We start from the raw sequence: 113,811 nt of genomic DNA on the forward strand, positions 1-113,811 counted from the left end.
TCGGTCAGACCTGTATGGGGTGTTCGCTGCAAAGGGCGTTCCGGCCAAGGATTGTTCGACCGGCGAGCAGAAGGCGCTGCTTGTGTCTTTGATTTTGTCGAACGCGCGGGCGCTGGCAGAGATGGTTGGGGCACCTCCGATTGTTCTGTTGGACGAAGTGGCCGCCCATCTGGACGCAGATCGGCGCGCGGCGCTTTATGACGAAATTTGCGCTCTGGGGGCTCAGGCCTGGATGACGGGCACCGGGCCTGAGTTGTTTGCTGAATTGGGGGACCGGGCCCAGACGGTGGTTGTCACCGAAAGCGATGAGGGCTCGGTCTTGACTGCTTAGGCCGGTTCGCTGACTTTACGTTCCCACAGGAAGCCGCGCATAACCTCGTCGACCGGTGTCTTGGCCATGTGGTTGACGTAGTTCGACATTGTTTTCTGAGCCAAGCCCAGCACCACATCCAGAACCGCGCGGTGCGAATATCCCGCGTCGAAAAACGCCTGCAACTGCTCCTCGGTCGGGTTGCCGCGTGTTTCCATCACTTGCAGAGTGAAGGTGCGCAATGCCTCGAGCTTGGCCGAAGGCAGCCGAGTTTCATTGCGCAGCGCCTCGGTGATTTCGTCCGAGACTTTCATCATCTTGGCGATACCGGTGTGCGCTGGCACGCAGTAGTGACATTCATTTTCCACGTTGATGGTCTGCCAAACAACGGTTTTCTCATCATTGTCGAAATCGGTTTGCAAGAAGAGGCCATGCAGAACCTGATAACCTTCCAGGTGCTGCGGGCTTTCGGCCATCACCTTGTGCAAACCGGGCAAGCGACCAAACGCGGCCTGCGATTTTTCGAGAAGAGGCTTGGACCCTTCAGGGGCGGATTCGAGGTCGTGCGACGGAAAATTGGCCATGTCGGAACTCCTGTTTTGGCGCGATGAGTCGTATTTAGGGTTTATTGAACGATCGCTCAAGTATATATTTGAGTGAACGTTCAAGAATTGGTGATGCTGATGCCTCGAAAACCCGCATATGATCGTGATGCTCTGATTGCTAAAGCAAAGGACATCTTCTGGCGTCAGGGCTGGGCCGGGACGTCGCTGAAGGATCTGGAGCGGGAATTGAAACTAAAGCCCGGCAGTTTTTATGCGGCATTCGGCTCGAAGGACGCGCTCTATGCGCTGACAATGGAATGCTACACACGGGAAGGCGTGGCACGCCTAAAAGCTTTAGCTAAAAAGTTGGGGCCCAAAGGGGCATTGAAAGCGCAGCCCCGTTTGGTGATCGAAGCCGTCGAGAACCCGACGAAAGCCTGCATGTTGGCAAAGACATATGCGGAGTTGCAGGCGAAAGATCACGATCTTGCGAATCAAGCTGCGCGGCACATGACTGAGATGAAAGCGTGTTTTGCCGAGCTGTTCCGAAGCGCTCAGAATGCTGGTGAAATTCGGTCTGAACATGACCCGGATCGACTGGCGGCGCGGTATCAGTCTGACATTCTTGGGTTGCGATTGTCGGCTGAGCGCAAGGATGTGGACGCAGATGAAATCGCTGCGGACATCGCCGCTGACATTGATCGCTTGTGAGCCTGTAATTAGCAGGCAAAAAACGACCCTCGCAAACACAAAATCTTGGGGGATCGCGTGACATTCCCCACCAGAAAACGTATAAGTTACCAAAATAATATAGGTACTGACTGAATGTCCGAAGACGCACAGGCTCCTCAAGAATACGGCGCAGATTCCATCAAGGTTCTCAAAGGGTTGGAGGCTGTTCGAAAGCGCCCCGGCATGTATATCGGGGACACGGATGATGGCTCTGGTCTGCACCACATGGTGTATGAGGTGGTCGACAACGGGATCGATGAAGCCTTGGCGGGTCATGCTGACCATGTAACCGTAAAAATCCATGCGGATTCCAGCGTCTCGGTCAGTGATAACGGGCGCGGAATTCCAGTCGATATTCACCCGGAAGAAGGTGTTTCAGCGGCTGAAGTCATCATGACCCAACTGCACGCGGGCGGTAAGTTCGACAGCAACTCGTACAAGGTGTCGGGCGGTCTGCATGGTGTTGGCGTTTCAGTTGTGAACGCTCTTTCAGATTGGCTGGAATTGCGCATCTGGCGTGCGGGCAAGGAACATGTCGCGCGCTTCGAGGGTGGCGAGACAGCGGAACACTTGAAGGTCGTGGGAGAATGCGGCGATCGCACCGGGACCGAGGTGCGGTTTCTGGCCTCGACCAACACGTTTTCGAACCTCGAGTACTCGTTTGAAACGCTGGAAAAGCGTCTGCGCGAGCTTGCCTTCCTGAACTCAGGCGTACGGATCATCCTGATTGATGAACGCCCTGCTGAGCGGTTGGAAACCGAGTTGTTTTATGAAGGCGGCGTCAAGGAATTCGTCAAGTATCTCGATCGGTCCAAGACCCCGGCTATGCCCGAGCCGATCTATATCAAGGGCGAGCGTGACGACATCGGCGTTGAAATCGCGATGTGGTGGAATGACAGCTACCACGAGACGGTGCTGCCCTTTACCAACAACATCCCGCAGCGGGATGGTGGCACGCATGTCGCCGGTTTCCGGGGTGCTTTGACACGGACGATCAACAACTATGCGCAGTCCAGCGGGATCGCAAAGAAGGAAAAGGTCAGCTTTACAGGTGACGACGCGCGTGAGGGCCTGACCTGCGTGCTGTCGGTGAAAGTGCCTGACCCAAAATTCTCATCCCAAACCAAGGACAAGCTGGTCTCGTCCGAGGTGCGACCTGCGGTCGAAGGTTTGATGAACGAAAAACTGGCCGAATGGTTTGAAGAAAACCCCAATGAAGCCAAGGGTATCGTCGGCAAGATCATCGAGGCCGCTCTGGCCCGTGAGGCTGCCCGCAAGGCCCGTGAACTGACCCGCCGCAAAACGGCGATGGATGTGAACTATCTGGCCGGTAAGCTGAAAGATTGTTCGGAAAAAGACCCGTCCAAAACCGAGGTTTTCCTGGTCGAGGGGGACTCGGCCGGAGGGTCGGCCCAAACGGGTCGAGATCGTCTGACTCAGGCTGTTCTGCCTTTGCGCGGGAAAATCCTGAACGTGGAACGCGCGCGGTTTGATCGAATGCTGTCGTCGCAAGAAATCGGCAACTTGGTGATGGCGCTGGGCACTGGTATTGGCCGCGATGAGTTCAACATCGAAAAGCTGCGCTACCACAAGATCGTCATCATGACCGATGCCGACGTGGACGGTGCACACATCCGGACGCTGCTGCTGACCTTCTTCTATCGGCAAATGCCGGAACTGATCGAGGGTGGGTATCTTTATATCGCACAGCCACCGCTATACAAGGTTTCGCGTGGTAAATCAGAGGTTTACCTGAAGGATCAGGCGGCGCTGGACGACTATCTGATCAATCAGGGCGTCGAAGGGGCCGTGTTGAAGCTTGGCTCGGGTGAAGAAATCATTGGCCAAGACCTCACGCGTGTCGTGGATGAAGCGCGCCAGTTGAAACGTGTTCTGGACGCCTTCCCGACGCATTACCCGCGTCACATTCTGGAACAGGCTGCCGTCGCGGGGGCTTTCGTGCCGGGTGCGGTTGATGCCGACCTGCAAGGCGTGGCCGACAAGGTTGCTGCCCGTCTTGACCTGATCGCGCTGGAATATGAACGCGGCTGGCAGGGCCGGATTACGCAGGATCACGGCATCCGTCTGGCCCGCATCTTGCGCGGTGTGGAAGAGGTCCGCACTTTGGACGGCCCCATGTTGCGCTCGGGTGAGGCGCGTAAGACCGGCAGTTTCACTCAAAGCCTGCAAGAGGTGTATAACACGCCTGCGACGCTGATCCGCCGTGACCGATTTCAGGTTATCCACGGCCCTCTGGACCTGCTGCGGGCCATTTTGGAAGAGGGTGAAAAGGGCCTGTCGCTACAACGCTACAAAGGCCTCGGTGAGATGAACCCAGACCAGCTGTGGGAAACCACGCTTGACCCGGACGCCCGCACGCTGTTGCAGGTGCGCGTCGATGACATGGTTGAGGCAGATGATCTGTTCACCAAGCTCATGGGCGACGTTGTCGAGCCGCGTCGGGAGTTCATCCAGAAAAACGCCCTAAGCGTGGAGAATCTTGATTTCTGATCGCCTGTAGGTTTGCGCATAACACTTCGCGCACCCCATAAGTTTGCGTAGTTCGCCCATAGTTTTGCGCTGCGCGTTTGTCTGCATTAGCGACGAATTCAATCAGTTTATGGCTTAGTCGTCGCGGTAATGGCCCTTTGCATTGCTCAATCCCGCAAAGGGCCTCCCTAGGGAACCTTGGATTCTCGCGAAGGTCTGCGATGCGCAGAAAACGTACTTTGCAAAGTTCAAGCCGTTTCCTGAGACCAGACCTTGATTCATTGAACGGTATTGGCAAAATGAGCCCATAGCTGCCGTCGACCAAGCTTCGGACTTTCGCTCCTGCGGCAGGTCGCGAACCGCTTTTTCCAGACATTCCGGACTGGATGGCAATTGGCTCGTGAGCGGACTTTGCAGTCATTCGCCTTCTCACGACAGATGAAGGAAGCCCCGAAGCAGACATTCACAATTGAGCTTTGCAGGTTAGGAAGTGTACCAATCCCTCTTGGCACTATTATGCGTGAACTTACGGTCAAGCCAATTGAACGGTTCGGCAGGTGTAAATTTGTCAGGTACGTCGCCCGTCAGAATGGGGTGCTCCATCAGCTCCAGCTATTGAGGCTCAGCAAAATGATTGTGCATGATTTCAGTTCAGTTTCGCGAAGAAATACTAAGTAGGTCCGTCTCAAGCCTTCCATTTGAAAGGAAAAGTGCTAGCTTGCGTGTGATTTTTTTAAAGAAATATCCCGGAGGAAAGTAATTTGAATTCATTTGTTTTCAGAGCCGTCGTGTCGTTATGGGGCGGCCTTTTGACTGCTGGAGAAGCCCTGTCCTTGGAGATTGAGTGGGAGGTTGCCAATAGATTTGGACCTTTCGTGACCCAACATCCGACCGCAGAGGGGCGAGCCGGTCTTTTTGACAGATACAAGATCAATGACGGAGAAAGCCTTGAACATTGGCACAAGCGCTTGTCCGATCCCCAGTTTCACTCTCCGTATTTAGAGACGTTGGCGGCAATAGATGCAGACGCCAAAACAAAAGGAATGATGCATTGGAACCAGCAAACTGTTCGGCATGCAGAAGCTATATTAAAATTCGTGCAAGAAGAAGAAAGTACCGATACGCTAGTTGATGTTCGCGTGCATTTGGACAAGGACGGACCATGCCAATGGTCGGTGTCACTTGACGATGCGCCAACTGTGCCGCCATCGGATTGCCGAACTGGAACACTGGTGAGCATTCCTTTGAGCGGAGCATCCGTAGCGGTAACCTCTGGGGACTTTTCGGCAAGCGAGCAGGTCAACCCAAAGCATATCGTCATAGTCGGTTTCGGGGATAGCTATGCCTCTGGCGAAGGCAACCCAGATTATCCCGGTCATTGGAAAGACGATGTCGATTTTAGCAGTGAAAAGGACTTTGTTTGGCTGGCACAGCAAAAAAATCTGAAATCAACGCTCGAAAAGCATGGGGAGACCGTTAAACACTGGGTGGATGACGACTGTCATCGGAGTTTCTTTAGTCACCAAAGCCTTCTTGCGCTGAAACTGGCATCGGAAAAGAAAGACACTTTCGTATCGTTCCTTCACTATGCTTGTACGGGCGCTGAAATATTCGATGGGCTGTTGGTTCCTCAGTATCAGGCATGGGGCAAGGGTATATACATCCCATACTCCCAGGTGAATTTTGCCATTCGAGAGCTGTGCCGGTCAGATGTTGATGCTGAGAGCTATGTTTCCGTATCGCAGGCTGACAGGCTCAGGCGCGAGGATAAGGGTGAAATCAACTTGAACGATTTTCACCGGCGCGGTGGAAAAGGCAACAATAAGAAGGCGCCGAGCAATCTTGCTCCGGGCGACAAATTCAGCAAAAGAACGTCCTTGCACCGAAAGAAAAATGGCGGAAACTTTCCTAATTCTGGTTTTTTGGAGTGCCCCGACGGGCAGATAAGGGTGCCGGACCACGTCTTCCTGACGATAGGTGGCAACGATTTTGGCTTTGCCGATGTGGTGAAATATCAGATCGTTCCTTCACGTTGGAAATCGAAAAAACTTGGCAGCTTTATGTTTCCAGACGTGTGCCCCAGCGGTGCCAATCGGGTCAGCCGGACCCAGTTCCCTCAGCTAACCAGACACTGTGAAAAGAAAGATAAACAAAACGGATACCATGCCGGAGACATTGTGGGCGAGGGAAAGAATGGGGGAATAAAAGATCGTCTGAATCTTTTAACAAACATTATTGAAAACAGGTTGGGCGTAAAGCCAGGTCAGATTTTAATGCCCCAGTACCCGGACTCTGTTCGCAAGGTAGAGGCAACAGTCGGGCCATGTGATCCATTGGACATGCAGAGTTTCCTGAAAAGAATACCGGGTACAGACAATTATATGGTTCGTGAAGAAATGTTGGTCGGAGATCCATACGGCGAATACTCTCCTGCCTCCTCGTGGAACGGACTTAAATCGGCCACGCCCTGGTTGATCAGGGAAAGTCTGACAGGGATTGCGCGTAAAAACATTGAGAATTGGGAATTCAACTTCACGCATGAAGACGCTTTTCTTGCATTGAGAGAGTTTGAGGTTCTTCGCCCTGTGCTTGCGGAATCGGCAAAGAGCCTCGGGATCAACTTTGTATGCTCTACCCGCGATGTCTATTATGGGTACGATTTCGACCAGGGATCGAAGCGAAATCTCCCAAATGGCGTGGATGGTGAAGCGTTCCCCGCTTGGGCTTTGGCAGATTGGGATCCATACGTTTTTGAAATCCCAACAAGGGCCGTAAGAACTGGCAATGACACGGCACTTAGTCAGCCTGGGGACAAACAAGTCACGGGGGCTGTACATCCAAACCTGACCGGACATCGTTTGATCGCTGAGGAAATGTACAAGTTATTGCCAAAGTGAATTGAGTGCGTATCAACCGTACTGTGGACGTGTCTCTGTATAATGCGTCGGCGCGGCTCGACTTGGATTCCTTGGAATAGTCGAGCATTGGCTGCCCAACGGGCCGTGAATCCCTTCAGTCGCTATTGCAGGCGGTCTCTGCGCGCACCTTCCTTCGATTCACAGCTTAGTAGTATCCTTGCCCCACCTGACTAAGAGGCGAATATACGAGAAGCAGGCTTCACCTTGGTAAATCAGGATGTAGCGAAAATTGAATTGCTCACCGCAGACGATGAGGTAGAAGTTCTCAATACCGCTCCTGCTGGCTGACTTCGCGTTGAGCCCTGAGCCGCCGTTAGCGTTCGCCTGAAATCCTGTAGATTCCGTCGGCAGGTCGCAGCGCAAAGCGGACGTGTTCGATCCATACGTGGGGAGAGAAATAGCTGTCTGCTGTGCCTCACGCTAAGACAAAGCCCAGTTTCAAAAACGGTCTTCCAAGACGAGTATCTAAATGATTGTTGCATCCGCTTAAGTTGCGATAGGGTGCTGCTATTGAAGGCAATAATTGGGGTAAGCTTATGAAATTGGTTAAAGCCAGAATCCAAAACTATCGCAGTATTCGTGATACTGGCGAATTTGATGTGGAATTACTGAAGACGATAATGGTTGGGCCCAACGAAGCGGGAAAGTCAGCCATACTTCAGGCTCTACAGCAAACCAATAAACCTGAAGGAGTGAACGGTTTTGATAGCTTGCGCGATTATCCTCGGAAGCTACTAAATAAAATCGATCAGGGGGAAGTGAACCCCAAAGACTGTCCGTCGTCAGAGCTTTTCGGAAAGCTGAAGCGTTTTCGTAACAGAGGCTCTGGTTCGGTTTCTGTTTGAGTTTAGGCAGCAGCGGCTTGGTGCTGCAACCGGCGTTTTCGGATTGTCTGTTTCTTGATTTCCTCTCTCATCTTCAGGATCTTCGCGCCGCGGCCGTGATAGACGTCCGCAGGGGTTAGGTTGTCCAAGCTTTCGTGGTAGCGATGGTTGTTGTAGTGATCGACGAACGCCCCGATCCGGCATTCGAGGTCGCCCGGTAGGAAGTAGTTTTCCAAGAGGACACGGTTCTTCATGGTCTGGTGCCAGCGTTCGATCTTGCCTTGGGTTTGCGGATGGTGCGGCGTACCGCGAACATGGTCCATGCCCTTGTCCTCAAGATAAACGGCAAGATCAGAGGCGACGTAGGACGAGCCATTGTCGCTGAGCAGCCGGGGTTTGTGTACGACCGTGGCTTGATCGCAGCCCGAGACCTCCAGTGCCAGGTCCAACGTATCAGTGACGTCCGCAGCCTTCATCGTGGTGCAGAGCTTCCAGGCGATGATGTAGCGGCTGTAGTCGTCGAGGATGGTGCTGAGATAGAACCAGCCCCAACCGATGACCTTCAGGTACGTGAAGTCAGTCTGCCAGAGCTCGTTTGGTCGGCTTGTTTTGTCCCGGAACTCATCGGCCACGCGTATCACGACATGGGCCGGGGCGGTGATCAGATCCTCGGCGCTGAGAATGCGATACACGGAGGATTCAGATACGAAGTACCGCTTCTCGTCGGTGTATTTGACCGCCAGTTCGCGCGGCGTCAGATCTTCATGCTCAATGGCAAAATCGACAACATCCTCGCGTACCTTTTCTGGGATGCGGTTCCACACTGACCTGGGCCGTGGGGAACGGTCAGCCAGGGCATCAACGCCACCGTCGCTCCAGCGGGCATACCAGTCGTAGTATGTGCTGCTGGGGATGCCGAGCATCTTCAGGGTTTGCTTTACCGGCAGATGTGACGCTTCAACCGTGCGGATAATTTCAAGCTTCTCTGAGGCGGGGTATCTCATTCTTCGTCGCCCCCATCCCCGATCATGCTTTTTTTGAGCAGTCGGTTCTCAAGCGTCAGCTCGGCAACCACCTCCTTCAGGGCGGCAGATTCCGACCGCAGTTCTTTGACTTCCGGGGATGTCGCTTGTCGCGCCGTGTCACCCGCCAAGCGGTTCTTCCCAGCTTCGAGGAATTCCTTCGACCAGGAGTAATACAGGCTCTCTGCAATCCCCTCGCGACGGCACAGTGCAGCAATGCTTTCCTCGCCCCGCAGGCCCGCCAGGACGACCCTGATCTTCTCTTCAGCAGAGTAGTGCTTGCGCGTTTTGCGTTTGATACCCCTGACCAACTTGTCAGCGGCATCCTTCGATGTTCCGGATTTCTTGTTCATCTTCGCTCCATAATGGCTTCGACGAACCAGAAATCCTCCGTTGCTCAAACCCTAAATCTGTCCGGTGGGTGCTGACGTCAGACAGCCCGATATCCTCGGCAGCAATCAATCGTTTGGCAAATTGCGCCGTCAGATCGTCACCAGCGGGACTAAGCGTTAAAAAGGTCGTAAAGTAGGGATCTTCCAGCGGGTCAAACCCATTTTGCGCCGAAGAATAGCGATGAGGAAAGGTTGTGCCGAACCCGGCGACATCCGTCTCCCATGGTTGGTTGTCGCGGTCGCCAAAGAGATAGGTCTCCTTTGGGTGCATCAACTCCCAAGAGGTTCCTTCAAAGGAGGCGCTCGGCGATGCGTCATTCCATGCGGAAACCCAATCCGGGTATTTGTCGTAGTAATAGGAGCTTGTGACAAAACGATTTGCGGCTTTTGAGAACCAGAAGGCTTTGCCGCTTTGTCCCGCCATTGTAATAGCCCCACGATCTTTGATTGAAACTCCAAAGACCTTGGCCGCGCTAGCAGTGGAAGCGCTTAACTCGTCCGAAAGCGTCGTAACAAGCATGGCGCGTGGTGACCGCCCATCTGTGCCAGCTGCCGCCTGTGTTGGGTCAATTTCAATATCGTCATTGACGCCAGCGCCATCTCCAAGAAGCGGAGCGGTGCTGTCTTCAACGTTGTAGACAACGCGGTCCAAGGTTCTGTCGAACCAAATGTTTCCGATCATCCCGTGCACTGCCGGTGTTGCCCCGGTCGCCAATGTGGCGTGCCCGACAACCGTCTCTGTATTGGCATGGCAATGATGGGCGTCCACATAGTGTACACCGTTTTTTAGTAAATACTTAAGGCCACCCTCCCCAAGATTCTCAAAGTAGCGTGTCGGCAGATCGCCCCGAAACGCGTCAACGGTCAGCTGCAAAACGAGACGAGGAGGTTCTTGCGCATACGCAGGAGCGATTGAAACCAACCACAAAGACAAACAAGCTCTCAGTGTTTTGGTCATAGTGCTTCCTTTCGCTGTATTGCGCAGCAGGTTGGCGGCGACCGCAATTGCGCGTTAGAACACCCGTTTCAATACCAAACTGATAACAAAAACGCTTTAAGTCTACTTCTTCCTGCCTATCGCGAAAGAGCCTGCAACACCCAAACCGGTGTTCATACAAACAAATTCTTGGAACTGAGGTGCCCGGATCGGTTTTGATCCAAAACAAGGCTTTGAGTTTTTTGAGACACTAAACTCTGCGCCAGAAACCCTGTTTCAGGTGAAACGCTATGACCAAAAACCCATCGGTTTTTCTTATTTTGGCTGGTTTAGTAATTGCTGGTGCGTTGCTGTATGTCGTTGTTGCCGAGGATGACGATGAATTGCCGGTCGGATTTGTGCAAGGAAACGGGCGGGTTGAAGCGGAACAAGTCGAAATAGCACCAACTAATGCAGGTCGGGTTGCGAAGGTAACGGCAACAGAGGGCAGTATGGTTGCAGCCGGTCAAATCCTGGCCGAAATGGACATAGATGAGCTATCTGCCGCCCTGGACCGGGCTAGAGCCGAGGTAGCCTTGGCAAATCAGACAAGGGCCGAAGCAGAAGCGCTCGTTGTGCAACGCGAAAGCGAACAGCGCAGGGCCGAGCAAGAGCTTGATCGTGCCACGGCGTTGCTGGCAGGACAAAACATCTCCAAAACTATTTTTGAAGATCGCGATACCACTCATAAGGTTGCTACAGCAGTATTGGGCGCCGCCAAAGCCCGAGTTGCAACCGCGGAAAGCCGTATTGCTGCCGCTGAGGCGGAAGCTCGCAGGATTGAGGCACAGATTGAAGACAGCGCTCTAGTGGCACCTTTGCCCGGACGCGTGCTTTACCGGCTTGCAGAACCCGGAGAGGTCGTTGGCGCAGGCGAACCAATCCTGACTATTCTTGGCCTTGAGAATGTTTACATGGAAGTTTTTCTTCCGGCGCGTGAAGCCGGACTTTTGCCCATTGGAGCTGAGGCTCGCATCGTACTCGACGCCTTACCGGAATATGCGATACCTGCATACGTGAGCTTTGTTTCTCCCGAGGCACAATTCACCCCCAAACAGGTCGAGACCCTCGATGAGCGAGAGCAACTGGTTTTTCGCGTTCGCGTCCGTATCCCAATAGACTTGGTTGAAAGTCGGATTGAGCACGTCAAAACCGGTCTGCGCGGTGTCGCCGTGATCCAGCTGAACCCAGCCGCTGCTTGGCCTGAGGCGCTTGAACAACGCATCCCAGAAGAGCTATTCGAATGAGAGTAGAGGATGACGCCTGCGATATTCACATTTCAGGTGTTACGCACCGTTATCGCAAGCATGTTGCATTGGATTCTGTTTCGTTGGAACTGCCAGGCGGCCAGCTTGTTGGCTTTGTCGGGCCGGATGGGGTGGGAAAGTCTACACTGCTTGGTTTGATCACCGGCGCAAAGAAACTGCAATCCGGAAATATCGACGTTTTAGGCGGCCCGATTGGCAATTCTGGCCATCGACACAGCATTTGCCCAGCCATCGCTTTCATGCCGCAAGGGCTGGGTCGAAACCTGTATCCGGAGCTATCTGTACGCGAGAACCTCGAGTTCTTCTCTGGTCTTTTTGCTCAAGGGTATTCAGAGCGGGATGACCGTATCGCAGCGCTATTGGCTGCGACAGGGCTTGCGCAGTTTGAAGACCGTCTGATGGGCAAGCTCTCGGGTGGGATGAAGCAAAAACTAGGTCTTTGCTGTGCGTTAATCCATGACCCCAAACTTTTGGTTTTGGATGAGCCAACGACCGGGGTCGACCCGTTGTCGCGTCGGCAGTTCTGGGCTTTGATTGATGCAATCCGAGCAAAAAGCCCTGAACTGTCGGTATTGGTTTCAACGGCGTACATGGAAGAAGCCGACGGTTTTGACCGGATTGTCGCGATGGACGCGGGTCAAGTCATCTTTCATGGGAAGCCCGCCGAATTGAAAGGGAGTGATGTCGACCTCGAAATTGCATATCGGCGTCTGAGAGCACGGGAGTTGCCTGTCGAACCGGCGGCGAAAAACAAAACGAATGGGAAAATCGAAGCAAGCCCAGTGATAGTTGCGCGTGGACTGACACGACGCTTTGGTGATTTCACGGCCGTAGACAACGTCGACTTCACAATCAATCGCGGGGAGATATTCGGGTTTCTAGGATCAAACGGTTGCGGCAAGTCCACGACAATGAAGATGCTGACTGGCTTGTTACCTTCTAGCTCAGGTGAAGCACTGCTGTTTGGCAACCCTGTCGATGCATATGACCGAAAAATGAGGCGTGAAATAGGCTACATGAGCCAGGCCTTTTCCTTGTATGGCGAGTTGTCGGTCCATCAGAACCTACAATTGCATGCGCGGATATTTGCAATTGCCGACCGAGAACAACGTGTTTCGGAACTCACTGAGCGCTTTGGGCTCGAGGAGCACCGTCATACATTGGCGACGGCACTGCCCCTGGGGATCAAACAGCGACTGTCGCTAGCCGTAGCTGTGATCCACCGTCCGCGAGTGCTAATACTCGACGAACCAACATCCGGTGTGGATCCAGAGGCGCGCGATTCCTTCTGGGACTTGCTGATTGAGCTCTCTCGAACCGAGTCGGTTACAATCTTTGTGTCCACTCATTTCATGGGTGAGGCGGAACGCTGTGATCGCGTTTCTTTTATGCATGCTGGTAGAGTTCTAGCGGAAGGTACTCCGGCTGAACTGATCGCTGTTGAAGGGGCGGAAAACCTTGAAGACGCCTTCATTTCGATATTGGAAGCAGCAGAAAAACCAGTCTCTGTTGTCGCGCCAGAGGTGGGTTTTAGGACAAAATCCCACGCTGGGGGAGGAGCGTTTTCTCGTGTATTGGCTTATACGCGGCGCGAAACCGTTGAAGTAGCTCGAGACCCGGTGCGTCTGGCTTTCGCGTTTCTGGGTTCTGCTATTCTAATGTTAGTTTTTTGCTTTGGAATTACGCTAGATATCGATGAGCTTGAATTCGCTGTACTTGACCTTTCTCAGGGTCCGGAAAGTCGTGCTTATTCGGCTGAATTCGCCGGATCGTCCTACTTTAAAGCCACATCGCCGCTGCAAAGCGCCAGCGAAGGGCGCGACCGTCTGGTGGCAGGTGAGGTCTCTCTGGTAGTTGAGTTGCCACCTGACTTTGACCGAAAGATGAGTACGGGGGAACCGACCCAGATACTTGCGACTGTAGACGGTGCTATCCCATTTAAGGGTGAGACGGTTGAAGGCTATGTTTCCGGATTGCACCAATCATTTCTAGAGGAATATGCCCTTAACAACGGCAAAAGCCAGATAGATATCGCCAGGATCGAACCCCGGTTTCGCTACAATCAGAGCTTTGAAAGCATCGCCGCGATGGCTCCGGCAATGCCTGCTATCCTACTGATTATGCTGCCAGCTGTTTTGACTGCCGTAAGCGTAGCAAGGGAACGAGAGCTGGGGTCAGTTGTCAATTTCTACGTGACACCAACCACGCGGCTTGAATTTCTAATTGGCAAACAAATTCCGTACATTTTGATCGCCTACGCAAATTTTCTGCTTTTGGCCGGAATGACCGTTTTTCTTTTCGGGGTGCCGTTAAAAGGAAATCCTTTCCCTTTGGCTGTTGGTGCCCTTCTTTACGTTTGGGCAACAACCTCCTACGGGTTGTTGATCGCTACAATGACATCCAGTCAGGTGGCCGCCACATTTGCAACTGCCATCGCCTCAGTTGTCCCAACAATCCAGTTCTCAGGTCTGTTGCAACCTGTTTCAACGCTCGAAGGAGGCGCACAAGTGGTGGGCTCTCTTTGGCCTTCCTCATATTTCCTACACCTGAACGTTGGTGCCTTCACTAAAGGTTTGGGTTGGGAGGCCCTTGCGCCAGACATTCTGGCCCTCGCCTGCTTCGGACCAGTTCTAACACTGATCGCAGCCCTATGTCTTCGAGCGCAGGAGAAGTGAATGCAGCGCTTCTACTGCATATTCTGGCTAGGCTTGAAGGAAGTGATGAGCCTGCGCCGTGATTGGGTGATGATGGCATTGTTGGTTTGGTCTTTCACGCTGGCCCCGATCATGGAAGCAACGGGAGTGGCAAGTTCTGTAAACAACGCCTCGATAGCGTTTGCGGATGAAGACGACTCGCCACTTTCTCGAGCACTTGCCACAGCGTTTTTTCCACCAGAGTTCCAACCGGTCGTCCAAATCGAACCCGGAAAAGGACCTGCTTACATGGATGCCGGGCGCTTTATTTTCGTTGTGGCTGTGCCCCCCGGATTCGAAAAGGATCTGCGCGCAGGGCGCAGTCCGGAGGTTCAAGTTCTTATTGACGCAACCGCTATGGAACAGGCCGGTATTGGTGCAAACTACATCACCAGTATCTTGAGCGCTGAAATACATCGCTATGCAATTGGTATCGATCTAGTAGATGCTCCCTCAATCAGTGTCATTCTAAGAAGCGCCTTCAACCCAAACAGAGACACCGTACGTTTTGCTGGTATCGTTGCTTTGATCGGCCAGATCATGTGGCTCACAACTATATTGACCGGAGCGGCAATGATTAGAGAGCGAGAGCACGGGACCATTGAACATCTCCTTGCCATGCCGCTTGCTCCATTTGACATTGCCATTGCCAAAATTTGGGCGAATGCAGCAGTGGTTTTGGTCGCCGCTGGTCTTTCACTAACCTTTGTGATGCAGGGTTCTTTGGGCATCAGTATCGCTGGATCCAAGATGTTGTTTTTGGTTGGCACGGCGTTGTTTCTTTTTACTGCGACGGCGCTTGGGGTGTTTCTGGCAACCATTGCACGCTCTATGGCGCAGTTCGCGCTTCTGGTCATGTTGATTGTGCTGCCAATGCTAATGCTGTCAGGTGGAGAGACCCCAATTGAAGGTCAGCCGGCGTGGTTGCAGGCAGGTACTTTGGTTTTGCCGTCACGCCATTACATGTCAGCAAGTCAGGCTATTGTTTTTAAAGGCGCTGGTATTGAGACTGTCTGGCCGGAATTCGTTTGGATGACTTTGTTGGGAATTGCTTTGTTACTAATGAGCCTACGGCTTTTTCGGCGTTCTCTTGCTCAGATCAGCTAGCGCTCCAATCTGTTGGCTGTGACAGATTGGAGCGCTAGCTGATCTGCCTCAGAAAACAGTTTGGAAATCTGCTCGGCAGAGGTCAGGGCAATCAGCGATTGTCTAAGCGTTAGCTTAGCGACGAATTCAATCAGTTTATGGCTTAGTCGTCGCGGTTATGGCCCTTTGCATTGCTCAAGATGACGAGAGTGAGCTTCCAGGCGAAGACGCCCGGATGTTTCGCAGCAGCGCGCGTTCGTTTGGTTGAGCACCTCAGCCCGAAGCGAAACCGGAAACTTTCAGTGTCAACTTGGCGGGAGTGCACTTAGGTAAGCATCACGAAGTTTAGCACTTCGACGTCCAACAATTGAGTTGGCTAAATCCGAGCAATGCAAAGTCCAGACCCCGAAACCAGTGTATCTCTGGTGAGTTCCAAGAAACTTGAGGCCAAGATCCTCGCACAATTGAGTTCCAAGACCGTTCACTGAGATTGCTCCAATCTCACGAATAAAGATCTCTCTGTCGAGAAGCTCTTCCAACTCTGAAACAAAACCTGAGAGGAGCAAGCGAGTCGCATTCTCATGTCCACGCGCAATATAAATCGCTGGGCAATATTGCAGGCCTAGCATTGTGAAGCGCCGTGGTCTGCTAGGCGTAAGCAGTCACTCAAAATCTTTTGGCTGAATTGGCGTGTCGAGCCCAATTCTGGCAGACTGCGAGGTGAGATATGATTTATGTCAAAGAGCCGAGCGTTTTCACATGCTAAATTTCGAATGTTAAATGGTGAAGCTGTTCTGAGCTCGCTGCTGCCTGTCCCCATCAATCGGTTTTGGGCCACAGGATAGCAAATGTTATTTGGTAAAGGACCGACGTTGACCGGGGGAAGATGTCGGTCCATTTCTGGTGCAGTAAACTCTCGTATTGCAAAGGACCTCCGGCTGATGAGGCACTTTATGATCGTTGCAAGCATGGGCATTTCTTCGGTTGCGACGATATCTGCCGCCGATGAATTTTCGGACCTTGGCAAAGACCTCTTTGTTGAGCATTGCGCCAGATGTCACGGAATCGATGCGACAGGAAATGGGCCTGACGCTACTGATTTGAAAACAGATCCTGCTGATTTAACAAAGATTTCCGACCGCAGGGATGGCGTGTGGCCCATGTTGGAGGTCATGTCGATCTTGGACGGTTATTTGAAAGTACAAGAACCTCGCGATGACATGCCTATAATCACCGAGTTGAACGACGGCCCTACTGTCGAATTCGATACGGGGAATGGTTTGGTTACGCGTATTCCCTCCAGACTTATCGAAATTGCTGAGTATTTGGAGAGTATTCAGTCTCCGAAGCCGGAACGATATGTTCCGTGAAGCTTTGCTCCGCAGCTGGGTACGCTAAAAAGCGCTGCACTGTGCAGTGTCGGGCGGGTGCCGTAACTACCAAGAAGCAACGAATAGACCTTACGAAGCAGACTCTTTCGAGTTTTCCGAGACTCTTCATCTGGCTCAAGTTTTTAACAGGTCAATGTGAGGAATAGCAGCGCTTCTATCTTCTGTTTGATACAATCGTGAGGAACAGCACATATCCCACTCTACCAAGGCACTTCCAAACGTCGCTTGTTGAGCAACGTAGGAGTTGGTTTTGGTGCTCGTGAGATGTGTCATGAACTAGTCGCCATGCGCCATAATCCAGCTCATCAAAATCGGAGCTCTCTTGTCCGACTTACTTGGATTGCTGAATCTTAAGTGGTTTTGCTCACGCGTTCAGGGGCTAACCGGTCCACGATTGCAAAAGCTAAACTGAGGTAAGCGAATGCCGCGCCGAGTTGCCATAGTCGGAAGATCATTTTGGTTTGAGCGTCGTCAGAAAACGGCATTAGTGTTCCTCCGATCAAAATCAAAAAAGCGGTGATCGCGGAAACTATGCGCGTATCACCGGCAATGAACTGACGAGAAAACCAAACCAATGCAGCAAACAGTGTTACCAAAACGAAAGGCAGAAATGGAACCACAACCAACAATTCATAAACGAGCACAGCGGCAATACCGCCAATTACGTTTGCAGTGAGCATATCCCGACTGGCGCGACTTTGCGAACTTGTATCAGCTACAAACTGGGATGACTGAATAGCGACGAAGACCAGCACAAAGGGTGTAATAAAATCAAAAACGAAAGCACAAAAAACAAATGGAATGACAACCGCAGCAAGACGGAGCATTTGTAATTCTGTATCAGTGACGTTTGTTTCATCAACCGCTTTTTTTGCCCCTTGCTCAGATGCATCGAGTTCAGGCAAGATCAGGAAAGCCAGCCACGAAACGATCATGGCCACTGCCACATTGGCAATAAGCCAATAGGCGATGGTCCCAGCGAGTTCCGGATCCATTCTCGCAAGGAACGGAACAAGAAGTGCTGCGATGACTGCGAAAACCGAAAGCAACAAGTCCTCAGTTTTTATTTGCAATCTGTATGCGAGTAAAACACCGAGGCAAACAAAAATTAAGAAAACAACAGGATATGGAAGAAGCCAGATAGATAAGCCCCACGCGAGCAAAAGGATTGCTGCCGATTTCGTCAGCAGCGCAATCCCATAGGAAACTGGCACCGGCTTTAGGCCGAGCGTAAACAAAGCCGCGAAAACCGATCCAATAAAAGCGAGTTGCAAGTTAGTGACTATGCCGAGGGAAAAGACGATCCAAGGGGCGAGCGCCAACCTAAGTCCATGACGAACATTCTCAGGGGGAGTTATTTGCGCCAAAGAGTGTTTTTCAGCATCAGTAGGCATAGCTCAACCACGAAACAACGCGGATGTATGCGTTTCCTATCGTATTCAACAGCGAGTTTCCTGATGTAAGAACAATTACATCAGCCTGCCCGTTCAAAAGAAACATTACGTCGTCGTCCTGATCACCGGTCTCATACCCAGGCAGGACTATGCGCACAGGGTAACGTTGCGCCGCCCTCAGCCAACCCGAGTCGGATGGCGGGCGAGGCAGTCCATCTTGAGTTGGGTTTCCCAAAGAGGCTGCTCCAGTAATGCTCTCGACGCGTCCAACAAGGACACGTCCCGGATGGGTATCAAGAACTACTTTTGCCGTGTCTCCGATTGTAAGATTCCCCAGATTGTTCTCTTTCAGATAGGCTTCGACCCAAACATTGCGGGCGTCCACAAATGTCATCAATGGTTGCCCTGCCTGTGCGGACGCTCCCTCTGAAATCGTCAAATCTGCCACGCCGCCTTCTGTCGGAGCACGAAGCTCGGTATAGGCAAGATCGAGTTGAGCTGCTGCCAGATTGGCCAATGCGGCTTTTATTCGCGGGTTTTCTTTACCGTCAGAGCCAAGGTTTTGTCGCGCGCGTTCCAGTTCCGCTCTGGCAACATCGACCGCGGCCTCGGCATCTGAGAGGGCGGTTCGTGCGTCGTCTGCTCTAGCGGTCGCAATAAGCCCTTTTTTTTCCAGTTCCAAAACTCTGGAAGACTGAAGTTGGGTGTTTTCCAGCTCGGTCTGGGTTCGGACCAACTGCGCTTGAGCCCGCTCCACTTCGGCTGAACTCGCGCCAACTTCCTGAGTTGCGCTTTCAAGTTCCGCTTCAGCCCGGGTTAGGCTGATTTCAAAGGGGCGGGGATCAATTCGAGCCAATAGTTCCCCTGCCTCAACAAACGAAGCATTCGCAATCGGCACTTCAATCACTGTCCCCGAAACCTTGGGGACCACCGGGGTAACGATGGCCTTGACGCGTGCGTTCGAAGTGAATGGAGTGTTTCTGTCGGCTGCCAGATACCAAACCAGAATTAAAACAGCGATTGCTGTAGCGGTTCTGAATAGAGTCTTCATGGAAATCAAAATTCAAACTCCCGCGCTCGCTGAATAGATTTGAGAAGCATCCTTCGAGAACGCATTCGGCAGTGCAACGCAAGATTTGGCTGAATACTGACCAAAATAGCTCCCCCTATTTTTGAGCCTGAGGTTCACATCGGAATTCCGCTCGATACTAGCGGTTGATCCTAAATTTAGTGACGCGGGCCGGAATGCATACTCGACTCAATCTAATATATAGATAACATTGAATGAAAGACGAAAGAATGAGCTGCTTTGCTTTGGGTCTCGACCGAATTCGCGACCTGCACGAAGAAGAAAATGGGGGATCCAACTTTGAAGCGGGAAACAGATCAACTGAGCAAGGCCATTTCAGAGGCACTGACGTCATCGCTGATACAGTTTTCAGTAATTGCCTTCATCGTTTTGGCGTGCACCTGGGCATTCGCGCCTTTTCTGCCAATTATGCTCTGGGCTTTGGTTTTAGCCATAGCCCTTCAACCGGTTTACCTTGCGTTGAAGGCAAAGATGGGTGGCTCTTCAGGACGACCTGCCACCGTTTTGGTTCTGGTTGGTCTTCTTCTGATTGGAGTTCCCACAGTCTTAATGGGCAGTGCATTTGCAACACAGCTCATTGTGCTGGCTGAAGGTTTGTCCGAAGGTACAATCAAAGTGCCTGCACCTTCTCAGGACGTTGCCGAACTTCCGTTAATTGGTGAGAACCTTCACGAGTCTTGGGCGGCGGCCGCAACAGATCTGCCAGCGTTCCTTGAGAAAATGGCTCCTCAACTAAAATCTTTTGGCGGCTGGATCGCAGGCGTCGCGGCGGGGACTGCTGGCGGTGTCTTCAAACTTCTTGGTGCCCTCATTGTCGCCGGAATCATGCTGGCCTGGTCTGAAGAAGGTAGTCGAGCGATGGGCCGGATTTTCTCGCGGTTTGCGGGGCCAGAAAGAGGTCTGGGGCTTCAAGATCTAACGACAAAAACCGTTCGCTCTGTGGCCGTTGGTATTATCGGGATTGCGTTTGTGACCGCATTCCTGCTTGGGATCATTTTCTTCCTTTCAGGAATTCCGGGCGCCGGGATCCTGGCTGTTCTCGCTCTATTGTTTGGGATCATGCAAATCCCCATTACGTTGATCGCCCTGGTTGGTGTTGCTCTGCTTTGGTCCACCGGTGGAGATAATTCGACGGTGTTCAATGTAATTTTCACGGTCTTAATGATTGTAGGAAGTATGGTGGACAACATTTTGAAACCAATCGTTCTCGGGCGGGGTCTGGATGTCCCTATGCCAGTGATACTGATTGGGGCTCTTGGCGGAATGATGTCAGGGGGTTTTCTGGGAATGTTCATTGGTGCCTCTTTTCTGGCCGCCGGTTACCAGCTGTTTATGGGATGGGTCGATACAGGCTCGGCTGAGAATGCGTCCCCAGACGTTCAACCGAGATAGCAAAACCGATTTGACGACGGCCCGAGATAGATGCCTGACATCAATCAATGTGGCTGGACTGTCTGAAAGGATTCTTAGATGCAGATCTATACTTTGCGTGAAGATGAAAACGGTGGAGCAGTCTTCGGACAATCAAAAAAGACGCTGCGCGGCAACGGCAACATGATGTCGGACGTTTCGACTTTGGTATCTGATGCAGAGAGTTGCGAACGGTATTTCTTTGCGGAGCTGCCTCCGGGAACATCGACTGGATTTGCCCCGGCTACGCGAACTCAGCTTTGTGTATGCCTATCCGGGCAGCTTGAAGTAGAGGCGTCAGGCGATGAAAAGCTGGAACTGGGACCCGGAGATGTTCTGTGGTTGGACAACACGTCAGGGAGTGGGCACGCGTATTCGGTGAAGAGTGAGGAACCCGTAAAACTTCTGATCGTTCAAACAGATTGACCGCCCGGCGCAGGCAATCGACGATTTGCAGTGAATTGGTAATCCGCTTTTTGAACAACTGTCCTTCCGAACCAAGTGGATGTGAAGCTGTTTTTTCAGACGGTATTTGTCACAACAGAATATTCGATTTTGGATATAAAAGTGGATTCATGGCGGCCCGGTATGTTCTCCTTAGCGATTAAAGAGGGGGATGGATAAATGAGACGACTATTCAATATCGGGCCAGTTTGGCTATTTCTTTGCATAGTGACCCTCACAGGCGCTTTTTCTGCCAACGCCCAAGAGACGACGGATGCGCCGGAAGCCGTCGAAGTAGAGCAAGACGAACTTCTTGATGAGGTCGTTGATACATCCATTTCGGGCGAAGATTTGGAAATTCTACTTGTCCCGCTAACCGCGGAAGAGCTTTCCGAAGTCGCAGGCACTTGGCAAGGTATTGTGCGCTCGCAACTCGAAGAGGTCGCTCAGATTAGTCTCGGCCTTCGGACAGCAAGTGGGAAGCAAGAAGACGACCTCCGGTCACAATTGGCGTCCTTAGGTGACACGGGATCGGCGCTTTTGAACAACTATCGGTTGGTGCTTGAGGCGTGGACATTGAAAGGGGCCAAGGCAGAAGACCTGCAACCCCATACCGATTACATCCTTGCATTAAAGGCAGGGGCTCTCAAAACAACTGACTTTCAGACACTATTTCAAAATGCTTGGGTCTGGTTGTTCTCCTGGGAGGGAGGTGTGGGCCTTTTGATGGCTGTTTTGGGTGTTTTGCTGGCCGTCTGGGCCATGATGTTTGTCGCCCGAATGGTGCGCCGCGTCACCGAACGCGGTTTAGAAAAAATTCCAACTATTTCGAGGATGCTGAAGAGATTCATCGCCACAGCAGTTTTCTGGGCTGTGTTCGTTCTTGGGATGCTCGTGGTCTTGGCCTTGTTTGGAGTGAACGTCACTCCGCTTTTTGCCGTTCTTGGTGGCTTGTCTTTCATCCTGGGCTTCGCGCTTCAGGAAACCCTAGGCAACCTTGCGAGTGGTCTGATGATCATGGTTTTGAAACCATTTGATACCGGCGACTACATTCAAGTCGGAGGATCATCCGGCTTCGTGGATGAGATGTCTGTGGTTTCAACGAAGATACGTACATTTGACAACCAAATCATTATCGTCCCGAACAGTAAGATTTGGGGCGACGTGATTACAAACGTCAGCGCCTCAGAAGAACGCCGGGTCGATTTGGTGTTTGGCATCGCCTATTCAGACAACGCGGCGCAAGCAATCGACGTTCTCAAAGAACTGGTTTCGAAACACGAGCTCTGTTTGAAGACACCCGAGCCTGAAGTTTTCGTGGGTGAGTTGGGAGACAATTCTGTCAATATTTTCTGTCGCCCCTGGTCCAATTCGAACGACTATTGGACGGTCTACTGGGATCTTACAGGTCAAGCGAAAGAACGGTTTGACGAAGAGGGAATCTCGATACCTTTCCCACAGCGCGATGTTCATCTGATACCCGTAGGGGGAGCAAGTTCATGAAAGCTTTTGCCATTTGGTTTACGACTCTCTTGTTTGCGAGCAGCGTTGCGCTCGCACAGTCAGAGGAAATTCTCACTCCACCTGAAAATGAAGAAAGCTCCGAGTTCATTGCTCCAGTGATTGTCGATGGAGAGGAGTTGTTCGTCGTTCGTGGTTCAAGTGCCCTTCCAGCAACTGAGCGGGCCGACAAGGTAGCTGAGCGCCTTTCTGAGGTCGGCAGCGCTTCACAGAGTTCGAGCGTAAATGTTGAAATCACAGACTCTGAGTTCGGTAAACTAATTAGAGCCGATGGCCAGATGATTACAACGACGACCCAAGCGGATGCCGAATACGAACAGATGGACGTCGAGAGTTTGGCCGCACTACAGGCCGAAGCGATTGAAACCGCGATCCTGCAATATCGCGAAGCGCGATCCAACGAGGGCCTAGTCGACAGTGCAATTGCTGCCGTTGCATGGACAGTCATTTTTACTCTGGTTTCATATGCGTTCTTCGCCAAACGACGCAAGCTGTTGGACTACATTAGAAGAAACTTAGAAAAGAGAGCAGAAGGGTTTGAGGAAGCCACAAAATCGATACTGAGAAGCAAGGCTATCGCCGCCATCATCGTTTACGTAATCCACGTTTTGATGTGGGTCTTCTTCCTCTTTTTCTTTTACTACTATCTTTCCCTTGTTCTGCTTTCTTTCGCGCAAACGCAGGGCATAGCCCAAATCCTGTTGAAATATGTCAGTGAACCGTTGGTCACTGTGGTTTTGGCCATTGTCGGATACATTCCCAATCTGATCATGCTTGCGATCATCGCTGCGGTGACCCGGCTGGGAATCCGAGGCCTCGACCTTTTATTTGAAAACATTGAGAGCGGTGCCTTTGAGCTAAAGGACTTCGAGGATCATTGGATTGCCCCAACAAAAATGCTGTGCAGGGCCTTGCTCATTGTTATCGCGTTGGTTTTTGCGTATCCATACATTCCCGGATCCGGCTCTCGCGCCTTCCAGGGTTTGACTATTCTTGCCGGCATCATGGTGTCGCTGGGATCCAACACTGTCGTTTCAAATATGATGGCCGGTCTGTTTGTCATCTACAGACGCAGCACCAACGTGGGTGATCGAATTCAGGTCGGTGACAAGATCGGCGACGTAACAGAGATTAAACTGATGGAAACACTCATCAAATCGATCAAAAACGAGATGATAAGTATTCCAAATGCCCAGCTGCTGAATTCCGAAGTTGTGAACTACTCACGAAAAGTGGATGGTCGGGGGCTATTGGTGCACACGACGGTGGGGATTGGCTACGAGGAGCCTCCCAAGAAAATCAAAGCGATGCTGATTGAGGCGGCACACCGAACTCAAGGGCTGAGAAAGAGCCCGGAGCCATTTGTGCTTTGGACCCAGTTGGCAGACTACGCGATCAACTATGAAATCAACGCGTACACTTCTCGTGGATCGAGTTTGCCAAAGATTTTGTCGGATCTTCGTGAGAACATTGTCGATGTTTTTAATGAAAACGAAACTCAAATAATGACTCCGTCTTACATCGCCGATCCGCCGGAACCCAAAATACCTTCAGCTGATTGGGATGGTGAGCTTGCTCACATATCTGATTAACAACTCGTAAGGCTCATCTATGAAACTTCAAATACGCAACACCGCCGTCGTCGGATTGGATTGGATTGGATTGATTGACATTGGGCAATGGTTAGAAACAAACAAGTAATCTTAAGAACTCAGCGACGCTCCGAATGATCAAGTGGGTACTTTCCGCGACTGTATTGCTTCTTCCCGGGTTTGTTCATGCAGCCGGGATGGAACGGTGGGGTGAGGCTGGCGACTGGACAATCCTCATCGATCCAGAAAAAGGCAACGGTTGTCTTGCGCGGAGAGCCTTTGAAGACGACATGACAGTAGAAATTGGCGCTGCGCCCAACCAGGCTGGCGGCTTTTTTGCCGCCTACAATCCGGCCTGGGTTCAAGTCGAGGTCGGTGCGACAGGCATAGTAAGATTTGATTTTGGTGATGCGCAGTTCGAAGGTGAGGCCGTAGGTGTCTACAAGAATGGCGTGCCCGGTGGCTACGCCTTTTTCGACAACCCGGCGTTTGTAACCGAGTTTGGAAAACGCCAAAGCGTTACTATCATTGGCGAAAGCGGAACCGAAGTCGAACTCGATTTGAGCGGATCCGCAAAAGCCATTGAGGCCGTTCTAGAGTGCCAGGCCGAACAGCCAGAACCGCTGAAGAATTAGGTTGCGACCGACTACTGCAATTGGTTGATGTCTGGCACGCAAGGTTGCCTGCCTACTGGCATTGCATCAGCGCCCTCTGGAGCCTTGTTCCTAGACCCACCCACATCCAGCTTGAACTTCGGTGATGAAAGCTGGCCTGTCACATCAAATGGCCAAGCGGTGCGGGACAGAGGTTTGCCGACACGTCGTGCCTCTGCTCATATCGATTTTGTATCGTTCACCCAATCTACCTGCCCACGGGCCACCAACTGAACTGAAGCTGTTTCAATGACGATGGAGTTTGTGCTTACCCGCCCGGTTTCAAAGTTAATAGGGGCCACGACGCAAGAGATGTCGGTGTAACCTTGAAGCTAACAAATTTGCATATCTTGATGATAGTATATTAAATATTTAGCCTGCACGACCATCGATACTGTGTTGATCAAGTTGGCCTCGGCCTGGCCTATTGGGTGCGACATTCTGACATACCGTTTGTTTAAATCATGAATGCCTATGATGGTAACATTGCCGTGATTGTACTCATCTTAGCCGAGTGAGATAGCTATGACAGACCAGTACGTCAGCAGTTCGAAAGGCGCAGCCAAACGTGAGTGGCTGTCCTTCTTGTTTATCACTTTAATTCTACTGCCCGGAATTACAGTGCTGGGAGTGGGGGCTTACGGTTTTACTGTTTGGATCCTTCAAATGATCTACGGCCCACCAACTGGTTCTCTATAACCCAGAAAATGAACCGAGGAGCACGTTTTCATGTCTCTGAAGTCCACATTGTCGTCATTTTGGAATACGGTTTCGCGACCCGCCACAACGATTAGTCTTGGCGTGATCAGTCTTGGTGGCTTTATTACCGGGATAATTTTTTGGGGCGGGTTTAATACCGCTATGGAGTTTACCAACACAGAAGAGTTCTGTGTTTCGTGCCACGCGATGCGTGACAATGTTTACGTTGAGCTTCAATCTACGGTTCACTGGGAGAACCGCACAGGGGTGCGCGCCACATGTCCTGATTGTCATGTCCCACACGAGTGGACCAACAAAGTTGCCAGAAAAATGCAGGCGTCGAAAGAAGTATGGGCGGCCGCTTTTGGCACCATAAACACCCGTGAAAAGTTCGAAGCGCGACGCGCAGAACTGGCGAAACACGAATGGGCTCGGCTGGAGGCAAATAACTCTCTCGAATGCCGGAATTGTCATGACTATGACAGCATGGATTGGGATGCCATGTCGGCCGAAGCGCGGTTTTACATGGAGCCGGCTGCTGCATTGAATACGGGCTGCATTGAGTGTCATAAAGGCATCGCCCATCACCTGCCTGACAATGTAGCGGTCGGCAGCCCAGCAATGGCCAAGCTCGAAAACAAAGCCAATTCAGGCAGTGTATCCGTCGGAGAGGACTACTTCGCAATTCGCGACATCCCAGTTTATGACAGCGCCGAAGGTGCAGAGCCGGTTGGCAACCTAACACTTGGTGCTGCCGTCGAAATTCTGGATGAAAGTGGTGACCGCGTTCAGGTTGCACTTAAGGCGTGGCGAAAAGACAAAGGCTTCGGGCGCGTAATATTTGACGAATTTGGGCATAATATTCGGGTTGCCGTTTTGTCTAAGGATACGGCTCAGAACGCAGAGCTGGTCAAGGCTTCCGCTCCTCAGACTGACGAAGCGACGGGGCTTGATTGGGCCCCTGTCACAGTAACGCTCTGGTCGGACAAACAAGGATACGTGGATGAGATAGACGAGCTTTGGACTGTGGCTGAAGAAAGCTATGCTGCCAATTGCTCCACGTGCCACGCACAACCCGATCCGGATCACTTCGGCACCAACTCATGGCCCGCACAGTTCAATGGTATGGTTGGATTTACAAACATGGATGAAGCTCAGGCCAATTTGGTACTAACCTACTTGCAAAAGCATTCCGCCGATTACGGCGGCTCTCACTGAGGAGAAACCAATGTCCACGCGCCGTGATTTTATGAAAGGCACTGGGGCGGCTGGCTTATCCGCACTGTTGGGTCCCAGCCTTCTTAAACCGGCCGCCGCCAGCGCCGAGCAGTTGACATCGGCCGGTGTTTGGAAAACATCGGGTTCACATTGGGGTGCAATTGAAGCCCTGGTAAAAGGCGGGCAAGTTACCGAAGTTCGCCCACTCGCCGACGATCCGCACCCGACCGATATGGTGAACGGCATCCAAGGCTTGATCTATTCGCCATCCCGAGTCCGCTACCCGATGGCTCGTGCAGAATGGCTCGATAATCGTAAGGACGCTGACCGGACTACAAGGGGCGACAATCGTTTTGTTCGCCTTACCTGGGACGAGGCTCTAGACTTGTTTTTCGAAGAGATGGAGCGCGTTCAGATTTCTCATGGACCTTCTGGACTGTATGCCGGGGCAACAGGTTGGCGGCAGACCGGTCAGTTCCACTCCTGCATCAATCACATGAACCGCGCCGTTTCGATGTATGGCGGGTATGTCAAAAAAGCGGGCGACTATTCGACCGGTGCCGGCCAAACCATCCTTCCTTATGTGCTGGGCTCCACCGAAGTATACTCCCAAGGCACTAGCTGGCCGCTCATCTTGGACAACGCCAAGACTGTTGTCTTCTGGGCAAATGACCCGCTTAAAAATCTGCAAGTCGGCTGGACATGCGAAACGCACGAAACTTTTGAGTACTTTGATCAATTACGGGACAAAATCGCTGCGGGAAACATCCGGGCGATCAGCGTGGATCCCGTGCGTACGAAAACGCAAAAACACATCGGAGCAGAGCAGCTTTATATCAACCCGATGACGGATGTTGCCTTCATGCTGGCGCTAGCTCACACGCTCTACACTGAAAGCCTGCATGATGAAGAATTCCTGAGCGTCTATACGCTCGGGTTCGAACCATTCATAGCTTACGTTATGGGCGAGGCGGAAGATGGTGTCGAAAAGACGCCTGACTGGGCAGCACCAATTTGCGGTGTGCCAGTCGATAAGATCAAGGAGTTTGCCCGACTGCTTGCATCAGACCGAACGCAGCTAATCTTCGGTTGGTCTGTACAACGCCAACAGCATGGTGAGCAACCTTATTGGATGGGCGCGATTATAGCAGCCATGCTAGGACAAGTTGGGCTTCCTGGCGGTGGTATCAGTTATTCTCATCACTATAGCGGCATTGGCGTAGCACCATCTGGCGCTAACATGCCCGGAGCATTTCCTCTGAATTTGGATATTGGAGTTGATCCCGTGCGAACGGATGACAACTTCCTTGGTGCCAGCAGTACAATCCCTGTCGCCAGATGGATTGATTGCCTGATAAATCCTGGCGGGACGGTAGAACACAACGGGCATATGGTTACATATCCGGACATCCGAATGGCCATTTTCACCGGATGTAATCCGTTCCATCATCATCAGGACCACAACAAGATGCGGGTGGCTATCCAAAAGCTGGAGACCATCGTCGCGATTGACTATGCGTGGACTGCTACATGTCGACACGCTGACTTAGTTCTGCCAGCCTGTACGCAATTTGAGCGTAACGATATCGACAGTTATGGTTCATACTCACGCTCAGGCGTGATTGCGATGAAGAAACTGGTCGATCCGCTGTTCCACTCGAAAACCGATTTTAAAATCTTCTCTCTGTTCTGCCAGCGCTTTGGTCGTGAAGAAGAATACACCCGCGGCTGGGACGAAATGGAATGGGTCGAGAGCCTCTATGAAACGACCCGAAATGCAAACGTGGGAAGTTATGAGATGCCTCCCTTTGAAGAGTTTTGGGAAACGGGAATGGTTCGGTTTGAGAGGGGCGAACCCTGGGTCAGGCACGCTGATTTCCGCGAAGACCCGGAAATAAACGCACTTGGAACGCCTTCTGGTTTTATTGAAATCTCCAGCCGCACTATTGGTAATTATGGCTACGATGATTGCGGCGAACATCCTAAGTGGATGGAAAAAATCGAGCGATCTCATGGAGGCCCAGGGTCAGAAAAATTTCCGCTGTGGCTACAATCCTGTCACCCTGATCAACGCCTTCATTCGCAAATGTGTGAGAGCGACCCGTATCGCGCAACATATTCAGTGCAAGATCGAGAGCCTGTGTATGTGAACCCAGAAGATGCGGCAGAACGAGGAATTGAAGACGGGGATATCGTGCGTGTTTTCAATGATCGTGGTCAATTACTTGCTGGTGCGGTTCTGAGTGAAGATTATCCGCGCGGCGTTATCCGCATTCATGAGGGTGCTTGGTACGGGCCAGTCGACGCTACACCCGGTGCCCTCGATACGTATGGTGACCCTAACACAGTCACATTGGATGTAGGGGCTTCAAAACTGTCACAAGCGACTTCAGCCAATACCTGTATTGTTGAGATGGAGAAGTTTGAAGGAGAAGTTCCACTAGTGACCGCTTTTGGTGGGCCGATTTCTATATGAAAGATGTTTCTCCGGAACTGATGCGCTTTCTGTCGAATGCGTTTGCCCAAGAACTTGACGCGGCAACCATCGCCGCGTGCCACAATGGTGTCGCAGACCAACTATTGCGTGATCTACCCCAAGCAGACCGACTGATCGAAGAAATGAGGACTTGGTCCGACACGCTGCAAACGCAAAAAACGCTCGCAACGAGCTATGGAAGTGTCTTTCTTTCTGGTGGAAGGGAGGCCGCTCCGCTCTATGCTTCCGCGTGGCAAGGGAACGGGACACTTATGTCCACCCCTCATTGGAGAATGCAGTTGCTGCTAAAGCAAGCTGGCAAAGAAGTAGCCACTGGTTTTTCGGAGCCTGCTGATCACCTCGCCGTAATGTTGGAGTATCTCGCGATGTGTTTGGAAAGGCATCATGGGACAATCGACGCCGCACAATTTGCTTCCGACTACATATTGCCTTGGTACTGTGCCTTCGCGACAAAGGTGCACGGGCATATTTGGTCCGCTCCGTTTTATCAGTCACTTGTATCGTTTACAGAATCCGTAGTGGAACAATGCATGTTGGTTTCGGAAGCAACTAAATAGATTTCGACCTGTCAACTGGGACAGTTTCGCGAAATCTGATCAACTAAATGAAGTATCCAATTGCAGCTGTGCAAACTTTTGGGCAAATCGTGCAAAGTTATGCGCAAATACCGCGCAGAGTTATGGGCGAATTCCCAAGATTTTCTTTAATGAAATCAACGTCGGCAATGCAGCGTTATGAGCGCTCCTACATCGTGTGTAGGTTTGCGCATAACACTTCGCGCACCCCATAAGTTTGCGTAGTTCGCCCATAGTTTTGCGCTACGCGTTTGTCTGCATTAGCGACGAATTCAATCAGTTTATGGCTTAGTCGTCGCGGTTATGGCCCTTTGCATTGCTCAATCCCACAAAGGGCCTCCCTAAGGAACCTTGGATTCTCGCGAAGGTCTGCGATGCGCAGAAAGCGGACTTTGCAAAGTCTAGCTTGAGCCCAAAACTAACGTGCGCTGAATTCAAACGGAATTGACTTTCCCGGTTTTCAGAAAAAAGGGTTGTGAGTTTTCTGCTTTAACTCGGAGTATCCCAAAACATACCAAGGTGGGAGGATTTGTTATGAAAACAGCGGTTGTGACTGGCGCCGCGGGAGGGATGGGGCAGGCCATCTGTCGCCAATTGCAGACGAACGGGTTGCATGTGATTGGTCTGGACCTCAAAGAAGAGGGCCTAGTCGAGCTGGCATCAAAATTAAGTTCGGACTTCACGCCTATTTCCGTTGATCTAACAGATCCTTTGTCCGTGGCTCAAACGTTTGAGCGCATTAAGACAGCCCATGGCGGTCTGGATGCTTTGGTAAACAACGCGGGCACCTGCTTCATGTCTGACTTTCCGCACATTCCGCCCGAGGAACTCGAAAAGCAGATGGCGATAAACTTTAACTCTGCATTCCACTGTTGCCAGCAGGCGGTTCAGTTGATGTTGGAACGCGAAGGCATCAAAAAGATTGTAAATATCTCATCGAATGGAGCTTACAATTTCGATGTGTTCGACCCTCCCCATTACCGGGCGTCAAAAGCGGCGATGGATACACTTACGAAAGACCTTGCCCGTCGATACGCGCAGGAAAAAATCTGTGTAAATTCTCTGGCACCTGCCATGACTGAGACACCGTTGTTCAATGTCTTAACCAAGGACGTCTTGGAGAAAGCCATTAATGCTATGCCGCATGGCCGCGCGATGCTGCCCGAGCAAATCGCCGCTTGGGTCGGTTTTCTAATTTCGCCGGCTGGTGATGTCTCCAGTGGGAATGTGATTGTCCTGAATCAAGGGCGCGACGTCAGATAACTCCTAGGCGCACCGTTGCCTTTATGGAAAATGGTTCATGGGGTGGGATCAGCTGTAGACTTCTGGTGCTTTTTTCAGGACAGGCCATTGCTTTGGACAATGCCCATAGATTACGAACGCATCTCGCTCGGATGCCAGACGCATCAACCTGTCTGCGCTGGCAATCGCTGCATCCTCGTCCCAAGACCCGGCAAACTTCTCGTCGATTTCTGCTGGTCGGGAAATCGCATCACTGGTTAGTAAAACCGTCCCCGACGGGAGATCGACCATTACCGCGATCTGACCAGGCGCATGACCGGGTGCCATCAAAACGAAGATACCTGGCCCAATCTCTACGTCGTTATCAACAAGCAGGTAATCCTGATCGGGCCATTCCAAAGGCCGCATATCGCCCCAGTACAACGGGCGGGGTAAGGCTCGCTCCGCAGCAGAGATAAGAATTGGACTGCTTGGAAAGTCGCCCAATGCACCGATATGGTCGATATGGGTGTGCGTACAAATCTGTAGTGTAATGTTTGAAGGAATAAGCCCAAGTTTTGCCAGCTGTGCGCATGGAAGATTGTCTGGTTCGCACTTCAGAACCTCACCAAACTCGAACAATCGATCTTCTTTGACTGCGGCGTCAGTGGCGGTGGCATATTTTTCGGGGAACCCGGTATCGATGAGTATTGCTTCTCCCAAATCTGTCCGGATCAGAAACCCGCAGATACCAATTATGCGGCCAGTGGAATGGACCTTGAACAGCCCGTAGTCCAAAACCGCAAGGTCAATCGGTCGCCCTTTGACAAATCCCTCTGCTTGCACAGAATCTCTCCCGGATTGACTACAAGGATTTTGAGTAGAGCATGAAAGTCAAGATACACACACTTTTTCAATACCTATTGGATACTACGGAAGCGGATCCAGATGCGTTCGTCGGGTTTTCCTTGTCAGAGTCGCCGCGTTTGGGTGAGTTCATGGATGCGCTGGATCCAGCGCTGCCGTTGGATTGGAACCAAAAGAGTTTTCGGGGTCTGCCTGCTTTACGACGACATGTCTTGGATCGCGCCGGTTTGTCTGATGTTTGCAAGCCAGACGACGTTCTGATCACCGCCGGCGCCGCGGAAGCCAATTATCTTGCATTCATGCAATTGGTCCAACCGGGCGACGAAGTCGTAACGGAACGCCCGGGCTGGCCACAAGCGGGCGTATTGGTAGAGGCAGTTGGCGCGACGCTAAAAGTTGTCGACCGGGAAGAGAGTGCTGGTTGGGTATTGCCGCTCGACAAAGTTGAGGCCGCAGTAACAGAACGCACTCGACTGATCTTTATAACCAACCCCAATAATCCCACCGGGCAGTTGACGACGCAAGCAGAGCTTGAAAGGCTTATTCAAATTGCAGATCGCGTCGGCGCATGGCTGGTTGTTGATGAGGTTTATGCAGGATTGGAGTGGGTCGGATCCCGTGCCCCTTCGATTGCTGGTTTGTATCCTAGGGGTATCACGACAGGCAGCGTTTCTAAGGCATTGGGGCTCCAAGGGCTGCGAACCGGCTGGATGGTTTGCCGTGATCCCGATTTGATTTGGGATGCCATCATTCTGCGGGAAAACTCTAGCGAGATTATGAATATTCTCGGCGAAGTCATCGCCGAAATCGCCTTAAGGCCTGACCGATATAGCCAGGCTTTGAAAACTGCGCGGGCAGCCGGGATGAAAACGCTGGAACGCCTGGATCGGTTTGTTGCCGATCAACCCGGCCTCGATTGGGTCAAACCTCAGGCTGGATTGATTGGTTTGGCAAGGCTCGATGGGATAGATGGCGATGTTTTCGCCAAACGCTTACTAGCAGATCCCTATCGGACGTTTCTCTTACCGGGCTCGTCTTATGGGATGCGGAACCACATCCGACTGGGTGTGGGGGGAGGTGCTGCTGCCAACCTTGACCTTGGCCTAGAGCGCATGGGCGAACTGTTGGCGAACTGGTAGAGCTAAGACACTCATTTCGACTTCTCGGCCTGCAACGCCGGTCAAAAAGTGCTACCCGATCAAAGCTGACATTGAGCGTCTTGATGGTGCAAGTTCACCCGCCATGTACTGACAGCTTTTCCGCTAGAATAGCGCTGGTTGCACGCTAGTTCGAAGATGGAACAACCGATTCATAACCAAGGTTCGAAATGACAGGTTGGACAACTGAAAACGTCCAAGACTATCCGCGACCACCTGCGCTACGGGCTGTACCCCATCGGGTGCGGATCGAACTCGGCGGTCAAACCATCGTGGAGACCGATCAGGCGTTTCAGGTTCTCGAAACCCATCACGCCCCCACGTATTATATTCCGCCGCAAGACATTGATGCCGTTCTGACGACGGCCTCGGGTAGATCATTCTGCGAGTGGAAGGGTGTTGCGAGCTACTGGGACGTTCAGAGCGGGGCGGCCGCGGCAAAGAAAGCTGCGTGGAGTTATGCTGCACCAACCACCAGATTTGAACAGATTAAGGGCTATCTCGCCTTTTACGCCGGACTTATGGACGCTTGTTTTGTTGGTGAGTACCGGGTGATCCCGCAACCCGGGGGCTTTTATGGAGGCTGGGTCACCGAAAACTTGAAGGGTCGCATAAAAGGCGCTCCGGGCACTGAATTTTGGTGAGTATTGATGACCGACCCTAAATCCTCATCAACCCCTTTGGCAGTTCCTACTAGCCGTTTGGCCCGTGTCGCCGGTTTAAGCAGCATGACGGCAGGTATTGCGGGGAACATGGCAGCACGCGCCCTAAGAGAGATCGGTCGAGGTGCGCGACCCGACATGCGTGGTTTGTTGATGACACCCGGCAACGTGACACGCATTGCGGATCAACTCGCTCGCATGCGAGGGGCCGCGATGAAGGTGGGTCAGTTGATTTCGATGGATGCAGGTGAGGTCTTGCCGTCTGAACTGGCAGACATCATGGCGCGTCTGCGAGATCAGGCGCATTTCATGCCGCCGAAACAATTGCGTGACGTCCTGAACCGAGCCTGGGGTGCAGGTTGGCGAAAATCCTTCCAAACCTTAGATGTAAGGCCTGTAGCGGCCGCAAGCATCGGGCAAGTACATCGTGCGACATTGAAAGACGGTCGCGATGTGGCGATCAAAGTGCAGTATCCGGGCATCGCTCGTAGTATCGACAGCGATGTTGCGAATGTCGCGACTCTGGTTCGGATGTCGGGTCTACTCCCGAAGAACTTTGATCTGGATCCGTATATCCAAGAGGCGCGCAGTCAACTGCATGAAGAAACCGATTATGAACGTGAGGGACAGCACCTGCGCCAATTTGCTGACCTCCTGCAGAATGATGAAGCGTTTGAAATCCCGGAATTCTATCCAGATTGGAGCACGCCAGAAGTTCTAACGATGTCCTTTCTGGAAGGTCGCCCTATCGAAGCCGTGGGTGATGCGACCAGCGAGGAACGCAATCGAGTCTCAGAAGCATTGGTCAATCTCACGCTGCGCGAGGTTTTCGAGTTTGGTATCATGCAGAGCGACCCAAACTTTGCCAATTACCGATACGACCCATCCAATGGAAAAGTCAGTCTCTTGGATTTTGGCGCGGCACGCGCATTGCGACCACCTGCAATAGATGGATACATGGATCTGTTGCGCGCCGGTTTGCTTGAAGACGGTGCGGCGCTTCGTAAGGCTGCCATGCAACTGAAGCTTATTGAAGGTGATGGCCCATTTGACGACAGGATCCTTGGAATGATCCGCAGCGTTTTCGAAGCAATTCTATCTGCGAATGAATTTGATTTCTCTGACCGAACTCTTTCCCAACGCCTGAACAAAGACGGCATGGCTTTGGCTGAGGCCGGCTATATCCCACCCCAGGTGCCAATGGACGTTCTTTACCTCCAGCGAAAGATTGGGGGAATGTTCCTGTTGGCCACTCGATTGAATGCCTCGCTACCCGTGAAGACGCTTCTTGAAAAGTACGTCATCTGAACGGCCAAGATTCACGCCAAACCAGCAAGTCGAACAATTACAAAACCCGCGGCTCCGATATGAACCAGTGTGATTAGGACAGATAGCGTGTGCAGCAGCTTGAAACGGTGAGTGTCACCTGTGTCTGTAGCGTTATTGATTGCGGGCATCAGAACCTGCCGTGCGAACACCGTTGTCACAGCAATAACTCCCATAATTGCGCTGGACACTGAATCTCTGGCGACGAGCAGAATAGTAGCTGCGCCTGCTGTGGCCGTGACAAACAGGTAAAAGTGGGGGAAGGCCCGCCTTATAAGCGATCCTGCCGCCTCCGCTGGGAGCGCGTTAAAAACAAACGCCGCGAAACCGAAAGAATAGAGTACCGTTCCACCAAACATAAGCGCGGTAATAAGCAAAGCGAGTTCAAGCATTTGTATTCATTCCTTGATTAGTCACGGCTCATAAATCGCCTCGACTCCCTGGCCGAATGATTCACGCTGCTGGCGCGTCGTGGGATCGCATAGGGAACGTTGTCTCTATAGTCTCGGAAACGCTGACCAAATAGCTTCTCAAATCGCCGCTCTTTTAGCTTCGGTGCAGCAAGGCAGTAGCTTGTCAGCACGACAGCGAGAATAAGCTGGTCTGGGGTCCACACCGGCACCGTCCACAGCGTCAAAGCAAAGGAAACGTAGATTGGCTGGCGTATCACGCGGAACAAACCAGTTGTGGGCATATCTGGGAAAACAGGTTTGGCGTTTCGCATTAATGACATCCAACCCAACGCGCCGGATTGAACTTCGGCCCCAGCGTCCCAGCTGGCTTTAACCAACAAACCCCAAGACGCTGCATAAAGCGCGCTAATCAGGTAGAATGCCCAACCCTCTGCCTGCCACCAAATGACACCTGTGGGGGTCCAAAACGCAAAGAGCACAAGCAGTTGGAGCGAGGCGATGATTGCGTAGGTGGATGTGCTCAACGTCGCGCCATGGGGACTTGGGACGAGGCTAGAGAGCCATTTCTTGCCGGCGTCCGACAAAAGGAATGAGTGCGTCACCGGAAATTGCAGAACCAAAATGGCGTTGACGAATGCGGCGGTTGGCCAAGGCACGGCTCCAAGGCTTTTGCTCATGCCAAAAAACATGGCCACCACAATCGCAAGAACGGCGGCGGCAAAGATGGTGTGCGTGAGGAACCCAAAACACAGGGCGAGTGTGATGCGACCGATGCCAGGAGCGGGCTCGAAAACCCCTTTCACGAGCCAGACCAGCCGTTTGAAATGACTATCGCCCGGGCTGATCATTAAAGCGTATCTTTCTGGTTGACCGGCTTTGCTCCGACCCAAGATGCGATCCGCGAGAGCATCGGTCTGAAGGGTAGGAAACCCCGATACGCAAGCTCTAGCAAAGGTAAGATCCCTGGCAACCTTGCGATACGCGCTAACCAACGCCATTTGGGTAAAGCGCACCAAAGCTCTGTGAAGCCGCGCGCGCCCGAAACAAGTTTTCCATCCGCTCGTCGTACATGAAACCGACCCATTGCCTCTTGCCGCGTTAGATCTTCACCGAGACGCACCTTGGGGTTTGAGACGTCGACAAACTGCAAACCATCAGAGCCCTCACAAGAGGCATAGTGCCCGATCTCTACTGAGCAGAGCGGGCACGATCCGTCGTAGTAAACCGTAGCGCAGGCTTGATCGGCTTTACGCGATTTGACTGCAACCTCAACTCGTTCCGTTTTGTGCATCGTCTTGGACCTCTACCAGTGGGGTGCACCCGATCTTTGTCAAAAGTTAGAGCAAATACTGAAGAAACGAGGTTGTAGCTATCGCAAACAGGTGCGGTACGAGGCCGCAACTTGCTGAGCAGCTAGCTAAACTCAACGGCAGAATTCTCCGCAGAGCAGACACTTTTCGGGATTGCGCCAATGACGGCTTCGAGCAGAAACTGGGCTTTGCGCAGATAGGTGTACGTCCCTTTCTTACATCAACCGGTTTGTCCCAAAACGTGGCTACACCCCGCTTATCCCGCACTCATCGCTTTCGTAGCCCTGCAAAATCTGATCAGCGTCAATGCTTGCGCGACCACCAAACTCTGTTGTCGCGATTTGCTCAGAAATCTTCAGCACAGTAGGCCGAGTTTAGTCCGCATGCTCTCAGCTATGTAATGCATTATTTATGGTTCGCCGCTATCAACATGAGGTAGTTTCAGACTCAAAACCTAAAATGGGCGGCAGTCGTTTAGTGACCAGGGTTCGAAGGAAAAATGAAAAAATGGTGGACTGCCTTTCGAAGCCAGGCAGTTTACTGCATGCAAGATCGATTTGTTGGCTGGCAACACATTCGTTTACCAAAATCATTTGTCGCTTTTGATTGCTTCCGTCTCAATGTTAATCGTCACTTCATCGCCAACAAGCCCATTCGCGACTCCGTAATCCATCCCAAACTCACTGCGCAAAATGGCGGTGTCGAGCGACAGTCCTAAAACTTCGCGTTTATGGCCAAACGGATATTCTGCGACTTTGTTTAGCGTAACATTCAGCGTTACGGGAAGAGTTTGATCCAAGATCGTCAACTCTCCGGTCACAGTTCCGCTGGTGTCGTCCGAAGCTGTGCCACTGTTCGCAACAAACTTGATTTCAGGATACGTCGAGACATCCAAGAAGTCTCGGTTTCGAACATGACCGTCACGCGCGTCGTTGAAGGTGTTCACGGACGCCGCTTGGATCATAACCTCTACGTCGCGCAACTCTTGCGTTTCAGTGTCGTAAAAGAAGTTGCCCGACACTTCTGTGAACACACCAAGTATTTTTGCGTAGCCGATGTGATCAATTGTGAAATAGATGGCCGTGTGCGTTGGATCGAGTTCATACCGCGCCATATCGGCGTTGGCCGCCATTGCATATGCACTTAGTGCAGCCGAGGTTACAATCGTTCGCGTTGTAGTGCCAAAGCGGCCGAGATCGGTTTTTAAGCGCGTAAAAGCCATAGTACGAAGACCTCCGAGTGGTAGCCAAGGTTATAAACAATATAGGTTGCAAACGGACAAAGGCCGTAAAAACATGAGCAACTCCACAATTCGCTGCGCAACTTGGAACATTCATCGCGCAAAGGGACCAGATGGACAGGTCGATCCAAAGCGTGTGGCCAACGCAATCGGGACGGAACTGGCGCCTTTGGGTTTGGACATTCTGGCGTTGCAAGAAGCGGATGAGGAATGTCGACCGCACGCTCGGATCGTAGACGTGCAGAACATCTCCGAGCTTACGGGGCTTAGATACACACAAGACGCCCCCGCATTGCGTTGGGGAAGTCAGAGCGATGGATTTCTGGGAAGCATCCTGTTTCTGGGCGAGAGGTTTCAGCGCACCCATGCAGATGTGATTGATCTACCAGGCCATTGCCACCGGGGCGCTATAGTGTTCGAAACGCTGGTTGACGGTTATCCGTTGCGCATAATGACGATGCATCTCTCTTTGTCGCAACCGTTGCGCATCATCCAAATGCGTACCATTGGGCAGTACTTACATCGTCGCCCAACTATGCAAACACTCATGCTAGGCGACTTCAATGAATGGCGGCCTTGGGGCGGTTTGATGTTTCATCAACGGATTGCTGGAACGGCCTTTCAAGGGCCTGCTCGAGCCAGTTTCCCGAGCCGAGCGCCTTTTTTACCCCTGGACAGGATCTTGACGGATTTTCCAGACGCAATTTCAGAGGTTCACGCACTAAAATCAGAGGTTTTGGTGCAGGCTTCGGATCACTTGCCTTTGACGGGCGTTGTTAAGCTTGGGAAAAGGACGTGAGCGGTTGGTTGCCCACAAGGCTACCCGAAGGTCGTTGGCGGGCTAATTTGTTCTTAGGATCAATTGGGTGACGTTTATGTTTGGCGGTGATTTTTACAACGCGACAAGGCCTGTGGAGGTGGAACCACCTGTTGCCAACCTGTGCATGGCCAGCGCGGTCATTGCTCTTGCAATGGCAGTATGCTCATTGCTGGCGTTTGGTTCCGCATTGCCCCCTTTGGTCGTCTTTGGGGTAGTCGTCGGATTGCTGATCCCGGGGTTGCGTCGAACCTATCCTTATGAAGTGTTGGGTCTGTGTAACCTTGTAACCCTAATCCGTGCTGCAATGGTCGCGTTTTTGGCTGGCACTGTGGTCGCGCCAACCGTGAACCCTTGGCTGGTATTTGTGGTGGCAACAGTAGCATTCGCATTGGATGGCGTAGACGGCTGGTTGGCACGGCGATCAAAACTGACATCCCGATTTGGCGCGAGGTTTGATATGGAAACGGACGCGTTGTTAGGCGCGGTCCTCTCTGTGTGGCTTTTGGTATCAGGGACAACAGGCCTGGAAATTCTGGTTCTTGGTTTCATGCGATACACCTTCTGCGCAGCAAGTCTATTTTTGCCCGCATTGCAGGCTGAACTCCCCGAGTCGTTCCGTCGAAAAGCAATTTGCGTTATACAAATCGGTGCCTTGGTCACGCTCCTGTTTCCCTTGACGCCAACAACAGCATATTTGCCGATATCTTTTATGGCTGCGATACTGCTCGCATGGTCCTTCTTTGTGGACATCAAATGGCTTCTTGGGCGCGCTGAATGAGGCAGGTACTCTTCCTAGTTTTGGGTGCTTTAGCTGTCTTTGCCGTTCTAGCCCTGCCAAACCATCCAAGCGCTTTTGGGTGGAGCGCGGTGTTGCGCTGGCCTCTCGAGCTGCCCGTGATACTATTTCTAATGATGGTGCTAGGTCGGCGCTTGATCATCGTACACGCGGTCGCGCTGGCTTTGTTGGCTGTCGCTGTTTTGAAGCTCGCCGACTATGCAATGTTTAGCGCTTTTGACAGGCCGTTTAATCCGGTCGTTGATACGCCCTTGATCGCTGCAGGCTTCTCATTCACCCGTGATAGCCTTGGTTTGGTTGTTTTTGTTTTTGCAGTGTCATTTGCCATTTTGTTGCTGGCCCTGCTTTACGTTTTAATAGTCCAGGGCTTTGCCGCTTGGGCGTCACTTGGGCGAAATGCAAAAACAGGATTGGCAGCAGCTTTGATCGGCGCCGGCTTCACTGGATGGGCTGTCGCGGATGCGGGTCATCACCTCAGTTTCTGGAAACTGGAAAACAGCCCGCCGGGGACCACCTGGACCTCTCGCTTAGCAATAAATCGCGTTGAGGAAATACAGAGAACAATCAGGGATTTGACCGAGTTTCGTAAGGCTGCAGGTTTAGATACCTATGCCAATCAGTTCGGATTGTTGAACAAGCTTGATGGGCGGGATGTGTTTTTGATCTGGATTGAAAGCTACGGTCGCGCGAGCTTCGACAACCCGCTGTACGCGCCAACGCATCTTGCAACGCTGCGGTCTGCTCAGGCGGAAATCGCGGGTTCGGGCCTTGCCATGAAAAGCGGTTGGTTGACCTCGCCAACGGCAGGCGGACAAAGCTGGTTGGCACATGGGACCCTGGGGTCCGGCTTGTGGACCGCCGATAACGGGCGCTATCAGGCGATGATCGACAGCGGGCGCAAATGGCTGTCTCATATTGCGCGAGCGGCGGGGTATCGGACAGCCGCTGTCATGCCTGCAATCACAAAGGACTGGCCTGAAAGTCGGGCGATGGGGTTTGAGCTTGTTTTCGACAAGGCCGAAATCCCCTATGCGGGCGAGAGTTTTCGCTGGGTCACGATGCCCGACCAATTCACCCTGGCTGCGTATCCCGATCTTTTGCCGCCAGACCCGAGACCTGATTTTGTCCAGATCGCCTTGATCTCTTCACATGCCCCTTGGACACCAATCGCAGATGTAATCCCGTGGCAGGACGTAGGCGACGGCACCGTCTTCAATGAGATGGCCTTACGGGGACCGACACCTGAAGTGTTGTGGAAAGACCGGGATGCCGTGCGGGACGCGTATCGCAGATCGGTAGACTATGTTTTGCAGGTCGTCTTTTCTCATGTTCTTCAACTGGCCGACGATGCACCACTGGTCATTGTCGCAGGGGACCATCAGGCCGCTGGATTTGTATCAGGCAGTGACAGCAAGGATGTAGCTGTTCATATAATCGGACCCCCGCAAGTCTTGGATCATATCGAGCATTGGCGTTGGACCGAGGGGCTTGTCCCTGCATCCGACGTACCTGTTCGCCGAATGGACAGTTTTAGGGACAACTTTATCGCTGCCTTTTCTGACAAGACCTCAACCGCAATGGTGTCGCAATGAAGCGGTATTGGGTCAGGTTGGTCGTATCGATCACGTTGATTGTCGCATTGCTTTGGTGGACGGATTTGGCGCGTGTCGCTGATCATCTGCGGATGCTTAGCCTGGAATGGGTTGGGCTTTCGATTGTTGCTACAACTGCCGCAACCTTCTCGATGGCATTCCGATGGCAACTTACAGCGCACGCGTTGGATATTCGGTTTGATTACTCTTTTGCCCTGCGCGAGTACTATATCGCGCAGCTGGTGAATATGATTCTGCCCGGCGGTGTTCCGGGGGATCTGACCCGTGCGGTTCGGGCGAGGAAGAAAGCAGACCTCAAACGTTCAGCTCAATCTGTGTTCGCGGAACGGCTGTTGGGGCAAATCGCAATCATGGCAGCCCTTTTTCTGGGCGTCTGTGCTGCGCTAGTGTGGCCCGCAGGCTTCGATCATCTTGAACTGAGCATGACAGTTCTTGCTGTGTTGCTATCCGCTATAGTCGTGGTGAGCCTTATATCACTTGCCCTTCCATCAATTGGGAGGTTCGTTGTCTTTTTGATCAGGCTACAACGTCAAACGGCCTTTGTTTTTCTTGGCTTAGTCAGCTCTACATGTCTGATACTGGGATTCTACGCATCAGCAAGGGCTGTAGGGGTTGTCATACCATCAGGCGGCTTGCTTATCATTATTCCTCTGGTTTTGACCGCCATGCTGATCCCTATGTCGATTGGTGGTTGGGGTTGGAGGGAAGGAGCCGCTGCTGCCTTATTTCCAATAATCGGGGCGTCATCCAGTGCGGGCGTTGCTTCGGGTGTCACCTATGGTGCCGTTATCCTGATCGCCGCGCTGCCAGCAGTCGCAATTCTGCTGTGGCCAAGATCGCTTGAACCGCAACTAACAACAGGGAAAAGAGATTCACTATGACACAGCCCGCCCATCTTACGCGCCGTTTTTTTCTTCAAACCGGCGCAGCCGGTTTTGCCGCCTCTGCATCAGGGTTGCCGGCACTAGCGGCTAACTTACAACCTGTAAATTTCCAGCTGTCGTGGCTGCATTCCGTTCAGTTTGGCGGAAGTTACATTGCGAAAAACAAAGGGTATTGGTCCGATCTAGGTTTGGATGTCTCACTTGCCCAAGGCGGTCCAAACGCGCCTGTCGAGCCGCCCGTGGTTTCAGGAACTGCTTTGGTTGGGATATCAGCTGCGGACTATACCGCCGCCGCTGTGGCGCAAGGCGCGCCGTTCAAAATTATCGCCGTTGCAATGCAAAAGAATCCGTTCGCGATTGCATCGCTTGCGGCCAACCCGGTAAACGAACCCGCAGACCTTATCGGCAAGAAGATTGGTATGGCCGTCGCGAATACGCCCGTCTTGCAAGCCTTGTGCACATTGAACGGGATAGACATAAACCAAATTGAAATTGTCCCCACCCAATATGACCCGGCGCCGTTAGTCAGCGGCCAGGTGGATTGCTTGCTTTGCTGGGAAACAGATTTGCCCGTCGCCATGACTGTGCAGGGCGTTGACAACACCACAATGCTAATGGCCGACTACGGTTATGCCGTGCATTCTCAAACCTATATCGCCACCCAAGACTCACTTGCCCAAAGACGCGCAGAGCTTGTGTCTTTACTGAAAGGCGAAGTCATGGGGTGGAAGGATTATCACAAAGACACCGACGCCGCCGCCGAGTTGACGCTAGAAATGTTCCCTGATGCAGGTCTGGATCTCGCCGCGCAAAGACTTCAAGCAGCGCGGCAAGTGCCGCTGATGTTCTCGGACTTAACCGCCCAGTTTGGGTTCGGGTGGTTTACCGAGGAGACTGTTGCGGCGAATGTCGAAACACTAGCGCTGTTAGGTCGAACCGTCACTCCTGACCTCTGGGACAGATCGCTGCTGGAAGAGGTGTATGGCTGACCCGAGGGTTGACGCGTGACCACGGCCGGAATTTCGTGCAGCAGCATCCGAAAGAGTTTTGATCGCACAGAGGCGGTGTCAGAGCTTACGATTGAATTTCAGTCCGGACAGACGACGGCATTGGTCGGCCCATCTGGCTGCGGGAAATCAACGGTTCTGCGAATGATAGCCGGGTTGGAAACACCCGACACGGGGCACATCACGATTGGCTGTGAAACACCAAAACAGGTCGCCCGTCGTGGGGGGCTTGCTATGGCGTTTCAAGACGCATCGCTGCTGCCATGGCGAACCGTAAGATCCAACATCGCATTGGGTGCGGAACTCGCTCGCAAACCGGTGGATCGCGTAGATGACCTGATCAATCTTGTCGGGCTGGACGGGTTTGCCGAGCATCGGCCTGCTGAATTGTCAGGTGGTATGCGCCAACGCGCCGCAATCGCGCGCAGCCTGATATCTGAGCCAGAGGTTCTGCTGTTGGACGAACCTTTTGGGGCCGTCGATGCGATCACGCGACGTCGATTGAATCAAGAGCTCCCGCCATTGTGGCGCGAGCGCCAAACGACAACACTTCTCGTTACGCATTCCGTGGAAGAGGCGGTTTTGCTATCAGATCGCGTGATCGTGCTGTCATCTCGTCCTGCGCGTATCCTCGCGGATATACAGGTCGAGATTAACCGAGACTGCACGTTTTCACCCGCAACTTCACCAGACTTTCGCGCTTTTGTGACGCAAGTACTGACCGCGTTGGAGGAGGATGAGTAGGTGGCACCGGGACGTATCATGCTGGGCGTCTTGCTTATGCTTCTAATCTGGGAAGGCTTGGCGCACGTTCAGCCAGACAGCATGTTGATCAGTGGACCATTTGATATCGCGGAGTATATCAATGATCATTCTGGGCTACTTTTCAGGGCAGCGACCGAAACCTTAAGGAATGCCGCGCTCGGGTTCTTTTGGGGGAACCTTGCGGCGGTGGCCTTGGCCTGTTTCGTGATCTTGGTCCCGAAGTCAGAATGGGTAATTTCGGCGCTCGCGCTTCTAGTGTTCTGCATTCCGCTGATCGCGAGCGGCCCGATTTTACGGGTCCTGTTCGGGCCCGGAGCTGGCCCACAGATCGCTTTGGCGGCACTGGCTGTTTACTACACCACATTCCTGGCCTTGGTAGTGGGTCTTCGGGCGATCTCACAAAGCTGGACAGATTTGATGACTGTTTACGGCCGGGGCCGCCTGTCGACTCTATTCGTTGTGCGATTCAGAGCCAGCTTGCCTTACCTGTTTGTGGGATTGCAGATCGCGGCGCCAGCTGCCTTTCTGGGTGCGATGATTGGAGAATTCACAGGCGCCGAGCGAGGGTTAGGTGTTTTAACCTTGCGGGCCATGCGCGGTCTTCAAACGGATGCGACCTGGGCGCTGGCGGCTATTTCCGCATCACTGGCTATGCTCGGGTATGCGTGCGTTGGTCTGCTCAAAAGCAAACTGACGCCACATGCACCGACAATCCTACTATCGACGCCCAGAGTTGGTCAAAAGCGCGCGCTCTCTACTCATATACTCGGTATCGTATTTCTGTCTGCCATGGTTTTGGTTCTGTGGCAGGGATTGATGGATTTGTTCAACCTGAACTCGTTCTTCGCGAAGCGACCAGCGGATATTTGGACCTTCGTTTCCAACACTACGAACCTGAACACATTGCTAACTGCGCTTGGCGAAACCCTGACTTATGCGATACCCGGATATCTCGCCGGTTTGGCCCTTGGTGCGGGGCTGGCCGTGATTTTAACGCTTTGGCCACCAGTGGCGCGGGCGATTATGCCGACCGCCATTTCATTGCGCGCCGTGCCGATCATCACAACTGCGCCTTTGCTGGTTCTGGCATTTGGGCGCGGCTTTACCGGAACCGTTGCAATTGTCGCTGTAATGGTGTTCTTCCCAACTCTTGTTGCCTGCCTGCAGGGTTTACGGCAGGCTCCAACGCAAATCGTGGATCTTTTTGAAAGCTATGGTGCCGGCCGTTTGAAGCTACTGCGATGCGCCCAAATCCCGGCCATGTTGCCCGCTTTATTCGCGTCAGCCCGCATGGCAGTGCCAGCCGCGCTATTGGCTGTCACTACAGCTGAGTGGCTGGCAACCGGGCGCGGCATAGGCGTGTTGATGGCACTGACCGCGAGTACATCAAACTACAATATGCTGTGGTCTTGCGTTGTCCTTTTGTGTCTTGCGGCAGTCACAGCATACGCTGGAGTTGCATGGTGCGAAAAGCGGGTTCTGCGCGTTTATGCGAGCGAGCAAGTGGTATGACAGAAGCTGTTTTTGCAATCCCCGGTGACAAAGACCGGCGCACCGGCGGTTTCATCTACGAAGCCACCGTATTGCGGGTTCTTAACGAGATCGGTTGCAAGACCGAACACCTGAAACTACCGAGTCGATTTCCCGACCCAACGCAGGACGATATGGCAGTGGCACTGAACGCCCTGCGCGCCGTACCCGGGAAACGCCCGGTTATCCTTGATGGATTGGTTTTTGGCTCCATCGACCCAGAGGGTTTGGCGCAGGTGAGCGCCCCTATAATTGCGATGATACACCACCCCCTTGGACTAGAAACTGGTTTGCCGACGGAACGGGCTAAATTTCTGCTCAAAAACGAAGCCGCAGCTCTTCGGCACGCCGCACATATTATCGTTCCAAGTCCAGAAACTGCGCGCGTGCTGGTCAACCAATTCGCTGCGAAACCGGATCTGATAACTGTCGCACCCCCAGGTTTTGATCGTCCGGTTGTCTGTAAACAGGCGAAGCGTCCGCCTTTGATTTTGTCAGTTGGCCTGTTGGCCCGCCGCAAAGGGCATGACACTCTTCTAAGTGCGCTTGATACAATCAAGGACTTGGACTGGCAGGCTGTTATCGTTGGCAAGGAACACGACAAAAACACCGCGATAGAGCTTTACTCTCAGTCCAAGGCCCTCGGTCTAACCGAGCGCGTGACCTTCACCGGCGAGTTGGACCAAGTTCCGTTGAACGATTTGTTCAACTCGGCGACCCTTTTCGCGCTTGCGACCCGGTACGAAGGCTACGGAATGGTTCTTGGCGAAGCAATGATGTTCGGACTTCCAATCGTTTCCTGCAACGTGGGTGCTGTCCCTGAAACAGTCGGTGACGCGGGAATTCTGCTGCCACCCGAGGACGCTCTGGCCTTTGGAGCTACTCTGCGTTTGCTTCTCAAAGACCAAGGAACACGAGCACGCTTGGGAAGACTGTCAGACTTGATGTCGCAGTCTCTACCAACGTGGCGTGAAACCGCGGGAACATTCGCCTGCGTAATCAAATCACTCGCCGAGAAAACCAAATCATAGAGCTTTTAAGCAAGGGCTTCACCAAGATTTTTTTGGCCACACTGTCTTGGCGGTCAGTTCAGCGGCAAAAGACGTGCTTACCCGTAGAGACCTTAAAGATTTCATCCGACACGACGTCAAAACCTTGAACCGCGCGATAGCCGGTTTGTACGGTATCGGATTTGCGGGGGTTCGCTGACGCATAGTGACTGTGCGTTCTCGCTAGTGGCGAGCAGTTGCCCGACCTCCCATCTTTGGCCTGAAAGGAGACAACCGATGCTCGATACATATACCATTCGCCAAGATGACATGCCTCAAGAAATGCGGTTTCTCTTGGACCAATACCCCCGCGACAGCTGGGAAGCCCATCCGGGTTTCAAAGAAAAAACCAAGCATTGGCTCGGTGCGCATGAGATGTTCCGCCGCGTCGCAGAACGTGTCTGACGTCAGCACCCACCGGACAGATTTAGGGTTTGAGCAACGGAGGATTTCTGGTTCATCGAAGCCATTATGGAGCGAAGATGAACAAGAAATCCGGAACATCGAAGGATGCCGCTGACAAGTTGGTCAGGGGTATCAAACGCAAAACGCGCAAGCACTACTCTGCTGAAGAGAAGATCAGGGTCGTCCTGGCGGGCCTGCGGGGCGAGGAAAGCATTGCTGCACTGTGCCGTCGCGAGGTTAAATCATTCGTCGGATCAAGTCGGCGCAATCATTTATTGTTGGTGGATCCATGCTCAAGACTCAACGATCCGTCCTGCTTTTCGTAGATACCCCATTTTCTGATAAGGTTTGTAGACTTGTGGTCTTTGTAAGGGGAGCGAGTTGCTTAAGTTTGACGCTGAAACAACGAGATTACTTGAAATCGCCTATCAAGGAGCTGAATTGACGCGGCGAAGACAGGCTTCATTTGATGCGCTGCGCCCTGCTCCCGGTGAGACCATTTTGGACGTCGGTTGTGGCAACGGGATGTTAACAGCAGAGTTGGCGCGCGCAGTTGGCTCGGGTGGCTATGTCATCGGGATCGACCCAAGCGAGGATATGACAGCAGCAGCAAGAGAACGGTGCAGTGACTACGCAAACGTGGAGTTTCGTGCTGGTGCCGCAAATAGTTTGCCCATTGAGGATGAGAGTGCTGACAAGGCCGTCTCGGTACAGGTCTTTGAGTACATCGAAGACGTAGACGGTGCACTGTCCGACACGCTGCGGTGCGTCAAACCCGGCGGGCGCCTCGTCATCAGCGATCTACACTTTGGGAGCTTGATTTGGTTCAGCGATGAGCCCGACAGAATGCAAAAGATGCTGACGTCCTGGAACCAGCACTTTGTGAGTGGCTCCGTCCCGGAAAGACTGCCTGCACTAATAAAGGCTCGCGGCGACCATGTGGAAGATGTCTTGTCGTTCACAATGACAGATCACCAGCTAAAGCCTGATGGCCTCGCAATCATGATGATGCACCTCATGAAGCAATACACTGTCGCAAATGACCATGTTGATCCCGCAGTTGCGCAATCGTGGTTTGATGAGCAGCTCAGCCTTGCAAGGACTGGACGCTTCTTCTTTTCGATGACCCAATTTGTCGTCGTGGTGCGCAAAAAGGGGTGATTGAGCTAAGTAAATCGGCCTAGGTTCTTTCGCGGGCTTCATGAAAGTCGCGGTTCAAGAGACCCCCATTGGTGTCACAGGCGCCCCAACAGGTGCTGCAAATCTTTTGTCCATACTTAATTGTCGTCGGTGAAGTCCCAAGGAAGTGCCAGACGTGCAGGCATTGATCAGACGTTCGAACGACCGCAGCGATAGGCGTAATGACAGAAGGTCTCGTATTGGTACTTACTCAATGGCGACAACACAGGTGCGTGGCTGTCACTTCCAGCTTGCAGCTGTATTTGGCGTGATCTAATCGCCCTGTTCGGCCGATTGTCACCAAGTGTTTTCAGAACCTTTCTGGATACAGACTCATCATGTTCTGAACGTCCAGCTCACTCGAAAACGCGTCCGGATTATTCCAGATCACCTCTTTTATATAGTCGCGTTCCGAGTGAAGATCATTGTCCGAAAGCCGCGATTTCTGGTTTTCGGGGAAGGCTCTTTTGGTCCAACCGAACAGTCCACCAAATACGGTCCAGATGCTGGGCGACATTGTATGGGAAGCCATCTCATGGTCCTTTCCGAGTTACTTGTGCTGTCGCAACAACAGTAACTGTTCACCTGTTTTTCTGGTATCCGGCACAAAATTGTGCTGTTCTACAAAAATGAAGAACGGGTTCCGAAATTGGTCGGATATTCGTGTGTTCCTCTCTGTCTTCAGAGAAGGATCGACGCTTGCGGCCTCTGGAAAGTTAAAGGTCTCCCAACCAACGGTCGCCCGACGCATTGATGTTCTCGAAAGAGAAACAGGCTTGACGCTGTTTGAGCGCGGTACGCACGGGTTCAAACCGACCCCAGAAGCCCTTCGCCTCGTTCCCCTCGCCGAAGCAATCGAGGCTTCAGTCCTCGAATTTACCGATTGCGCGAAGGAATTGACGTCGACACAACCCATCCGTATCACCGCTTATTCGGCAAACTTCTCCGCACGCATGATTGAAATCGTAAACGAGTTTTCCGCCGACAATCAGGATGTCGCATCCGAGTTTTTGTCCAGCGTTCGGGCGCTGGACCTGATGGCGGGCGAGGCCGACATTGCTTTGCGCCTTGCAAGAACCGATCCCGATCCTGACCTGATCTGTCGTAAGATCAGCACGGCCCGCTGGTCTTTGTTCGGCAGCAGAAATTACGCGGACAAATTTGGCTTGCCGGGGTCAACGAATGATCTGGCCGGGCATCAGTTTGTTACCTTTCAGCGGGACGATGTACCGAATGTATTCCACGAATGGTTGACCAATCACGTGGAGCCGGGCCAGATCGTCATGTCTTTCACTGAACTGGAGCTAATGCATGCGGCGATCAGGTCAGGGCAAGGCCTTGGGATCAGCAATGTCAAGCTGGTGGAAACAGACATGTCTTTCATTCGATGTTTCGACGAAATCCCTGAACTTGCGGTGCCGCACCTAATGCTCATTTCGCCGGAAGCCTATCGTCGGCCAGAGGTTAGAGCCTTCGTTAAGTTCTTCGCACCTCGCTATGCGGCAATCTACAAGTAGTTATTTATGCAAAAAGGATTGAGAACACGCGAACAAACTAGTTTGCATGTACGCCACGACCGCAGCAATAGAAGCCTTATGTGGCGAGCCCAAGGATACTCTTGAAGATGACAATGGGAGATCAAATTGATCGCCGCGCCCCAGTCGCTGCAAACCGCCTTAACTCCGACATGCCATCACGTGGTGCATGACCAGGTTAAGAACTTCAACATCGTTCTGGTTAAATGTCTGGTATCGGAATTTGACCGTTCCCCGGTCTGGCTTCGAACGTGACGGTGTAATTGCCTCAACCGTGACGCGCACGCTGATCGTGTCACCGGAATACACCGGAGCCAGCCACCGTACCTCGTCCATACCATGTCCACCCAGATTGGTGCCGGTAAGTACACCAGTGTCGCGGAACAACCTGAAAGTAAGCGCTATTGTTTGAAATCCACTGGCGATGAGACCGCCGAACATCGACTCTGCGGCAGCCACTTTGTTAACGTGGAAGGGCTGCGGGTCATGAACCAGTGCGAAGTCAATAATCGCTCCCTCGGTCAGCGTAACGCCTCCGGTTTCGAAGGTTTCGCCAACCGACAAATCGTCGATGTATTTTCCGCTAGCCATGGCAAAAGTATAGTTTGATGCAGACTCAACCGTCAACGCGGAGCCAGGCTCGGCCGCCACTAATGCCGCATTATCTTTCGGCCATGGCAAAGATCGTAATGTAGAACTAAGTCAGTGGTCGTTGACCTATGCCGCGGCGACAAATAGGTGCGCTTCTTGCGGTACGTGCAATACGCCTTCTTTGTCATATCTAGACAAAGCGTCTGCAACCTCTTCCACGACCTTGTTGGTGACGTCAGCACCTGCATCCCTAAGATCGGTTTCGATTGGCAGCGCCATGATTTGCGCGCGAAGATCAACAAATCTTCGCTCAAGTACCAATGGCTCGTGACGAGCTATCTTGAAGCCTGCATCGACCAACAAGTTCGAAATGAGGTCCCCATCTCGAAACGAAAAAGGCGCTCTGGCTTTGACTGCGGCATCTGTTCCAACATGCCGCTCGAGAGCTTTTGCAAGCGCTCCATTGAAGGGCGACACTGCGCGCCAACATGTCAAAAATAGCTGACCGTCATTGCGTAAGATCCTATGAACTTCCTGCAAAGCGGCGGATTTGTCGGGGAAGAACTGAAGCCCCTGTTGTATGAAGGCATAGTCAAACGTAGCATTTTCGAAAGGTAACTCAGTTACATCTGCTGCATACCACTCGAGCACATGACGACAATCCGGCTGATTGGACTGCGCGACCTCAATCATGGTTTCGTTCAGATCTACGCCAACAACCCGGCCTTCGCCCGTCAGTTTCCTTGCAATCTCTCGCGTCAAAGCCCCGGTGCCGCATGCGATGTCGATGACACAAGTCCCGCTTCGAAGCTGAACCATCTCCATGGTTGCTTCAGCCAATGGGCCGAACATAGCAGGCACACTATGGTTGTTGTACTTCTGCGCAGCTTCTTTGGTCAGCCGGAATTTGTCCGTCATCAAAAAATCCTCCTAGCAATGCGTCAATAATTGGACCACCTAAAGTGACCCAAAATCGTAGTCTCACGAGGTTTCAACCGGAAGGCTCTCATCGGCGCTCCACTCAGCCCATGAACCATCATACAGGCGGGACTTTTCGAACCCCATTTGGCGCAGCGCAAGGAGCCCACAAGAAGCAGCTATGCCACGGCCGCAATAGGCGATGACCTCATCGTCAGTTTGAATTCCCTTGTCCTGATAGTGCTTGAGGAGCTTGGAATGATCCGCCAACTTGAATGAACCACGTTCCTTTAGTTTGGCTGCACGTTCGGCAATGGGTATGTGTGCCAAATCCGGATCGATGTTCGATATCGCCGGTATGTTGACGGCACTGGGAATATGTCCCGAGCGACCTCCCCATGTGTGAACTCCGTCGCCTCGGAAGAGGTTGTTTGGTAGAAAGTCCACAATTCTGACTCCGGGCTTACCCATCGCATCCAAGACATCAGCTTTGCGGGCAATCCAATTGCTCTGCACTGTTGGTTCAAAGTCACCATGCTCAACGGTTAGATCGCCAGTTTCAGTGGGTCGACCTTCGAGTTTCCATTGCTGCAAGCCGCCGTCCAAGACCTGCACGTTTTTATGGCCATAGTGCGAAAGTGCCCACCAAAGACGCGCAGACGCCAATGGAAGCCCGGAGTCGTCGTAGACCACGACATGACTGTCGTCGGAAACACCCAACTCGCGCATCCTTTCCCCGAAGTCCTCTGGGCCGAGCATCATGTCGGGAGTGTTCTGAGTGCTGTCTGCAAGCTCCGTCGACATGCCAACATACACGGCGCCAGGAATGTGCTCGGCCTGGAACTCGCTCCTATCGTCATAGGCTACGCCCTTGCCGTTTTCCTCCCTAAACTTCCAGCGAACATCAATGATGCGTAGTTTCGGGTTAGTCAGGTTATCTGCCAACCAAGCCGTATCAATGAGCGGGCGAGTTTGGGTTGTCATACCTACTTTCTCCTCTAACCGGACGCGGGGCGAGCCGTACGGAATAATCCCCAAAATTGCTTTCGGAGTCCAATTTTGGAAAATCGGGATTTGATAAAGTAAATATGATTTAAACGGCATGTTGATGATTTCATGAGACTTCTGAAAGAAACGGATACTGAAATCATGGCGCCTCGTAACGTCGATTTCCTTTGACTCGTTTATGGGTAGGCATGCTCATATAGCTCACTGACGGACAGGTTTGGTACAGAAAGTGGAAGGTTTGGATGCTTGAAGATCGGTACGGAAGCCCGCTAACGACCACATCACAAACTGCGCGAGACGCCTACGTTGAAGGCATCGACCGATTTCTGGGTGCTTTTGATGATGTTGAAGAAGCTTACCGTTCTGCAATGCAGGCAGATGATAGCTTTGCCATGCCCCATGTCGGGCTTGCGCGCTACCTTGTTACTGTCGGGCGTGCACAAGATGCAAAGCGTGAAATAGCCGTAGCAAAGGAACTGTCGCATGGCGTCAGCCCGCGCGAAGCCGCGCAGATCGACATTATCAGCGATCTCATTGAGGGGCGTGCACCGCAGGCCTACAGGCGCATCCGAGATCACGTCACAGACCATCCGCGAGATGTTTTGCTTGCTCAGACATGTACCAGCGTATTTGGCTTAATTGGGTTTTCAGGTCAGGCTGGACGCGAGGCGGAGCAGCTTGCGTACACAACCCTGTTGAAGCCACACTATGGCGACGACTGGTGGTTTCTCTGCCAGCATGCATTTGCCCAGATGGAGGCCGGACAGATCGGCCCGGCCGCGGAAAACATCGAGCGCGCGCTTGAGTTGAAGCCAGACAGCGCGCACAGTGCACATGTCAGGGCCCATCTCTACTATGAGAACGGGGAGACGGACGCTGGCTACGCTTATCTGCGCGAATTCTGGCAAGACTATCCCTTCACAGCGTATTTGCACTGTCATCTCAGCTGGCACGTCGCTCTGTGGGCGCTTGAGAGCGGCGATGTGGCAGGTATGTGGAAGCTGTTCGATGATTATGTTTCCCCCGACCGACCTCCTGCGCCACCACTGAACGTTCTGACTGATAGTGTGGCAATTGTTCACCGCGCCTTTTTGGCTGGCGAGCAAATTCCTCAGGAGCGTTGGCAACAACTCAGCGACTATGCTGTTCAGTTCTTTCCTTCACCTGGTTTGGCTTTTGCGGATGTTCACGCGGCTCTTGCGCATGCGATGGCTGGAAACAGAGAGCGTCTGGAAACAACCATTGACGGCGCAAAGGGACCCGCAGGACCCACCGTTGCCTCAGTCGCAGGCGCATTCCGCGCGCTTGCGGATGGAAATGCGGATGAAGCGATTGAGAAATTCGTAAGTGTCATGTCTGAGCACGAACGCCTTGGCGGCAGCCGGGCGCAACGCGACATTATTGAGTTTTCATTGGCGCATGCGCTGGCAAAATCGGGACAATCGAATGAAGCTCGACGTATCCTCAACATGCATCGACCGCATACCTCTCACGACCATGCAGTTGCCACGCTAGAAGGGTAGGGTGCCCGTATTTTTGATGCCCGCAATGAGCCCAAATTACACGTTTTCAACGCCAGTTAGAACAGAAGCTGTCGCACGACCTTACCAGGCCCCAAAAGTGTTGGTTGGCGGAAAAGACCAACCTGACTGCCGACATCAGCTTTCTCAAAAGACCATCTTAGGTGTGCGAGCGGTGTTTGTGGTCTTGTCGGTGGGCTACTGTGGATGGATTGGACGGTGCGTCACGCACGTAGCCGATAAGTTGATCAGTCGCCAAGAAGAGTGCTTCGATCAAATGGGGCTCATATAAGTCGGGTCTATGCCTTGGGTCGGCTTTGATGTCGCCAGTATCGAGAAGCAGCCCATTGTGGTAACCTCCTACCTTTAATTAGGGGGTTATTGTGATGGAATACTATGATCTCGGTAGCTACAGCCGAAAGATCACAACCTCGTCGGACGAAGCCCAGCTTTGGTTTGATCGTGGTTTGGCTTGGACTTACGCGTACAACCACGAAGAAGCGATTGTATGCTTTCAGAATGCCGTGGCTGCGGATCCAAATTGCGCAATGGCGCATTGGGGCATCGCGTATTGCATTGGGCCGAACTACAACAAGCCCTGGGAAACATTCGAAGAAGACGAGAAGCCTGACTGTATCGCCTTGGCAAAAGCGTCAATCGAGGCTGCTGCGTCGTTAAAGGACAAACTGACGCCTGTTGAACGCGCGCTCATCGAAGCCATTCCGGCTCGTTATCCATCCTCATCGGATATTGAGGATTTCAGCCCGTGGAATGATGCCTTCGCTGACGCGATGCGAAAGCTGCATGCTGAATTCAAACAGGATCTCGACGTTTGCGCCCTCCTGGCCGAGGCACTCATGAATCGGACCCCTTGGCAGCTTTGGGACTTGCCGACTGGGAAACCAGCGGATGGAGCCGATACACTTGAAGCCATAGCAGTCCTCGAAACTGCATTTGATACACTCCCCGGAGCATGGGAGCACGCAGGGCTCCTTCACATGTACATTCACCTGATGGAAATGTCGCCAAATCCTGAGCGAGCCCTTCGCCATGGTGATGTGCTCAGCACGTTGGTGCCTGAAGCCGGGCACTTGCTTCACATGCCCACCCATATTGACGTCTTGTGTGGAGATTACATGAACGTTGTGTTGCGTAATCACAAAGCCATCTTGTCAGATCGAAAGTTCCTGGAACGCGAAGGTCCTGACAACTTCTATTCCGTTTACAGGTGTCACAACTACCACTTCAAAATCTACGGAGCGATGTTTTTAGGGCAGCCAACGGCGGCACTGGAAGCTGCCGATGAGCTTGTCGAAACTTTACCTTCAGAGACACTTCGACCAATGGCTGATTGGTTCGAGGCGTTCATTCCTATGAAACAACATGTATTGATCAGGTTTGGACGCTGGCAGGCTATCCTTGATCAGGATTTACCTGAAGATTCGGAGCTCTACAGCGTCACTATCGCCATGATGCGGTATGCAAGGACGGTTGCCTTGGCCAACCTACACAGGGTCGCTGAAGCCGAGAGTGAAAAAGCCAAGTTCTATGATGCTCTGGCCAGAGTTCCTGAGACCCGAATGCTGTTCAACAACACATGTCGGGACATTCTGAAGGTCGCTGAGCAAATGATGCTGGGTGAGTTGGCCTATCACACAGGAGAGCACGAAACGGCCTTTGATCACCTGCGAAAGTCAGTGGAGATCGACGATAACTTGCCATACGACGAGCCCTGGGGCTGGATGCAACCCACCCGTCATGCGCTGGGTGCTCTTCTTCTTGAACAGGGCCAGATGGAGGAAGCCGAAGCTGTTTACCGTGCAGACCTTGGCCTGGATGCAACGCTTAGCCGGGCCTGTCAGCATCCGGGCAACGTCTGGAGCCTGCATGGTTTGCACGAATGTCTCACCCGGCGCGGTGAAACGGTCGAAGCCGCCCACATTAAGCTACAATTGGACAAGGCCGCTGCCCGCGCCGAGGTGCCGATAAAGGCGTCGTGTTATTGCAGGCAGAAGGCGTTGGCCGCCGAGTAATCTCGGATCAACAGCAATGGCTGGGGCATTTGCGAGGCCCGCTTCTGCCGTTGATCGGGAATTGTTTAACTTCGTTGATGGCAACCGTCTGGGCGACCACAAGACCGGCAATCATCGCTTGGATGACGTTTTGCGGTAAATCAGCCGCATGGTAGCATCGCGTAGGATTTGCAGTCGGGGGGCAACATGGTCTTAACATTCGCACAAATGGAAGCTCAGGAAATATCCAAAGCAAATCCAATTTCAGCAACTGACGCGCTGGCAGTACTGATCGAAGACCCCAACGCACTTGTGGTGGACGTGAGGGATAGTGCTGAAATGGCGGCCACGGGTCTCAGCCCGAGAGCAATTCCGGCTCCTGGTCGCGCCGTCGCTTGGATGGCAGACCTTGAAAGTGAATACAGATCTCAAGAGTTACAGGATCGTGGAAGGCGAATTTTCACCACCTGTGGCGGCGCTCCTAGTTACCGAGGCGCGGCAGCGGCAAATGTATTGACTGCGATGGGTTTTCAAAACGTGCAGTTCATCGATGGAGGGATGGCGGCTCTGATCGCAGCTGGCTCCTCCACAAAGCAGCCTTAAGAAACGGCGAAACCAACGGTCTTGAGCAAACAGAGCAGAGGGGTAAATAGATACGTCTCAGCTTCCAGAGTTGTGTCTCGATACGACTTGCGACTGAGATTTAAGCCAGTTGACGAACACCTTAGCCTCGGGGCGCTGAAATTCTGCTTGCGTCTGGATGTAATAGACGCCGAAGAGTGGCTCAGAGAACAACTCAATCACCCGGCCAGATGACAGATCGTCCTCGAAAAAAGCTCTGGCAGAATACGTGATACCGTCACCCCGGCGAACCGCAGTCATGATCAGGTTCCCCGGCATGTGATTTATGGTCAATGGTTCGGCAGGAACAACCCCGTGATAGGTGAACCAGTCAGCCGCCTCGTTGGTGCCCAGTTCCTGCAACCAGGGCAGCTTCGTCAGAGAAGCCGGGTCACGCAGATCTTGGCCTCCCACCAGTGAAGGTGCCCCGATCACGACCATGTCGGAAACAAGGACAGTATCCTCTTCTTTTCTCGGCATGCGTCTGTCGTGATACCGAATGGCGACATCGATGCCGCCTGGTCTTATCTGAACCAGTTCAGAAGTTGGGTTCAGCATCAAAGTGATCTCTGGATGTTGTTGTTGAAACTCTGCCATTCTCGGCAATAGCCACTCCACCGCGAATGCTGGTGACATTGTCACTTGAACGGGACGCTGCGCTGTGTGTTCTGCCAGTCGTTCGACACCCCTTCCAATGATTTCAAAGCCGATACCCAGTTCACGCGCAAGAATGATGCCTGGCTCTGTCAATTCAATGCTGCGCCCACGTCTAACAACGAGAGCTACACCCAAATGCCTTTCCAACGATTTGACCTGCTGGCTGACAGCCGCTTGGGTCACGTTCAAGCGTTCAGCAGCCACGGTGTAACTCCCAGCTTCCGCAACCGCTGAGAAGGCGCGCAAAGCGTTCATTGGGGGAAGGTGCAGCCAGTCCATGCTGTAGATTTTCTAATGTTTGATTAGACTATTTGAGTCGCATGATATCGGCATTCTTGACATTATTCACAGTGAAATCTGCGCTTCTATTATAAAATATTGGAGCGGATGCTTTAGTGCTGATGTCAACCTAGCCGCATGCCAGGAGATCTTGATACGATGGAAAAACTTCAAGGTGGATGTTACTGTGGTGCCGTTCGGTATCAGATAGCGACCCCGCCAGTTTGGTCGGGACATTGCCATTGTCGTTCATGCCAAATGGCCCTTGGTGGCGCCTTTGCAACTTGGGCTAAAGTGGCCGCCGAAGACTTCGCCGTTATCAAAGGCGAAATCCAACAAATTGAGAAAACTCCGGGTATTCGCCGAGGGTTTTGTCGGGAATGTGGAACGACGTTGACCTATGCTGCCCCAAATGAAGTTGAGGGCCAAGACTGGAGCGCTGACGCTTGGTTTTCTGCTGTGACGTTGGATGACCCATCGATTGCGCAACCCAAGGCCCACGTCTTCGTATCACGTCAGCAGCCATGGATAAAACTCGACGACGGTCTCCCGACGTTTCCTGAGTTTTGATCAACTTTCCCGTCCAGAAAGAGGAGAAAATGATGAACACCGCATTTTCATATGCCTGCAAGGATTGCGAGGGCATGGAGGCCTGCCCAGGCAAAGTGATCGCAGCGACCAAAGATGAAGTATGGAAACTCATGGAACTCCACGCGGTGGTCGCTCATGGAGAGGACCCCAGCTCGTGGGATGCCGACACTCGAGAATATCTGGAAACACTGATAAAGCCCTCGTGATCAAATAAATTAAGCTTCAAGTTCCTGCGGATAATCGGCCAAAATTTTGGCTTGGTTTGTTTAACCGCGAAGGGTAGCTTTCCTCCGCAACCGGGAAATTGCTAGGCCCATTTGTGATTATCCGGTTTGGACTGCGGCCCACCGCCAAGGCACCTAGAAGCGCAAGGCCATCGCGAACCCAAATCGGAAACGTGTGAGATCGGTTTCCATCACAAACCAACCTGCTACTGCGAAACCCTGCTCTTATTCAGGCAAACCGGCTAGTCGCAAAGACGCACAGTCTTTCTCCAGCCTTTCTCTGTCAGAGAAAAGTTGAGTTTTCGCCCAGTCCGATATGGAAAACTGAGGGCGGTATTTCATCACATTCCGTGCTTCATCGCGAGCGGCCTCAAGGTTCTCCGTCTCTACATGGACGATTACGAGGTCGAGGTGACCAAAGCCTTCAACCCTTTGACCATATTCGGTGAATGCTTTCTTGGCTTCCTCGTATTGACCGTCGAGTCGAAGGGCTAAACCCAGAACGCCTGCATACCAACCTGGATAGTGAGGGTTCAGGGTAATGGCTTGTTGTGCGACTTGGATCGCTTCATTTGCCTGGCCATTGAAAGCTAGGGTGATTGACAGTCTGGCAGCCACGTCAGCGTGGTTTGGATTCAGCGCTAGTGCCTCGTTGAACTTCTCGATAGCCGAAACCAGCTTGCCATCGATTGCATCCGCAAAACCCGCAATAGCGTGAGCCTCTGGGTTGTAGCTGTCTATTTCCAGAGCTCGCTGAGCGCAGTCACGAGCCTCCGCTAGCGCGGCACGCCGGTCAGCAACAAATCCATGTCGTGCTTCGACAGTGCAAATGAATCCCAAAGTACAATACGGAGCCGAGTAACCCGGGTCGAGTGCAATTGCCTGTTGTGCAAATCGGCGAGCGTCGGCCTGAGCTTCCCTGGTAATTCTGCGCGAAGCCTCAACGGCCTTTAGTTGAGCAGTCCACGCGCCTAGGTTATTTGTGCCGGATCCTCTGAAACGAGCCATTTCTCCCGCCAACAGTTCGACTTGAAGCTCGGTTGCAATCCTAAGTGCGATTTCATCCTGAACTTCGAATACATCTTCAATGAGGCGATCATAGCGGTCTGCCCAAATATGCATGCCGGACTTTGCATCGATTAGCTGTGATGTGATCCTCACCCGGTTACCGCTTTGACGGACACTTCCCTCAAGAACAAGATCGACACCCTGCTCCAGACCGACCTGTTTCACGTCAACGGAGCGACCTTTGTAGACGAATGTAGAGTTACGCGCGACGACCAGTAAATTCGGGAGTTTTGATAAAGTGGTGATGATCTCTTCGGTAATTCCATCTGCAAAAAACTCCTGATCGGGGTCAGAAGAGAGACTATCGAAAGGTAGGACGCCGATTAGCAGAGACTTTGTATGGCTAGCCGGAGTTACTCGCGGTGGGGCAGAACCTGGCGGCGACCATTGGAAAACTTCTATTGGTGACGGCGCGTTCTTAAACTGTCGCTCTCCAGCGCGATAAAATTGCTCAGCGAGGCGCTCGTCAAGGCTGCGATGGACGACATCTGAAATTAACACAGCCCCTTCGTTGGAAGCCTCTTGTAGACGTGCAGATAGATTGATGCCATCGCCGAAAATGTCATCTTCGTCGAATACGACATCTCCAAGATGCACACCCACTCGTAGTTTCAATGAGGACTGAGTTGACACCTGGCTTTGAAGATCAAGGGCGCATCGTACTGCATCAGATACCGAGTTAAACTCGACTATCCATCCATCACCCATCCTCTTAACGACATTACCTCGATGATCGCTAACCAAAGGATCAAATAACTCTCGACGTAGAACACGAAGTTCGCTGAGAGTCCTATATTCATCTGCCTTAATCTGGCCTGAGTAGTTTACTACATCGGCCGAGAGTACTGCGGAAAGTCTGCGGTCTCCATTCATGTCTATTGGTAACGCAAATTACGCTGCTTGGAAAAGACAACATGATTTCCTGAACGTCGCGCATGTCCTAGTGAACGGTTTGGTGCAAAACTGAAAAGCTTGACTGTGAATGCCTGCTTCGGGCTGGACCTGCCAAACATGCAAGCTGCGGAGAATGGCTGCTTCGAGCCCAAACCAACCGATGTTGCTGAAAGCACCAATGTCAGCGATGCGCAGAAAGCGGACTTTGCAAAGCCAAGATGCCTTGAGGCTGCGTGACCGCCCGCCCGCTTGGCTCCGCCTCAATTTGCTAAGGCGAAAAACAGCAGATAGCGGTGCTGAGACCAAACCGCCGTTCGTTAATTCACAGGAAGGGCACCGCCTCCTACAGAAGCGCAAAGCAAAGCCAACAAATGATTGTGGGAACAAGCGCTGCCTTGACCAGACCAGCTGGCGACACGGCGTTACCGAAGTGGCCCTTCAGAATGGATTGCCCCGCTGGGTTGGGCGCGTTGGCGATCACGGTGAGACCGCCTCCGGTTACAGCGCCAGCAACGACTGCGTACTTTAGTTCGTCCGTGAAGCCGGGGACCAATGTGGCCAGCAGCGTGATAGCTGCGTTGTCGTTGAATGCTGTGAGAACGGTAGCGCCAAGCATCAATTGGACGGCATTCAAACTCTGAAGTACTGGCGCAATCCACCAACCTTGAACTGTCTGACGTCAGCACCCACCGGACAGATTTAGGGTTTGAGCAACGGAGGATTTCTGGTTCATCGAAGCCATTATGGAGCGAAGATGAACAAGAAATCCGGAACATCGAAGGATGCCGCTGACAAGTTGGTCAGGGGTATCAAACGCAAAACGCGCAAGCACTACTCTGCTGAAGAGAAGATCAGGGTCGTCCTGGCGGGCCTGCGGGGCGAGGAAAGCATTGCTGCACTGTGCCGTCGCGAGGGGATTGCAGAGAGCCTGTATTACTCCTGGTCGAAGGAATTCCTCGAAGCTGGGAAGAACCGCTTGGCGGGTGACACGGCGCGACAAGCGACATCCCCGGAAGTCAAAGAACTGCGGTCGGAATCTGCCGCCCTGAAGGAGGTGGTTGCCGAGCTGACGCTTGAGAACCGACTGCTCAAAAAAAGCATGATCGGGGATGGGGGCGACGAAGAATGAGATACCCCGCCTCAGAGAAGCTTGAAATTATCCGCACGGTTGAAGCGTCACATCTGCCGGTAAAGCAAACCCTGAAGATGCTCGGCATCCCCAGCAGCACATACTACGACTGGTATGCCCGCTGGAGCGACGGTGGCGTTGATGCCCTGGCTGACCGTTCCCCACGGCCCAGGTCAGTGTGGAACCGCATCCCAGAAAAGGTACGCGAGGATGTTGTCGATTTTGCCATTGAGCATGAAGATCTGACGCCGCGCGAACTGGCGGTCAAATACACCGACGAGAAGCGGTACTTCGTATCTGAATCCTCCGTGTATCGCATTCTCAGCGCCGAGGATCTGATCACCGCCCCGGCCCATGTCGTGATACGCGTGGCCGATGAGTTCCGGGACAAAACAAGCCGACCAAACGAGCTCTGGCAGACTGACTTCACGTACCTGAAGGTCATCGGTTGGGGCTGGTTCTATCTCAGCACCATCCTCGACGACTACAGCCGCTACATCATCGCCTGGAAGCTCTGCACCACGATGAAGGCTGCGGACGTCACTGATACGTTGGACCTGGCACTGGAGGTCTCGGGCTGCGATCAAGCCACGGTCGTACACAAACCCCGGCTGCTCAGCGACAATGGCTCGTCCTACGTCGCCTCTGATCTTGCCGTTTATCTTGAGGACAAGGGCATGGACCATGTTCGCGGTACGCCGCACCATCCGCAAACCCAAGGCAAGATCGAACGCTGGCACCAGACCATGAAGAACCGTGTCCTCTTGGAAAACTACTTCCTACCGGGCGACCTCGAATGCCGGATCGGGGCGTTCGTCGATCACTACAACAACCATCGCTACCACGAAAGCTTGGACAACCTAACCCCTGCGGACGTCTATCACGGCCGCGGCGCGAAGATCCTGAAGATGAGAGAGGAAATCAAGAAACAGACAATCCGAAAACGCCGGTTGCAGCACCAAGCCGCTGCTGCCTAAACTCAAACAGAAACCGAACCAGAGCCTCTGTTACGAAAACGCTTCAGCTTTCCGAAAAGCTCTGACGACGGACACTAATAGATCGCCTACTGACGGAATTGGTTCAAAGGCACTTCGACGAGCGACTTGCTGCAAAACATTTAGGCATCTGAATATCTACAATACATGATAGTTCTGGTCATCAAGCTTCGATTTTTGATGAAAATCATCAGGTCGACGGAACTCTGTTGCGGTTCCATGTCATAGTAACGAGGTGGAAAATGAGCCTTGCACTTTCCGAGGGTCGAACATGAATGGCCCCGCGCAGCCCTTGATCCGGTTGTCTACAGCGAGACCGATCTTGAGCACGCTGGATGCTGTCTATGACGACACCGATGAGCTGCTAACACGCTTGGGCATTTCAAGATCCTCGTTCGATGACCCCGACGCGTATATCCACGCAATTGTCATGTACCAGCTGTTCGAAGAGGCGGCTGAGGCCACAAATGATATTCATTTGCTGGGGAAGCTTGGCGTGAAGATGGCGGTTTCAAACTGGCCACCATTGGTCGACGCTGCCAAAGAGGCGAAAACGCTCGGCTCCTTTCTGACGGCAGTCGTTATAGCTGCGACTGAGCATTCAAGTTCAACCGAGCACCACTTGGACATACATGGCAAGTCAGCGCTTATGTCCGGGAAGCGGTATTTTGAAACACCTTTCGTTCCTGCTCAGATAGACGCGTTTTTTGCCTGCCTATTTTCAGAGATTGTCGCAAGGAGTGTCGGGAGTAAGTGGTCCGCTGCCAATACGATGATAACCGTAAGCGACCCCAATGCATTACCGGATGACTTCAAAGGTTCCAAACCTATCAAAGGGGACAGGTTTGGGCATCGCGTAGCGTTTCCCGCTGAGTGGTTGAACTTGGAGTTTTCAAAGGAAGGGTACTTCCAAGTCCCCGTAGATGATGGTGGTGAACGGAAACCTCCTCGATCACTTACCGAGAGTGTCAGCGAAGCCCTTAGGCCGCACGTGGATGCGGGCTTTCTAAGCAACAATAAAGCGGCTGAAATCTTTGGCCTATCCGAGCAGCAGCTTGCTCGGAAGCTAAGGAAAGAGGGCACGACCCTTGGCAAACTGCTGGCGGAGCTGAAGCGCAATCGCGCGGAAGAATTGTTGAAGGAAGGCGATCACAGTGTGACGCAAGTGGCGGAAATGCTTGGCTACTCTGACGCAACAAGCTTCGCGCACGCATTCAAGGCGTGGACCGGAGTACCACCGAGCAAAATCAAAAAGGATATCTGATCTAACTTCTCAAATTCAAAGACTTGGAAAAAACCAATCCTAACAAAACTGACAGAAATTCCATTGCTTGGACGGGGACACAATACACCATGGAAATGCTTGAACCGATAGAAATTGACAGCTTTGGTGCCGTTACAATCGGTATTTTGGTCTATTTTCTTGGCGCACGGTTGACCCGCCGTTACGCAGTCTTGTCCCAGTACAGCATTCCGGAGCCAGTCAGCGGAGGCCTTTTGGCGGCCATTCTGGCTTTGCTTGTGGTTTTAGCCACTGGCCGTGCAATCAGCTACGAACTAAGCGCCAGAGACTTTTTGTTGGTCTACTTTTTCACGACAGTTGGTCTAAACGCCCGTTTCGCTGATCTGATAAAGGGTGGACCCCTTCTTGTGCTCATGCTTGGGCTCACGATTGCCTTTATGCTCGTGCAGAACGTGGTGGGCATGATTGGTGCGCTTTTGTTCGGCATGCCTTCACAAGCAGGCGTGCTGTTGGGAACCGCATCCTTGATTGGAGGCCACGGCACAGCCATTGCCTGGGGCCCAACCATAGAAAATAGCTACCAAGTTGTCGGCGCTTCCGAACTGGGAATAGCCACGGCGACCGTTGGTCTGATCCTGGCCAGCGTTCTGGGTGGACCCATTGCCCGTTTTCTCATTCAAAAGAACGACCTCAAGAGTGTCGACGACGCAGAAGAAGAAGTTGCGACGGTTGCGGAGCCAACTACCGATCAACCATCGACAGTTACTCATGTCGATCTAATGAATTGTGTTCTGTGGATTCACATCGCTATTGCGATTGGCTACTCCGTGTTCGAAGCACTGGAGGCAGCAGGGGTCAAGCTGCCCCTGTTCGTGCCTTGCCTCTTAAGCGGCATCGTACTGTCGAACTTGTTGCCGCCCTTGTTTCCAAAGCTCAAATGGCCCGCGGGTACGCCGGCAATGAACGTGATCTCCGAATTCAGCTTGTCAGTGTTTCTGGCAATGTCGCTGATGAGCATGGAGTTGTGGACTCTGGCCAGCAGTGCGGGAGTTTTAATCACGACCATGCTTTTGCAATCCGTCGCTGCCGTCGCGTTTATTATCTTCATCGTGTTCCGCCTGATGGGAAAAAACTACTTCGCAGCCGTCATATCAGCGGGGTTCGCCGGTTTCTCTTTGGGTGCAACGCCAACCGCCATTGCGAATATGACCGCAGTCACGCAACGGTATGGCCCTTCGCCGGTAGCGTTCATTGTCCTGCCTTTGGTGTCAGCTTTCTTTGTCGATCTTGCGAACGCGTTCATAATTCAGTGGTTTCTTGGATTTGGTTGAAACACTGTGTTTTGGGTCAAAGGTATAGAATTGTCTCGGCAGATCTAGTTCGGCTTAGCCACGCGTCGTGGAAACTGCAAAGTCTAGTTATGAATGTCCGCTTAGGGCTGCCACCAGCCATTGATGTGCGAGTGAAGAATGACCACTCAAGCTTCAAAGCTGGACTTCAGTTCTTTGTCTCGGCGCGTACTTTGACGTGGTTTCCTTAACTGGCCTTCAGAGCGCTTCCCCTATTTGCGTGTTCGAAAAGGAATTAGCAATCTGTTATACTACTTGGGTAGGCCAAACTGGAGAGTAGCATGGAACGACGTCTTGCCACTGTGCTTGCGACGGATGTCGTCGGATACTCAGCTCTGATGCAACGCTCTGAAGCGGCTACAATTTCCCGCTTAAAACGGCTGCGAAAAATTGTAAAAGAGTTAGCGGATCACCATGGTGCCAGGGTAATAAGTTGGTCTGGCGACGGGGCGATAGCAGAATTCAACAGTCCCGTTTCAGCTGTGCGCGGTGCTTTTGAGTTGCAGCGCGAACTCTCGGCCCCTCACAACGCTCAAGAAATTGGTCTTCAACTACGTATTGGTATCCATCTCGCCGATGTGATCGTTGATGGGGAGGATTTACTAGGAGACGGCGTGAATATTGCTGCGCGGATTGAAGCGGAGGCCGATCCAGGCGGGGTTTGGGTTTCGCATGCCGTGTTCGAGCAAGCAAAACGTGGCGCGCAGGTAAGGTTCAAATCGCTTGGCCCTCGAAAATTGAAGAATATCGAGGAGGCTGTCGAGCTTTATGCAGTTGAGGGAGAATTGGGTCTGCACAGCTTCATGCGGACACAAGGTGTGCCCCAAACACCGGTTGCCAAACCTATGCAACGTGAAAACGGTGTGATCGTTCTTCCATTCCGGAATCGCAGTATGGATCAAGAACAGAGGTATTTTGCGGAAGGGTTGACGGAGGATTTAATCACCGAACTTTCTCGTTTTAAGGAGTTGTTTGTAATTTCGCGCAATGCCAGCTTTTCACTGGAAGGGCGCGAAGCTTCTCCGGAAATTGTGTGTAGCGAAACAGGTGTTCGTTACGCTGTCGAAGGTGGAGTGCGTGTTTTCGGAGGGCGTGTGAGGATTTCAGCGCGTCTGTATGATGGTGTAAACGGTGCGCAAGTTTGGTCGGAAAATTACGACTGCAACTTGGATGACCTGTTTGGCGTTCAGGATGATATGGTCGCCAAAATATCCGCTGCTGTCGCAGGTCGCGTCGAACTAGACGCCGAAAAATCCGCCAAAACAAAACCCACAGATGACATGGTAGCCTACGACTGCCTGAAGCGAGGGCTTCACTACCACCGCATCGGTGGGGTAACCCGCGAGAACTCTGAAAAAGCTATTAAATGGCTGACAAAAGCCTTGGAAAAAGATCCGAAACTTGGAAGGGCACAAGCTTGGTTGGCTTGTGCCGTTGCAACGCGGGACGAATGGCTTGGGATAAAAGATGACGATTTGTACTGGGAGATGGGGCGTCGGGCTTTGGAATTGGACGGCAACGATGCTGAGGTGCATCGGATCATGGGATCGTTGTCCCTGTACAAAGAGGACTTTGACAACGCGCTTTATCACTACACGCGCGCGCTCGAAATAACACCGAACCACGCGTACATCGTTGCGCATGCGGGAAATGTTCATAACTATGTTGGGGATGGTGAAACCGGCCTTGATTTTCAGCGGCGCGCGGAGGCACTAGATCCGTTTCTTCCGGAGTATTGCCGCGAAGTGGGTGTAATCGCGCATTATGTTCTGGGAAATTGGGAAGCTTGTTTTCGGGCTGCCACCGCGTTTCCTCGTATTACACGCCGGGCTGCGGCTTACAGAGCCGCAGCTGCTTTACATTTGGATGACCCGACCCGTTTGCATCGCGCCGTTCAACGTTTGGCTACTGTGGATCCAGATTTCGACGCCGAAGTATTTGTTTCCGTTGAGCGCTTTCAGGACAACCGACGAAATGAGCAACTTCAAGAAGAGATGCGCGGGGTATCAGCGCTGATAAACAAAGTCTCATTGCGTGCAGTTGTCTGACGAACAGGTGGCAAGTATCGGGTCTAAGAATTTGTCTGTGGAACTGACTACGTGAAAACTGAATGGTCTGATATTTTTCACCTTTCCAAGTTGGCTTTGTCCTGCATCTCCAAGATATAAGTTCCCTAAAGGTCCGCCTAGGGCTGCCTCCAGTCATCTAAAAGGGAGGCGGCGAAGGTCGACTACGCGCCCAAAGCAGTCGCTACCTTCGTTCTTAGAGTTTGAACGGATGGCAAATGTCGAGATTCTATTCTTCCGGAAGCTATGTGCTATTGGCGCATGTCATCCTTCACCAGACTTAAAACAATATCCGTTATCATGTCCTCGACAACATTGTTTTCCACAGCCAAAGATCGCGCTGTCACGGAATATCCCTCGAAATAAGGAACTAAGAGGGCCTTCACTTTTTCACGATCAACCGTGTCTAATTCGTCGCTAAGTGCATATTCCGCCATGAGATCGGCAAAGCGGCGATAGTAATCCATTAGGGAGTTATCAACGATTTCATTTCTGCTTGATATTGCCCAGATCTCGCGGAATGCGCGGCACATGTCGCTAATCTGCTGACCGTGCGATAGACCCGCGGTCACGAGAAACCGGACGCGTTCGCGTTCGCTCTCCGCTATGCTTTCTTCAGTCAATTTTTGCAGGCTTTTCGCACATTCGTCGAAGTACTGCGCGACCATTGCGATGAGAACATCGTCGCGAGACTTGAAGTAGTACTGCACGTTGCTCAATCGCATACCGGCGCAATCGGCGATCCGGCGCATCGTAAGACCTGCGTCTCCTGTCTCGATCAAGAGTTTGAGCGCGCATTCCAGAATCTGCGCTTCTTTTGCTGATCTGTTTCTGGCTGTAATTATTTGATCCACCTTAGATTTTTAAATCCCTCTTATATGTTTCTACAGTTCTTTTTCTCGCTCCACAAATTAAGGAATTGATCTAATTGGTCAAGTGACCTAGTAATTTTGGTCATGTGACCAAATTGAGAGAATCCCCATGATCGAAGCTTTGCGCACACCGGAAATCCATTTTGAAGAACTGTCTGAGTATCCCTTCCGACCGCACTACGTTGATGACCTGCCAGGTTATGAAGGACTGCGCGGTCACTACATCGACGAAGGGAGCACTGATGCGCAGGAGGTGTTCCTCTGTCTGCACGGTGAACCCAGCTGGAGCTACATCTATCGAAAGATGATCCCGGTTTTTGTCGGCGCGGGAGCGCGTGTCATTGCACCGGACTGGCTGGGTTTTGGTAAGTCCGACAAGCCCGTGGATGATGACATCTACTCCTTCCACTTCCATCGCGATTATATGCTGGCGCTGATTGAGCGTCTCGATCTGCGCAACATTACACTCGTAGTACAGGACTGGGGTGGTGTGCTTGGCCTTACGCTGCCGATGGAAATGCCAGAGCGGTTCAAGCGGCTTTTGATCATGAACACGGGGCTCATGGCAGGCCCGGTCGATATGCCGGCCTTCGATGCGTGGCAGGCGGACATCGACTCTGATCCGGACGTTCCCATAGAGTTTATCATGCAAAAGAATGAACCCAGCATGTCAGTGGCCGCAGCGGCTGCCTATGCAGCACCTTTCCCGGATGCAACCTACAAAGCCGGTGTTCGTAAGTTCCCCCACTTGATTGCACGCACCATGGATGCTCCCGGCGTGGATACTTCGCAGAAAGCGGCTCAGTTCTGGTCGTCTGAGTGGGACGGCGACAGCTTCATGGCCATCGGTATGAAGGATGAAATGCTCGGCCCAAACGTGATGAACCACCTGCGCACGTTCATCAAGGGCTGTCCGGACCCACTGGAAATTCCTCAAGGCGGGCACTTCGTGCAGGAAGCGGCAGGGCTTTTGATCGCTGAACGCGCCTTGACCCATTTTGGTCTAAACAAGACCTGACTTCGCACGTTGAACGAAAAACCGAAATCGAAATGCTGGAGAGATTTATGAGCAATGAAATCCTCGTCAACGGTGCCACCGGTAAAACAGGGAAACGGGTCGCGAAGCGACTAGAGGCGCGCGGTTTGGCCGTAAGATACGGAACACGGCGAAGCGCTATTCCGTTTGATTGGGAAAACCCTGAAACATGGCGGGCATCTTTGGCGGGAATAAAATCGGCTTACGTCGCCTATTCTCCAGACCTCGCTGTGCCCTCCGCCCACGGCGTAATTGCAGCCTTTGTCAAAGCCGCGGAAGAGGCCGGACTTCACCGTGTCGTCATGCTGTCAGAGCGCAACGAGGCGCGCGCTCAGGCGTGCGAGCAATTGATCAAGGACTCTTCTCTTGAATGGACAATCCTTCAACCAAGTTGGTTCATGCAAAACTTCAGCGAAGGCGGGTTCCTTGAAAGCGTTCTTGCTGGTGAGGTCTCGGCTCCCGACTCCGGCGCAAAGGAGCCGTGGGTAGATCTGGAAGATGTAGCGGACGTAGCCGTTGCAGCCCTATTGGAGGAGGGCCACGCCGGACAAGTGTATGAAATCACCGGCGCTGACTTGCTCACTTGGGACGAAGCGGTGGCGGAAATTGCGGCCGTGACCGGGCGAGACATTACTTACAAAACAATCACACCCAAGGAGTTTGAAACAACGCTGATCGCCGCTGGGTTTCCGAATGCGGATGCTGAATTTGTTGCCAAGCTTGTTGCGCAAATACTTGATGGGAAAAACGCTAGCACTTCAGATGGCCTTCAGCGATCTTTGGGTCGTGAACCCAGAAGTTTCCGACAATTTGCGGAAGCAGCAAATGCGGTCGGGTGTTGGCCTTAATCACTATGACAATAGTCAGACCTCTTGCGGCACAAGACGACTGTCCGCTCCGTCCCGCAAAGCCGGAATTGCAAAGTCTTGTTTTGAATGTCGGGTTTGGGCTGCCTCCAGCCAAACATGCTTGCCGCAAAGAGTGGCCGCTTCGAGCCCATTGTACTCAATGCTGCGCGACGCATGAAGGTCAGCTTAAGAAATACTCTACCATCCAGAGGGCCGCAGCAACAATTCGTTGCAAACGATGTTACTGCGCAGCCTCGCTACGGGTGATGAACTGGCTAATGCGGCGCCACATTTCGGGTGGGTTCGCGTACATCGGAAAATGGCCGCAGTCCGGAATTTCAGCGAGTTCCACGCCTTGAGCAGCAATGTGGGGCAAATAACTCAGAGAAGCATTCTGATCACCGTACATGAACATCTTCGGGCACGGCAGGCCGAGAAACTGTTCCATCAGCCCAGCGTTGTCCGACAGATCGACCATTGAGGTAAAGATACCTCGCACCGCCGCTGGGCGTACCTTATGCGCCAGACTGGCGGCATAGAGCGGGCTCGACCAAGCAGGTGCCCTGCTGGCGCGTTCGATGAAGTCATTCATAAAAGCTTCGGGGTTTTCAGCCGGGTAGTCATGAATCTGACGGCTGAAGAAACAGTCCTCGGGCGCGATGTTGCCTTCTATGTCGCAAAAACTCAGGACACGTTCCGGATGGGCGCTCGCCAGCATCAAAGCCGCGAGGCCACCCATTGAATGGCCCACGAGATGAAAGTGATCAATCCTCTCGACGTCCAGCATGGCAAGGGCGGTGTTGACGAGAAAGGGGATGTCAACGCGGCTGGGGTCGTCACAGGTCGTCCGCCCGCATCCCGGAGCGTCATATGCCAAGATCCCGTGCTGATCGAAGTCCCGGTGGCGTTGAATATCTGCGTAATCCTCTTTGGTCGAGCCAAAGCCGTGCAGGAATAGTATAGGGGCTTTCTCGCCCTTTCGTCGGAGTGCGGAGACATTCACTTCAGTGCCATCAACGTAGAGCCTGCGCATGGTTTGCTGACACTCGGGGCTCATCCGGTTTTCCTTTCCAAACGCGTGACCTCGGGTATGCCATAGATTTCTGCCAGCGTACCGCCGTTACCAAGTGCAACCAACGCACGGGCTTCCTTCGCTTTCAAAGATCGATATGCGTCAAGTACGATTTCGACACGGGACCAGGGAACGATTGTCACACCGTCCCCATCCGCCACCACTAGGTCACCGGGGCATACGGCCAAGCCGCCGCAGGCGATTGGGCCGTCAATTTCGCCCCCGAAATTCTTGTGCGGGCCGGCGGGAACGGTCCCTCGGGCAAAACATGGAAAGGCACTGGCCGTTATATCCGACCGGTCGCGCACAGCCCCGTCAATGACAAGTCCCGCGATGCCTTTCCGCCGCGCCGCTTCGGTCATCAACCCGCCCCAAACGGCGTTGCCCAGGAAACCTCCCGCATCCGCAACCAAGAGATCGCCTCGCTCCACCAGATCAAGCGCGGCATGCAGCGCACTGTTGTCACCCACTGTGCAACGGACTGTGCGGGCCTGACCAACTAAGCGCATGTTCGGGGCCAGTGGCTGGATGCCCCCATCCATCGCCTGCGCCCGATCAAGACAATCAGAGACAGCGGCGGCATCCACCCCTGCCCAAGCGACTATTTCCTCGGTGGAAAGCCGAGGAAAATCGGCCTTGTGCTGCGTAACCGGCACGGCTCAGCCTGCTCCAAACCCGGAACCAGACTTGCGATATTCATTGCGCGGCGGCGCAAAGATATCCAGAACGCGACATCCATCGGCGCCTGCGCGCATCGTGTGCGGCACGCCACCCGGAGTTCGCCAGAAATCGCCCTTTGAAAACGGGATTTCCTGGTCACCCTGAACCCGGACACCAGACCCTTCAAGACACATGCCCCATTGTTCTTCCGGGTGCTGATGCAGGTTTCCCGATGCGCCCGGCTGGACCGTGACGACGGAAATCATCGCCTGATCGCCTGGGTAGATATGCGCTGACAATCCGTCTGCCAGTTGCCGTATGATCGCGTCACTGCAATCATCAATATTGTGAAATTCCGGGTGTTTGGTCATGGCTCATTCTCCTTGCCTGACACATTGCAGGCTGATTGCGGACGCAGGTCAACGCCTGACGTTTCAAAGGATCTGCCCGCGATTCTGCCACATCGTGGCTAAACTGGAAAATCCTGTTAAAGTATTTCTGTGATAGCTTTTGCGAATGAAAGAGGATGGCGAAAATGCAGGTTGATTTTCGGCTTAACCGTCAATTGTGGATGTTTTTGGCCGTTGCCGAAGAGGGACATTTCGGGCGTGCCGCCGAGCGGCTTGGAATGACGCAACCACCTTTGTCTGAACATATCAAAACGCTTGAGGCTGCGCTTGGTGTGACTTTGTTCGACAGATCCAGACGCGGCACAAAACTCACGGCTGCGGGAGTGGCGCTTTTGCCAGCCGCGCGGAAATTCATGGATCAGGTTGCGGATCTGGAGCGCACAGTCAGAGAGGTCGCCGCTGGTCAAACCGGGATTCTGAATGTCGGGGCCATAACGTCGGCCATGACCGATATCATACCGCATTGGATGCGCAGCCTTCGCGAGGCCCTTCCGCATCTGACAGTTTCAATCCATGAAATCGACAGTGTCGAGGCTGCACCGGGTTTGCTCAGCGGCGCTTTAGACTTGGCATTCTATCGTTTGGATGGCGCACCGGGCGACGGTCTTAATGGGTTTCCGGTAACCTTCGACATGCTATGGGTCGCGATGCCTGCCGATCACCCTGACGCTGATGCGGAGCAAGTAACTTTGTCCGATCTCGCTGATAGCCCCCTTGTCATGTCGTCACGAAAGGTGAGCCCCGTCTATTTCGACAGTATCATATCGGCGTGCCGACAGCATGGGTTGAGCCCGAGGATACTGCACGAGGTGCGTTCGATTTCCTCGCAACTCGCGTATGTCAGTTGCGGACAGGGATTGGCACTTGTACCGGGGTCAATGAGGCGTTTGGCGCCTGAAAACGTTCGGGTCGTGCCGTTGGTTGAGGACATCTCAATCGTTACAACCGCGGTTGCCTGGCCCGCAAACAGGCACGCGCCCATGACAGATCAGGCTGTGGACGTGTTGCGGAATTTGATGTCGGAAGAATATCAGGCGTCGGAGCACGAAAGTTGAACGGTGAAATTGAAATGATTTGATAACGGTCTGGGCAAGGTAAGCCTCAAGCTTTCAAGAGCCGTTCTTTCAGGCAAATCTGACTCTCGTGTCGACGTCGCGAATAGCCCTACGCGCCGACATGAAAGTCGTCAATAGGATCACCGAGGGAGCCAAGATGCATGGCTGATGCCGTGCCGCTTCGTGATGGACATTCAAGCACGACCGGTTCCCGGCTTGCATTGCTCAAGGAACCAGCGCCCGATCAAGCGCGGTTTGGCAGTGAAGCAAAGTTGTATCGAAGACTGGAACTGTGACGTTGCTTTGGTTCAGCAGCATCCCTACCTCGGTGCATCCAAGGATCAGAGAGTCCGCTCCTGCCTTCACCAGCCGTGACGCGATCTCAACGTAGGCCACCCGACTGGTTTCGGTCGTGATATCTTTGCAAAGCTCGTCATAGATGATCCGGTGCGTCTCAGCGCGGTCATCATCGTTTGGGACAAGCGGTTCCAACCCAGACGCTCTCAGACGATCCGTGTAAAACGCTTGCTCCATGGTGAACGCTGTGGCCATCAGTCCAGGGCGTTGAAGTCCAGCACACTGAATTGCTACTGCTGTGGCATCAGCAATATGGATCAAAGGAATGCCGACATCTTCCATCATTTGATCGGCCAGCTTGTGCATGGTGTTTGTGGCCAGGATCAAAAGGTCCGCACCACCTCGCTCCAGAGCGAGGGCCTCCCGGTTTAGGATGTCACCGGCCTCACGCCAAGACCCCTTGGCCTGGAGCACTTCGATCTCCGCAAAATCCAACGACCTGATCAACAATTGAGGGGAATGCAGTCCGCCCAGTCTTTCGCGGGTGAGATCACAAAGCTCACGATAGTAGAGTTGCGTCGATGCCGCCGACATGCCGCCCAAAATGCCAATCGTTTTCATCGTCGTTCTTCCCCTGTCGCTTGGATTTCTAATCTCAGGAAGCTGGGTTGACCTCAAACACAGCCTCAACTTCGACTGGAGCGTTGAAAGGTAGGCTGGACACCCCAACGGCGGAATGGGAGTGTCGGCCAATTTCTCCAAGCACCTCAACGATCAGGTCCGAGGCCCCGTTGGCAACCTTTGGGTGCTCTTCGAAGTCGGGAGTTGCAGCGACAAAGACCGTAAGCTTTCGGCAAGAGACGATCCGGTCCATGTCTCCGCCCAATGCGGCTGATACCTGGGCGAGGACATTGATCGCACAGGTGCGGGCAGATTGATAAGCGTCCTCTACAGATATGGAATTGCCAAGTGTTCCCCGATCCGCCAACGTCCCATCTACGAATGCAATTTGTCCAGACACATGGAGAGTGCCGTCCGGGCTCATGTGAATTGGAACATAGTTGGCCACAGCGGCTACAGCGTCGGGCAGTTGAATGCCAAGGTCTTTCAAACGTTGGTTAGTGGACATGGGATATCGAGCAGATGCTCGCCTCTAATGGAATACGGATTTCAGGGTTTCGGATAGTCGGTCGAGGTCATCTTCGTTGACATGCAAGTATGGGGCGAACCGCAAGGAGCTGCCGCGACGGCTGAGATAGACATTGCGCTCGGCCAAGCTGGGGAGGAGCGTCTCTGGAATGCCGCCTTCGAGCCCCGCTCCGAGGATGTTAGGGCTCCGGACCTCTTTAGGTACTGGCACAAAGCCGAACGGCTCCAGGATCGCCGCGATGCTGTCATTGATGGCTTCAAGGGTCTCAGCGATGTTGGCCACACCCCAATCAGCAATCTGCTCCAATGCCACAACGCCACCGGGCAGGATCGAGGGGATGTTCTTTTGCCCCATCTCGAACCGGCGGGCCCCGACTTGGTATTGGTCGTTGTACTGAACGAGGTTCTCAAACACTTCGGCATCGGCCCGGCTGAGCCATGTCTCTTCCAAAGGCCGCGCATCGTGCCACTCGGGATCGGCGTAGAAGAGGCTGAGGCCATAGGGGCAAAGCAACCATTTGTATCCGGCGGAGATTAGGAAGTCCGGCTTCAGTGAAGCGATGTCGATTGGTTTGGCCCCTAACGACTGCGTGACCTCAAGGATGAAGTAAGACCCCACTGAACGGGCCGCTTCAGCGATCTTGTCGAGGTCAAGCAGAGCGCCATTGGTCCAATGGCAGTTGGGAATGGCAACCAGCTTGGTCCTGGGCGTGATGCGGTCCAGGACGGCTTGGGTCCATCCGAGGTCCTCTGGCGTCGGCACGACGACAAACTCGGCTCCGGTTTCTTGACCCAGGCGCTGCCACGGTAGGTAATTGGATGGGAATGCCTCGTCCAAAACGATGATCTCGTCCTGATCGGTCAGATGCTCTTCCAAGATACGAGCCGCCGTTGACGACCCATAGCTGGCCGACGGTGTAACAGCGAAATTGTCGGCGCTGACGCCAAACGCTCTGGACGCGGCAGTCCGGAAAGCCTCAGCGTCTTCGAAGAAGTTGTTGGGCTTGCGTTCCCAGGGGCGACATTTGGAAAGGGCGCCCTCAACCAGAGCCTCTCCAGCCTTCTTCAGCAGGGGCGCATTATACGAACAGTTGAAATACGCCAAGTCTGACGGGATATCGAACAGGTGCCTTTGTGACGGGATCGTCGCCATCTCTCGTCGCCTCTATGGATCAATAATATAGAACAAATATCTGATTGTATCACATCGAAGGGTCAATAATTTCATTGTATATAAGACAATGATTTTCCCTTCATATCTGAAGCGTCCTTGCGAAACCTTAGCTATGCAATACAATCTCTACATTGTTCAAAAAGCGGTTCGCCCAATGCGTGCAAAGTACAAAGACGTAGCTGCCGACCTTGCCCGAGATATCCGCAGCGGGACGCTGAAGCCGGGTGACCGCTTGCCAACACACAGGGAACTTGCGCACCGACACGGGCTGTCTTTGGGCACCGCAACGAAGGTGTTCTCCGAGATGGAAGCAATGGGCCTTACAATTGGCGAAGTCGGACGTGGAACCTTCGTCCGCATGAATGCTGACGCCCGCGCGATGGAGTTTTCCTACGAGACCCCGGGTGAAGCGGTGGTGGACTTCAGCAAGAACCACCTGGTTCTGCCCGAGCAGGATGGTATCTTCCAAAATGCGATTGCAAAAGTACTGGCCGATCCTGGCTGTGATGTACTCGATTACCGGAACAATCCGGGGTCCGAGTATGACCGTCTAACGGCTTGGAGATGGCTGAACGAAGATCGCAACGTACCAATCGACAGCCATGAGGCGATCACCATTTGCAGCGGCGGGCAGCACGCCTTGATGTTGGCATTGATGGCAAGCTGCCGTCCGGGGCAAGTCGTAGCCGTTGAGCGCCTGACCTATCCGATGGTGCGTTTGGCTTGTGAGATGCTCCGCTTGGACGTTGTAGAAGTGGACGCCGACGATGAAGGAATAATCCCTGAAAGCTTTGATCGGATTTGTCGAAAGCACGATGTCTCAGCACTTTTCAGTATCCCCAACGTACAAAACCCGACTTCGACCACGCTGCCGATAGAACGCCGTTCAGAAATCGTGAGAATCGCCAAGACGAATGATGTCATGGTTATCGAAGACGACGCCTATGGCTTCCTGCTCGAACAGCCGCCAACGTCATTCGCTGAACTTGCCCCAGATCGTACGCTCTACATCCGAACACTCTCCAAGAGTTGGGCTCCTGGCCTGCGGGTGTGCTTCCTCGTTTCGCCAGACAGCTATAAAGATGCCGTGGACCGTGCCCAACGCGCTTCCGTCTGGATGAACGCACCACTTATGGCTTCGGTTGCGTCTGAGATCATTGCATCCGGTCAATACAAGGCGGTCGTGCATGCCAAGCGCAAAGAGGTTTTCAAACGCCAAGCGATTGTCCGTCGTGTTCTTGATGGCATGGAGGTCGTAACAGGACCGCAAAGCATGCATGTACTGCTACCTCTCCCGTCCAACGCTCGGCAAGACTGGGTGGTAGAAGCGCTTGCAGAGGCAAATGTGCTAGTGTCCCCCGCTTCTCTGTTTGCAGCAAAAGGCGAACGCTCCGGACTGCAAAATGGGCTTAGGCTGTGTATCGGCGCGCCTCGGGATCGAGCGACCACGGAAAGCGCACTGATAACTCTTCGAACAGTGGTACAGGCTTCACAGAACAAACGGGCTTGGCGTTGAGCTGACATTGCGTCTTGGACTCGAAAGGGGGGAATGTCCGCTAAGCCGGAATTGCAAAGTCTTGGATTGAAGGTCCGCTTCGGGTTGTAACCGGTCGCTAGCGCAAGTTAAAGAGGATGTTATTAGTGAGCAAATAACTACAGGGTTTTGCGCTTGCGTCGAACGTCAGCTTATTGTTTTCTGACAAATTTCATTAAGCCAGACAGAAAATGGATTGCTGTATTCAGCGCGAAACATCATGACGGCCGGCGCATCCGCCATTATGAACGGTGTGGGCGTGGCTCTCATACCTAGTCTTTCCGCCGATTTTTCGAAGGGTGCTCGGAGTGTGGTCAGCAGAGAGTTGGTCTCCGATGCCAGAATAAGTGCGGCGGAGAAATTCGACGCGTAATTTATGATGTGGCGCTTGATTCCGTGCTTTTTTAGAGCCTTTTCCACCGGCCCTTCATGCGCATAGCCTTTTCCCACAATTATGTGCCGGGATGCGCTCCAAGTCTCGACCGAGGTGTCCCTAACGAACTGATGGTTATCTGGTGCGAATGTGCACCAATCAAGCGGCTCGATCTCGTGAAGCACAAGATTTGGGTCTGATTTTGGAAAGCCAAATCCAAGTCCGATATCCGCCTCAGACCTCAAAACCGCTTGCCGGGCTTGGCTGCTCTCAATGAATTCAACACAAGCGAGTGGCGCCTGTTTGGCCAATTCGCTAACTAACCCAGTGAAAAGCGATGTACAAAGGTCAGGTGCCGCAATGCGGATGCGGCGCGTGGTGGTGGCCGGATCGAACCCAAAACTTGTCGCAAACATCAATCTGGCGGCCTCTGCCGCGGCGGAAACTCGTGGTTGCAATTCCTGTGCGAAAGGAGTGAGCCGCATCTCCCAGCCGTCACGCACTAGCAGCGGGTCCCGAAAATGGTCGCGCAGGCGCGCTAGGTTGTGAGACATGGCGGATTGCGTACGCCCCACGGAATCTGCTGCTGCTGAAACCGACCGGTACTCCAAAAGCGCGCTCATGGCGGTGATCAGGTTCAAATCCAAGGCCGCAAGATTGGCATCATTTCGATTCATGATTTCATAATAAAGATCGATTTGTTTCATGTCATTCCATTGTGTCAGCATGCCTGTGCAATTTTACAAACCAGGACATCACCATGGAAATTCCACGCTCTTCGCTTTGCCTGCTTGTCGCCAGTATGCTCGGGACACCCGCGTCGGCGCAGGATCAATCAATCGACCTGGACGGCACATGGGAGAGCATCGCCTGTGAACTACGCCCACAGGCCGGGCCGGACGGGATTGCCTCTTGGTATCTCAAGCGTTCTATCAACTTCGCTCCAGGTCGCATTGACGCTCACTTCACGACATTTGCCGATCCGGCGTGTTCCGCGCCCCTCGTGGAGCTTAAATTCGGCGGCGACGTGAACGTCGTTGGGGCTTCGGACGTGGCGCCGGGGGCTAAAGAAGTCGATCTGATCGTGAACGATTACCTTACCGTCACGCCCAAGATGGAGGGGTTCGCCGGATTCCTAAACAGCGCTGATCCGGGAGCATGTGGCGCCGAGCAATGGGTGGTCGGTGTCGAGCAGGACATCTTTGAAAGCGGTTGCTCTGTTTTGGGCGTGGCCGCGAACGCACCAACGACAGAATACGAAGTGCTCCATTTTTCGGCTGGGCACCTATATTTCGGTGCGCGCCCAGTTGATGGTCGGCCTCTTGCGGCGCCTGAGGATCGTCCGACGACCCTACAAATGCCGCTCAAGCGGCTGGAGGGCGGTATGACTCAGAAAGTTGGCGCAGATGACCCAAGGGTCCCCAAACATGTCGAGATCGTATTATTCGAACAGGCCGACGGTGCTGACCCGGAGGAGGTGCGCGCATTCTTCGAGGCGATCACCCAAAAGATGAACCAGAACGACACGCTTCTCTACCGAACGGTCGGGCAAGGCGAAGGCGGGGCCTGGCTTTGCGTCAACTATTGGACAAACCGCCTGGACATGGAGGCTTTGAACGCACAAGCACAAAACTGGGCCGAGGAGTTTGCGGCGATGGGGGCGTTGGTGAAGCCAAGTAGCTTTCGTCTGACCAGCTACGACACTGGTCTTTGATACCAGCAACTCAGACTACTCAGAAGCGGTCGTTCATGCGAAATGCAGCGGATAACTGCGTTGAGCCGTTACTACCGAATACTGCGACCTGCCCGAAGGTCAGCTTTCTGGCATTTAAGTGCGACGACTGAACGCATGTTGCGCGCTGGCATTCACGCCGCGCGCCTTGCCTGTGCAGCCCTCCAGAAACGGTCTAACCTGCGACGGTCAAAACACATTTCTTCAAAGTTTCCAGAAAGTCGACTAGGTCTTCCCGGTGCGTTGCCTGCCGCTTTTCGTTCATTGCAGCATTTACCGTGAAACGGGCAAAGGCCTCAGGACTCAGCCCGTTTCTTGCCAAAGCCGACTTTTCTGCCAACTCTTTCTTTGCCCAGAATCTCGCGGACACGACTAGCAATCGAATATGCGTCATCCAGCGATAGCTGTCCTGCCTCTGAAGACAGTTTAGGTATCTGCTGGGCAGAGGTCAGGGCATCAGCAATTTTCTGAGCGTTAGATTCAATATCTCTTGTCATATTCGCATTATACGCGCCGACGGCTGGATTGCGATGCACGCGAGGTTTTGAAGGGCCATCGTCGCAGGCACGAAGGCTTGTACTGAAAGTGTCGATGCAATCTGCATCAAATGGGCAATTAGATCAAAGACTGTTGAGGCGATGCTTTTCGAGTATCCCGCAAAGCATAGCCTGTGCTTGCAGCCTGTGTTCTCGATGGCGTTCACGGGCGACATCCGGTCGACCTTCACTAATCGCTTGGAAAACCACTCGGTGATCTTCATTGGACTTGATGGGCAGGGGCCTGATGAACAACGTCGTTGTGCGCGCGCGACTTACCTGGTCGCTCATCATGGCGACAATCGCTTCGACCCGTTTGTTGCCGCCCAACCGAACAAGCTCCTGATGAAACAACTCGTCGGCCTCGGCCCAGGCTTCAAGGTCTTCGGCCTCGATGGCTTGGTCCATCTTTGCAATTGATCCAGCAAGGACCGCCAGTTCATCTTCTGAATAACCCGCTTCGGCAGCGCGCTGTGCTGCGAGGCTCTCGAGTTCCGTCAGTATGTCGTAGATTTCACGCATATCATCTGATGAAACAGGCAGTATTCGCACGCCCTTTCGGGGCCGCATTTCAAGCAAGCCCTTACTTTCCAGCATCAGCGCAGCTTCCCGTATCGGGGTGCGGGACATGCCAAGGGTCTCGGCGAGTTCCGATTCCAGATGGTCAGTTCCGGCTGCAAGTTCGCCGGACAGGATCATCTGTCGCAAATCCCTAACAGCGCGTTGCGTATTGGAAAGAGTTTTTGCGTCTTGAACCTTCACGGCGTCCCCAAGTTGATCTTTCGTCCCTCCGCAGCCGAGAGATAGATGCTCTCTTCGATTCGGATCACGTCCAAATAGTCGCGAGCCGTGTTTTCCAGCGGCGTGCCCTTTACAAGGCCTGAAACGACGTGACTTTGCAAGGCGTGTACGCAGTCTCCTCCAAACCCATCATGATCGCTCGGAGGTAAAATCTGCTGTCGCTCCTGTTTTCCAAAAGCGCGGAGGTCAACTGAACCGTCGCCGTTGAGAACTAGTGATCCTTCCGTTCCCTCTATGAGAGCTTCGCCCATGGTCTGACGCAAGTTTTCCGCACTGTGGTCAAGGCATCTGTTGCCATCGAACAGAGCTTTCAAACCGTTGGGGTGGTCAAACAGGATGAAACCTGCATCCTCCCCCGCGATAACGGGGTTAACTTGGCGCAAGTCCGCATAAACTGCGCTGGGCGCATCGAACAAAAAACGGAATGTGTCTACCCAGTGAACTGCTGTTTCATGAACGAGGAAACGCGGCATGTCCTGAAAGTATGGCTGCCGGTCAAGGTAGGCGCGTGGTCCCTGTCCGTCGCCGGGCCGAAGCCGGAAAGTCGCTTGTAGAGGTGATCCAATTCGACCCTCGGTCATCGCTACCTTGATCGCACGATACCAGGGCTGGAAGCGAAAGTTCTCGTGTACGACAATAGTTGCGCCTACCGCTTCAGCCTCGGACACGATCTTCTCTGCTTCATCCAAAGACGTGCAGAAAGGCTTCTGGCAGATCAGCCATTTGATGCCAGAGCGCAGTGCCGTTCGGATGGCGTGGGCCTGCGCCAACGGTGGAAGGATGATGTCCACGAGATCTGGTTTTTCCACCTCCAGCATTTTTGACAGATCATCGTAAGCGGCCAGCCTTGTTTCCTTCGCCTTGTTGATATCACGGTTGCAGGATGCAATCGGAACCGCTCCGGGCATTCGGGACCAACTTTCGTAGTGGAACCTACTGAAATATCCCGCACCTACACACGCGACCCTGATGGCTTGTTGAGTATTCATGCCCGCAATGCTTCCAACACCGATGAGGCTGCGTCCTGCGTTCCGGCGGTGCCACCTAGGTCACGCGTCAGGTTCTGTCCGTTCGCGGTCACCTTTTCTACGGCTTCACGCAATCGTTCGCCGTCGTTGGACAGGCCTGGGTGAGCATGGGTCAAACCCAACCATTCAAGCATCATTGCTGCGGACAGGATCATCGCAAAGGGGTTGGCAATACCCTGTCCTGCAATGTCTGGAGCGGAACCATGGCAGGGTTGGAATACAGCGTGATTCAACCCGATATCCGCTGACGGAGCCAGTCCAAGACCGCCCATAAGACCTGCACCAAGGTCGGAGAGGATGTCTCCGAACATGTTCTCGGTCACCAAGACATCAAACTCCCAAGGCTTCTGCACCATCCAAAGAGCTGTAGCATCGACATAGGCATGGTCTGCCTGCAAATCTGGATAGTTGGCAGCTTCGGCGTCAAACATTGATCTGAAGAACGCAAAGGCCCTGAATACATTGGCTTTATCGACACATGTAACCCGCCCTGGCCCGCGCCCAGATATTTTCCGGTTTTTCGCCAGGTCAAACGCAAACCGGAATAGTTTTTCGGACACCTCACGAGTGATCAGCAGGGTTTCACGTGCTTCGTGTTCGGAGACTTCGCCAGCGCCTTGGGTGAAGAATAGCCCTTCTGTGCTTTCGCGTATCAAGACAAAGTCGATCTCTTTACCGGGAGGCAGTGCCAATGGGGTCATTTGTCCGCTGCTCACCTTTACTGGTCTTACCCCAGCGAAAAGTCCCAGTTGCTTTCGCAGATCAATCTGCGGCGAAATCTCGGTTCCGTCAGGATATCGAACATCCGGCAAACCCATTGCAGATAGAAGAATCGCGTCGGCGTTGCGAGCAGTTTCGAGTGACCCAGCCGGGAACGATTCTCCAGTTTTGGCGTAGTGACCTGCGCCTGCGGGAGCGTCAGTAAACACCAGCTCGTAGGAGGGATTGCCACGCGAGATCTGACGCAGGATTTCAAGCGTAGGGGCCATAATTTCAGGGCCGATCCCGTCCCCGTGGAACACTGCCACATTATAACTTTTCTTCATCTTAGCCCGCTTCCTTCCTGTTTCGCATTCATAGCGCGATAGCAGCTTTCACTACAGTGCGTTGACAACGCATTCTTTAATGTATACGCAAATAAATGCAATAATAAACGCGAAGCTGTTTGGGAGGACTTGGAAATGAAACTAAAGCTAGGGCGGTTGGCGGCCGCAGCCGTGATGGCGACCGGGATCGCAGGCGCAGCTGCTGCACAGGATTATCCATATCGCGATATCACTACAGCTGTGGTCTGGGGGGCCGGAGGTGGCACGGATACGATCAACCGAATGATCATGGCCGAGATGGAAAAACACCTTCCGGTCTCGATCAATGTGATCAATCAAACAGGTGGTGTCGCAGGCTCCAACGGGATGGTCTATGTCATGAACCAACCAGACGATGGTTATACATTGGTTGGTCTGTCAGAGTCGAACGTCACCGCTGCTGTGCAAGGTGGTTGGGATAAGAAATTTGATTTTTGGTATCCGTTCATCGTTGGCGGATCACCTGATCTGATCTCGGTTCCGGCGGAGAGTCCTTACAATACTCTAGAAGAACTGGTTGACGCTGCGAAAGCTGCTCCTGGGACTATTCCGGCTGCGGCTTCCGGCGCAGGTTCGATCCACCACTTGAACCTTCTGGCCATCGAAAAAGGATCCGGTGCAGAATTCAAGTTTGTTCCATACAAAGGCTCAGCGCCCGGGCAGGAAGCAGCGATAGCGGGTGAAGTTGCGTTGGTTGTGACTTCTCTAGCTGAACAGGCTCCGTTGATCGAAGGCGGTCAACTTAAACCGCTCGCGATGTTGACGCCCGAAGATGCGCAGATTGCAGGAGTTACGGTGCCATCTGCCTTTGGCATCTATGACGGTCTCGACCAATATTTGCCGCTCAAACAGGCCATCGGTTTTGCAGTTCACAGTTCAGCCGGGGACGACGTAAAGGCCGCGCTTGGTGATGCCTTCGAGCAGGCGATTGCGTCCGATACCGTCGCTGAATGGGCCTCTGCAAACAATTATGATGTCGGTGGTCAACACGGCGAAGAAGCTCAAGAGCTGTTTGCGAACCTCGAAGCTACCTTTGCCTATACCTTGCAAGATCTGGGCGCAGCGACCGTCGACCCGGCGTCGCTGGGTATCGAGAAGCCATAATTCGATCACTTTTGAAAGGGCGCGCCTGATCGCGCCCTTTCCGACAAGAGGCAGGCAATGGACAAACCTGACGATACACTGATCATGCGGGCGCGCGATTTTTGGGCATCGATTGGTCTGATAGCAATTTCCACCTTTTTCCTTTGGAAGACGTCGGACATCCCGCTTTGGGGTGAAAACCGCGCAGGTGTGAGTGGATCGGATTGGTACAACTCGGCTGCAATTGTACCGCTGTTCATCTTCGGTGGATTGCTTGTGTTGTCCTTCGTCTTACTAGCCATTTCGATCCGCTCAGGTGGAGCCCAAAACGCGCTTAGTGCTTTGGGTATCGGATGGAACAAGTCGGAAGCCTTTCGAGCTTCAACAATCGGCCTTATCCTTCTTGCATATGTCGTCGGACTGGTCCCCAGAGTGGACTTCATACTGTGTTCTGGGTTGCTGATTACAGCTTTGACTTACGGCTACTACGGTGGTCATTCGCGGCGTGCTTTGGTGGCCTGTGTCGCAGTTGTCGTCGCCGGTTTGTTTGCGTTCGCCGCGTTTCCTGCTCAGGCGGATTGGAATGCACACGGTGATGATTGGTTCACACTGGCCTTGTGGGTCGCGTTAACACTAGTGGTGTTGACCAAAGCGGCTTCCGAACGCGTTTTGCGGTTCGTTCCATTGGTGGCAATACTTGCACCGCTCATCCTCGTTTGTGCGATGGCCTTTGTTTTTCGGCAGAACGTGCCCGCGCGCGGCGGGCTGATCTTCAAGCAAATCGAATACCACTACTACGTGACGCTTCGTCCGCTATGGAAAGATTGACCGGATGGACTTTATTCTTTCGCAACTGGCTGGATTTGGGGCTGCATTCGTGGGCCTGGCAGTGGACCCGCTGACCTATCTGTATTTGATTGCATCCGTGTTCCTGGGCATCACGTTCGGCGCATTGCCTGGCCTTACGGCAACCCTGGCCGTGACGATCCTGACGGGTTTCTTCGGCAACAAAATCCCGCTCGACTATTCTCTCATCGCATTGCTCGGGGCCTATGTCGGCGCGATTTACGGCGGCTCTTACCCGTCTATTTTGCTGAACATTCCGGGCACCGCAGCCAGCGCGGCGACGGCAATGGATGGCTACCCTCTGGCCAAAGCGGGTCGAGGGGGCGAAGCACTGGGACTGACCACGACGGCCAGTTTCATTGGCACAGTTATCGGGACCATTACGCTTTTGATTTTTGTCTGGGCGCTGCTTTTGGTTTCAAAGAACATCGCAAGCCCGGAGAAAGCACTGCTGGCCCTGTTCGGCATTCTGCTTTCTGGCACTTTGATGAGCGAAGACCTAGTGATTAAGGGATGGATCGCCGGTCTGATCGGGCTTGCGATGTCCATGGTGGGGCTTGACCCTCTGTTGTCTGAACCGCGCTATACCTTCGGCTGGTCTTACCTGATGAGCGGGTTTCAGGTCGTGCCAGTATTGATGGGGGCCTTTGCCATTCCCCAAATCATTGACGGTTTGAGGCACGTTGAGGCCGGGAAAGTTCTGGCCCTGAAAGGCCGTATTTTTCCGAACCTTAGCTCTATTCGGCGCTACCTGCCCACCATTGGCCGGTCAGGGGTGATTGGGACCGGGGTAGGAGCGCTTCCCGGCGTGGGCGAAGATGTCGCCGGTTGGGTCAGCTACGGTGTCGGCAAGACTGTATCTGCCGACGGCGACAAGTTTGGAAAAGGGTCATTGGAAGGTCTGCTGTGTTCGGAGACTGCAAACAACGCCTGTATTGGTGGCGCTCTGATCCCGCTTTTGGTTTTGGGCATTCCCGGTTCACCACCCGCTGCGGCTTTGATGGGGGCCTTCAAGATCAACAACGTGATCCCGGGCCCCACGATAGACCCCGAGATCATTCTGCGCGTGGTTGCAATCCTGGTGCTGGCGTCACTGACGATGTTCCTTATGGGGCTTTTCACTGCTCGGGTATTTATCAAAATACTTGCCATCCCGCAGACCATCTTCTTGCCCGTCGTTATGGTTCTGACAACGATTGGGTCTTTCAGCGTCGGCGGCGGCATCAATGATCTTTACCTGATGCTTGGCGTCGGCGCCGTTGCCTATTTCATGAACCTCATGAAGTACCCAATCGCGCCGTTGGTGATCGGGGTTATTCTGGGAAGTCTGTTTGACGAAACCTTCCGCCGGTCACTGTTTCTGACGGATGGGGATCTTTCGGTCTTCTTTTCTAGGCCTGGTGCGGCCATTCTGCTGATGCTCAACATTGGTCTGATCCTCAGCCAACTGCCCGTTGCGAAACGCGTTTTCTCACGCCTAAAAGGAATTTCAGTCTGATGTTTGCGGTTACTGTCACCTTCACTCTCAAGCCCGGTAACAGAGATATCTTCTTGCCGCTTATGGTCGAAAACGCTTCAACCTCTTTACGTGAAGAAATCGGATGCCAGCAGTTTGACGTTTGTCTCGGCGACGATCCTGAGACAGTTTTTCTCTATGAGGTTTATGATGACAGCGTGGCGTTCTCTGCCCACCTAGAAAGCGCGCATTTTCAGTCCTTTGATACGGCAGTGGCTGATATGATCGCCACCAAGGTGGTTCACCAATTCTCCGAGGTCATCCGATGAACGATTGGGAAATCCATGCCGTGAAATACGCGGATCGCAACGCCCGGACTCGAGCTGACAGTTTCATCATCGATGATAATCACGACGCGCCTCATGCGATGGATTACTTCGTTTGGGTGCTCAAACGCGGCAACAAAGTCATTCTGGTCGATACTGGTTACGACTCCGATGAGGCAGCCGCTCGTGGTCGTCCCATCGCGATGGACCCTCGCGAGGCTCTAAGCCCTTTAGACATTGTGCCAGAAGCTGTGACTGAGGTCATCGTGACCCACCTTCACTATGACCATGCAGGGGGGCTGCATATGTTCCCTAACGCGAAGTTGCACATGCAGTCGGCGGAAATGGCCTTCGCTACAGGTCCATGCATGTGCCACGATCACCTGCGTGCGCCTTTCACGGCTGGCCATGTCTGCGAGGTCGTAAAGCGTCTCTATTCGGGCAAAGTCGTCTTCTACGACGGAGAAGCCGAGATTGCAGATGGGGTCACGCTGCACTGCATCGGAGGGCATTCGCGCGGGTTGCAATGCGTGCGCGTAAGAACGGCGGCCGGGTGGATGGTACTCGCCTCTGATGCTTCGCATTATTACGAGAATTTCATGGCGCGCAAAGCCTTTCCTATCGTCGTCGACCTGCAAGACATGATGGATGGTTTCGAGACACTCGAGAGGTTGGCTTCGCATCCTAGGCTTATCGTGCCCGGCCACGATCCGCTTGTGCGTGCGGTATTTCCCGTAGGCGCGGCACCGCATATCCATAGGCTGGATCCAGGGCCGATGCGGGACATTGAACTATGAAAATCGGTGTCATAGCGGACGACTTCACTGGTGCGAGTGATATTGCGAACACCTTGACGAAGGGCGTTGAGCCGGAGGGTGGATTACGAACGGCTCAGTTCCCAAGTATTCCAACGACCCCAGCCGACGATGAGATCGAAGCGGGTGTGATCTCACTCAAGAGCCGTACCGCACCGACTGAGGAAGCGGTAGCGGACAGCTTGCGGGCCCTGCGGTGGCTTAAGGATCAAGGATGCAAGCAGTTCATCTTCAAGTATTGCTCGACCTTTGATTCCACGATGGAGGGAAATATCGGTCCCGTTGCGGAAGCGTTGGCCAAAGAACTGGGCGCGCAAAAAGTGATTTTCTGCCCGACCTTTCCAACCACGGGTCGCACTGTTTATCACGGCCATCTTTTTGTGCTCGGCAAGCCGTTGAACGAGTCCGGGATGGAAAACCACCCACTTACTCCGATGACGGATCCCAACATCAGGCGATGGTTGCAGCATCAGACCGAAGAAGCGGTTGGGCTGGTGTCAATTGACTCCGTGAAGCAAGGATCGGAGGCGATTGCTGCTGCTTTGCAGAACGCCGACGAACGCTTTGTAATCGGCGATGCGATTTCGGACGAAGATTTGCTGGCCTGGGGCGAGGCTCTGAAGGATGCCAAGCTCATTACCGGGGGGTCCGGGATAGCATTGGGTCTACCCAGAAACTTCGTCAGAAAAGCTTCCTCCAAAAGAGGTGGCAGTGCGTTCACTGGTTTCGCAGGACCTGCCGCGATACTTGCAGGATCATGTTCAGGTGCGACACGCGGGCAGATCGATGTTCATGCGGAATTCAATCCAACCTTCGCCATTGATGTTCCGGCTGTCATGTCCGGGGATGTGAACACGCAAACGCTTCTGGATTTCTTTAAAAAGCATTCAGGTGAGACCCCCCTCGCTTACTCATCAGGAAGCCCGGAAGAGGTGCGCGCGATCCAAAGTCAATTCGGTCAGGAAGCTGTGGCGGAAAAGCTGGACAATCTCTTTGCTGAAACTGCCCGGGAACTTGTCCAAACGGGCTATAAGCGCCTTGTCGTTGCCGGAGGGGAGACGTCGGGAGCTGTCGCCAAGGTCGTATCTGAGGCACTGGGGTCTCCTGCCATGTCAATTGGTCCAGAGATCGACCCGGGCGTACCTGTCCTGAGCGTCGGAAAAACTGAACCCATTGCGCTGGCTCTAAAGTCTGGAAACTTCGGCGCTCCGGACTTTTTCGCGAAGGCCCTCAGAATGATGGAGGCCGGTAAATGAGTTCTGAAGAACTGGCGCTACGACAGCAGATGTCGGAACTGTGCGCCTCGCTGTTTGCGCGTGGCTTTTCCGTCGGCACAGCGGGCAATGTCTCCGCACGTCTTGATGACGGAATCCTCATGACGCCAACCAATTCCACCTTGGGCGATATCGACCCAGAGCGTATCGCCAAGATTGATTTGGATGGCATCCACGTCTCCGGGGACAAGCCGACCAAGGAGGTTTTTCTGCACCAAGCCTTCTATGAGACGAGGCCACAAGCTGGTGCAGTGGTGCATCTGCATTCGACTTGGGCCACTGCACTGTCGTGTCTGGAAGACACCGATCCCAATGACTGTATTCCACCGCTAACACCATACGTGGTGATGCGCGTTGGCACGGTCAAACTGGTTCCATACGTCAAGCCGGGTGACCCGAAATCCGGTGATTTGCTCCGCGAACTGGGCGGTAAATATGGTGCGGTTCTATTGGCCAATCACGGTCCCGTCGTGTCTGGAAAAGACCTCTTCTCAGCGGTCTGTGCAGCAGAAGAGCTGGAAGAAACGGCCAAGTTGCTCGTGGCAGTGCGTGGTATGCGAACCCGAATGTTGAATGCAGAACAAGTCGCAGACCTCAAGGGAACATTCGGAAGGATTTAATCCGGCACCGAAAATGGGAGTGTGCAAACTTTTGGGCAAATCGTGCAAAGTTATACGCAAATATCGCGCAGAATTATGGGCAAATTTCAAGGATTTTCTTTAATGAAATCAATGTCGGTAATGCAGCGTTATGCGAGCACCTACACCGGTTGGTGGTTCTACAAACCAAGTTGAGCCTCAGCAGATCAAGCCAGTGCTGCGCAGCCGTTTTCAGCTACGCAGCAGACAGGTCACAATGCGCCTTCGTCGCCCAGGAACTCGATTCCAGCTGTCGCGCCATCACTGTAAGCAATGCAATTCCAAGGAGCACGATCCTCGCCTACGCCGACTGTGACCTGTGTTCCCGCCTCGCTAAACGCGGATGAGAGCACCACGACTTGCGAATTGTTCGTCGTGTTGGCTACATCTCGCAAACACGCCTGCTGAGCCGGCGTGAGTTCGGCGGACGCACTTGATGTACTCGTATCGTCGCAGGCCGCAAGCAGTGCGAAACATGTCGCGCCCGCAATCATCACCATCTTGTTGGTCATCTTCTTCTCCCTCTGGTTCCCTTGAAATTAGTGAAATTGGATGCGCTTGTTTGAAGCTCTCGCGTCTGTGCAGCCAATTGAACATACCTTGATCCTGTGACTACCTTTCCCAAAACTTGCCGCGGTGGGCTTGGTCGGCGGGACGATATTTCGTTGACTATCGGGGCCGACATTAACGTGTGAAGGCCGAATGAAGTCGCTAGCAAATGCTAGAGCAAACTCTGGAAAGAGAGCGAGTACCTTAAGTCTGAGCATCGCGTCCTCCCAGCGCTCAATCATTGTAAAGTGCCTTCCGACCGCTAGCACTCACTCCAGCAGTCGAAAGGGCTCGGCACAGCGAGCAGCAACGACAACAACGGAGGTAAAATAAAGTTGTGTCGAATTCGCATGTTTGAATCTAATTTTTAATAAATCAATATTTTTTCCGCGCGTAAATTTCTCTACGCTCTCGTACGATAGGCCTCTGCGTTCAAACAAAAAAGTAAGTGGGAGCTAAGAGTGTGTTCCCCTGAGCGGCGAAGCGATTTGAGGCCGCACAAAAACAATGAAGGGATTGAAAGATGGGATTTGGTGAAGCCGTTAAAACGTGTTTCTCGAAATACTTCCAGTTCTCCGGTCGGGCTATACGCTCAGAATACTGGTGGTTCTTCTTGTTTGTGGTTCTCGTGAGTGCTGCTTTGGCTGTGCTGGATACGATCATATTCGGGACCAACCCCGAAACAGGCCAGGGATCTCGGGTCCTGTCCTCTGTTTTCCAGCTGGCTGTTCTCATACCTATGCTGGCCGCCGGTTGGCGAAGGCTACATGATACAGGACGACCTGGCTGGTATTTGCTGCTGCCGATGGCGCTCAGCATTACAACGCTTTTTGTTATGCTGGGTGGGGTGGCGTTCTTCTCGGTATTGGAGCAAGGGACCGAGAACCCTGACGCATTGCGAGGACCTGCGGCCGTCCTGGGCGTGACCGGTATTGTTGTTGTCTCAATTCTTCAATTGGTTCTGTCCATTCTGATGATCTGGTGGTTGACGCGCCCTTCGGAAGAAGGCGCAAACGAATACGGCGAACCTGTTTCCTGACCTGGTTGTCCGGGCAACGGGCCGGACTCTCTGCTGAATAGCAGTGCGAACCGTAACTCAATGGAGAGAAAAAATGTGCTTCAAAACCATTTCCATTGGAATGCTACTGATGGCAGGAGCGACCTCAGCATCGGCGGAGTGGTCGGTCAACTCCGGCCCTAATCCCAATGCATTTATTCAAACCGGAAACATGACGCTGGAGCTTCAGTGTGACCGTATCCGCTTTGCTCCGGCTGGATATGAGGACAGCCAGGACATTGTGGAGAAGCAGGGGCTTTCCATTCGATTTTTGAAGAACAGCACCACCGAAGTTGGGGCATTTCAGGTTGGCTCAGAAAACGCTGCCGTGCAGATCGTCGACAACTATCCCGTCGAGGTCAGTTTCAATAGTCAAGAGGACTATGCTTTTGTACTGGACCAACTTGCGGCGAATGCATCGGTTAATCTGTCGATGATTGATCAAGATGTCAGCTACGGAATCTTTGACTTGAAGGGTTCCGGCACGGCAATTCGGTCCTTTCGTTCTGCCTGCGATTCAGGTGCTAGCCAAGGGGCCTCCTACGAAGCACCCGAAGGCATTGTCTATTGTGGTGGCGGAGCGATAAAGCGCCAAATCGAATATCTAATTCTGGACAATCCAGAGGGGGAGTGGGACGCGCGAGTAACGGTCAACGGCGAGTTGATCAGAGCCATGACGGCCTACAGTTACTTCGGAAACTTTGAGCCGCCCGCCGGGTTTGTCGTCGCACTGCTTGGGGAGGACAGGTCCGAGTTTCTGATTTTTAGCGAAGGCTCGGCAAACTGGCTGGAATACGGGGACTACAGGTATGATCAGTGCAATTGATACCTCCTTCCAACCAGCTTCCCAAATAGCGCGTCAGATGAAATGTTTGCTCGCCGGGGTTATGCTTGCTTCGGGCCTTGCCTGGACCTCACCAGCTGTCGCGGCTGATGTATCGCAACTTCCGCCCGGTTTGCAGGCGAAGGTTGGTCTGGCGGCACGAGCCTGTACTTAGTTCAACGACGGTCAATTTGACTTAGATTGGGGTGCGGTTGAAAGGGTCGATCTCGACGGAGATCTACAACGCGACTGGGTTTTGAATGAGGCTGGTTTTGCGTGTTCGAGCGCCGTATCTCTTTACTGCGGAACTGGCGGATGCATGTCGCACTTTTGGGTAAGCGAAGAGGTGCACTCCTTGCTCAACCAAGGCTGGACAGTCGTTGATTTTGGGCGTCAACGCGTTGTTGTTGCGGATATTCATGGATCCAATTGCGACGGAATAAACCCAACGCCTTGCGTCACGGCCAGTGTTTGGGATGCGGACGCTAAAAGGTGGCGCTCGTCTGCTGGCGATTGGGAGTAAACTGCATTTGAGAATTGCAGATAAGCCATAGGAGCTGGTTTGTTCGATGGGTTCTCTGTGGCACGCAAACTTATGGGCAAATCGTGCAAAGTTATGCGCAAATACCGCGCAGAGTTATGGGCAAGCTTCCAAGATTTTCTTCAATGAAATCAATGTTGGGAATGCAGCGTTATGAGCGCACCTACACCGGTTGAAGAAGATCACGTTATTCTGCATTGCCACCAAATCTGGCCTGATGGTCTCAAGTGCGCAGGGATAGATATTTTTCGCCTGGATGCGACGGGAAGGTCGTCGAGCACTGGGACGTTCTTCAGGAAGTTCCAGCAAACGGCGAGAATGATAATAGCATGTTTTGACTTTAACGTTCTGACGGCGGCGCGTGGAACTTCGATAGGTCGTGTCGGCTGAACCACGAAAGACAAACGGGCAAGTCTGATCCAAGAAACCCGCCGAAGCGTATCCATCAAGAACCTATTAGGAAGGAGATAAATATGCTCCCGAAGAGTATTGTTGCGGCGACCCTTGGATTATTTTCAGCCACTTCGCTTCAAGCTGGTGTACAAATTCGCTTTATAGAAGGCGCGCCCAAAGACCGTTTTGTTCTGACAAATGTTGGAGCTTGCGAGGTAGAAGCCTCGACCGTCAAAATTAACTTGTCGCAATCTGCCGGGCGTCTGATTTTCGACGTTTCCGAAAAGGGCGCTGGTGTCGAGGTCTTCCAACCGCTTGAATTCGTTGAGGGTGCGGATGCTCTGCGGCAAATTCCTGCGGTCGTGGATGGGCAAGATACAATTGAACTTGAGATTGCCTCCCTCGCAGCCGGGGACAAACTCGCCTTTACCATCGATGTAGATGACACTATCGGGCAACGCGAAATCACCGTAACGGGGTCGGAGATCGAAGGCGCCACGGTGTCTTATACTGATGCGGATAAGACCAGCACGGCGACCTTTTCTTCTGAAGCGCTTGTTAACGTGACGACCAAGGACTGCTAAAAGCTATCCTACAATGTCGAACTGGTTGATCCGCATAGCATTCCTTGCGCTTGTGGTGGGCGGCGGCATCCTGATCGGGACACTGACTGCACCTGGCGAATGGTACGCGCAGCTTTCTAAACCGGCTTTCAATCCACCAAATTGGATTTTTGGGCCGGTTTGGTCGGTGCTATATGTTTTGATCGCTATGGTTGGTTGGCGTCAGTTTGAAACAGACCGCGGCTCGACCGCCATGAAGCTGTGGTGGGCGCAGATGGGTCTGAACTTTTTGTGGTCCCCAACCTTTTTCGTACTGCAACTGCCATGGTTTGCCTTTGTCGTAATTGTCGCGTTGTTGGCTGTCATCGTCATGTTCATAGCTCAGGTCAGGACTTCAGATCGGGTTTCCGCACTGGCCTTCCTGCCGTATTTTGCATGGGTTGCATTTGCCACGGCGCTGAACCTTTCCATTGCTATACTGAACTGAGAAGGATCGATATGCGTGCCAACTTCATTGGGCTTGTTTCAGGTTTTGTTATCATCGGATGCATGATGGCGCAGGCTGATGTAAAACTGACTGAAGACTTCTCCAAGTCTCCGGAGACGCGTTGGGACTACGTTGCCGACACCGTCATGGGAGGGGTTTCTTCAGGGCAGGTGCAGTTTCGTTCGGAAGGTAATGTTGCATTCGCGCGGCTGACCGGAACTGTGAGTACAGTAAACAACGGCGGCTTCATCCAGTTACGACGCAAGTTGTCTGATCGACCAGGTACGGGTGTATCAGGCGTCAGGCTATTGGTCCGGGGCAACGGCGAACAATACTTCGTCCACCTCAGGACAAGTGGCACCGTGCTTCCGTGGCAATACTATCAGGCCGCGTTTGCAACTTCTGACGAGTGGACAGAAATCTATTTGCCTCTGTCAGGCTTCAAGGCTTCAGGTGCCATGTTACGCGCTACTCCCGTTGCAGACGCAGTCACCTCAGTTGGAGTTGTAGCCTACGGGCGCGATCATGAGGCCAGCGTAGACGTCAGCGAGATTGGTTTCTACTGAAGGTCGCCCGGACGCAACGCTCCAATCTTCGTTGAACCAGCCAGATCAGGCGATCCCAAAAAAGCAAGCGACGTTGTCAATCCAATAGTCTTTGCTCATCGTTTCCATGCGACTAACTTGGGTCCATGGAAGAAGTAACTCGACTAACCGAATGGATGATTACAGAAGGTCGTCGCTCCGGCGATCCCGTAAAGGTGGTGTCACAGTTTTGTTCCTCCTTGGTCGAAGCCGGAGTTCCGCTGTGGCGAGTAAACATTGGTCAACGCTTTGCCAATCCATTGCTTATTGCTTGGGGCGTGGTTTGGACGCCCAACGGCACCGACAGCTACGATGTCACCCATGAGACGACGTTGACGGATGGTTATGTTGGGAGCTCATTTGAGTATATTCTGGCGAATAGAAAGCCGCTTCACAAAAGTCTTCGGCAACTGGACTCAGAAACAGAGCATTCATCCTATTTGGAGTTTGCAGAGCAAGGCGGCACCGACTACTACGCTACTTTGCTTTATTACGGAGATGGATCGCTGCATGGTTGTACGTTCATTACACAGGCGCCGGATGGGTTCTCGCCGGAGCATCTAAGGCTGATTGAAGCGGTGTTACCTGCCCTTTCTTCCGCTCTGGAACCTGTGACGATGCGAAAATCGTCTAAAGGTCTACTTCGAACCTATTTAGGAGATGGACCTTCCGAGGCAGTCTGGAGCGGCAACATCAAGCGCGGTGAGCGAACAACTCTGGATGCCGTGGTTATGTTCTCTGATCTGCGAGGCTTTACGGCACTTTCCGAAACCTCTTCGGAAGAAGAAGTCTTCGACACGCTCAGCGACTATTTTGATTTGGTAGTCAAAGCTGTAGAAGACAACGGTGGAGACGTCCTCAAGTTCATGGGTGATGGCATCCTGTCGATCTTCACTATTGAAGCTCAAAAAAACCATGCCGACCGTTGCAGAATGGCGGCTCTTGCAGCGCAGAGTGTGCTGAGTGGTTTGAAAGCTCTCAACACTAGACGAGACGAGTTCCAAAAACCGCCCTTGGACATTGGAATTGGGATCAACGTTGGGCAGGTCAGCTACGGTAACATCGGCAGCCCCGGCAGGCTTGATTTTACGGTTTTGGGTGGTGCGGTGAACGTCGCAAGCCGAATTGAAAACTTAACAAAATCAATTGGTCAGAGAGTGTTGGCGACGTCAGCCGTTGCAAGTGCTGCACCGAACATGTTCGTTAGCTGTGGGGATCACGAAATACGTGGCCTTGCTCAGCCTATTGAGCTGTTCTTTCTCACTGAAGGGGCGCAATAATCAAGTATAGTTTTTTAAAACAACATGCCTTTTCGGGAGCATCTTGAGTGTTTGTGAGGATCATTGCTTTATTGTTCTTTGCTGTGCCTACCTCGGCCATGGCATTGCAGCTTCGCGAAACTGGGCGCTACGAGCTCAATCAGCCCGCAAGTCTTGACTACGATCCGACGTTTTGTGGGTTGTGGATTGCGAACGAGGGGCCCGAAGCAATTCTCGTTACATTGCAAGGGGATGAGTTGCGCCGAATATCCAGCGACCTCTTTCGGATCAAAGCAATTGCTGTTGAAGGGGACCACTTGTTGCTGGGTGATGGTCTCGGTAGTCTTCAACGTGTCACCAAGGATGGATCACCCCTAGGAGCGCCTTTCGAATTGGAAGGCGGGTTCGCGGATACGGAAGGAATTGCAATCAACGCCGCAGGACAGATCGTGACTGTCGAGGATGACCCTGAACGGTTGTCCTGGTTCACCACCGAGGGCACTCTGGCGGCGAGATTGGACACCATGAAGCTCTCTCCGCCCTTGAGCGAGGCGCAGGGCATCGCGATTGACCCGCGTACCGGCCACTTGTTGATTGTTGATGATTGGGAAGGGTCAAACAGCTTGTATGAGTTCACGGCAGATGGCCAACTGCTCGCTCAGCAAAGCTTGTTGGAGTTCGGAACCGACCCAGAAGGCATCGCCATTAGACCGGGATCCAACCAACTGTTCGTGGCATTCGATGGCGGCGCGAAGATTGTGACATTTGACTACACGCCCACCTTGCCTGAAGGATCACCGCCGCTGCCGCCGGGCGCGGATTGCATGATGTTCTGAGAGCTTTTCTGTTTGCTTGGGTCGACGCAGGTTTCCGCTAGTCGCGCTCACTGTCCAAAGTTTCGCGAATGAGCACCAGATTGGGCAAAGACTCATGAAACGGTTCGGGCCCGAGTTCGGACAAAACCGGTCCAAGAGCTGTCGACATCCGATCCATACAAGTTTTCAGGAACTCTGCGCCATGCGGCGTCGATCGGGCAATTTTCGAACGCTTGTCATTGGGGTTGGCTTCAAGGGTAATCAGGGTAAGATTTTCAAGGCTCGCGAGCATGTGCGTCATCGAAGTCTTGGGCACTTGAAACGCGTTTGAGAGTTGCAGCGGGGTTTCACCTTCGGGACGCCGTACCAGATGGCCCAAAATTCCAAATTGAGTCGCCGTCATTCGACCAGGTAAGAACGCTTCAAGCTTGGTCGAGATCAACTGATTGATGATCCCGACCTCGGTGAAGAACCGGTAGACTTCGTTGGTCTCATCTTCAGGCTTCATTCAGAATTCGCGTCTCCAGCGGCCAGCGGGGTGTGGCAATTGGCTCGGGTCCATACCCCAAACGCAGCAACATTTGCACCGTGTGGCCCGGTGACGCAAGAAGCTCATGCGCGAGAGCGTATTCATCTGCCATCTCAGGATACTCCTGAAGGGCCTGACTGACCGGATGTACGCCCAGGCCCATTTCAGTTGTCTTCAAGTAAAAACGCATCAATTGACGACCGGCATCAAGTTGATCGCTTCGCGTGTTTGTGGCTGTCGTGAGGACTGCGTATTGCGGCGTCGCGTCTAGCATGGCGAAGTAGCCTCGCATGTGTGACTGAGTGCCTGGGTGGTCAACGTTCATCAGGGTTTCATTGTCCAATAGGCCAGTAAGTCGCAGCGTTTCCAACATGGGATCGCGTAATTCAATCCCGTCCGGGTTGGCGTTGATTTCTGCTTTCCCGATCCGCATCAGGTCGACGGATTCTTTCAAGGTCTGCGGGGTTCGCATTTCGATTTCGAAAGCGCGTTTCGTGAGGTCTCGAACTCGGGCCACCAAATCTTCATCGGTAATCAAAGTTGCATAGTTACCAAGCATAGACACTTGATCGGTAGATAGGCGCTGTTCAGTGTACGGTTCCTTGTTTGAATGTCGGTTGAGGATTTGATCTGAGAGTGGATCGGGTGCTCCGCCAGGAACGAACACTGCTTCTGCGATGGGTCCGTCATCTCCATTTGGTAGTAACTTGACCTCGGTTTCAAATCCCTGTGCACCTGCCGCCAGTACCATCGTCTCAACAAATGCACCGAGGCCAATATAGAGCTGGCGGTGGTAAGGATCGGTTTCGGGAAGCTCGCGATCTGTATCGCGGTGGATGCGCACCTTGTCTTGCCCAACGAACTCGACCAGCCAAGGTTGCAAGTTGTGTGGATTGGGGGCGAGAATTGCGTAGGACAAAGCAGCCTTGCGTGGGTCGTCATACAGTTTTGGCGTCCACGGAGCCAACGCTTCATGCGGCGTGCGTGTAGCGAGGAACGCGACCGCGCCCGTTGCCGCCAGAATTGTGCCTCCGCCTAGAATCTTGAGAAAACGTCTTCGATTTGGCATCTTGAGTCTCCGCTAGTACGATATCGAACTAAATTAATTCGAAATCGTACTATTACAACCCCAATTGATGCAGTGATTGGTTGAGTGACCATGAAAAAAGAATATTAGAGCCGCCGGACGCAACCGCCGATTACCGCGGTGGACAAGTACTCGGAGCGCCTTTGGTGCCGAAAAGAAGCAGTTATTTTAGTTGATTAACGACTGGATGCGAGAAGATCAGAGGCTGTTGAGTCGGTGCTTCTCTAGTATCCCGCAAAGCATAGCCTGTGCTTGCAGCCTGTGTGCTCGATGTCGTTCACGGGCGGCATCCGGTCGACCTTCACTAATCGCTTGGAAAACAACCCGATGATCTTCATTGGATTTGACGGGCAGGGGCCTGATGAACAACGTCGTTGCGCGAGCGCGGCGCACCTGGTCGCTCATCATGGCAACAATCGCTTCGACCCGTTTGTTGCCGCCCAACCGAACGAGTTCCTGATGAAACAACTCGTCGGCCTCGGCCCAGGCTTCAAGGTCTTCGGCTTTGATGGCTTGGTCCATCTTCGCAATTGATCCAGCTTCGGTGAGCCTCCCCCATTGAACTGGGCCACCGCACTGTCGTGTTTGGAAGACACCGATCCCAATAACTGTATTCCGCCGCTTACACCATACTTTGTCATGCGCGTCGGCACGGTCAAACTGGTTCCATACGTCAAGCCGGGTGACCCGAAATCCGGTGATTTGATCCGTTAACTGGGCGGCAAGTATAGTGCGGTTCTGTCGGCCAATCACGGACCTTTCGTATCGGGAAAGGATCTTTTCTCAGCGGTCTGTGCAGCAGAAGAGTTGGAAGAAACAGCCAAGTTGCTCCTTGTAATGCGAGGTATGCCAATCCGGATGTTGGATGCTGAACAAGTCGCAGAACTTAAAGAGACTTTCGGAAGGATGTAGTGGGACGCCGATAGGGGGAGTGTGCAAACTTTTGGGTAAACCGAGCAAAATTACGCGCAAATATCACGCGAAGTTATGGGCAAGAAAACCTGAATGTAATGAATTAAATCAATAGCATGAGCACGGTGTTGTGCGCGCGCCTACACCGGTTGCAGGTTTGCGAATAACACTTCGCGCACTCCATAAGTTTGAGTAGTTCGCCCAAAGTTTTGCTCTGCGCGATAGTCTGACTTAGCGATGAGCTTGATCAGTTTATGGCGTAGTCGTTACGGTTATGGTCTCTTGCGGCGCTCGACCGGCAAGGGGCGCTCACTGAGGGACGTTGGGTTCCATTCGGCCATTTTGCTGGGGTTCTCGCGAACGTCAGCGATGCGCGGAAAGCAGACTTTGCAAGCCTTGACGAGCGATTATAGCGAACCTTTATCGAGATCTTTTGGAGCACTCGCTAAGCAGAACTGGCTGGACATGCCATTGATCATAGCTTGCTGTTCTGTCGCAATCTCGCGCCAGTTGCAGGTCGCTTTGATTGCAAAATCAGATGATGGTCACTGGCCCCAAGTTGTATGCGCGATGCTGCAAAGCAGATCGACATGTTTGTCCAACCATTCTTCGTGAAGTGTTTCGTGACGTATGAGCTTGCGGAAATATGGTGCCGCGACAGCGAGTTCTATGAGCTGTTCAACCGGAACATCTGCGGCAATCTCACCGCGGTCTATTGCGGCTGCAAATATTGCTTCAACACTTGCGAACCTGTCTTTCATGAATTCAGTGATCACTAAACGCGCTTCTGCATCGGTGGACGCAGCAGCGACCACCTGAGGCGCGATTTGGCCCCATGGTGTGTCATTCAAGGCTCCCATCAGTACGCCGAGTAACCAGCGCAGGTCAGATCGCAGCGGGCCATCAGTTTTAGGCGGTATGTTTGGCGGTGTTGCGATGCGCCTGAACGCTGCATCACGCAGACAACGCGCATCTGGCCAGTGCCTGTATAGTGTGCTGCGCGAAATGCCCGTCGCCTTAGAAACTGCACCATGAGTTACGTGCAGCACACCCTCATCCATGAGTATCCTTTGCGCCGCATCAAGCGCGGCCCGCCGTGTAGCGATCAGCCTAGGATCTTCTTTCAATCGTCCCTCCTATAGAACACATTGTTGCATAGCAGAACATTTTGTTCTAAATGTATCGTCAGGTGAAATCTAAAGCTCAATACTCAATCCCGCGAACATGTCCTGTCAAAATGCGAGCGTATCAATGTTCAAAGTCGCAGCAACCCCGTTGGCGGTACTCTTATCAATCGGCGCGACAACCGCATTGTCCGAGAGTGGCACTTACGAGCTGGATCCCGGGCACAGTCAGGTATTGTTCAGTTACGACCACATCGGGTTTTCGGAAACGTTTGGAATGTTCTCAGGTTTTAGCGGCGAGATCGAGTTCAACGAAGATGATCCGTCATCATCATCGGTCTTAGTGTCTATGCCTGTAAAATCCATGATCACGGGCTGGGACGCCCGTCTGCAACACTTCATGTCCGATGACTTTTTTAGCGCGAGTGACAGTGACGTGGTCACATTCGCCTCGACCAGCATTGAAGTCACCGGGGATAAAACCGCGAATATTTCTGGCGACCTGACCATGAATGGCATCACCAAACCTGTTGTTTTGGAAACAACGCTTAACAAGTCAGCTCCATACCCGTTTGGCCCAAAAGAGGGCACGTCGACCCTGGGCCTGGCAGCCACGGCGACCATCGTGCGGTCTGAATTCGGACTTGGGGCATATGCGCCAGCGGTGAGCGACGAGATAGAGCTCTTGATCAATATCGAAGCGTTAAAGGCTGAATGATGTGTGCAAGGGCGCCGATACTGCGCTGAACGCTCATTCCTTGATTTTGGCGGATGGTCAACACGATGAATGAAATCCTGAGAGCATTGGCGGTTGGTGCAACGGCGGTGGCATTGACGTGCCCGTTGGCATTCGCACAAGAGCGCTCTTTGCCGGAGCGTAGCTCACCCCGTCCTGAAACAACAAGCGGCGTACCCCATACACAGATTGGTGTCGAGATTGATGCCGATTTGGCCCAGCTATTGCTGGAGCGTGTCGCGCAATTCCCAGGGGTCACACTTGGCCCTACGCGCATATCGCTTCCTGGCGCGATTGGCTTTCAGCTTGATCCCGACATGTTGTTGTCTCGACCGAACTCTATCGTCGGTGGGTTTGAGTTTGCGCATATGCACACAGATGGCAGCTTGCACGCCTCGCTCGACCCGGCAATGGCGCGAATGGCAATTGAGGCTGGCTGGGCCGTCGAACACCCTTGGGCCAATCAACGTCCTGGGTGGAGCGGCTTTGTCATGATATATACACCGACCACGCCTGAAGAGCTGGATGTCGTCATCGATCTGGTCGAAAGCTCTTATTCCTTCATCACCGGCAAAATCTTGGGCTAAAGGCAACCTGCTGACCTTGCCGTCGCTACTTATGCGTAAGTCAGTCAATAAGCAGCCTTGCCGAAATTTCAGGTGATCTATGATCCACTGTTCCGGACGGGCATGATCCAGAGATGTGGCGCACGGAAAATGAGTAAAGCTAGGAAGTATATGGCGGCACATCCTCGAAGCTTGTCAAAACCACATACCCCAAGTAGGTAATTGGTATGTTTCGCTTGGTCCTGTCGATACTTCTGGTTGTTGCATTCTCTGGCGCATCCGCACCGTCCGTGAAGCATGGCTTGACCCATGGATCGGATCATTCTGGTCATCATGCTCAAATGGCGGGCGACGATCCGTTGGCTGATGCCGAGAAAGCTGCAGCGGAGTGTTGTGACACCACTGGCGGCATGGGTTCAACATCCTGTTTTGGTGATCTGGTTGCAACGGCAGGGATTTCGCCGATTGCTCCATTTGCGATCTCAGAAGGTGGTGTGACGCAGGCTCGCTGCGATTTTTCGGGCCTCGCACTGGGCGTCCCCACCGGTCCTCCGAAAGCTTGAACGGCAACGGGCGCTCGCCCGCAATCCGTTCAAATTTCACATCAAAGGACCGACAGACATGATCACACGTCGTCACTTCACCACACTATCTGCAACTGCTCTCATCGCGAGTGCTCTTCCCGTCCGTGCAGGCACCCCGATGCACGTGCTTACCTCACCAGATTGCGGATGTTGTCACGCATGGGCCGACTTGGCTCGCGCGCGTAGCTACGCCGTCAGCGTTGAGGAGCTGACAGACCCCGAGGCACAGAAGTCAGCGCGGGGTATCCCGCTGAACCTCGCATCCTGTCATACCATTGAAGCCGGTGGTTATGTCTTTGAAGGCCATGTGCCGTTCGAAGCACTGGAAGCTGTGTTGAAGGATCGGCCCGACATCACAGGGCTTGCCGTTCTTGGCATGCCAATGGGCTCCCCTGGTATGGGCGACGATCCGTCTGCCCGTTATAACGTCATCGCATTTGGGGGAGAGGCTGGGGCCGGTACGGTTTACTACCGCGCGGGCACCGCGCAGCCGTTCGACACCTGATGTTAGGGCGCACGACACTCTTGGTCACCGGTGGGCTTGCGCTCGCCGGTTTCACCGTATTGTTCATTCTGGCTCAGCCCTCCAAGGCGGTTGGTCTATTGATACCAGATGACGCCGAACTGGTCGCCACTGGCCAAGATATCTACGCGGATCAATGTGCTGCATGCCACGGTGCGAGCCTTGAAGGACAGCCAAATTGGCAGATGCGCGGCGAGGATGGTTTACTACCAGCACCGCCGCATGACGCCACAGGGCACACGTGGCACCACGATGATGAAACGCTGTTCACCCTCACTAAATTTGGCCTGGCCGGACTGATGGAAAATGCGCCCCCAACCGGTATGCCTGCCTATGAAGGTGTGCTCAGCGATGACGAAATCATTGCGGTGCTGTCCTTTATCAAATCAACCTGGCCCGATGACATTCGTGAGTATCACGACGAACTGAATGCCCAACCCGAATAGAGGAAAACTCAGATGATCAAACAAACCCTTTTCGGTTTGGTCGTAGCAATGGCTCCAATGCTTGCGGCTGCGCATTCTAAGTCCGAAGCAACGACGCCGGCTGACGGCGCGACTGTCACGGATGTGCCTGAGCTTACCATGCGGTTCGATGATCCGATGCGCATCATCTCGGTCACGTTGACCTCACCCGATGGCGATGTCGAAATTGAACGCGAAACGGGTAGGGACCCTACCACGGAATTCCGAGCTACGCCTTTGGAGGAGCTTGCACCCGGAAACTACCGTTTCGACTGGCGAGGTATGGCGTCAGACGGACACCCGATGCAGGGCAGCTTCTCTTTCACGGTCGCTGAGTGATCGGACTGGCCCCTATAGATGGTGTCGTCGTCTTGGCCATTTTGGCAAAGGCGCTTGGCTACGGTGCGGCGCTGCTGGCGATGGGTAGCGTTCTGTTCAGGGTCCTCTTTGCCACGCGCGCCGAGGCGTCTGTTCTGCGTCTTGCACGGCACCTCGCGGTCGGTGCAGCGATTGTCGGTCTCGCAGTGCTTGCTTTACGTTTCGGCATCAGAGCGGCGCGGATATCCGGAATGGGCTTTAAGGGCGCGACGGACCCAATGATGCTTGGCTTTGTGTGGGACAGTCCGCTTGGCACCGCCGCAGTTTGGCGAGCGGTGGGTGAACTCGCGATTTTGGCAATCCTGCTCACCCGCGTCGGGCAATGGATCGCTTTGGCGGGCAGCGTTGCCATAGCGATTTCCTTTGCCCAGGTGGGACACTCCCTCGGAGAGCCCAGGGAGCTTCTCTCAGTCTTACTGGTTGTTCATCTGCTGACAGTTGCCTTTTGGGTTGGCGCTCTTCTGCCGTTGCACAAAGCGGCGCTCACTCCTACTGGGGCTGACCTACTGCACTATTTTGGCAATGTCGCTTCTTACGGAGTTGGCGCCCTTATTGTTTCAGGCGTAGCACTCGCATGGCTGCTTTCGGGCTCCTTAGCTGCCTTGTTCGGAACGGCGTATGGATTGGGGCTTTTGGTCAAGGTCGTGATCGTTTCTGCCCTTCTTGGTATCGCGGCGTTGAACAAGTTGAGATTTGTTCCGGCTCTCAGGGCTGAGAAGCGTGGCGCGACAATTGTTCTCCGATGGTCGATTTCGATAGAGATGTTGGCTGTTGTCCTGATCCTGCTTGCAACGGCGACCCTAACAAGTGTGACGACACCTCCCATCAGTCTCTGACGGCTTATGGTCCGAAACAAAAGCTGCAAATCCTTGTCACGAATGTCCGCTTTGGGCTGCAACCAGTCAATCATGCAAGCCGCAGAGAACGGCAGCACCGAGTCCAATCTGACCGATGCTGCAAGATGAACGAAGGGCAGCCATGCGCAGTTGTCGCTTCGGGTGCCGCGACAGGTCCAAAACAAACCAATCTATCCGATGGTCTGTTGTCCGGAATTGACCACGTGGCGCACACTAAGTTAGAAGTTAACAAAATCATGGCGGCCGCATAAAGGCTGCGATCACCGGGCAGACAGATGTGATGAAACAGGCTTACGAGCACATTCAGAGAGTTGGCTTGGCTGCCCTCTGTCTCGCGTTGGTCGTTTGGTCCGTAACGCCATCATTCTCTCATGCACCGGCGATATTTGAGACGATCCAAGACCATTTGGAAATGGTTGAAGATCATGGCCATTCACATGGCTTCGAAGAAGACCTATTCTGGGCGATGCACGGCCATAGCCACGATGTGGTGGATCATGACCACAATCAGGCGTTTCTTACCAGCGGCCCCGGCATCGCACCTGAATTTCACCCAGGCGAGGCCTGGCGACGGCTAGCTTCCGCCAACGGCCCCACCCGTCAGTTCCGAATAGACCGACCTCCGCGCGCTTGATCGGCACTGCGCGGCTCTCGCGCACCACTGATCAATCCAACTACTATGCGGAGTTAATCCATGAGAACCCTCAATGAGGGCGTCAGGCGCAGTTCTAAGCGTCTCGCGTTCTTCATCCTATCCATGTTGCTGCTATCGACAAGCGCAGCTATGGCGCATGATGTTACGCCCGGCGACGCTGGCTACATCCAAGAAATCTGGGGCGTGCACATCATCCCCTTCATGTATCTCGGGGCCAAACATATGGTGACGGGCTACGACCATATCCTGTTCCTCCTTGGCGTCGTCTTCTTCCTCTATCGATCGAAAGACGTTGCAGTATACGTGAGCCTCTTTGCAGTGGGGCATTCCATCACGATGCTTGCAGGCGTCTGGTTCGGCTGGGGCATCAGTTCCTACATTGTGGACGCCATTATCGGGCTGTCCGTTGTCTACAAGGCGCTCGACAACCTTGGGGCCTATCAGCGGTGGTTCGGCTTCCAGCCCAACACCAAGGCAGCGACTTTCATCTTTGGCCTGTTTCACGGCACCGGCTTGGCCACGAAGATATTGGACTATCAGATCGCACCAGACGGGCTTCTGCCTAACCTTCTGGCTTTCAATGTTGGCGTCGAGATCGGTCAACTGCTGGCGCTCGCAGCCATCCTCATCGTCATGGGGTACTGGCGAAAAAGCGCCAAGTTTTTCGAACAAGCCTACACCGTCAATGTCGTCATGATGACCATCGGCTTTGTGCTGATGGGATACCAACTCACTGGCTACTTCGTAGCCGCATAAGGAACAGCACAGATGTTTAATGCAAAAAAACCGAGCCTCGATGAATTGCCCAGTTCAGCCCAGCTTCTTCGCTCCACGGTCATCGCAGCTATCAGCGCCGGGGCGATACTGGTCGCTGTTGTGCTGCCCGCGGAATACGGGATCGACCCAACGGGTGCGGGCCGCGTGCTTGGCCTGACTGAGATGGGTGAAATCAAACAGGAACTGACAGATGAAGCCGAACAAGATCAACAGCTTCACGGGGCTGACCAGTCGTCCAACTTGCTGGGCGACATCGTTGGTCTGTTTGTTGGAACGGCGCGCGCTCAAGGAGCGTGGCAGGACACAATCACGTTCACGCTTGAATCGGGTGAGTTCACCGAGATCAAGGCAACCATGCAAGAGGGCGAGACCCTGTTCTACTCTTGGGTGGCTGAAGGTGGTCGTATCAACTTCGACCTCCACGCACATGCGGGCGACCAAAACGTGACCTACGAGAAAGGGCGCGGTCAAACGAAAGGCGAAGGCAGTTTTGAAACACCCTTCGCCGGTGATCACGGCTGGTTCTGGCGCAACAGAGACGATGAGGCGGTCACCGTCACACTCCACTTGAATGGGGCTTACTCGGACATTGTTCGAAGCGAGTAACACCACAAGCCGCGCGCTCAAAAACCGGGTGCGCGGCATCAATACGGTCATTCGGTTCTTTGCCGTTAACGGCCGTTTGGTCCGCTACACGAGAATTACAAAGTCGGATTTTGAAGATCCGCTTCGGACTGAGAGCTTGCATATATCTTGGAGAATGTAGCGTAGGATTTGAAGCGCTCTGTCGACTTTGATTCAAGACACGACGATAGTCCGGTATTCCTCACACACTTTGCTCTGCGCGTAGGCCCAGCATTGCTTTTTGTTGACGGACCAATCGTTCCAGTTCTACCGCCAACGCTTTCACTTGCGCCTTAGCTTCACGAAGCTCGCTTGCGTGTTCAACTGCCTCAGGCCGCAGCATGGTGGATGGCCCAACCGAAATCGAAGATCTCGATTTCACCGAGGCGAAAACAACCGTGGTGCAAGGGTTCGTCGACAGTGTCCCGATGGCAGGGCGCACAGATCTTGTAAAGGACTACATGTCGACCGAAAGAGACTTGGAACAACTCTGGCGAATTCTAGGGGAGTTGAGCGTCATGTTTTCTCTGGCAGAGGGCGAAAATGATTTCTTTTTAAGGACAAGGGCGCATTGGTGGTGGTTCAATATTCCAGAAAGCGAATGGTTGTATTCGATTGGGCTAGCGCGATAATCTGATCGCATCCAAGGATCAGCAGAACAAGTGTGTGGCATCGAATGAACAAGTTGGCGCTGACAGCAATGGCATTGATCTCCACTGGCGCGGTGTGGGCCGCTGGGATGGAACGGTGGGGTGAATCCGGGGATTGGACAATCCTGATTGATCCCGAAAAGGGAAATGGCTGTCTCGCGTGGAAGCCCTTTGAAAATGACATGACCGTTGAAATCGGCGCAGCACCCAATCAGGCCGGCGGCTTTTTTGCAGCCTATAATCCGGCCTGGGTTCAAATCGAGGACGGTGCAACGGGTATCGTAAAGTTCGACTTTGGTGATGCGAAATTCGAAGGCGAAGCTGTTGGTGTCTTCAAGAATGGCGTGCCGGGTGGCTACGCCTTTTTCGACAACCCGGCGTTTGTAACCGAGTTTGGAAAGCGCCAAAGTGTTACGATCATTGGCGAAAGTGGGGCCGAGGTTGAACTCGACCTCAGCGGGTCTGCAAAAGCCATTGAGGCCGTTCTGACGTGTCAGGCCGAACAGCCGGAACCACTGAAGAACTAGTTAGCGTCCGACTACTGCAATTGATTGATGTCCGGCACACAGGGTTGCCTGTCGGCAGGCATAGCATCAGCGCCTTCCGGGGCCTTGTTTCTGGACCCGCCCACATCCAGCTTGAACTTTGGCGACGAAAGTTGGCCCGTCACATCAAAGGGCCAGGCGCTTCGAGACAGCGGTTTGCCAACGCGCCGAGGCTCCGCTCTGAGCGCTATGCTATCGTTCAGCCAGTCCACTTGCCCCCTGGCCACCAATTGAACTGACCCTGTTTCGATGACGATGGAGTTTGAACTGACTCGCCCGGCCTGAATAGCAACCGGAGCAACCACGCAAGTGATGTCGGTGTAGCCCTGTCTGAACTCTTCTGAAAACAGCCAAGGGAAAATGCCCAGCCCCGCCAGTTCCAATAGGCTGGTGCTGATGTAGCCCTCCGACATCGACAAAGACGCGTTGCCGCGCATCGAATTAACGAAGGCCTTGCCCGAGGCGTTACTGCCAGAAACGTTGAACTCACCGCTCAAACGTCCATAGGCATCAATGCCAATTCCAAACTCATCAAGGATCTCACCGAATTCCCATCCCGAAGTTGATCCCGACAATGAAAGCCAATCGGGTGAATCAATCAGATCCATGACCGCCCTCAGGCTGAAGTTTCCGCCGCCATAAGCCATCTGGAGAGGGCCGAAATCCACGGTTCCGTCTTTTGCAGACAGTTGGCTTGAAACAGAGGTTACACCTTGCTGGCCTACAATCTCTTTGAAATCGATTTGTACCTCGACGTCAGCTTCTCGCAGCACGCGCTGCACATCCAGAAGATCGGCAGGCTTCCCTTTTTCCTTTGGCAACACCAAGGGCTGGACGTCTGTCTCCTTCGGCAGAACCAAGGGCTGAACTTCGGCTTCAGGTTCTTTTGAGGTTTCGCCTACTAGGCTCTTCAGTTGGTTCAGTGCGGCAGTCAGGTTCTTCAGGTCGTTGAGATCGAGCCTTTCGCTCGTGATTTTGCCCCGAACAACAGAAGCACCCTCGGGAAATTTTGCGTCCAAAGCCGCAAGAAGATGCGAGGACCCTGCTTCGAACTGGATTGCGGCATCAAAGTCCTCGCCCTGTTTGGAGGTTTCAGCATCGATAGCGAGTGATCCGATTTCAACAGGTTGCAGATTCACTGCGGTCAGAAACTGGGCGCTGTCGTCGACGTCCAGTTTCACGTCAAAATCGAGACCAGCCAGTCCTTTTAGCTCGTTGACAGATAGTGCGAGATCAAGCGCCCAGAGATCAGTGTCGTAAGTAGCCGCGTTAAACCTGTTGAGTGAAACCGGCCCGCCCGCATTGGATATGTTGAAATCGGCCTTGATGCCGCCGAATTGGTCAACATAGTCGTCATCGAGGTTGGGCAAAATCAACTTGGCGGGCCCGTTCAGCACACCATCGAATGTTACGTCCTGAAGCTGAAGCAGATCGAGGATTTCACCTTCGGCTTTCAGGACAGGCTCTTCAGTTGGGCCGGCTTGCAGCGCAATGCCCAGCATGGCGAGCCGTCCGTCTGGCATGCGGCGAATACTTTCGATGGATGCTGGGCCGATTACGTCCAACCCCTGGTCAAATGCATTGGTTTGGAACAGTAACTTCTCGAATTCGAAGGAAGCCAGCGATCCGACCATATGCATTTCAAAGCCAGTGAACTTCAGTTCCTGGATACTTTTCGCTGCTAGCGGAGGCTGTCCTTCGGGATGAAGCCGCGCGTTGAAAAGCAGATCGACGCCCTGAGCGGTGTAGAGGTCATCTATTGAACCCTCAGCTTCGAGTTTCTGCCCATCCTCCAGGCTGACAGTTGTTGTAAACGCCTCGATCTTAAGAGCGTCCTGAGACACGAGTTCAGCCTGCAACTGGCCATTGCCTTCCAGAACGCGTTCCAGCCCGATGACGTCTAGAAAATCACCGAATTCACCTGTGTCCATTTTCAACACAGCTCGATAGCCACCACCTTCGTCTTCTGAGAAAGGCTCGCCATCGTAGCTTACGGTCATTTCTCCGAAACTGGCCCGTGTCGTAAATGGCGCGTCATGGGGGTAATCGCCTTCGATTTGGAAACCCTGACCGTTGACGGAGCCGGAACCAGAGACCTTCGTTCTCTTTCCATGATCCGCTTGTTCCAGAGCGAGTGACTGTAGGTCAAACACAAACGAGAAGCCTGAAACCTTGTCGTCGATGTTTAGCCCGATCGACTTGAAGCTGACGTTCTTGTCGCTCAGAAAGTTCAGGATTCCACTGCTTTCGGTGTCGATCTCATCGGTACTATCAGCGCTCGCGACGTCTTTTTGATCATCCGCCGATACTGTTTCCTCGGAAGCTGGCTTGGGTGTGGGCCTGCCTTTTCGCCAGCTTGTTGTGCCGTCTGTGGCCGTCAGAAGATTTGCTTGGAGCCCTTCCACGGCGAGATTGTCAAAATGCAGACGCCCGTTGGTCAAGGCGACAATATCCAACTCCAATTCCAACAGGTTCAATTCTACAAGTGGTGACTCCGGCATTGTCAGGCTCGGGATGACCACCCCACCGACATATATGTGACTAATGCGGCCAGGCGCGACGCTTACATCATCGTTCACCAAAAGGGGGCGACCAATTTGTTCCGAAAGAACTCTTTCAACAAGGCCGCGCCGCATGTCCGAGAACATTGGAGACGCAAGCAACAACCAAACAAAAGCGACTGCTGCGAATGCAAGTAATGCGACAAGCCCAATAATTCTAAATAGCCAAACCCTCATGTGCTCCCCTATCGCCGCTTTCGCCGTTCAGTTTCTCGCAAGCAGAAGGTCAGCCCACCAAATTGAACGCCGGTTCCGAACCATAGCCAAGGCGATTGGGCCGTGTCACTAATCGTCTTTGTTAGTCCTGCCAGTCGCTTTTATTCTTCCCCTCAGCACACTTGCCTTACCGGTTGCAGCCTCATTGGAATTCTGGGTCGATCAAAAAATCTGAGCTTCATCGACCTCTAAATTTAACGCAGCCCTCGGGGTTTAGCGCCTTCAAAACAATGGTTTGCTGACACTTTGAAGCGCTTGGCTGACTTTGGATTCACAATTCCCAAGGCGGTTTTGCGCCAATTTCTTCGATCAGAAAATCCATAAAAACGCGAACCTTAGGGGACAACACATTGGACTTGGGGTAGATTAGCCAAAGAACATTGCCCTCTTTGGCATTGAAGTTCGGTAGGACGTGCGCCAATCGGCCCGATTTCAGATGCTCGTGCACACTCCACAGAGCGTTCAAAGAAATTCCTGCCCCTGCCAACGTGGCACACACCTGGCTTTGGCCGTCATCGATAATTAATTTGCCTTTGGCTGATCCTGGATTGAAAACCCCATTCTCGCCCGCTGGTCCCGTCAGCGGGCGCGGTTGGCGATTTTGGAAAGCGATCAGGTGGTGGTTGGTCAGATCATTAGGTGTCTTGGGGGTGCCGTACGTTTCCAGATAGTGCGGTGCAGCGCAAAGAATGCGGCGGTCATCTGCCAATTTTCGACCTTTGAGGCTGGTGTCGACAAGCGGCGCGTTCCTGAGCGCCAGATCAAAACTCCCTTCAATCAGATCAAACTGAACATCCGATAGACGTAAATCGAGTGTAAGGTCGGGATGCTGTTTAAGAAACTTTGGTATAATCGGTGCTATGTAGAGTTGTGCAAAGGTGCTCGGTGCAGCGAAGCGCAAGGTGCCTCGGATGGTGGTCGTTTGCTTGCCCAACGCCGTAAGTGCAGCCTCCTCCTGTGCGATGATCTCTCGGGCGAAAGGCAGGAAATCTGCACCTTCGACAGACAGCGACACTTTGCGAGTTGTACGGTGCAAAAGTTCGGAACCTAGGCTTTGCTCTAGCTTGGCGAGCTTTGCGCTTGAGACGGCTGGAGCCATACCCAACGCGCGCCCCGCCGCACTGATGTTCAGCATTTCTGCCGCCTTTATAAACAAGCGAAGCGCGTCTGTGTCTAAGCCCATTATATTTATTTTCCGAATTATCAATACATGATTGGGCAGTTTATCTGCAATTTGATCGACGTTAAATCCTTTTCAAAGAGACCGCAAAGCTTTGGCAGGAGGCGCACATGACACGGACAGCCATAGTCAACTACCATGTTCACAAATCCTACCGGCAAGCCTTTGAGCTTGATGCTGGCGGGGTCGCTGGCCACCTGATTTCCCCTGAACTCGTCGCGACATCCGTTGTGCTAGCGGACAACCGAACAACGACGACGTCGATTTCATTTGCGCGTGATGCCGTTGAAATCACGCCCTTTGAAACGCAGGTCCGAGACTTTGCAGGCGACGGCTGGAAACCGACTTACGATGCGGAAATCAAAGCGATGCTGCAGGACAAGCTGGGTGCGAGAGAGGTCGTTGTTTTTGATCACACTGTTCGGGTGGACGACCCCGAAGCAATACGTAAACCGGCGCGCAATGTTCATAGCGACTACAGCAAGGACGGAGCCGAACAACGGCTTATCGACTTGCTGGGCGCCGGGGCCGCAGCGGAGTGGGCGCAAGGTCACTACGCTTTTGTCAATGTATGGCGCCCTGTGGATCATCCGATCAATTCGGCACCTTTGGGCTTTGTTCGCCCATCATCGGTTGAGCCATCTGACTGGGTTCTTCTGGACCTGATCTATCCCGACCGCACAGGGCAAATCATGGGGCTGGCGGGAAACCCCAAACATGAGTGGATCTATCAATCCAAGATGACGCCCGAGGAGGTCGCGATCTTCAACATCTACGACAATCAGGGGCTACCATCGATTGCGCATAGCGCGCTCGACATGGTCGAGGACCCAAACGTCACGACTATCCGCAAAAGCATCGAGAGCCGCACTTTAGTGCGCTATTAAAGGGTGACAGACGTGTTGGATGATAGGCAGCCCACTGAGTTTGCGAAGATCAATTCGGCCTACAATCGGGTGTTTCGTCCGAGGCGGCTGAGCATTGGTCTTGTGTTGCCGCTCGAACCATACGCCGTCGGAGCAGAGCCGACACTGCGGGGGCATCTGGAAGCTGCTCAGAAAGCCGAAGAACTTGGGTTTGCAGCACTTTGGCTACGCGACGTGCCCTTCAATGTTCCAAGCTTCGGTGATCCCGGACAGGTTTTCGATCCGTTTGTCTATCTGGGTGCGCTCGCAACGGCGACGGATCGGATTGCACTTGGAACGTCGAGTGTGATCCTTCCATTGCGCCACCCCGCACATGTCGCCAAGGCAGCGGCGACGGCAGATGAACTCTCGAGTGGGCGATTGCTATTGGGTATCGCTTCTGGCGATCGGCCTGAGGAGTACCCGGCGATGAACCAAAGCTATGATGGCCGCGGGGCTCGTTTTCGTGAGAGCGTGGAATACATTCGCGCGGTTGGATCGGATTACCCCACACATGAGAACGCGCAAGGTACGCTATCTGGTGGGATTGACCTGTTGCCTAAACCGCACGGAACCCGCCTGCCGATGCTCATCACTGGTGGCAGCCAGCAAACACCTGATTGGGTGGCACAGAACGGCGACGGTTGGATGACCTATCCGCGCAACGCGTTGGCCCAAGGGCAAGTCATTGCGGATTACCGACAACGCGTGAAGGCGGCGGGCCAACCGGATAAGCCCGTTATGCAATCGCTCTATGTCGATGTCGTTGCCGACCCCGTTGCACCACCGCGTTCAATTCATCTTGGGTTTCAGTCCGGCACCGATTTTTTGCTTAGCTATCTGCGTGAGATCGAAGCTCTCGGGGTCAATCACGTCGCACTGAACCTGAGGTTCAATCAGGCACCCATCGACGCAACCCTCGACCATCTGGCGGACGTTGTGCTGCCTCACTTTTCCTGAAGGATCTTACCGATGACCAAGACTATTCTTATCACTGGCTCCACTGACGGCATTGGCTTGCTCACGGCGAAGAAACTGGCCGCCGAGGGGCACAAGGTACTGCTGCACGGACGCAGCGCCTCCAAGTTAGAGCGCGCCGCCGCCGAAGTTGGTGGCGATGTTGAAACCTATTCTGCTGATCTGAGCGATCTGTCCGCGGTTCGAAAGCTGGCCGACAACATACGCGCCAAACATGACCAACTGGATGTGCTGATCAACAACGCAGGTGTGTTGAAAGCCCCGCAAACCGTGCTTGAGAACGGGCAGGACATTCGCTTTGTCGTCAACACGCTTGCACCGTATCTGCTGACCGAATTGCTGTTGCCGATCATGCCCGACGACGGGCGCGTTGTGAACCTGTCGTCAGCAGCGCAGGCCCCGGTCAACATTCAGGCTATGCTGGGCCAAGTCCCGCTGGCGGATATGGACGCCTATGCGCAAAGCAAGCTGGCGATCACCATCTGGACCCTTGAATGGGCCAAAGCGCTAACCGATGCGCCGATGATGGTCGCTGTAAATCCCGGATCATTACTCGCCTCAAAGATGGTGCAAGAGGGCTTTGGCATCTCAGGGAACGACATGAACATCGGCGCTGATATCCTGACTGATGCGGCACTGGGTGAGCGGTTCGCTGGCGCGTCCGGCGCCTACTTTGACAATGACAGCGGGGATTTCGCTGATCCACACGCTGCTGCACGCGACAAGGACCACACCGCCGAAGTCATGAACACCATCAGAACCTTGATCAGCCAGACGGGCTGACCCAAGCGGCGCGACCGCGCCAAACACAATCACCTTTACCCCCCCCAACCCCCTCGCGCGTATCGCGTCGAGGCCCAAGAAAGGGCAGCCTGATGAAATATGAGAACTTTCAAACTTTTGAGGTCGCCGTCGAAAACGGCATCGCCACGGTGACATTCGACTTCGGCTCTGTGAACGTGCAAGGCCAGGAAATGTTAGCCGACCTCAACAGCTTGGCCATGCGACTGGAGCGGGACCGCGACACCAAGGTCGTGATCTTTCAATCCGCCAATCCGGAAATCTGGGTCTGTCATTATGACACCGACCTGCTCAAGGACATGTC

At 53.2% G+C, this 113,811-nt stretch carries 114 protein-coding genes and 2 pseudogenes (2 of these 116 running past the window's edge); 80 read left to right on the forward strand and 36 right to left on the reverse strand.

Going from position 1 to position 113,811, the window contains the following annotated elements:
* A protein-coding gene (gene recF, locus ACXADZ_RS00570) for a DNA replication/repair protein RecF (RefSeq protein WP_475191842.1) crosses the window boundary here: on the forward strand, positions 1-331 show its 3' portion. Its footprint begins 767 nt before the window's first position; 331 of the gene's 1,098 nt are visible here — the last part of the coding sequence; the start codon falls outside the window, past its left edge; the stop codon is at positions 329-331.
* Here the strand turns inward: recF and ACXADZ_RS00575 are convergent.
* The gene (locus ACXADZ_RS00575) at positions 328-894 is read right to left on the reverse strand and encodes a carboxymuconolactone decarboxylase family protein (protein ID WP_475191845.1); all 567 of its coding nucleotides are present in this window, start codon (positions 892-894) and stop codon (positions 328-330) included. The genes recF and ACXADZ_RS00575 overlap by 4 nt on opposite strands.
* A 99-nt stretch (positions 895-993) precedes the next feature.
* On the opposite strand from ACXADZ_RS00575, the gene ACXADZ_RS00580 reads away from it, so the two are divergent.
* The 4 genes from ACXADZ_RS00580 (at position 994) to ACXADZ_RS00595 (ending at position 7,840) form a co-directional block, all read left to right on the forward strand.
* Complete coding sequence (locus ACXADZ_RS00580; protein WP_475198441.1) at positions 994-1,566, forward strand: TetR/AcrR family transcriptional regulator; 573 nt, start codon at positions 994-996, stop codon at positions 1,564-1,566.
* A gap of 114 nt (positions 1,567-1,680) precedes the next feature.
* Positions 1,681-4,098 (forward strand): DNA topoisomerase (ATP-hydrolyzing) subunit B, encoded by a 2,418-nt coding sequence (gene gyrB, locus ACXADZ_RS00585; RefSeq protein ID WP_475191847.1) that lies wholly within the window; start codon positions 1,681-1,683, stop codon positions 4,096-4,098.
* A 740-nt stretch (positions 4,099-4,838) separates the two neighbouring features.
* Entirely contained in the window at positions 4,839-6,974 is a 2,136-nt protein-coding gene (locus ACXADZ_RS00590) for an SGNH/GDSL hydrolase family protein (RefSeq protein ID WP_475191850.1), read from the forward strand.
* 557 nt (positions 6,975-7,531) lie between these two features.
* The gene (locus ACXADZ_RS00595; RefSeq protein ID WP_475191852.1) at positions 7,532-7,840 is read left to right on the forward strand and encodes an AAA family ATPase; all 309 of its coding nucleotides are present in this window, start codon (positions 7,532-7,534) and stop codon (positions 7,838-7,840) included.
* 2 nt (positions 7,841-7,842) lie between these two features.
* Here the strand turns inward: ACXADZ_RS00595 and ACXADZ_RS00600 are convergent.
* Positions 7,843-9,194, reverse strand: a protein-coding gene (locus ACXADZ_RS00600) for an IS3 family transposase (RefSeq protein ID WP_475191855.1) whose coding sequence is annotated in 2 segments (ribosomal slippage) — positions 7,843-8,856 and positions 8,859-9,194 — 1,350 coding nt in all. Because the reading frame shifts where the segments join, the coding sequence is not laid out codon by codon here.
* The gene (locus tag ACXADZ_RS00605) at positions 9,157-10,191 is read right to left on the reverse strand and encodes an alkaline phosphatase family protein (protein WP_475191858.1); all 1,035 of its coding nucleotides are present in this window, start codon (positions 10,189-10,191) and stop codon (positions 9,157-9,159) included. The genes ACXADZ_RS00600 and ACXADZ_RS00605 overlap by 38 nt, the downstream gene beginning before the upstream one ends.
* A gap of 269 nt (positions 10,192-10,460) precedes the next feature.
* Between ACXADZ_RS00605 and ACXADZ_RS00610 the strand changes: the two genes are divergently transcribed.
* The 4 genes from ACXADZ_RS00610 (at position 10,461) to ACXADZ_RS00625 (ending at position 16,626) form a co-directional block, all read left to right on the forward strand.
* On the forward strand, positions 10,461-11,456 hold the full coding sequence (locus tag ACXADZ_RS00610; protein WP_475191860.1) for an HlyD family secretion protein: 996 nt from the start codon (positions 10,461-10,463) through the stop codon (positions 11,454-11,456).
* The gene (gene rbbA / locus ACXADZ_RS00615; RefSeq protein WP_475191863.1) at positions 11,453-14,152 is read left to right on the forward strand and encodes a ribosome-associated ATPase/putative transporter RbbA; all 2,700 of its coding nucleotides are present in this window, start codon (positions 11,453-11,455) and stop codon (positions 14,150-14,152) included. Before ACXADZ_RS00610 ends, rbbA begins: the two co-directional genes overlap by 4 nt.
* Positions 14,153-15,277 (forward strand): ABC transporter permease, encoded by a 1,125-nt coding sequence (locus ACXADZ_RS00620; protein ID WP_475191866.1) that lies wholly within the window; start codon positions 14,153-14,155, stop codon positions 15,275-15,277.
* Between the two features lie 932 nt (positions 15,278-16,209).
* Positions 16,210-16,626 carry a c-type cytochrome gene (locus ACXADZ_RS00625; protein WP_475191867.1) on the forward strand — a complete coding sequence of 139 codons (417 nt, stop codon included), beginning with the start codon at positions 16,210-16,212 and terminating at the stop codon, positions 16,624-16,626.
* A 371-nt stretch (positions 16,627-16,997) separates the two neighbouring features.
* Here the strand turns inward: ACXADZ_RS00625 and ACXADZ_RS00630 are convergent, their stop codons facing one another.
* On the reverse strand, positions 16,998-18,041 hold the full coding sequence (locus tag ACXADZ_RS00630; protein WP_475191870.1) for a hypothetical protein: 1,044 nt from the start codon (positions 18,039-18,041) through the stop codon (positions 16,998-17,000).
* Positions 18,031-19,092, reverse strand: coding sequence for an HlyD family secretion protein (locus tag ACXADZ_RS00635; RefSeq protein ID WP_475191871.1), 1,062 nt, complete (start codon positions 19,090-19,092; stop codon positions 18,031-18,033). The genes ACXADZ_RS00630 and ACXADZ_RS00635 overlap by 11 nt, the downstream gene beginning before the upstream one ends.
* A 303-nt stretch (positions 19,093-19,395) precedes the next feature.
* On the opposite strand from ACXADZ_RS00635, the gene ACXADZ_RS00640 reads away from it, so the two are divergent.
* From ACXADZ_RS00640 to ACXADZ_RS00685, 10 genes are all read left to right on the forward strand, one after another.
* Positions 19,396-20,523 (forward strand): AI-2E family transporter, encoded by a 1,128-nt coding sequence (locus tag ACXADZ_RS00640; RefSeq protein WP_475191872.1) that lies wholly within the window; start codon positions 19,396-19,398, stop codon positions 20,521-20,523.
* Positions 20,524-20,601: 78 nt separating this feature from the next.
* Complete coding sequence (locus ACXADZ_RS00645; RefSeq protein WP_475191875.1) at positions 20,602-20,967, forward strand: cupin domain-containing protein; 366 nt, start codon at positions 20,602-20,604, stop codon at positions 20,965-20,967.
* Between the two features lie 594 nt (positions 20,968-21,561).
* Positions 21,562-22,488 carry a mechanosensitive ion channel family protein gene (locus ACXADZ_RS00650; RefSeq protein ID WP_475191876.1) on the forward strand — a complete coding sequence of 309 codons (927 nt, stop codon included), beginning with the start codon at positions 21,562-21,564 and terminating at the stop codon, positions 22,486-22,488.
* Positions 22,485-24,098, forward strand: coding sequence for a mechanosensitive ion channel family protein (locus tag ACXADZ_RS00655; RefSeq protein WP_475191880.1), 1,614 nt, complete (start codon positions 22,485-22,487; stop codon positions 24,096-24,098). The genes ACXADZ_RS00650 and ACXADZ_RS00655 overlap by 4 nt, the downstream gene beginning before the upstream one ends.
* A gap of 134 nt (positions 24,099-24,232) precedes the next feature.
* The gene (locus tag ACXADZ_RS00660; protein WP_475191883.1) at positions 24,233-24,733 is read left to right on the forward strand and encodes a hypothetical protein; all 501 of its coding nucleotides are present in this window, start codon (positions 24,233-24,235) and stop codon (positions 24,731-24,733) included.
* Positions 24,734-25,276: 543 nt separating this feature from the next.
* Entirely contained in the window at positions 25,277-25,450 is a 174-nt protein-coding gene (locus ACXADZ_RS00665; RefSeq protein WP_411353637.1) for a periplasmic nitrate reductase, NapE protein, read from the forward strand.
* Positions 25,451-25,480: 30 nt separating this feature from the next.
* On the forward strand, positions 25,481-26,668 hold the full coding sequence (gene torC, locus ACXADZ_RS00670; RefSeq protein ID WP_475191888.1) for a pentaheme c-type cytochrome TorC: 1,188 nt from the start codon (positions 25,481-25,483) through the stop codon (positions 26,666-26,668).
* Between the two features lie 10 nt (positions 26,669-26,678).
* On the forward strand, positions 26,679-29,144 hold the full coding sequence (torA, locus tag ACXADZ_RS00675; protein ID WP_475191891.1) for a trimethylamine-N-oxide reductase TorA: 2,466 nt from the start codon (positions 26,679-26,681) through the stop codon (positions 29,142-29,144).
* Positions 29,141-29,722, forward strand: coding sequence for a molecular chaperone TorD family protein (locus ACXADZ_RS00680; protein ID WP_475191894.1), 582 nt, complete (start codon positions 29,141-29,143; stop codon positions 29,720-29,722). The genes torA and ACXADZ_RS00680 overlap by 4 nt, the downstream gene beginning before the upstream one ends.
* A 552-nt stretch (positions 29,723-30,274) precedes the next feature.
* On the forward strand, positions 30,275-31,003 hold the full coding sequence (locus ACXADZ_RS00685; RefSeq protein WP_171133840.1) for an SDR family NAD(P)-dependent oxidoreductase: 729 nt from the start codon (positions 30,275-30,277) through the stop codon (positions 31,001-31,003).
* Between the two features lie 48 nt (positions 31,004-31,051).
* Here ACXADZ_RS00685 and ACXADZ_RS00690 read toward each other — a convergent pair whose 3' ends face one another.
* Entirely contained in the window at positions 31,052-31,807 is a 756-nt protein-coding gene (locus ACXADZ_RS00690) for an N-acyl homoserine lactonase family protein (RefSeq protein WP_475191899.1), read from the reverse strand.
* A gap of 41 nt (positions 31,808-31,848) precedes the next feature.
* Between ACXADZ_RS00690 and ACXADZ_RS00695 the strand changes: the two genes are divergently transcribed.
* From ACXADZ_RS00695 to ACXADZ_RS00705, 3 genes are all read left to right on the forward strand, one after another.
* A complete protein-coding gene (locus ACXADZ_RS00695) occupies positions 31,849-32,967 on the forward strand; it encodes a pyridoxal phosphate-dependent aminotransferase (protein ID WP_475191903.1) in 1,119 nt (372 codons plus the stop codon).
* Positions 32,968-33,155: 188 nt separating this feature from the next.
* On the forward strand, positions 33,156-33,629 hold the full coding sequence (locus ACXADZ_RS00700) for a DUF427 domain-containing protein (RefSeq protein ID WP_475191906.1): 474 nt from the start codon (positions 33,156-33,158) through the stop codon (positions 33,627-33,629).
* 6 nt (positions 33,630-33,635) lie between these two features.
* On the forward strand, positions 33,636-34,955 hold the full coding sequence (locus ACXADZ_RS00705) for an ABC1 kinase family protein (RefSeq protein ID WP_475191909.1): 1,320 nt from the start codon (positions 33,636-33,638) through the stop codon (positions 34,953-34,955).
* An 11-nt stretch (positions 34,956-34,966) separates the two neighbouring features.
* Here ACXADZ_RS00705 and ACXADZ_RS00710 read toward each other — a convergent pair whose 3' ends face one another.
* From ACXADZ_RS00710 to ACXADZ_RS00725, 4 genes are all read right to left on the reverse strand, one after another.
* Complete coding sequence (locus ACXADZ_RS00710) at positions 34,967-35,365, reverse strand: DUF4149 domain-containing protein (RefSeq protein WP_475191911.1); 399 nt, start codon at positions 35,363-35,365, stop codon at positions 34,967-34,969.
* A 17-nt stretch (positions 35,366-35,382) separates the two neighbouring features.
* Positions 35,383-36,234, reverse strand: coding sequence for a methyltransferase family protein (locus ACXADZ_RS00715; RefSeq protein ID WP_475191915.1), 852 nt, complete (start codon positions 36,232-36,234; stop codon positions 35,383-35,385).
* Positions 36,234-36,677 (reverse strand): thiol-disulfide oxidoreductase DCC family protein, encoded by a 444-nt coding sequence (locus tag ACXADZ_RS00720; RefSeq protein ID WP_475191920.1) that lies wholly within the window; start codon positions 36,675-36,677, stop codon positions 36,234-36,236. The genes ACXADZ_RS00715 and ACXADZ_RS00720 overlap by 1 nt, the downstream gene beginning before the upstream one ends.
* Positions 36,678-37,285: 608 nt before the next feature.
* Positions 37,286-37,918 carry a YceI family protein gene (locus ACXADZ_RS00725; protein WP_475191925.1) on the reverse strand — a complete coding sequence of 211 codons (633 nt, stop codon included), beginning with the start codon at positions 37,916-37,918 and terminating at the stop codon, positions 37,286-37,288.
* Between the two features lie 73 nt (positions 37,919-37,991).
* Here ACXADZ_RS00725 and ACXADZ_RS00730 point away from each other — a divergent pair, with 73 nt between their 5' ends.
* The 11 genes and pseudogenes from ACXADZ_RS00730 to ACXADZ_RS00780 all read left to right on the forward strand — a co-directional run bounded on the left by ACXADZ_RS00730 (position 37,992) and on the right by ACXADZ_RS00780 (position 47,966).
* Entirely contained in the window at positions 37,992-38,735 is a 744-nt protein-coding gene (locus tag ACXADZ_RS00730) for an endonuclease/exonuclease/phosphatase family protein (RefSeq protein WP_475191927.1), read from the forward strand.
* Between the two features lie 118 nt (positions 38,736-38,853).
* Positions 38,854-39,534, forward strand: a complete 681-nt coding sequence (locus tag ACXADZ_RS00735; protein ID WP_475191929.1) for a CDP-alcohol phosphatidyltransferase family protein — start codon at positions 38,854-38,856, stop codon at positions 39,532-39,534.
* 89 nt (positions 39,535-39,623) lie between these two features.
* Complete coding sequence (locus ACXADZ_RS00740; RefSeq protein ID WP_475198443.1) at positions 39,624-41,144, forward strand: sulfatase-like hydrolase/transferase; 1,521 nt, start codon at positions 39,624-39,626, stop codon at positions 41,142-41,144.
* Positions 41,141-42,046, forward strand: coding sequence for a lysylphosphatidylglycerol synthase transmembrane domain-containing protein (locus ACXADZ_RS00745; RefSeq protein ID WP_475191930.1), 906 nt, complete (start codon positions 41,141-41,143; stop codon positions 42,044-42,046). The genes ACXADZ_RS00740 and ACXADZ_RS00745 overlap by 4 nt, the downstream gene beginning before the upstream one ends.
* Complete coding sequence (locus tag ACXADZ_RS00750) at positions 42,043-43,038, forward strand: ABC transporter substrate-binding protein (RefSeq protein WP_475191931.1); 996 nt, start codon at positions 42,043-42,045, stop codon at positions 43,036-43,038. Before ACXADZ_RS00745 ends, ACXADZ_RS00750 begins: the two co-directional genes overlap by 4 nt.
* A gap of 15 nt (positions 43,039-43,053) precedes the next feature.
* A complete protein-coding gene (locus tag ACXADZ_RS00755; protein WP_475191935.1) occupies positions 43,054-43,800 on the forward strand; it encodes an ABC transporter ATP-binding protein in 747 nt (248 codons plus the stop codon).
* The gene (locus ACXADZ_RS00760; protein WP_475191938.1) at positions 43,801-45,333 is read left to right on the forward strand and encodes an ABC transporter permease; all 1,533 of its coding nucleotides are present in this window, start codon (positions 43,801-43,803) and stop codon (positions 45,331-45,333) included.
* The gene (locus tag ACXADZ_RS00765; protein WP_475191941.1) at positions 45,330-46,382 is read left to right on the forward strand and encodes a glycosyltransferase family 4 protein; all 1,053 of its coding nucleotides are present in this window, start codon (positions 45,330-45,332) and stop codon (positions 46,380-46,382) included. Before ACXADZ_RS00760 ends, ACXADZ_RS00765 begins: the two co-directional genes overlap by 4 nt.
* A 255-nt stretch (positions 46,383-46,637) precedes the next feature.
* Complete coding sequence (locus ACXADZ_RS00770; RefSeq protein WP_475191944.1) at positions 46,638-46,805, forward strand: hypothetical protein; 168 nt, start codon at positions 46,638-46,640, stop codon at positions 46,803-46,805.
* Between the two features lie 77 nt (positions 46,806-46,882).
* A pseudogene (locus ACXADZ_RS00775) lies at positions 46,883-47,041 on the forward strand (IS3 family transposase); the annotation flags it as partial.
* A 205-nt stretch (positions 47,042-47,246) separates the two neighbouring features.
* Positions 47,247-47,966: a methyltransferase domain-containing protein gene (locus tag ACXADZ_RS00780; protein WP_475191946.1), complete on the forward strand. Its 720-nt coding sequence runs from the start codon at positions 47,247-47,249 to the stop codon at positions 47,964-47,966.
* Positions 47,967-48,294: 328 nt separating this feature from the next.
* Here the strand turns inward: ACXADZ_RS00780 and ACXADZ_RS00785 are convergent, their stop codons facing one another.
* Positions 48,295-48,516 (reverse strand): hypothetical protein, encoded by a 222-nt coding sequence (locus tag ACXADZ_RS00785; protein WP_475191949.1) that lies wholly within the window; start codon positions 48,514-48,516, stop codon positions 48,295-48,297.
* A 97-nt stretch (positions 48,517-48,613) separates the two neighbouring features.
* Here ACXADZ_RS00785 and ACXADZ_RS00790 point away from each other — a divergent pair, with 97 nt between their 5' ends.
* Positions 48,614-49,501 carry a LysR family transcriptional regulator gene (locus tag ACXADZ_RS00790; RefSeq protein WP_475191952.1) on the forward strand — a complete coding sequence of 296 codons (888 nt, stop codon included), beginning with the start codon at positions 48,614-48,616 and terminating at the stop codon, positions 49,499-49,501.
* A gap of 159 nt (positions 49,502-49,660) precedes the next feature.
* Here the strand turns inward: ACXADZ_RS00790 and ACXADZ_RS00795 are convergent, their stop codons facing one another.
* From ACXADZ_RS00795 to ACXADZ_RS00805, 3 genes are all read right to left on the reverse strand, one after another.
* Positions 49,661-50,110 (reverse strand): MaoC family dehydratase, encoded by a 450-nt coding sequence (locus ACXADZ_RS00795; protein WP_170644971.1) that lies wholly within the window; start codon positions 50,108-50,110, stop codon positions 49,661-49,663.
* A 126-nt stretch (positions 50,111-50,236) separates the two neighbouring features.
* The gene (locus ACXADZ_RS00800) at positions 50,237-51,028 is read right to left on the reverse strand and encodes a class I SAM-dependent methyltransferase (protein WP_475191955.1); all 792 of its coding nucleotides are present in this window, start codon (positions 51,026-51,028) and stop codon (positions 50,237-50,239) included.
* 63 nt (positions 51,029-51,091) lie between these two features.
* Positions 51,092-52,012: a sulfurtransferase gene (locus ACXADZ_RS00805; RefSeq protein WP_165590777.1), complete on the reverse strand. Its 921-nt coding sequence runs from the start codon at positions 52,010-52,012 to the stop codon at positions 51,092-51,094.
* 266 nt (positions 52,013-52,278) lie between these two features.
* Between ACXADZ_RS00805 and ACXADZ_RS00810 the strand changes: the two genes are divergently transcribed.
* From ACXADZ_RS00810 to ACXADZ_RS00820, 3 genes are all read left to right on the forward strand, one after another.
* A complete protein-coding gene (locus tag ACXADZ_RS00810; protein ID WP_475191960.1) occupies positions 52,279-53,559 on the forward strand; it encodes a tetratricopeptide repeat protein in 1,281 nt (426 codons plus the stop codon).
* Positions 53,560-53,942: 383 nt separating this feature from the next.
* Positions 53,943-55,589, forward strand: a complete 1,647-nt coding sequence (locus tag ACXADZ_RS00815) for a hypothetical protein (protein WP_475191963.1) — start codon at positions 53,943-53,945, stop codon at positions 55,587-55,589.
* A gap of 186 nt (positions 55,590-55,775) precedes the next feature.
* Positions 55,776-56,171, forward strand: coding sequence for a rhodanese-like domain-containing protein (locus ACXADZ_RS00820; protein WP_170787372.1), 396 nt, complete (start codon positions 55,776-55,778; stop codon positions 56,169-56,171).
* A 57-nt stretch (positions 56,172-56,228) separates the two neighbouring features.
* On the opposite strand, the gene ACXADZ_RS00825 is transcribed toward ACXADZ_RS00820, so the two are convergent.
* On the reverse strand, positions 56,229-57,125 hold the full coding sequence (locus tag ACXADZ_RS00825) for a LysR family transcriptional regulator (RefSeq protein WP_475191966.1): 897 nt from the start codon (positions 57,123-57,125) through the stop codon (positions 56,229-56,231).
* A gap of 159 nt (positions 57,126-57,284) precedes the next feature.
* On the opposite strand from ACXADZ_RS00825, the gene ACXADZ_RS00830 reads away from it, so the two are divergent.
* Both ACXADZ_RS00830 and ACXADZ_RS00835 read left to right on the forward strand, forming a co-directional pair.
* Complete coding sequence (locus tag ACXADZ_RS00830; RefSeq protein WP_475191969.1) at positions 57,285-57,695, forward strand: GFA family protein; 411 nt, start codon at positions 57,285-57,287, stop codon at positions 57,693-57,695.
* Between the two features lie 32 nt (positions 57,696-57,727).
* The gene (locus ACXADZ_RS00835) at positions 57,728-57,922 is read left to right on the forward strand and encodes a DUF1059 domain-containing protein (protein WP_475191974.1); all 195 of its coding nucleotides are present in this window, start codon (positions 57,728-57,730) and stop codon (positions 57,920-57,922) included.
* A 243-nt stretch (positions 57,923-58,165) separates the two neighbouring features.
* On the opposite strand, the gene ACXADZ_RS00840 is transcribed toward ACXADZ_RS00835, so the two are convergent.
* Both ACXADZ_RS00840 and ACXADZ_RS00845 read right to left on the reverse strand, forming a co-directional pair.
* Positions 58,166-59,881: an adenylate/guanylate cyclase domain-containing protein gene (locus ACXADZ_RS00840; RefSeq protein ID WP_475191978.1), complete on the reverse strand. Its 1,716-nt coding sequence runs from the start codon at positions 59,879-59,881 to the stop codon at positions 58,166-58,168.
* A gap of 364 nt (positions 59,882-60,245) precedes the next feature.
* Positions 60,246-60,560, reverse strand: a pseudogene (locus tag ACXADZ_RS00845) (putative Na+/H+ antiporter); the annotation flags it as partial.
* A gap of 96 nt (positions 60,561-60,656) precedes the next feature.
* On the opposite strand from ACXADZ_RS00845, the gene ACXADZ_RS00850 reads away from it, so the two are divergent.
* The 4 genes from ACXADZ_RS00850 to ACXADZ_RS00865 all read left to right on the forward strand — a co-directional run bounded on the left by ACXADZ_RS00850 (position 60,657) and on the right by ACXADZ_RS00865 (position 66,666).
* Positions 60,657-62,008, forward strand: a protein-coding gene (locus ACXADZ_RS00850; protein ID WP_475191855.1) for an IS3 family transposase whose coding sequence is annotated in 2 segments (ribosomal slippage) — positions 60,657-60,992 and positions 60,995-62,008 — 1,350 coding nt in all. Because the reading frame shifts where the segments join, the coding sequence is not laid out codon by codon here.
* A gap of 340 nt (positions 62,009-62,348) precedes the next feature.
* On the forward strand, positions 62,349-63,290 hold the full coding sequence (locus ACXADZ_RS00855) for an AraC family transcriptional regulator (RefSeq protein WP_475191982.1): 942 nt from the start codon (positions 62,349-62,351) through the stop codon (positions 63,288-63,290).
* 23 nt (positions 63,291-63,313) lie between these two features.
* Positions 63,314-64,600: a sodium/glutamate symporter gene (gltS, locus tag ACXADZ_RS00860; protein ID WP_475191983.1), complete on the forward strand. Its 1,287-nt coding sequence runs from the start codon at positions 63,314-63,316 to the stop codon at positions 64,598-64,600.
* Positions 64,601-64,899: 299 nt separating this feature from the next.
* Positions 64,900-66,666 carry an adenylate/guanylate cyclase domain-containing protein gene (locus ACXADZ_RS00865; protein ID WP_475191987.1) on the forward strand — a complete coding sequence of 589 codons (1,767 nt, stop codon included), beginning with the start codon at positions 64,900-64,902 and terminating at the stop codon, positions 66,664-66,666.
* Between the two features lie 269 nt (positions 66,667-66,935).
* Here ACXADZ_RS00865 and ACXADZ_RS00870 read toward each other — a convergent pair whose 3' ends face one another.
* A complete protein-coding gene (locus tag ACXADZ_RS00870) occupies positions 66,936-67,538 on the reverse strand; it encodes a TetR/AcrR family transcriptional regulator (protein WP_475191989.1) in 603 nt (200 codons plus the stop codon).
* A gap of 127 nt (positions 67,539-67,665) precedes the next feature.
* Here ACXADZ_RS00870 and ACXADZ_RS00875 point away from each other — a divergent pair, with 127 nt between their 5' ends.
* Together ACXADZ_RS00875 and ACXADZ_RS00880 are read left to right on the forward strand one after the other, a co-directional pair.
* Positions 67,666-68,574 (forward strand): haloalkane dehalogenase, encoded by a 909-nt coding sequence (locus ACXADZ_RS00875; RefSeq protein WP_475191993.1) that lies wholly within the window; start codon positions 67,666-67,668, stop codon positions 68,572-68,574.
* Positions 68,575-68,621: 47 nt separating this feature from the next.
* Positions 68,622-69,440: an NAD(P)H-binding protein gene (locus tag ACXADZ_RS00880; RefSeq protein ID WP_475191996.1), complete on the forward strand. Its 819-nt coding sequence runs from the start codon at positions 68,622-68,624 to the stop codon at positions 69,438-69,440.
* A 241-nt stretch (positions 69,441-69,681) separates the two neighbouring features.
* Here the strand turns inward: ACXADZ_RS00880 and ACXADZ_RS00885 are convergent, their stop codons facing one another.
* The 3 genes from ACXADZ_RS00885 to ACXADZ_RS00895 are packed head-to-tail and all read right to left on the reverse strand — an operon-like array spanning position 69,682 to position 71,543.
* The gene (locus tag ACXADZ_RS00885) at positions 69,682-70,497 is read right to left on the reverse strand and encodes an alpha/beta fold hydrolase (protein ID WP_475192000.1); all 816 of its coding nucleotides are present in this window, start codon (positions 70,495-70,497) and stop codon (positions 69,682-69,684) included.
* Positions 70,494-71,168 carry an RraA family protein gene (locus tag ACXADZ_RS00890; RefSeq protein WP_475192001.1) on the reverse strand — a complete coding sequence of 225 codons (675 nt, stop codon included), beginning with the start codon at positions 71,166-71,168 and terminating at the stop codon, positions 70,494-70,496. Before ACXADZ_RS00890 ends, ACXADZ_RS00885 begins: the two co-directional genes overlap by 4 nt.
* 3 nt (positions 71,169-71,171) lie before the next feature.
* Positions 71,172-71,543 carry a cupin domain-containing protein gene (locus ACXADZ_RS00895; RefSeq protein WP_475192003.1) on the reverse strand — a complete coding sequence of 124 codons (372 nt, stop codon included), beginning with the start codon at positions 71,541-71,543 and terminating at the stop codon, positions 71,172-71,174.
* A gap of 164 nt (positions 71,544-71,707) precedes the next feature.
* Between ACXADZ_RS00895 and ACXADZ_RS00900 the strand changes: the two genes are divergently transcribed.
* A complete protein-coding gene (locus ACXADZ_RS00900; RefSeq protein ID WP_171668832.1) occupies positions 71,708-72,637 on the forward strand; it encodes a LysR family transcriptional regulator in 930 nt (309 codons plus the stop codon).
* Between the two features lie 225 nt (positions 72,638-72,862).
* Here ACXADZ_RS00900 and ACXADZ_RS00905 read toward each other — a convergent pair whose 3' ends face one another.
* The 3 genes from ACXADZ_RS00905 to ACXADZ_RS00915 are packed head-to-tail and all read right to left on the reverse strand — an operon-like array spanning position 72,863 to position 75,236.
* Positions 72,863-73,555 carry an aspartate/glutamate racemase family protein gene (locus ACXADZ_RS00905; RefSeq protein WP_475192010.1) on the reverse strand — a complete coding sequence of 231 codons (693 nt, stop codon included), beginning with the start codon at positions 73,553-73,555 and terminating at the stop codon, positions 72,863-72,865.
* A gap of 34 nt (positions 73,556-73,589) precedes the next feature.
* Complete coding sequence (locus ACXADZ_RS00910; protein ID WP_475192013.1) at positions 73,590-74,063, reverse strand: RidA family protein; 474 nt, start codon at positions 74,061-74,063, stop codon at positions 73,590-73,592.
* A gap of 24 nt (positions 74,064-74,087) precedes the next feature.
* Positions 74,088-75,236: an aminotransferase class V-fold PLP-dependent enzyme gene (locus ACXADZ_RS00915; protein ID WP_171668835.1), complete on the reverse strand. Its 1,149-nt coding sequence runs from the start codon at positions 75,234-75,236 to the stop codon at positions 74,088-74,090.
* Between the two features lie 175 nt (positions 75,237-75,411).
* Between ACXADZ_RS00915 and ACXADZ_RS00920 the strand changes: the two genes are divergently transcribed.
* Positions 75,412-76,773, forward strand: a complete 1,362-nt coding sequence (locus ACXADZ_RS00920; protein WP_475192016.1) for an aminotransferase-like domain-containing protein — start codon at positions 75,412-75,414, stop codon at positions 76,771-76,773.
* 165 nt (positions 76,774-76,938) lie between these two features.
* On the opposite strand, the gene ACXADZ_RS00925 is transcribed toward ACXADZ_RS00920, so the two are convergent.
* Positions 76,939-77,871 (reverse strand): LysR family transcriptional regulator, encoded by a 933-nt coding sequence (locus ACXADZ_RS00925; protein ID WP_475192019.1) that lies wholly within the window; start codon positions 77,869-77,871, stop codon positions 76,939-76,941.
* A 53-nt stretch (positions 77,872-77,924) separates the two neighbouring features.
* On the opposite strand from ACXADZ_RS00925, the gene ACXADZ_RS00930 reads away from it, so the two are divergent.
* A complete protein-coding gene (locus tag ACXADZ_RS00930; protein ID WP_475192021.1) occupies positions 77,925-78,878 on the forward strand; it encodes a hypothetical protein in 954 nt (317 codons plus the stop codon).
* A gap of 314 nt (positions 78,879-79,192) precedes the next feature.
* Here ACXADZ_RS00930 and ACXADZ_RS00935 read toward each other — a convergent pair whose 3' ends face one another.
* From ACXADZ_RS00935 to ACXADZ_RS00950, 4 genes are all read right to left on the reverse strand, one after another.
* Positions 79,193-79,393, reverse strand: coding sequence for a hypothetical protein (locus ACXADZ_RS00935; protein WP_475192026.1), 201 nt, complete (start codon positions 79,391-79,393; stop codon positions 79,193-79,195).
* Between the two features lie 123 nt (positions 79,394-79,516).
* Positions 79,517-80,194, reverse strand: a complete 678-nt coding sequence (locus tag ACXADZ_RS00940) for a GntR family transcriptional regulator (protein WP_475192030.1) — start codon at positions 80,192-80,194, stop codon at positions 79,517-79,519.
* Positions 80,191-81,222, reverse strand: coding sequence for a Gfo/Idh/MocA family protein (locus ACXADZ_RS00945; protein ID WP_171672005.1), 1,032 nt, complete (start codon positions 81,220-81,222; stop codon positions 80,191-80,193). Before ACXADZ_RS00945 ends, ACXADZ_RS00940 begins: the two co-directional genes overlap by 4 nt.
* Complete coding sequence (locus ACXADZ_RS00950) at positions 81,219-82,307, reverse strand: isocitrate/isopropylmalate dehydrogenase family protein (RefSeq protein WP_475192031.1); 1,089 nt, start codon at positions 82,305-82,307, stop codon at positions 81,219-81,221. The genes ACXADZ_RS00945 and ACXADZ_RS00950 overlap by 4 nt, the downstream gene beginning before the upstream one ends.
* 135 nt (positions 82,308-82,442) lie before the next feature.
* Here ACXADZ_RS00950 and ACXADZ_RS00955 point away from each other — a divergent pair, with 135 nt between their 5' ends.
* From ACXADZ_RS00955 to otnC, 7 genes are read left to right on the forward strand one after another with little or no spacing between them, the layout of a single operon-like run.
* Positions 82,443-83,450: a Bug family tripartite tricarboxylate transporter substrate binding protein gene (locus tag ACXADZ_RS00955; protein WP_171096422.1), complete on the forward strand. Its 1,008-nt coding sequence runs from the start codon at positions 82,443-82,445 to the stop codon at positions 83,448-83,450.
* A gap of 57 nt (positions 83,451-83,507) precedes the next feature.
* Positions 83,508-84,257, forward strand: coding sequence for a hypothetical protein (locus ACXADZ_RS00960; RefSeq protein ID WP_475192036.1), 750 nt, complete (start codon positions 83,508-83,510; stop codon positions 84,255-84,257).
* Between the two features lie 4 nt (positions 84,258-84,261).
* Positions 84,262-85,773, forward strand: coding sequence for a tripartite tricarboxylate transporter permease (locus tag ACXADZ_RS00965; RefSeq protein WP_475192040.1), 1,512 nt, complete (start codon positions 84,262-84,264; stop codon positions 85,771-85,773).
* A complete protein-coding gene (locus ACXADZ_RS00970) occupies positions 85,773-86,060 on the forward strand; it encodes a putative quinol monooxygenase (RefSeq protein WP_171096416.1) in 288 nt (95 codons plus the stop codon). The genes ACXADZ_RS00965 and ACXADZ_RS00970 overlap by 1 nt, the downstream gene beginning before the upstream one ends.
* A complete protein-coding gene (locus tag ACXADZ_RS00975) occupies positions 86,057-86,854 on the forward strand; it encodes an N-acyl homoserine lactonase family protein (protein ID WP_475192042.1) in 798 nt (265 codons plus the stop codon). The genes ACXADZ_RS00970 and ACXADZ_RS00975 overlap by 4 nt, the downstream gene beginning before the upstream one ends.
* Positions 86,851-88,128, forward strand: a complete 1,278-nt coding sequence (gene otnK, locus ACXADZ_RS00980; protein ID WP_475192043.1) for a 3-oxo-tetronate kinase — start codon at positions 86,851-86,853, stop codon at positions 88,126-88,128. Before ACXADZ_RS00975 ends, otnK begins: the two co-directional genes overlap by 4 nt.
* Positions 88,125-88,766, forward strand: coding sequence for a 3-oxo-tetronate 4-phosphate decarboxylase (otnC, locus tag ACXADZ_RS00985; protein WP_475192046.1), 642 nt, complete (start codon positions 88,125-88,127; stop codon positions 88,764-88,766). The genes otnK and otnC overlap by 4 nt, the downstream gene beginning before the upstream one ends.
* Before the next feature lie 230 nt (positions 88,767-88,996).
* Here otnC and ACXADZ_RS00990 read toward each other — a convergent pair whose 3' ends face one another.
* A complete protein-coding gene (locus ACXADZ_RS00990; RefSeq protein ID WP_113790467.1) occupies positions 88,997-89,296 on the reverse strand; it encodes a hypothetical protein in 300 nt (99 codons plus the stop codon).
* 560 nt (positions 89,297-89,856) lie between these two features.
* Between ACXADZ_RS00990 and ACXADZ_RS00995 the strand changes: the two genes are divergently transcribed.
* The 7 genes from ACXADZ_RS00995 (at position 89,857) to ACXADZ_RS01025 (ending at position 95,876) form a co-directional block, all read left to right on the forward strand.
* The gene (locus ACXADZ_RS00995; protein ID WP_170357387.1) at positions 89,857-90,372 is read left to right on the forward strand and encodes a DUF805 domain-containing protein; all 516 of its coding nucleotides are present in this window, start codon (positions 89,857-89,859) and stop codon (positions 90,370-90,372) included.
* Positions 90,373-90,445: 73 nt separating this feature from the next.
* Positions 90,446-91,216 (forward strand): hypothetical protein, encoded by a 771-nt coding sequence (locus ACXADZ_RS01000; RefSeq protein ID WP_475192051.1) that lies wholly within the window; start codon positions 90,446-90,448, stop codon positions 91,214-91,216.
* 1,011 nt (positions 91,217-92,227) lie between these two features.
* Positions 92,228-92,731: an aggregation factor core gene (locus ACXADZ_RS01005; protein WP_475192053.1), complete on the forward strand. Its 504-nt coding sequence runs from the start codon at positions 92,228-92,230 to the stop codon at positions 92,729-92,731.
* Positions 92,732-92,744: 13 nt separating this feature from the next.
* Positions 92,745-93,197, forward strand: coding sequence for a TspO/MBR family protein (locus ACXADZ_RS01010; RefSeq protein ID WP_475192055.1), 453 nt, complete (start codon positions 92,745-92,747; stop codon positions 93,195-93,197).
* A gap of 11 nt (positions 93,198-93,208) precedes the next feature.
* Positions 93,209-93,763 carry a CIA30 family protein gene (locus tag ACXADZ_RS01015; protein WP_475192059.1) on the forward strand — a complete coding sequence of 185 codons (555 nt, stop codon included), beginning with the start codon at positions 93,209-93,211 and terminating at the stop codon, positions 93,761-93,763.
* A 125-nt stretch (positions 93,764-93,888) separates the two neighbouring features.
* On the forward strand, positions 93,889-95,061 hold the full coding sequence (locus tag ACXADZ_RS01020) for an adenylate/guanylate cyclase domain-containing protein (protein ID WP_475192063.1): 1,173 nt from the start codon (positions 93,889-93,891) through the stop codon (positions 95,059-95,061).
* Positions 95,062-95,108: 47 nt separating this feature from the next.
* Positions 95,109-95,876, forward strand: coding sequence for an SdiA-regulated/phytase-like domain-containing protein (locus tag ACXADZ_RS01025; protein ID WP_475192065.1), 768 nt, complete (start codon positions 95,109-95,111; stop codon positions 95,874-95,876).
* A gap of 37 nt (positions 95,877-95,913) precedes the next feature.
* On the opposite strand, the gene ACXADZ_RS01030 is transcribed toward ACXADZ_RS01025, so the two are convergent.
* The 3 genes from ACXADZ_RS01030 to ACXADZ_RS01040 form a co-directional block, all read right to left on the reverse strand.
* On the reverse strand, positions 95,914-96,363 hold the full coding sequence (locus ACXADZ_RS01030) for a MarR family winged helix-turn-helix transcriptional regulator (protein ID WP_475192067.1): 450 nt from the start codon (positions 96,361-96,363) through the stop codon (positions 95,914-95,916).
* Positions 96,353-97,453 (reverse strand): Acg family FMN-binding oxidoreductase, encoded by a 1,101-nt coding sequence (locus tag ACXADZ_RS01035; RefSeq protein ID WP_475192068.1) that lies wholly within the window; start codon positions 97,451-97,453, stop codon positions 96,353-96,355. The genes ACXADZ_RS01030 and ACXADZ_RS01035 overlap by 11 nt, the downstream gene beginning before the upstream one ends.
* Positions 97,454-97,669: 216 nt before the next feature.
* Positions 97,670-97,993: an FCD domain-containing protein gene (locus ACXADZ_RS01040; protein WP_475192071.1), complete on the reverse strand. Its 324-nt coding sequence runs from the start codon at positions 97,991-97,993 to the stop codon at positions 97,670-97,672.
* Positions 97,994-98,029: 36 nt separating this feature from the next.
* Here ACXADZ_RS01040 and ACXADZ_RS01045 point away from each other — a divergent pair, with 36 nt between their 5' ends.
* Both ACXADZ_RS01045 and ACXADZ_RS01050 read left to right on the forward strand, forming a co-directional pair.
* Positions 98,030-98,185, forward strand: coding sequence for a hypothetical protein (locus ACXADZ_RS01045; protein WP_475192074.1), 156 nt, complete (start codon positions 98,030-98,032; stop codon positions 98,183-98,185).
* A complete protein-coding gene (locus ACXADZ_RS01050; RefSeq protein ID WP_475198445.1) occupies positions 98,186-98,383 on the forward strand; it encodes a class II aldolase/adducin family protein in 198 nt (65 codons plus the stop codon).
* 545 nt (positions 98,384-98,928) lie between these two features.
* On the opposite strand, the gene ACXADZ_RS01055 is transcribed toward ACXADZ_RS01050, so the two are convergent.
* Entirely contained in the window at positions 98,929-99,510 is a 582-nt protein-coding gene (locus ACXADZ_RS01055) for a TetR/AcrR family transcriptional regulator C-terminal ligand-binding domain-containing protein (protein WP_475192077.1), read from the reverse strand.
* Between the two features lie 124 nt (positions 99,511-99,634).
* On the opposite strand from ACXADZ_RS01055, the gene ACXADZ_RS01060 reads away from it, so the two are divergent.
* From ACXADZ_RS01060 to ACXADZ_RS01115, 12 genes are all read left to right on the forward strand, one after another.
* Positions 99,635-100,225, forward strand: coding sequence for a YceI family protein (locus tag ACXADZ_RS01060; protein WP_475192079.1), 591 nt, complete (start codon positions 99,635-99,637; stop codon positions 100,223-100,225).
* A gap of 65 nt (positions 100,226-100,290) precedes the next feature.
* Positions 100,291-100,830: a luciferase domain-containing protein gene (locus ACXADZ_RS01065; protein WP_475192082.1), complete on the forward strand. Its 540-nt coding sequence runs from the start codon at positions 100,291-100,293 to the stop codon at positions 100,828-100,830.
* A 206-nt stretch (positions 100,831-101,036) separates the two neighbouring features.
* On the forward strand, positions 101,037-101,372 hold the full coding sequence (locus tag ACXADZ_RS01070; protein ID WP_475192084.1) for a hypothetical protein: 336 nt from the start codon (positions 101,037-101,039) through the stop codon (positions 101,370-101,372).
* Positions 101,373-101,430: 58 nt separating this feature from the next.
* A complete protein-coding gene (locus ACXADZ_RS01075; RefSeq protein ID WP_475192086.1) occupies positions 101,431-101,898 on the forward strand; it encodes a DUF411 domain-containing protein in 468 nt (155 codons plus the stop codon).
* On the forward strand, positions 101,898-102,362 hold the full coding sequence (locus ACXADZ_RS01080; protein WP_475192089.1) for a c-type cytochrome: 465 nt from the start codon (positions 101,898-101,900) through the stop codon (positions 102,360-102,362). The genes ACXADZ_RS01075 and ACXADZ_RS01080 overlap by 1 nt, the downstream gene beginning before the upstream one ends.
* 12 nt (positions 102,363-102,374) lie before the next feature.
* Entirely contained in the window at positions 102,375-102,719 is a 345-nt protein-coding gene (locus ACXADZ_RS01085; protein ID WP_475192094.1) for a copper resistance CopC family protein, read from the forward strand.
* Entirely contained in the window at positions 102,716-103,594 is an 879-nt protein-coding gene (locus ACXADZ_RS01090; protein ID WP_475192096.1) for a CopD family protein, read from the forward strand. The genes ACXADZ_RS01085 and ACXADZ_RS01090 overlap by 4 nt, the downstream gene beginning before the upstream one ends.
* A gap of 337 nt (positions 103,595-103,931) precedes the next feature.
* Positions 103,932-104,249 (forward strand): hypothetical protein, encoded by a 318-nt coding sequence (locus ACXADZ_RS01095; protein ID WP_475192099.1) that lies wholly within the window; start codon positions 103,932-103,934, stop codon positions 104,247-104,249.
* Positions 104,250-104,309: 60 nt separating this feature from the next.
* Positions 104,310-105,026, forward strand: coding sequence for a HupE/UreJ family protein (locus ACXADZ_RS01100; protein WP_475192102.1), 717 nt, complete (start codon positions 104,310-104,312; stop codon positions 105,024-105,026).
* 12 nt (positions 105,027-105,038) lie between these two features.
* Entirely contained in the window at positions 105,039-105,653 is a 615-nt protein-coding gene (locus ACXADZ_RS01105; RefSeq protein WP_475192105.1) for a transmembrane anchor protein, read from the forward strand.
* 359 nt (positions 105,654-106,012) lie between these two features.
* Positions 106,013-106,303, forward strand: a complete 291-nt coding sequence (locus ACXADZ_RS01110; RefSeq protein WP_475192109.1) for a hypothetical protein — start codon at positions 106,013-106,015, stop codon at positions 106,301-106,303.
* Positions 106,304-106,347: 44 nt separating this feature from the next.
* A complete protein-coding gene (locus tag ACXADZ_RS01115) occupies positions 106,348-106,848 on the forward strand; it encodes a hypothetical protein (RefSeq protein WP_475192114.1) in 501 nt (166 codons plus the stop codon).
* Positions 106,849-106,859: 11 nt separating this feature from the next.
* Here ACXADZ_RS01115 and ACXADZ_RS01120 read toward each other — a convergent pair whose 3' ends face one another.
* Both ACXADZ_RS01120 and ACXADZ_RS01125 read right to left on the reverse strand, forming a co-directional pair.
* Complete coding sequence (locus ACXADZ_RS01120; RefSeq protein WP_475192117.1) at positions 106,860-109,367, reverse strand: AsmA family protein; 2,508 nt, start codon at positions 109,365-109,367, stop codon at positions 106,860-106,862.
* Positions 109,368-109,914: 547 nt separating this feature from the next.
* The gene (locus ACXADZ_RS01125) at positions 109,915-110,826 is read right to left on the reverse strand and encodes a LysR family transcriptional regulator (protein ID WP_475192120.1); all 912 of its coding nucleotides are present in this window, start codon (positions 110,824-110,826) and stop codon (positions 109,915-109,917) included.
* Positions 110,827-110,933: 107 nt separating this feature from the next.
* Here ACXADZ_RS01125 and ACXADZ_RS01130 point away from each other — a divergent pair, with 107 nt between their 5' ends.
* The 4 genes from ACXADZ_RS01130 to ACXADZ_RS01145 form a co-directional block, all read left to right on the forward strand.
* Complete coding sequence (locus ACXADZ_RS01130; protein ID WP_475192124.1) at positions 110,934-111,710, forward strand: CmcJ/NvfI family oxidoreductase; 777 nt, start codon at positions 110,934-110,936, stop codon at positions 111,708-111,710.
* Between the two features lie 12 nt (positions 111,711-111,722).
* A complete protein-coding gene (locus ACXADZ_RS01135; RefSeq protein ID WP_475192126.1) occupies positions 111,723-112,688 on the forward strand; it encodes an LLM class oxidoreductase in 966 nt (321 codons plus the stop codon).
* A gap of 12 nt (positions 112,689-112,700) precedes the next feature.
* Positions 112,701-113,489 (forward strand): SDR family NAD(P)-dependent oxidoreductase, encoded by a 789-nt coding sequence (locus tag ACXADZ_RS01140; RefSeq protein WP_475192128.1) that lies wholly within the window; start codon positions 112,701-112,703, stop codon positions 113,487-113,489.
* A gap of 92 nt (positions 113,490-113,581) precedes the next feature.
* Positions 113,582-113,811, forward strand: partial view of an enoyl-CoA hydratase/isomerase family protein gene (locus tag ACXADZ_RS01145; RefSeq protein ID WP_475192130.1) — the start only. Its footprint extends 616 nt past the window's final position; the window shows 230 of its 846 coding nt (coding positions 1-230); its start codon is at positions 113,582-113,584; the stop codon falls past the right edge of the window.

Source organism: Ruegeria sp. ABM4_193, assembly GCF_056158705.1.

Excerpts from the sequence above, each read along its gene's own strand:
- gyrB (WP_475191847.1), top strand. The coding sequence starts at position 1,681 with ATGTCCGAAGACGCACAGGCTCCTCAAGAATACGGCGCAGATTCCATC.
- ACXADZ_RS00595 (WP_475191852.1), top strand. The coding sequence starts at position 7,532 with ATGAAATTGGTTAAAGCCAGAATCCAAAACTATCGCAGTATTCGTGAT.
- ACXADZ_RS00730 (WP_475191927.1), top strand. The coding sequence starts at position 37,992 with ATGAGCAACTCCACAATTCGCTGCGCAACTTGGAACATTCATCGCGCA.
- ACXADZ_RS00575 (WP_475191845.1), bottom strand. The coding sequence starts at position 894 with ATGGCCAATTTTCCGTCGCACGACCTCGAATCCGCCCCTGAAGGGTCC.
- ACXADZ_RS00995 (WP_170357387.1), top strand. The coding sequence starts at position 89,857 with ATGGGATTTGGTGAAGCCGTTAAAACGTGTTTCTCGAAATACTTCCAG.
- ACXADZ_RS00875 (WP_475191993.1), top strand. The coding sequence starts at position 67,666 with ATGATCGAAGCTTTGCGCACACCGGAAATCCATTTTGAAGAACTGTCT.
- ACXADZ_RS00640 (WP_475191872.1), top strand. The coding sequence starts at position 19,396 with ATGGGGGATCCAACTTTGAAGCGGGAAACAGATCAACTGAGCAAGGCC.
- ACXADZ_RS01030 (WP_475192067.1), bottom strand. The coding sequence starts at position 96,363 with ATGAAGCCTGAAGATGAGACCAACGAAGTCTACCGGTTCTTCACCGAG.
- ACXADZ_RS00645 (WP_475191875.1), top strand. The coding sequence starts at position 20,602 with ATGCAGATCTATACTTTGCGTGAAGATGAAAACGGTGGAGCAGTCTTC.
- ACXADZ_RS01070 (WP_475192084.1), top strand. The coding sequence starts at position 101,037 with ATGTTTCGCTTGGTCCTGTCGATACTTCTGGTTGTTGCATTCTCTGGC.
- ACXADZ_RS00900 (WP_171668832.1), top strand. The coding sequence starts at position 71,708 with ATGCAGGTTGATTTTCGGCTTAACCGTCAATTGTGGATGTTTTTGGCC.
- ACXADZ_RS00655 (WP_475191880.1), top strand. The coding sequence starts at position 22,485 with ATGAAAGCTTTTGCCATTTGGTTTACGACTCTCTTGTTTGCGAGCAGC.
- ACXADZ_RS00785 (WP_475191949.1), bottom strand. The coding sequence starts at position 48,516 with ATGGCTTCCCATACAATGTCGCCCAGCATCTGGACCGTATTTGGTGGA.
- ACXADZ_RS01015 (WP_475192059.1), top strand. The coding sequence starts at position 93,209 with ATGCGTGCCAACTTCATTGGGCTTGTTTCAGGTTTTGTTATCATCGGA.
- ACXADZ_RS00965 (WP_475192040.1), top strand. The coding sequence starts at position 84,262 with ATGGACTTTATTCTTTCGCAACTGGCTGGATTTGGGGCTGCATTCGTG.
- ACXADZ_RS00810 (WP_475191960.1), top strand. The coding sequence starts at position 52,279 with ATGCTTGAAGATCGGTACGGAAGCCCGCTAACGACCACATCACAAACT.
- ACXADZ_RS01110 (WP_475192109.1), top strand. The coding sequence starts at position 106,013 with ATGGTGGATGGCCCAACCGAAATCGAAGATCTCGATTTCACCGAGGCG.
- ACXADZ_RS00720 (WP_475191920.1), bottom strand. The coding sequence starts at position 36,677 with ATGCACAAAACGGAACGAGTTGAGGTTGCAGTCAAATCGCGTAAAGCC.
- ACXADZ_RS01120 (WP_475192117.1), bottom strand. The coding sequence starts at position 109,367 with ATGCCGGAGTCACCACTTGTAGAATTGAACCTGTTGGAATTGGAGTTG.
- ACXADZ_RS01035 (WP_475192068.1), bottom strand. The coding sequence starts at position 97,453 with ATGCCAAATCGAAGACGTTTTCTCAAGATTCTAGGCGGAGGCACAATT.
- ACXADZ_RS00625 (WP_475191867.1), top strand. The coding sequence starts at position 16,210 with ATGATCGTTGCAAGCATGGGCATTTCTTCGGTTGCGACGATATCTGCC.
- ACXADZ_RS01115 (WP_475192114.1), top strand. The coding sequence starts at position 106,348 with ATGAACAAGTTGGCGCTGACAGCAATGGCATTGATCTCCACTGGCGCG.
- ACXADZ_RS00935 (WP_475192026.1), bottom strand. The coding sequence starts at position 79,393 with ATGACAAGAGATATTGAATCTAACGCTCAGAAAATTGCTGATGCCCTG.
- ACXADZ_RS00790 (WP_475191952.1), top strand. The coding sequence starts at position 48,614 with ATGAAGAACGGGTTCCGAAATTGGTCGGATATTCGTGTGTTCCTCTCT.
- ACXADZ_RS00880 (WP_475191996.1), top strand. The coding sequence starts at position 68,622 with ATGAGCAATGAAATCCTCGTCAACGGTGCCACCGGTAAAACAGGGAAA.
- ACXADZ_RS00745 (WP_475191930.1), top strand. The coding sequence starts at position 41,141 with ATGAAGCGGTATTGGGTCAGGTTGGTCGTATCGATCACGTTGATTGTC.
- ACXADZ_RS00910 (WP_475192013.1), bottom strand. The coding sequence starts at position 74,063 with ATGTCCACTAACCAACGTTTGAAAGACCTTGGCATTCAACTGCCCGAC.
- torC (WP_475191888.1), top strand. The coding sequence starts at position 25,481 with ATGTCTCTGAAGTCCACATTGTCGTCATTTTGGAATACGGTTTCGCGA.
- ACXADZ_RS00815 (WP_475191963.1), top strand. The coding sequence starts at position 53,943 with ATGGAATACTATGATCTCGGTAGCTACAGCCGAAAGATCACAACCTCG.
- ACXADZ_RS01105 (WP_475192105.1), top strand. The coding sequence starts at position 105,039 with ATGTTTAATGCAAAAAAACCGAGCCTCGATGAATTGCCCAGTTCAGCC.
- ACXADZ_RS00840 (WP_475191978.1), bottom strand. The coding sequence starts at position 59,881 with ATGAATGGAGACCGCAGACTTTCCGCAGTACTCTCGGCCGATGTAGTA.
- ACXADZ_RS01010 (WP_475192055.1), top strand. The coding sequence starts at position 92,745 with ATGTCGAACTGGTTGATCCGCATAGCATTCCTTGCGCTTGTGGTGGGC.
- ACXADZ_RS00820 (WP_170787372.1), top strand. The coding sequence starts at position 55,776 with ATGGTCTTAACATTCGCACAAATGGAAGCTCAGGAAATATCCAAAGCA.
- ACXADZ_RS01000 (WP_475192051.1), top strand. The coding sequence starts at position 90,446 with ATGTGCTTCAAAACCATTTCCATTGGAATGCTACTGATGGCAGGAGCG.
- ACXADZ_RS00800 (WP_475191955.1), bottom strand. The coding sequence starts at position 51,028 with ATGACGGACAAATTCCGGCTGACCAAAGAAGCTGCGCAGAAGTACAAC.
- ACXADZ_RS00805 (WP_165590777.1), bottom strand. The coding sequence starts at position 52,012 with ATGACAACCCAAACTCGCCCGCTCATTGATACGGCTTGGTTGGCAGAT.
- ACXADZ_RS00930 (WP_475192021.1), top strand. The coding sequence starts at position 77,925 with ATGGAAATTCCACGCTCTTCGCTTTGCCTGCTTGTCGCCAGTATGCTC.
- ACXADZ_RS00955 (WP_171096422.1), top strand. The coding sequence starts at position 82,443 with ATGAAACTAAAGCTAGGGCGGTTGGCGGCCGCAGCCGTGATGGCGACC.
- ACXADZ_RS00990 (WP_113790467.1), bottom strand. The coding sequence starts at position 89,296 with ATGACCAACAAGATGGTGATGATTGCGGGCGCGACATGTTTCGCACTG.
- ACXADZ_RS00905 (WP_475192010.1), bottom strand. The coding sequence starts at position 73,555 with ATGAAAACGATTGGCATTTTGGGCGGCATGTCGGCGGCATCGACGCAA.
- ACXADZ_RS00620 (WP_475191866.1), top strand. The coding sequence starts at position 14,153 with ATGCAGCGCTTCTACTGCATATTCTGGCTAGGCTTGAAGGAAGTGATG.
- ACXADZ_RS00635 (WP_475191871.1), bottom strand. The coding sequence starts at position 19,092 with ATGAAGACTCTATTCAGAACCGCTACAGCAATCGCTGTTTTAATTCTG.
- ACXADZ_RS00660 (WP_475191883.1), top strand. The coding sequence starts at position 24,233 with ATGATCAAGTGGGTACTTTCCGCGACTGTATTGCTTCTTCCCGGGTTT.
- ACXADZ_RS00795 (WP_170644971.1), bottom strand. The coding sequence starts at position 50,110 with ATGGCTAGCGGAAAATACATCGACGATTTGTCGGTTGGCGAAACCTTC.
- ACXADZ_RS00695 (WP_475191903.1), top strand. The coding sequence starts at position 31,849 with ATGAAAGTCAAGATACACACACTTTTTCAATACCTATTGGATACTACG.
- ACXADZ_RS01100 (WP_475192102.1), top strand. The coding sequence starts at position 104,310 with ATGAGAACCCTCAATGAGGGCGTCAGGCGCAGTTCTAAGCGTCTCGCG.
- ACXADZ_RS01020 (WP_475192063.1), top strand. The coding sequence starts at position 93,889 with ATGGAAGAAGTAACTCGACTAACCGAATGGATGATTACAGAAGGTCGT.
- ACXADZ_RS00685 (WP_171133840.1), top strand. The coding sequence starts at position 30,275 with ATGAAAACAGCGGTTGTGACTGGCGCCGCGGGAGGGATGGGGCAGGCC.
- ACXADZ_RS00605 (WP_475191858.1), bottom strand. The coding sequence starts at position 10,191 with ATGACCAAAACACTGAGAGCTTGTTTGTCTTTGTGGTTGGTTTCAATC.
- ACXADZ_RS00895 (WP_475192003.1), bottom strand. The coding sequence starts at position 71,543 with ATGACCAAACACCCGGAATTTCACAATATTGATGATTGCAGTGACGCG.
- torA (WP_475191891.1), top strand. The coding sequence starts at position 26,679 with ATGTCCACGCGCCGTGATTTTATGAAAGGCACTGGGGCGGCTGGCTTA.
- otnC (WP_475192046.1), top strand. The coding sequence starts at position 88,125 with ATGAGTTCTGAAGAACTGGCGCTACGACAGCAGATGTCGGAACTGTGC.
- ACXADZ_RS00830 (WP_475191969.1), top strand. The coding sequence starts at position 57,285 with ATGGAAAAACTTCAAGGTGGATGTTACTGTGGTGCCGTTCGGTATCAG.
- ACXADZ_RS00960 (WP_475192036.1), top strand. The coding sequence starts at position 83,508 with ATGGACAAACCTGACGATACACTGATCATGCGGGCGCGCGATTTTTGG.
- ACXADZ_RS01060 (WP_475192079.1), top strand. The coding sequence starts at position 99,635 with ATGTTCAAAGTCGCAGCAACCCCGTTGGCGGTACTCTTATCAATCGGC.
- ACXADZ_RS01040 (WP_475192071.1), bottom strand. The coding sequence starts at position 97,993 with ATGGACCAAGCCATCAAAGCCGAAGACCTTGAAGCCTGGGCCGAGGCC.
- ACXADZ_RS00950 (WP_475192031.1), bottom strand. The coding sequence starts at position 82,307 with ATGAAGAAAAGTTATAATGTGGCAGTGTTCCACGGGGACGGGATCGGC.
- ACXADZ_RS00715 (WP_475191915.1), bottom strand. The coding sequence starts at position 36,234 with ATGATCAGCCCGGGCGATAGTCATTTCAAACGGCTGGTCTGGCTCGTG.
- ACXADZ_RS01005 (WP_475192053.1), top strand. The coding sequence starts at position 92,228 with ATGCTCCCGAAGAGTATTGTTGCGGCGACCCTTGGATTATTTTCAGCC.
- ACXADZ_RS00885 (WP_475192000.1), bottom strand. The coding sequence starts at position 70,497 with ATGAGCCCCGAGTGTCAGCAAACCATGCGCAGGCTCTACGTTGATGGC.
- ACXADZ_RS00970 (WP_171096416.1), top strand. The coding sequence starts at position 85,773 with ATGTTTGCGGTTACTGTCACCTTCACTCTCAAGCCCGGTAACAGAGAT.
- ACXADZ_RS00770 (WP_475191944.1), top strand. The coding sequence starts at position 46,638 with ATGCTCGATACATATACCATTCGCCAAGATGACATGCCTCAAGAAATG.
- ACXADZ_RS00750 (WP_475191931.1), top strand. The coding sequence starts at position 42,043 with ATGACACAGCCCGCCCATCTTACGCGCCGTTTTTTTCTTCAAACCGGC.
- ACXADZ_RS00835 (WP_475191974.1), top strand. The coding sequence starts at position 57,728 with ATGAACACCGCATTTTCATATGCCTGCAAGGATTGCGAGGGCATGGAG.
- ACXADZ_RS01065 (WP_475192082.1), top strand. The coding sequence starts at position 100,291 with ATGAATGAAATCCTGAGAGCATTGGCGGTTGGTGCAACGGCGGTGGCA.
- ACXADZ_RS01075 (WP_475192086.1), top strand. The coding sequence starts at position 101,431 with ATGATCACACGTCGTCACTTCACCACACTATCTGCAACTGCTCTCATC.
- ACXADZ_RS00765 (WP_475191941.1), top strand. The coding sequence starts at position 45,330 with ATGACAGAAGCTGTTTTTGCAATCCCCGGTGACAAAGACCGGCGCACC.
- rbbA (WP_475191863.1), top strand. The coding sequence starts at position 11,453 with ATGAGAGTAGAGGATGACGCCTGCGATATTCACATTTCAGGTGTTACG.
- ACXADZ_RS00665 (WP_411353637.1), top strand. The coding sequence starts at position 25,277 with ATGACAGACCAGTACGTCAGCAGTTCGAAAGGCGCAGCCAAACGTGAG.
- ACXADZ_RS00725 (WP_475191925.1), bottom strand. The coding sequence starts at position 37,918 with ATGGCTTTTACGCGCTTAAAAACCGATCTCGGCCGCTTTGGCACTACA.
- ACXADZ_RS00680 (WP_475191894.1), top strand. The coding sequence starts at position 29,141 with ATGAAAGATGTTTCTCCGGAACTGATGCGCTTTCTGTCGAATGCGTTT.
- ACXADZ_RS00920 (WP_475192016.1), top strand. The coding sequence starts at position 75,412 with ATGCGTGCAAAGTACAAAGACGTAGCTGCCGACCTTGCCCGAGATATC.
- ACXADZ_RS00945 (WP_171672005.1), bottom strand. The coding sequence starts at position 81,222 with ATGAATACTCAACAAGCCATCAGGGTCGCGTGTGTAGGTGCGGGATAT.
- ACXADZ_RS00825 (WP_475191966.1), bottom strand. The coding sequence starts at position 57,125 with ATGGACTGGCTGCACCTTCCCCCAATGAACGCTTTGCGCGCCTTCTCA.
- ACXADZ_RS00710 (WP_475191911.1), bottom strand. The coding sequence starts at position 35,365 with ATGCTTGAACTCGCTTTGCTTATTACCGCGCTTATGTTTGGTGGAACG.
- ACXADZ_RS00610 (WP_475191860.1), top strand. The coding sequence starts at position 10,461 with ATGACCAAAAACCCATCGGTTTTTCTTATTTTGGCTGGTTTAGTAATT.
- ACXADZ_RS00915 (WP_171668835.1), bottom strand. The coding sequence starts at position 75,236 with ATGGCGACGATCCCGTCACAAAGGCACCTGTTCGATATCCCGTCAGAC.
- ACXADZ_RS00580 (WP_475198441.1), top strand. The coding sequence starts at position 994 with ATGCCTCGAAAACCCGCATATGATCGTGATGCTCTGATTGCTAAAGCA.
- ACXADZ_RS00630 (WP_475191870.1), bottom strand. The coding sequence starts at position 18,041 with ATGCCTACTGATGCTGAAAAACACTCTTTGGCGCAAATAACTCCCCCT.
- ACXADZ_RS00975 (WP_475192042.1), top strand. The coding sequence starts at position 86,057 with ATGAACGATTGGGAAATCCATGCCGTGAAATACGCGGATCGCAACGCC.
- ACXADZ_RS00865 (WP_475191987.1), top strand. The coding sequence starts at position 64,900 with ATGGAACGACGTCTTGCCACTGTGCTTGCGACGGATGTCGTCGGATAC.
- ACXADZ_RS01130 (WP_475192124.1), top strand. The coding sequence starts at position 110,934 with ATGACACGGACAGCCATAGTCAACTACCATGTTCACAAATCCTACCGG.
- ACXADZ_RS01080 (WP_475192089.1), top strand. The coding sequence starts at position 101,898 with ATGTTAGGGCGCACGACACTCTTGGTCACCGGTGGGCTTGCGCTCGCC.
- ACXADZ_RS01085 (WP_475192094.1), top strand. The coding sequence starts at position 102,375 with ATGATCAAACAAACCCTTTTCGGTTTGGTCGTAGCAATGGCTCCAATG.
- otnK (WP_475192043.1), top strand. The coding sequence starts at position 86,851 with ATGAAAATCGGTGTCATAGCGGACGACTTCACTGGTGCGAGTGATATT.
- ACXADZ_RS00705 (WP_475191909.1), top strand. The coding sequence starts at position 33,636 with ATGACCGACCCTAAATCCTCATCAACCCCTTTGGCAGTTCCTACTAGC.
- ACXADZ_RS00925 (WP_475192019.1), bottom strand. The coding sequence starts at position 77,871 with ATGAAACAAATCGATCTTTATTATGAAATCATGAATCGAAATGATGCC.
- ACXADZ_RS01140 (WP_475192128.1), top strand. The coding sequence starts at position 112,701 with ATGACCAAGACTATTCTTATCACTGGCTCCACTGACGGCATTGGCTTG.
- ACXADZ_RS00700 (WP_475191906.1), top strand. The coding sequence starts at position 33,156 with ATGACAGGTTGGACAACTGAAAACGTCCAAGACTATCCGCGACCACCT.
- ACXADZ_RS01125 (WP_475192120.1), bottom strand. The coding sequence starts at position 110,826 with ATGGGCTTAGACACAGACGCGCTTCGCTTGTTTATAAAGGCGGCAGAA.